Source organism: Flavobacterium panacagri (assembly GCF_030378165.1).
GTDB lineage: Bacteria > Bacteroidota > Bacteroidia > Flavobacteriales > Flavobacteriaceae > Flavobacterium > Flavobacterium panacagri.
The window spans coordinates 3,287,277-3,402,619 of sequence record NZ_CP119766.1; the positions used below are offsets into that span (position 1 = coordinate 3,287,277).

At 33.4% G+C, this 115,343-nt stretch carries 99 protein-coding genes; 73 read left to right on the forward strand and 26 right to left on the reverse strand.

Annotated elements, in window-relative coordinates; translation table 11 throughout:
- Nucleotides 1–106 precede the first annotated feature (106 nt).
- The 7 genes from nadC to priA all read left to right on the forward strand — a co-directional run bounded on the left by nadC (nt 107) and on the right by priA (nt 6,399).
- Entirely contained in the window at nt 107–964 is an 858-nt protein-coding gene (gene nadC, locus P2W65_RS14545) for a carboxylating nicotinate-nucleotide diphosphorylase (protein ID WP_109192846.1), read from the forward strand.
- A gap of 108 nt (nt 965–1,072) precedes the next feature.
- Nucleotides 1,073–1,996, forward strand: coding sequence for a YihY/virulence factor BrkB family protein (locus P2W65_RS14550; RefSeq protein ID WP_179003340.1), 924 nt, complete (start codon nt 1,073–1,075; stop codon nt 1,994–1,996).
- A 1-nt stretch (nt 1,997) separates the two neighbouring features.
- Entirely contained in the window at nt 1,998–2,426 is a 429-nt protein-coding gene (locus tag P2W65_RS14555) for a DUF2147 domain-containing protein (RefSeq protein ID WP_179003341.1), read from the forward strand.
- A 13-nt stretch (nt 2,427–2,439) separates the two neighbouring features.
- The gene (bla-B1-FLAV, locus tag P2W65_RS14560; RefSeq protein WP_289658421.1) at nt 2,440–3,183 is read left to right on the forward strand and encodes a subclass B1 metallo-beta-lactamase; all 744 of its coding nucleotides are present in this window, start codon (nt 2,440–2,442) and stop codon (nt 3,181–3,183) included.
- A gap of 78 nt (nt 3,184–3,261) precedes the next feature.
- On the forward strand, nt 3,262–3,498 hold the full coding sequence (locus P2W65_RS14565; RefSeq protein WP_289658423.1) for a hypothetical protein: 237 nt from the start codon (nt 3,262–3,264) through the stop codon (nt 3,496–3,498).
- Entirely contained in the window at nt 3,498–3,902 is a 405-nt protein-coding gene (locus tag P2W65_RS14570; protein WP_289658425.1) for a type II toxin-antitoxin system VapC family toxin, read from the forward strand. Before P2W65_RS14565 ends, P2W65_RS14570 begins: the two co-directional genes overlap by 1 nt.
- Before the next feature lie 46 nt (nt 3,903–3,948).
- On the forward strand, nt 3,949–6,399 hold the full coding sequence (gene priA / locus P2W65_RS14575) for a replication restart helicase PriA (protein ID WP_289658427.1): 2,451 nt from the start codon (nt 3,949–3,951) through the stop codon (nt 6,397–6,399).
- Between the two features lie 6 nt (nt 6,400–6,405).
- Here priA and P2W65_RS14580 read toward each other — a convergent pair whose 3' ends face one another.
- Nucleotides 6,406–7,104 carry a LytR/AlgR family response regulator transcription factor gene (locus P2W65_RS14580; RefSeq protein ID WP_091497027.1) on the reverse strand — a complete coding sequence of 233 codons (699 nt, stop codon included), beginning with the start codon at nt 7,102–7,104 and terminating at the stop codon, nt 6,406–6,408.
- A gap of 178 nt (nt 7,105–7,282) precedes the next feature.
- Between P2W65_RS14580 and rpsF the strand changes: the two genes are divergently transcribed.
- From rpsF to P2W65_RS14625, 9 genes are all read left to right on the forward strand, one after another.
- Nucleotides 7,283–7,624 (forward strand): 30S ribosomal protein S6, encoded by a 342-nt coding sequence (gene rpsF / locus P2W65_RS14585; protein ID WP_026729424.1) that lies wholly within the window; start codon nt 7,283–7,285, stop codon nt 7,622–7,624.
- Between the two features lie 5 nt (nt 7,625–7,629).
- Entirely contained in the window at nt 7,630–7,926 is a 297-nt protein-coding gene (gene rpsR / locus P2W65_RS14590; RefSeq protein WP_002987043.1) for a 30S ribosomal protein S18, read from the forward strand.
- A gap of 64 nt (nt 7,927–7,990) precedes the next feature.
- Entirely contained in the window at nt 7,991–8,431 is a 441-nt protein-coding gene (gene rplI, locus P2W65_RS14595) for a 50S ribosomal protein L9 (protein ID WP_289658479.1), read from the forward strand.
- A gap of 127 nt (nt 8,432–8,558) precedes the next feature.
- Complete coding sequence (locus P2W65_RS14600) at nt 8,559–9,032, forward strand: DUF6495 family protein (RefSeq protein ID WP_289658481.1); 474 nt, start codon at nt 8,559–8,561, stop codon at nt 9,030–9,032.
- Nucleotides 9,033–10,148: 1,116 nt separating this feature from the next.
- The gene (locus P2W65_RS14605; RefSeq protein WP_289658483.1) at nt 10,149–19,853 is read left to right on the forward strand and encodes an Ig-like domain-containing protein; all 9,705 of its coding nucleotides are present in this window, start codon (nt 10,149–10,151) and stop codon (nt 19,851–19,853) included.
- A gap of 47 nt (nt 19,854–19,900) precedes the next feature.
- Nucleotides 19,901–20,833 carry a PorP/SprF family type IX secretion system membrane protein gene (locus P2W65_RS14610; protein ID WP_289658485.1) on the forward strand — a complete coding sequence of 311 codons (933 nt, stop codon included), beginning with the start codon at nt 19,901–19,903 and terminating at the stop codon, nt 20,831–20,833.
- Nucleotides 20,834–20,845: 12 nt separating this feature from the next.
- The gene (locus P2W65_RS14615) at nt 20,846–22,783 is read left to right on the forward strand and encodes an OmpA family protein (RefSeq protein WP_289658487.1); all 1,938 of its coding nucleotides are present in this window, start codon (nt 20,846–20,848) and stop codon (nt 22,781–22,783) included.
- 236 nt (nt 22,784–23,019) lie between these two features.
- Nucleotides 23,020–25,026, forward strand: coding sequence for an NAD-dependent DNA ligase LigA (gene ligA, locus P2W65_RS14620; protein WP_289658489.1), 2,007 nt, complete (start codon nt 23,020–23,022; stop codon nt 25,024–25,026).
- Complete coding sequence (locus P2W65_RS14625) at nt 25,013–25,705, forward strand: lysoplasmalogenase family protein (RefSeq protein ID WP_289658491.1); 693 nt, start codon at nt 25,013–25,015, stop codon at nt 25,703–25,705. The genes ligA and P2W65_RS14625 overlap by 14 nt, the downstream gene beginning before the upstream one ends.
- On the opposite strand, the gene P2W65_RS14630 is transcribed toward P2W65_RS14625, so the two are convergent.
- Both P2W65_RS14630 and P2W65_RS14635 read right to left on the reverse strand, forming a co-directional pair.
- Complete coding sequence (locus P2W65_RS14630; RefSeq protein ID WP_289658493.1) at nt 25,692–26,603, reverse strand: bifunctional metallophosphatase/5'-nucleotidase; 912 nt, start codon at nt 26,601–26,603, stop codon at nt 25,692–25,694. The two genes, P2W65_RS14625 and P2W65_RS14630, sit on opposite strands and share 14 nt — an antisense overlap.
- 44 nt (nt 26,604–26,647) lie before the next feature.
- Complete coding sequence (locus tag P2W65_RS14635) at nt 26,648–27,427, reverse strand: 5'-nucleotidase C-terminal domain-containing protein (RefSeq protein WP_289658495.1); 780 nt, start codon at nt 27,425–27,427, stop codon at nt 26,648–26,650.
- A gap of 47 nt (nt 27,428–27,474) precedes the next feature.
- On the opposite strand from P2W65_RS14635, the gene P2W65_RS14640 reads away from it, so the two are divergent.
- The 18 genes from P2W65_RS14640 to P2W65_RS14725 all read left to right on the forward strand — a co-directional run bounded on the left by P2W65_RS14640 (nt 27,475) and on the right by P2W65_RS14725 (nt 44,339).
- On the forward strand, nt 27,475–27,987 hold the full coding sequence (locus P2W65_RS14640) for a DUF6913 domain-containing protein (protein ID WP_434783339.1): 513 nt from the start codon (nt 27,475–27,477) through the stop codon (nt 27,985–27,987).
- A gap of 15 nt (nt 27,988–28,002) precedes the next feature.
- Nucleotides 28,003–28,884: a 4-hydroxy-tetrahydrodipicolinate synthase gene (gene dapA / locus P2W65_RS14645; RefSeq protein ID WP_289658499.1), complete on the forward strand. Its 882-nt coding sequence runs from the start codon at nt 28,003–28,005 to the stop codon at nt 28,882–28,884.
- 137 nt (nt 28,885–29,021) lie between these two features.
- Nucleotides 29,022–29,816 carry an outer membrane protein assembly factor BamD gene (locus P2W65_RS14650; RefSeq protein WP_289658501.1) on the forward strand — a complete coding sequence of 265 codons (795 nt, stop codon included), beginning with the start codon at nt 29,022–29,024 and terminating at the stop codon, nt 29,814–29,816.
- A 9-nt stretch (nt 29,817–29,825) separates the two neighbouring features.
- Entirely contained in the window at nt 29,826–30,143 is a 318-nt protein-coding gene (locus P2W65_RS14655) for a DNA-directed RNA polymerase subunit omega (RefSeq protein WP_008463064.1), read from the forward strand.
- A gap of 7 nt (nt 30,144–30,150) precedes the next feature.
- Complete coding sequence (gene coaBC, locus P2W65_RS14660; RefSeq protein ID WP_289658510.1) at nt 30,151–31,362, forward strand: bifunctional phosphopantothenoylcysteine decarboxylase/phosphopantothenate--cysteine ligase CoaBC; 1,212 nt, start codon at nt 30,151–30,153, stop codon at nt 31,360–31,362.
- A gap of 72 nt (nt 31,363–31,434) precedes the next feature.
- Nucleotides 31,435–32,319 carry a type IX secretion system protein PorD gene (gene porD / locus P2W65_RS14665; protein WP_289658512.1) on the forward strand — a complete coding sequence of 295 codons (885 nt, stop codon included), beginning with the start codon at nt 31,435–31,437 and terminating at the stop codon, nt 32,317–32,319.
- A gap of 60 nt (nt 32,320–32,379) precedes the next feature.
- Nucleotides 32,380–34,032, forward strand: a complete 1,653-nt coding sequence (recN, locus tag P2W65_RS14670) for a DNA repair protein RecN (protein WP_289658514.1) — start codon at nt 32,380–32,382, stop codon at nt 34,030–34,032.
- Between the two features lie 9 nt (nt 34,033–34,041).
- Nucleotides 34,042–34,563, forward strand: coding sequence for a tetratricopeptide repeat protein (locus P2W65_RS14675; RefSeq protein WP_289658516.1), 522 nt, complete (start codon nt 34,042–34,044; stop codon nt 34,561–34,563).
- A 21-nt stretch (nt 34,564–34,584) separates the two neighbouring features.
- The gene (fabV, locus tag P2W65_RS14680; protein ID WP_289658518.1) at nt 34,585–35,775 is read left to right on the forward strand and encodes an enoyl-ACP reductase FabV; all 1,191 of its coding nucleotides are present in this window, start codon (nt 34,585–34,587) and stop codon (nt 35,773–35,775) included.
- Nucleotides 35,776–35,902: 127 nt separating this feature from the next.
- Complete coding sequence (locus P2W65_RS14685) at nt 35,903–36,901, forward strand: glycosyltransferase family 2 protein (RefSeq protein WP_289658520.1); 999 nt, start codon at nt 35,903–35,905, stop codon at nt 36,899–36,901.
- A gap of 2 nt (nt 36,902–36,903) precedes the next feature.
- Nucleotides 36,904–37,500 carry a dephospho-CoA kinase gene (gene coaE, locus P2W65_RS14690; RefSeq protein ID WP_289658522.1) on the forward strand — a complete coding sequence of 199 codons (597 nt, stop codon included), beginning with the start codon at nt 36,904–36,906 and terminating at the stop codon, nt 37,498–37,500.
- 59 nt (nt 37,501–37,559) lie between these two features.
- Nucleotides 37,560–39,149, forward strand: a complete 1,590-nt coding sequence (locus tag P2W65_RS14695; protein ID WP_289658524.1) for a sensor histidine kinase — start codon at nt 37,560–37,562, stop codon at nt 39,147–39,149.
- Between the two features lie 3 nt (nt 39,150–39,152).
- Nucleotides 39,153–39,869, forward strand: coding sequence for a response regulator transcription factor (locus tag P2W65_RS14700; protein ID WP_289658526.1), 717 nt, complete (start codon nt 39,153–39,155; stop codon nt 39,867–39,869).
- A gap of 515 nt (nt 39,870–40,384) precedes the next feature.
- Entirely contained in the window at nt 40,385–41,131 is a 747-nt protein-coding gene (locus P2W65_RS14705; protein ID WP_289658528.1) for a hypothetical protein, read from the forward strand.
- A gap of 3 nt (nt 41,132–41,134) precedes the next feature.
- Nucleotides 41,135–42,526 carry an RtcB family protein gene (locus tag P2W65_RS14710; RefSeq protein WP_289658529.1) on the forward strand — a complete coding sequence of 464 codons (1,392 nt, stop codon included), beginning with the start codon at nt 41,135–41,137 and terminating at the stop codon, nt 42,524–42,526.
- A gap of 13 nt (nt 42,527–42,539) precedes the next feature.
- A complete protein-coding gene (locus P2W65_RS14715) occupies nt 42,540–43,145 on the forward strand; it encodes a hypothetical protein (RefSeq protein WP_289658532.1) in 606 nt (201 codons plus the stop codon).
- Nucleotides 43,133–43,822: a peptide chain release factor H gene (gene prfH, locus P2W65_RS14720; RefSeq protein WP_289658534.1), complete on the forward strand. Its 690-nt coding sequence runs from the start codon at nt 43,133–43,135 to the stop codon at nt 43,820–43,822. Before P2W65_RS14715 ends, prfH begins: the two co-directional genes overlap by 13 nt.
- Complete coding sequence (locus tag P2W65_RS14725; RefSeq protein ID WP_289658536.1) at nt 43,809–44,339, forward strand: hypothetical protein; 531 nt, start codon at nt 43,809–43,811, stop codon at nt 44,337–44,339. Before prfH ends, P2W65_RS14725 begins: the two co-directional genes overlap by 14 nt.
- A gap of 148 nt (nt 44,340–44,487) precedes the next feature.
- Here P2W65_RS14725 and P2W65_RS14730 read toward each other — a convergent pair whose 3' ends face one another.
- From P2W65_RS14730 to P2W65_RS14765, 8 genes are all read right to left on the reverse strand, one after another.
- The gene (locus P2W65_RS14730; protein WP_289658538.1) at nt 44,488–45,234 is read right to left on the reverse strand and encodes an acyl-[acyl-carrier-protein] thioesterase; all 747 of its coding nucleotides are present in this window, start codon (nt 45,232–45,234) and stop codon (nt 44,488–44,490) included.
- A 75-nt stretch (nt 45,235–45,309) separates the two neighbouring features.
- Complete coding sequence (gene miaA / locus P2W65_RS14735; RefSeq protein WP_289658540.1) at nt 45,310–46,230, reverse strand: tRNA (adenosine(37)-N6)-dimethylallyltransferase MiaA; 921 nt, start codon at nt 46,228–46,230, stop codon at nt 45,310–45,312.
- Nucleotides 46,231–46,382: 152 nt separating this feature from the next.
- Entirely contained in the window at nt 46,383–47,222 is an 840-nt protein-coding gene (locus tag P2W65_RS14740) for an ion transporter (protein WP_179003373.1), read from the reverse strand.
- Between the two features lie 30 nt (nt 47,223–47,252).
- Complete coding sequence (locus P2W65_RS14745; RefSeq protein WP_289658542.1) at nt 47,253–48,614, reverse strand: exonuclease domain-containing protein; 1,362 nt, start codon at nt 48,612–48,614, stop codon at nt 47,253–47,255.
- A gap of 75 nt (nt 48,615–48,689) precedes the next feature.
- On the reverse strand, nt 48,690–49,349 hold the full coding sequence (locus P2W65_RS14750) for a YggS family pyridoxal phosphate-dependent enzyme (RefSeq protein WP_289658544.1): 660 nt from the start codon (nt 49,347–49,349) through the stop codon (nt 48,690–48,692).
- 12 nt (nt 49,350–49,361) lie between these two features.
- A complete protein-coding gene (locus P2W65_RS14755) occupies nt 49,362–50,249 on the reverse strand; it encodes a 3-hydroxyacyl-CoA dehydrogenase family protein (protein WP_289658546.1) in 888 nt (295 codons plus the stop codon).
- 86 nt (nt 50,250–50,335) lie between these two features.
- Nucleotides 50,336–51,301 (reverse strand): Gfo/Idh/MocA family protein, encoded by a 966-nt coding sequence (locus tag P2W65_RS14760; RefSeq protein WP_289658548.1) that lies wholly within the window; start codon nt 51,299–51,301, stop codon nt 50,336–50,338.
- Between the two features lie 114 nt (nt 51,302–51,415).
- Nucleotides 51,416–52,420 carry an RDD family protein gene (locus tag P2W65_RS14765; protein WP_289658550.1) on the reverse strand — a complete coding sequence of 335 codons (1,005 nt, stop codon included), beginning with the start codon at nt 52,418–52,420 and terminating at the stop codon, nt 51,416–51,418.
- 119 nt (nt 52,421–52,539) lie between these two features.
- On the opposite strand from P2W65_RS14765, the gene P2W65_RS14770 reads away from it, so the two are divergent.
- Nucleotides 52,540–53,181, forward strand: a complete 642-nt coding sequence (locus P2W65_RS14770; RefSeq protein ID WP_179003379.1) for a protein-L-isoaspartate(D-aspartate) O-methyltransferase — start codon at nt 52,540–52,542, stop codon at nt 53,179–53,181.
- A 31-nt stretch (nt 53,182–53,212) separates the two neighbouring features.
- Here the strand turns inward: P2W65_RS14770 and P2W65_RS14775 are convergent, their stop codons facing one another.
- The 3 genes from P2W65_RS14775 to smpB form a co-directional block, all read right to left on the reverse strand.
- Nucleotides 53,213–54,262 carry a Fic family protein gene (locus P2W65_RS14775; protein ID WP_289658553.1) on the reverse strand — a complete coding sequence of 350 codons (1,050 nt, stop codon included), beginning with the start codon at nt 54,260–54,262 and terminating at the stop codon, nt 53,213–53,215.
- A gap of 84 nt (nt 54,263–54,346) precedes the next feature.
- Entirely contained in the window at nt 54,347–54,988 is a 642-nt protein-coding gene (locus P2W65_RS14780) for a hypothetical protein (RefSeq protein ID WP_289658555.1), read from the reverse strand.
- Nucleotides 54,989–55,070: 82 nt separating this feature from the next.
- On the reverse strand, nt 55,071–55,526 hold the full coding sequence (gene smpB / locus P2W65_RS14785) for an SsrA-binding protein SmpB (RefSeq protein WP_091496954.1): 456 nt from the start codon (nt 55,524–55,526) through the stop codon (nt 55,071–55,073).
- Nucleotides 55,527–55,666: 140 nt separating this feature from the next.
- Here smpB and P2W65_RS14790 point away from each other — a divergent pair, with 140 nt between their 5' ends.
- Nucleotides 55,667–56,305, forward strand: a complete 639-nt coding sequence (locus tag P2W65_RS14790) for a putative outer membrane beta-barrel protein (RefSeq protein WP_289658559.1) — start codon at nt 55,667–55,669, stop codon at nt 56,303–56,305.
- A gap of 108 nt (nt 56,306–56,413) precedes the next feature.
- Nucleotides 56,414–56,638: a VF530 family protein gene (locus P2W65_RS14795; RefSeq protein ID WP_289658561.1), complete on the forward strand. Its 225-nt coding sequence runs from the start codon at nt 56,414–56,416 to the stop codon at nt 56,636–56,638.
- Nucleotides 56,639–56,641: 3 nt separating this feature from the next.
- Here P2W65_RS14795 and P2W65_RS14800 read toward each other — a convergent pair whose 3' ends face one another.
- The 3 genes from P2W65_RS14800 to P2W65_RS14810 all read right to left on the reverse strand — a co-directional run bounded on the left by P2W65_RS14800 (nt 56,642) and on the right by P2W65_RS14810 (nt 58,730).
- A complete protein-coding gene (locus P2W65_RS14800) occupies nt 56,642–57,196 on the reverse strand; it encodes a DUF3575 domain-containing protein (RefSeq protein ID WP_289658563.1) in 555 nt (184 codons plus the stop codon).
- 121 nt (nt 57,197–57,317) lie between these two features.
- Nucleotides 57,318–57,866, reverse strand: coding sequence for a GNAT family N-acetyltransferase (locus P2W65_RS14805; RefSeq protein ID WP_289658565.1), 549 nt, complete (start codon nt 57,864–57,866; stop codon nt 57,318–57,320).
- Nucleotides 57,867–57,878: 12 nt separating this feature from the next.
- The gene (locus tag P2W65_RS14810) at nt 57,879–58,730 is read right to left on the reverse strand and encodes an aldose 1-epimerase family protein (RefSeq protein WP_289658567.1); all 852 of its coding nucleotides are present in this window, start codon (nt 58,728–58,730) and stop codon (nt 57,879–57,881) included.
- Nucleotides 58,731–58,915: 185 nt separating this feature from the next.
- On the opposite strand from P2W65_RS14810, the gene P2W65_RS14815 reads away from it, so the two are divergent.
- Nucleotides 58,916–61,186 carry a M1 family metallopeptidase gene (locus tag P2W65_RS14815; protein WP_289658569.1) on the forward strand — a complete coding sequence of 757 codons (2,271 nt, stop codon included), beginning with the start codon at nt 58,916–58,918 and terminating at the stop codon, nt 61,184–61,186.
- A gap of 102 nt (nt 61,187–61,288) precedes the next feature.
- Here the strand turns inward: P2W65_RS14815 and P2W65_RS14820 are convergent, their stop codons facing one another.
- A complete protein-coding gene (locus P2W65_RS14820) occupies nt 61,289–61,456 on the reverse strand; it encodes a hypothetical protein (protein WP_167398317.1) in 168 nt (55 codons plus the stop codon).
- A gap of 202 nt (nt 61,457–61,658) precedes the next feature.
- Between P2W65_RS14820 and P2W65_RS14825 the strand changes: the two genes are divergently transcribed.
- The 10 genes from P2W65_RS14825 to argH all read left to right on the forward strand — a co-directional run bounded on the left by P2W65_RS14825 (nt 61,659) and on the right by argH (nt 72,750).
- On the forward strand, nt 61,659–62,306 hold the full coding sequence (locus P2W65_RS14825; protein WP_289658573.1) for a GNAT family N-acetyltransferase: 648 nt from the start codon (nt 61,659–61,661) through the stop codon (nt 62,304–62,306).
- Between the two features lie 55 nt (nt 62,307–62,361).
- Nucleotides 62,362–63,555 (forward strand): argininosuccinate synthase, encoded by a 1,194-nt coding sequence (locus P2W65_RS14830; protein WP_109192893.1) that lies wholly within the window; start codon nt 62,362–62,364, stop codon nt 63,553–63,555.
- Nucleotides 63,548–64,525, forward strand: coding sequence for an N-acetyl-gamma-glutamyl-phosphate reductase (argC, locus tag P2W65_RS14835; protein ID WP_289658577.1), 978 nt, complete (start codon nt 63,548–63,550; stop codon nt 64,523–64,525). Before P2W65_RS14830 ends, argC begins: the two co-directional genes overlap by 8 nt.
- 159 nt (nt 64,526–64,684) lie before the next feature.
- Nucleotides 64,685–65,824, forward strand: coding sequence for an aspartate aminotransferase family protein (locus P2W65_RS14840; protein ID WP_289658579.1), 1,140 nt, complete (start codon nt 64,685–64,687; stop codon nt 65,822–65,824).
- A 160-nt stretch (nt 65,825–65,984) separates the two neighbouring features.
- Nucleotides 65,985–67,178: a glutamate-5-semialdehyde dehydrogenase gene (locus P2W65_RS14845; protein ID WP_289658581.1), complete on the forward strand. Its 1,194-nt coding sequence runs from the start codon at nt 65,985–65,987 to the stop codon at nt 67,176–67,178.
- A gap of 150 nt (nt 67,179–67,328) precedes the next feature.
- Entirely contained in the window at nt 67,329–68,090 is a 762-nt protein-coding gene (gene proB / locus P2W65_RS14850; RefSeq protein WP_289658583.1) for a glutamate 5-kinase, read from the forward strand.
- Between the two features lie 90 nt (nt 68,091–68,180).
- The gene (locus P2W65_RS14855) at nt 68,181–69,134 is read left to right on the forward strand and encodes an N-acetylornithine carbamoyltransferase (protein ID WP_289658585.1); all 954 of its coding nucleotides are present in this window, start codon (nt 68,181–68,183) and stop codon (nt 69,132–69,134) included.
- 104 nt (nt 69,135–69,238) lie between these two features.
- Complete coding sequence (gene argB / locus P2W65_RS14860) at nt 69,239–70,012, forward strand: acetylglutamate kinase (RefSeq protein WP_289658587.1); 774 nt, start codon at nt 69,239–69,241, stop codon at nt 70,010–70,012.
- Between the two features lie 247 nt (nt 70,013–70,259).
- Nucleotides 70,260–71,330, forward strand: a complete 1,071-nt coding sequence (locus P2W65_RS14865; protein WP_289658589.1) for a M20 family metallo-hydrolase — start codon at nt 70,260–70,262, stop codon at nt 71,328–71,330.
- Nucleotides 71,331–71,469: 139 nt separating this feature from the next.
- Nucleotides 71,470–72,750: an argininosuccinate lyase gene (gene argH / locus P2W65_RS14870; RefSeq protein ID WP_289658591.1), complete on the forward strand. Its 1,281-nt coding sequence runs from the start codon at nt 71,470–71,472 to the stop codon at nt 72,748–72,750.
- 86 nt (nt 72,751–72,836) lie between these two features.
- Here argH and P2W65_RS14875 read toward each other — a convergent pair whose 3' ends face one another.
- Nucleotides 72,837–74,156, reverse strand: coding sequence for a T9SS type A sorting domain-containing protein (locus tag P2W65_RS14875; RefSeq protein ID WP_289658593.1), 1,320 nt, complete (start codon nt 74,154–74,156; stop codon nt 72,837–72,839).
- A 264-nt stretch (nt 74,157–74,420) separates the two neighbouring features.
- On the opposite strand from P2W65_RS14875, the gene P2W65_RS14880 reads away from it, so the two are divergent.
- Nucleotides 74,421–75,419, forward strand: a complete 999-nt coding sequence (locus P2W65_RS14880) for a DUF2157 domain-containing protein (RefSeq protein WP_289658595.1) — start codon at nt 74,421–74,423, stop codon at nt 75,417–75,419.
- Entirely contained in the window at nt 75,416–76,582 is a 1,167-nt protein-coding gene (locus tag P2W65_RS14885; RefSeq protein ID WP_289658597.1) for a hypothetical protein, read from the forward strand. Before P2W65_RS14880 ends, P2W65_RS14885 begins: the two co-directional genes overlap by 4 nt.
- A gap of 81 nt (nt 76,583–76,663) precedes the next feature.
- Here the strand turns inward: P2W65_RS14885 and ytxJ are convergent, their stop codons facing one another.
- On the reverse strand, nt 76,664–77,053 hold the full coding sequence (ytxJ, locus tag P2W65_RS14890; protein WP_179003402.1) for a bacillithiol system redox-active protein YtxJ: 390 nt from the start codon (nt 77,051–77,053) through the stop codon (nt 76,664–76,666).
- 205 nt (nt 77,054–77,258) lie between these two features.
- On the opposite strand from ytxJ, the gene clpB reads away from it, so the two are divergent.
- The 4 genes from clpB to P2W65_RS14910 all read left to right on the forward strand — a co-directional run bounded on the left by clpB (nt 77,259) and on the right by P2W65_RS14910 (nt 82,957).
- The gene (clpB, locus tag P2W65_RS14895) at nt 77,259–79,856 is read left to right on the forward strand and encodes an ATP-dependent chaperone ClpB (protein WP_289658600.1); all 2,598 of its coding nucleotides are present in this window, start codon (nt 77,259–77,261) and stop codon (nt 79,854–79,856) included.
- Between the two features lie 398 nt (nt 79,857–80,254).
- Nucleotides 80,255–81,139 (forward strand): DUF808 domain-containing protein, encoded by an 885-nt coding sequence (locus P2W65_RS14900; protein WP_289658602.1) that lies wholly within the window; start codon nt 80,255–80,257, stop codon nt 81,137–81,139.
- Between the two features lie 341 nt (nt 81,140–81,480).
- The gene (locus tag P2W65_RS14905) at nt 81,481–81,891 is read left to right on the forward strand and encodes a hypothetical protein (protein WP_289658604.1); all 411 of its coding nucleotides are present in this window, start codon (nt 81,481–81,483) and stop codon (nt 81,889–81,891) included.
- A 175-nt stretch (nt 81,892–82,066) separates the two neighbouring features.
- Nucleotides 82,067–82,957, forward strand: a complete 891-nt coding sequence (locus P2W65_RS14910; RefSeq protein ID WP_264551216.1) for a carbon-nitrogen hydrolase — start codon at nt 82,067–82,069, stop codon at nt 82,955–82,957.
- Between the two features lie 340 nt (nt 82,958–83,297).
- On the opposite strand, the gene P2W65_RS14915 is transcribed toward P2W65_RS14910, so the two are convergent.
- Nucleotides 83,298–84,557 carry an OmpA family protein gene (locus P2W65_RS14915; protein ID WP_289658608.1) on the reverse strand — a complete coding sequence of 420 codons (1,260 nt, stop codon included), beginning with the start codon at nt 84,555–84,557 and terminating at the stop codon, nt 83,298–83,300.
- Nucleotides 84,558–84,759: 202 nt separating this feature from the next.
- Nucleotides 84,760–86,274, reverse strand: coding sequence for a choice-of-anchor I family protein (locus P2W65_RS14920; protein WP_289658610.1), 1,515 nt, complete (start codon nt 86,272–86,274; stop codon nt 84,760–84,762).
- Between the two features lie 184 nt (nt 86,275–86,458).
- On the opposite strand from P2W65_RS14920, the gene P2W65_RS14925 reads away from it, so the two are divergent.
- Together P2W65_RS14925 and P2W65_RS14930 are read left to right on the forward strand one after the other, a co-directional pair.
- Nucleotides 86,459–87,499 (forward strand): agmatine deiminase family protein, encoded by a 1,041-nt coding sequence (locus tag P2W65_RS14925; RefSeq protein WP_289658612.1) that lies wholly within the window; start codon nt 86,459–86,461, stop codon nt 87,497–87,499.
- Between the two features lie 213 nt (nt 87,500–87,712).
- Nucleotides 87,713–88,897, forward strand: coding sequence for an endonuclease/exonuclease/phosphatase family protein (locus P2W65_RS14930; RefSeq protein WP_289658614.1), 1,185 nt, complete (start codon nt 87,713–87,715; stop codon nt 88,895–88,897).
- Between the two features lie 106 nt (nt 88,898–89,003).
- Here P2W65_RS14930 and fahA read toward each other — a convergent pair whose 3' ends face one another.
- Nucleotides 89,004–90,287 (reverse strand): fumarylacetoacetase, encoded by a 1,284-nt coding sequence (fahA, locus tag P2W65_RS14935; protein ID WP_289658616.1) that lies wholly within the window; start codon nt 90,285–90,287, stop codon nt 89,004–89,006.
- Between the two features lie 110 nt (nt 90,288–90,397).
- Between fahA and glyA the strand changes: the two genes are divergently transcribed.
- The 4 genes from glyA to P2W65_RS14955 all read left to right on the forward strand — a co-directional run bounded on the left by glyA (nt 90,398) and on the right by P2W65_RS14955 (nt 94,147).
- Entirely contained in the window at nt 90,398–91,672 is a 1,275-nt protein-coding gene (glyA, locus tag P2W65_RS14940; RefSeq protein ID WP_109192916.1) for a serine hydroxymethyltransferase, read from the forward strand.
- Nucleotides 91,673–91,810: 138 nt separating this feature from the next.
- Nucleotides 91,811–92,404, forward strand: a complete 594-nt coding sequence (locus P2W65_RS14945; protein ID WP_012025392.1) for a MiaE family protein — start codon at nt 91,811–91,813, stop codon at nt 92,402–92,404.
- A 197-nt stretch (nt 92,405–92,601) separates the two neighbouring features.
- Entirely contained in the window at nt 92,602–93,642 is a 1,041-nt protein-coding gene (locus P2W65_RS14950; protein WP_289658622.1) for a GMP reductase, read from the forward strand.
- A gap of 1 nt (nt 93,643) precedes the next feature.
- Complete coding sequence (locus tag P2W65_RS14955) at nt 93,644–94,147, forward strand: GNAT family N-acetyltransferase (protein WP_289658624.1); 504 nt, start codon at nt 93,644–93,646, stop codon at nt 94,145–94,147.
- On the opposite strand, the gene P2W65_RS14960 is transcribed toward P2W65_RS14955, so the two are convergent.
- Both P2W65_RS14960 and P2W65_RS14965 read right to left on the reverse strand, forming a co-directional pair.
- Nucleotides 94,144–95,280, reverse strand: coding sequence for a hypothetical protein (locus P2W65_RS14960; RefSeq protein ID WP_289658626.1), 1,137 nt, complete (start codon nt 95,278–95,280; stop codon nt 94,144–94,146). The two genes, P2W65_RS14955 and P2W65_RS14960, sit on opposite strands and share 4 nt — an antisense overlap.
- Before the next feature lie 38 nt (nt 95,281–95,318).
- Entirely contained in the window at nt 95,319–95,897 is a 579-nt protein-coding gene (locus tag P2W65_RS14965) for a pentapeptide repeat-containing protein (protein WP_289666196.1), read from the reverse strand.
- A gap of 156 nt (nt 95,898–96,053) precedes the next feature.
- Between P2W65_RS14965 and aspA the strand changes: the two genes are divergently transcribed.
- From aspA to P2W65_RS14995, 6 genes are all read left to right on the forward strand, one after another.
- Nucleotides 96,054–97,463 (forward strand): aspartate ammonia-lyase, encoded by a 1,410-nt coding sequence (aspA, locus tag P2W65_RS14970; protein ID WP_289658628.1) that lies wholly within the window; start codon nt 96,054–96,056, stop codon nt 97,461–97,463.
- A gap of 152 nt (nt 97,464–97,615) precedes the next feature.
- The gene (locus P2W65_RS14975) at nt 97,616–98,890 is read left to right on the forward strand and encodes a BamA/TamA family outer membrane protein (protein WP_289658630.1); all 1,275 of its coding nucleotides are present in this window, start codon (nt 97,616–97,618) and stop codon (nt 98,888–98,890) included.
- Between the two features lie 221 nt (nt 98,891–99,111).
- Nucleotides 99,112–99,786 carry a response regulator transcription factor gene (locus tag P2W65_RS14980; RefSeq protein ID WP_109192922.1) on the forward strand — a complete coding sequence of 225 codons (675 nt, stop codon included), beginning with the start codon at nt 99,112–99,114 and terminating at the stop codon, nt 99,784–99,786.
- 1 nt (nt 99,787) lies between these two features.
- On the forward strand, nt 99,788–101,170 hold the full coding sequence (locus P2W65_RS14985) for a HAMP domain-containing sensor histidine kinase (RefSeq protein ID WP_289658633.1): 1,383 nt from the start codon (nt 99,788–99,790) through the stop codon (nt 101,168–101,170).
- An 83-nt stretch (nt 101,171–101,253) separates the two neighbouring features.
- On the forward strand, nt 101,254–101,976 hold the full coding sequence (locus tag P2W65_RS14990; protein ID WP_289658635.1) for a hypothetical protein: 723 nt from the start codon (nt 101,254–101,256) through the stop codon (nt 101,974–101,976).
- A gap of 111 nt (nt 101,977–102,087) precedes the next feature.
- Nucleotides 102,088–103,035, forward strand: a complete 948-nt coding sequence (locus P2W65_RS14995; RefSeq protein WP_353511542.1) for a bestrophin family protein — start codon at nt 102,088–102,090, stop codon at nt 103,033–103,035.
- Nucleotides 103,036–103,348: 313 nt separating this feature from the next.
- Here the strand turns inward: P2W65_RS14995 and P2W65_RS15000 are convergent, their stop codons facing one another.
- Nucleotides 103,349–104,770 carry an aminotransferase-like domain-containing protein gene (locus P2W65_RS15000; RefSeq protein ID WP_289658639.1) on the reverse strand — a complete coding sequence of 474 codons (1,422 nt, stop codon included), beginning with the start codon at nt 104,768–104,770 and terminating at the stop codon, nt 103,349–103,351.
- Nucleotides 104,771–104,881: 111 nt separating this feature from the next.
- On the opposite strand from P2W65_RS15000, the gene P2W65_RS15005 reads away from it, so the two are divergent.
- The 7 genes from P2W65_RS15005 (at nt 104,882) to P2W65_RS15035 (ending at nt 115,295) form a co-directional block, all read left to right on the forward strand.
- Nucleotides 104,882–105,796 carry an EamA family transporter gene (locus P2W65_RS15005; RefSeq protein WP_289658641.1) on the forward strand — a complete coding sequence of 305 codons (915 nt, stop codon included), beginning with the start codon at nt 104,882–104,884 and terminating at the stop codon, nt 105,794–105,796.
- A 225-nt stretch (nt 105,797–106,021) separates the two neighbouring features.
- Nucleotides 106,022–108,280, forward strand: coding sequence for an acyl-CoA dehydrogenase family protein (locus tag P2W65_RS15010; protein WP_289658643.1), 2,259 nt, complete (start codon nt 106,022–106,024; stop codon nt 108,278–108,280).
- 228 nt (nt 108,281–108,508) lie between these two features.
- Nucleotides 108,509–110,155 (forward strand): SusR family glycan utilization regulator, encoded by a 1,647-nt coding sequence (susR, locus tag P2W65_RS15015; RefSeq protein ID WP_289658646.1) that lies wholly within the window; start codon nt 108,509–108,511, stop codon nt 110,153–110,155.
- A 207-nt stretch (nt 110,156–110,362) separates the two neighbouring features.
- On the forward strand, nt 110,363–112,579 hold the full coding sequence (locus P2W65_RS15020) for a glycoside hydrolase family 3 C-terminal domain-containing protein (RefSeq protein ID WP_289658647.1): 2,217 nt from the start codon (nt 110,363–110,365) through the stop codon (nt 112,577–112,579).
- Between the two features lie 140 nt (nt 112,580–112,719).
- On the forward strand, nt 112,720–113,367 hold the full coding sequence (locus P2W65_RS15025; protein ID WP_289658649.1) for a DUF1349 domain-containing protein: 648 nt from the start codon (nt 112,720–112,722) through the stop codon (nt 113,365–113,367).
- A 53-nt stretch (nt 113,368–113,420) separates the two neighbouring features.
- Nucleotides 113,421–114,572, forward strand: a complete 1,152-nt coding sequence (locus tag P2W65_RS15030; RefSeq protein WP_289658651.1) for an acyltransferase family protein — start codon at nt 113,421–113,423, stop codon at nt 114,570–114,572.
- Nucleotides 114,573–114,788: 216 nt separating this feature from the next.
- On the forward strand, nt 114,789–115,295 hold the full coding sequence (locus tag P2W65_RS15035) for a hypothetical protein (RefSeq protein WP_289658653.1): 507 nt from the start codon (nt 114,789–114,791) through the stop codon (nt 115,293–115,295).
- Nucleotides 115,296–115,343: the final 48 nt, after the last annotated feature.

Consider the following 115,343-nt stretch of genomic DNA (forward strand, 5'->3'; position numbering starts at 1 on the left):
ATGGTTAAAAAAGAGATGTTTAATGTTTTAAGTAATTTTTCGGACAAAGTAAACTTTTAATTCCATAAAATAAGTTCTAATTTAGCGTATTATTAAAAACAAGAAAATGATAAGTAAAGTTCAGTTTCAATCAGAGTTACAGCTTTTGATAAGCAATGCCATTAGAGAAGATGTTGGTACAGGAGATTACAGTTCACTGGCCTGTATTCCTGATACGGCTCATGGTCAGGCAAAATTATTAGTAAAAGATCAGGGAATTATTGCTGGTGTTGAACTTGCTAAAATGATATTTGAATACGTAGATCCTAAGCTGAAGGTAAAAACGTATATCGAAGACGGAACCCATGTAGAATACGGAGAAGTAGTTTTTGAAGTTTCAGGAAGTTCACAATCTATTTTAAAAGCCGAAAGAGTGGTTTTAAATACGATGCAGAGAATGTCGGCAATTGCTACTAAAACGAATCAATATGCACAGCTTTTAGAAGGAACCGGAGCTAAAATTCTGGACACTCGAAAAACAACACCCAATTTTAGAGTAGCGGAAAAATGGGCAGTAAAAATTGGTGGAGGAGAAAATCACCGTTTTGCCTTGTATGATATGGTAATGTTAAAAGACAATCATATTGATTTTGCTGGTGGAATTACTCGTGCTATTGCTAAAACAAAAGAATACTTAAAAGCAAATAATCTTGATTTGAAGATTATTGTAGAAGCTCGTAATTTGGATGAAATTAGAGAGATTTTACAGAGCGAAGGTGTACATAGAATTTTGATTGATAACTTTAATTATGAAGATACCAAAGAGGCTGTAAAATTGATTGGTTCAAAATGCCAGACAGAATCTTCAGGGAATATCAACGAGAAAACCATTCGTGAATATGCCTTATGCGGTGTAAATTATATTTCGTCAGGAGCTTTAACTCATTCTGTGTATAATATGGATTTGAGTCTGAAAGCTTTTTAGGGAAGTTATGCCCCGAAGCTTCGGGATGAGTTATAAGTTATGAGTTAATTTTTGGTAATCTAAAATCTATCCCGAGGCTTCGGGACTAAAATCTAAAATCAAAAAAATATGTCGCAAGAGATAGAAGCTCGGATTGAGAAATTGCCTGTTATACGCAATCTGGCCCGACTTTTAAAAAGAATAAAATTACCTTGGTTAGAAGGTTTTTCGCTGTATGATCTGCTTGAAATGTACACTTTAGGGATTCTTGAAGGTGCATTTTCTTATCATGCCAGTGCGGTTTCTTTTAGCTTTTTTATGGCTTTATTTCCTTTTGCGCTATTTATTCTGAACTTAATTCCGTTTATTCCTATCGATAATTTTCAGGAAGATTTTCTGCAGTTTGTCCAGCAGAGTGTTCCTCCAAATACTTACGATGCTATTAGCAAAATCATCAGCGATATCTTAAATAATAGTCACTCGGGCTTATTATCTTCGGGTTTTTTGCTTTCAATTTTTTTGATGGCCAACGGGATTAACGGAATCTTAAGCGGTTTCGAATCTTCTAAACACGTTTTTGATAAAAGAGGTTTTTTTAGGCAATATTTAGTTGCGCTTGCCATTTCACTTGTAATGACGGTTATATTGTTTGTTACAGTGGCTACAATTGTTGTTTTTGAGGTCTTCATTCAAAAAACAATTATTCAGGATGTGTTGAGCGATCGTATTCCGCTGATTATTTTAGGACGATATTTATTCGTTATTCTGATGATTTTGATAACATCTTCAATATTATTACGTTATGGTACAAAACAGTACAATAAAGTATCTTTTATAAGCATCGGTTCTGTTTTTACAACCATCTTGATTGTTATATCTTCGTTCTTTTTTGGGATTTGGGTTATAAAATTCTCAAAATATAACGAACTTTATGGTTCAATTGGGACATTATTAATTCTAATGTTTTATATTTGGATAAACTGTATGATTCTGCTTTTAGGGTTCGAATTGAACGCTTCTATCAGAAAATTAAAACAAAAAAAAGAAAAATAATATGAAAAATTTGATGCTAACTATCGGAGTGTTCTTCTTTGCGCTGACCATGCAAAGCCAAGGTGTAATTGGAAAATGGAAAACTATTGATGATGAAACAGGAGAGGCTAAATCGGTTGTAGAAATTTACGAAAAATCAGGAAAAATATACGGGAAGATTGTAGATATACTTCGTGAGAATCATAAAAAAGATGTTTGTGTAAAGTGTGATGGTGCTGAAAAGAACAAACCAATTTTAGGAATGGTAATTATAAACGGACTTAAAAAAGACGGTTCAGAATATAACGGAGGAACAATTTTAGATCCAACAAGCGGTAAAAAATATAAATGTTATATTTCATTGGAATCTGCAGATAAATTGAAACTTCGCGGTTATGTGGGAATTTCTTTGATGGGAAGAACGCAATACTGGACACGAGTAAAAAATTAATTCTAAAATCTAAATGCGAAAATTAGCTTCGATAATTTTATTCTTAGTCGCAGTTTCAAACAGCTTTGGACAATCTAAGAATTCGCCATTACAAATAAGTCATCTTAAGGGTGACTTTTATGTTTATAGAACCTTTAATGATTATAAAGGAAACAAGATTTCTGCCAATGCCTTATATCTGGTAACAGATAAAGGCGTTGTGCTTTTTGATGCACCTTGGGATAAAACACAGTTTCAGCCGTTATTGGATTCTATCAAAGCAAAACATAATAAAGATGTTATTATGCTTTTTGCAACGCATTCTCATGAAGATCGTGCAGGAGGATTTGATTTCTACAAGAAAAAAGGAATCAAAACGTATTCAATAAAACTGACCGACGATATTCTGAAAAAAAGCAAAGAGCCAAGAGCAAAATTTATAATTCCGAATGACACAACATTTACAGTTGGTCAGTATAAATTTGAAGTTTATTATCCTGGAAAAGGTCATGCTCCAGACAATATTGTAGTTTGGTTTGATAAAGAAAAAGTGCTTTATGGAGGCTGTTTTGTAAAAAGTGCCGATGCGCAGGATTTAGGTTATTTAGGTGATTCTGATGTAAAAGAATGGAAGAAATCGATTAGTAATGTAAAAACTAAATTTAAGAATCCAAAGTTTATTATTCCGGGTCACGATGATTGGAAGAATATAGAGTCTTTAAATCATACTGGCAAATTGGTTAATGATTATTTGGCTAATTCTTTGAAGAAAAAGTAGTTTTCAAATATGAAAGCCTTGTATGTTTTGAGTTGAAAAATAGTTTAAATTTGTATTTATATTGTAAAGAGGGATAAGATGACTGTCACGGATAAAAATATATTAGAGGCTTATTCAAATTTATTTGAAGGACTTAGTTTTTCAAATAAAATTGAACTTATAGAAAGACTAACAAAATCTATAAAAAGCAATAAATCAAAAGAAAATGATTTCTATAAATCTTTTGGAGCCTTTGCTTCTGAAAAATCTCCAGAAGAAATAGTTTCTGATATAAAAGCCAATAGAAACTTTAAGAATAAAGAAATTAAGTTTTAATGGGATATTTATTAGATACAAGTATTTGTGTATTCTTTTTAAGAGGAAAACTTAATCTTGATAAAATGCTGAAACAAGTAGGTTTAGAAAATTGTTATATTTCTGAGATAACAGTTGCTGAACTTCGCTTTGGAGCTGAAAACAGTGATGATCCAATAAAGTCTAATAAAGCAGTTGATGTTTTTCTAAGAGGATTAACAATACTTCCGATTTTTGGGTCAATTAAAAGATATGCAATTGAGAAAGTCAGACTTAGAAAAATTGGAAAACCTATAAATGATGAATTTGATCTTTTGATTGGAGTAACTGCAGTTGAGAATCAATTGATTTTGGTTACAGATAATACTAAAGATTTTAAACTTTTAGACGGAATTAAAATGGAGAATTGGTTTGAAAGAAATTAAACATTATCAGTTCAAATTAATTCTTCAATCTTTTTAAAATTTCTACATGTTTTTTATCGAAGTTATTTTACCGCTTTCCTTAGCAAAAACTTTTACATATCGTGTTTCTGAGGCTGAATTCCATTTTATAAAAAAAGGAATGCGCGTGGCAGTGCCTTTTGGTAAAAGCAAAATTTATACGGCACTTGTATTAGATGTGCATGAAAATGCGCCTACACTATATGAAGCCAAAGAAATTCATCAGATTTTAGACGAAAAACCAATCGCAACCGAAACTCAGATAAAACACTGGCTTTGGGTGGCGAATTATTATATGTGTGGTATTGGTGATGTGTATCGAGGTGCTTTTCCTAGCGGATTGTTGTTGGAAAGTGAAACAGTTGTTTCGCATAAACCAGATGTTTTGGTAAATGATTCTGAACTTTCAGATGATGAATTCCTGATTTATGAAGCACTCCAGCATCAAAGCTCGCTTACAGTTCATGAAATTGCTTCTATTTTAAATAAGAAAAACATACTTCCTGTTCTGCAGAAATTAATAGCGAGAGATATTATTTTTCTGGAAGAAGAAATCAAAGAAAGCTATAAGCCTAAGTTAGTTCGATATGTGAAATTACATTCTAAATACGAATCGGATAATGGACTGGCAGAATTACTTGAAACTTTAAAAAATGCCAATAAACAAAGAGAGATTGTTTTGGCTTATTTTCAACTTAGCGCTTCAGAAAAGAAACCAATTACGGTTAAGAAATTGACTGAAGTTTCCGGATCAACTTCTACTGTTGTGAAAGCTTTAATAGAAAAGGAAATCTTTGAAGAATATTATTTGCAACAGGATCGTGTTTCATTTAATGGAGAAAAATCAAAAAAAGAACTACAGTTAAGTGAGGCGCAAGAAAAAGCTTTTCTGGAAATTAAAGAAAGTTTAGCAGAGAAAGAAGTTTGTCTGTTGCATGGTGTTACTTCAAGTGGAAAAACAGAAATCTACATTAAATTAATTGAAGAATATTTAGAAACAGGAAAACAGGTTTTATATCTGCTTCCGGAAATTGCACTTACAACACAATTGGTTTCGAGATTACGTCTGCATTTTGGAGATAAAGTGGCTGTTTTTCATTCCAAATACAGCAATAATGAAAGAGTTGAGGTTTGGAAACAGACACTCGAAAATTCCCCAAAGGCTCAGATTGTAATAGGAGCAAGGTCAGCTTTGTTTTTGCCTTTTAATGATTTAGGATTGTTGGTTATTGATGAAGAACACGAACAGACCTTTAAACAGACCGATCCTGCGCCAAGGTATCATGCGAGAGATGCTGCAATAGTTTTGGCTAATTTTCATAATGCCAAAGTATTATTAGGTTCTGCAACTCCAAGTATCGAAACCTATTTTAATACAAAGAGTGATAAATATGGTTTGGTTACCCTTTCAGAACGTTATAAAAATGTCCGCCTTCCTGAAATTATTTTAGTTGATCTAAAAGACAAGTATTTTAGAAAAAGAATGACTGGTCATTTTAGTGATGTTTTGACCGAAGAAATTGCTGAGGCTTTATCGTTGGGAGAACAGGTAATTTTGTTTCAAAACAGAAGAGGATATTCTCCTGTAATTGAATGTATGACTTGCGGACATGTACCGCATTGTCAGCAGTGCGATGTGAGTTTAACTTATCATAAAAATAAGAATCAGCTAAGATGTCATTATTGTGGTTATTCGATTGCAAAACCAACCCATTGTCATAGCTGTTCCAGTATTGATTTGACAACTAAAGGTTTTGGAACAGAACAAATAGAACAGGAGTTGTCTTCCATTTTTCCAAAAGCAAAAATTGGAAGAATGGATCAGGATACCACTCGTGGTAAATTTGGATTTGAGAAAATTATCGATACTTTTAAAAATAGGGAAATTGATGTTTTGGTTGGAACGCAGATGCTGGCCAAAGGCTTGGATTTTGATAATGTGAGTTTGGTTGGAATTATGAATGCAGACAATATGCTTCATCATCCGGATTTCAGAGCTTTTGAGCGCAGTTTTCAAATGATGACACAAGTTGCAGGAAGAGCAGGAAGATCTGAAAAACAAGGAAAGGTTGTGATTCAGACTTACAATCCAAATCATAATACCATTCAGCAGGTTACCAACCATAATTATATAGGTATGTATAAGGAGCAGTTATACGATCGTCAGATCTATAAATACCCACCTTATTTCAGAATTATAAAACTGACTTTGAAACATCGTGATTACGATAAACTTAAAGAAGGGGCAATGTGGCTGTATCAGGTTTTAAGTCAGAATTTAGGTGTTCCGGTTTTAGGCCCAGAAGAACCAGCAATAAGCAGAATCCGAAATGAGTATATCAGAACTATCTTAATTAAGATTCCGCACAATCAGCATTTGGGGAATACAAAAAAAACTATTCAGAAAATGCTGAATAGTTTTGAAGCTGTGGCTCAGTACAGAGCTATAAAAGTTGTTGTGAATGTCGATTTTTATTAGTCGTAATTAAGAAGGAGTAGAAAGTGCTTTTACTAAGTCTTCTTTTTTGTTACGGCTTAAAGGTATTTTTGTAATGCCAATTTCGGCGAATTTGCTATTAAAACGCTCTACCTTATCTATATTAATAATGTATGATTTGTGAACACGAATGAATTTGTCTTTTGATAAATCGTTTTCAAAAGATTTCATTGTAGAAAGAACCAGGTTGCTGTCATCTTCTGTTACTACTCTCACATAATCACCAAAAGCCTCAATCCATTTTATTTTTGAAGTGAAGATTTTAAGCTTTTTTAAATTACTTTTGATGAAGATATGTTCGCCTTCTTCTTCTTTGACATCTTTTTTAAGTAAGTGCATGTCAATTGCTCTTTTAACCGAAGCATTAAAACGGTCAACAGCAATTGGCTTCTGGAGGTAATCAGTAGCATCGTAATCAAAAGCTTTTAAAGCGTATTCTGCTTTAGAAGTAATAAATATAATTTGTGGTTTTGATTTTAATCCATCAAGGAAATCAAAACCATTGATAACAGGCATTTCTATATCAAGGAAAATTAGGTCAATATTATTCAGGGAGATACAACTTTTTGCTTCAATTGCATTCGAAAAGTCACCAATTAAATGCAAGCCTGGGTGATTATTAACCAATTTGGCAATAATTGTCCTCTGTATAGAACTATCATCTACAACAACACAATTTAGTTTCATAACATGTCAATTTAAAATAAATTCAGGATAGCAGTAGTAAATGTATTGTTTTTTTTGGAAAAAAAACTAAAATGAACGCATATTTTTTGCATTATGACGAATAAAGGAAAAAAAGTGTTGTGTATTTAAATTTAATGATTACTTTTGCACCCAATTTTAACAAATAAATATTGTATTTATGAATCATTATGAAACTGTTTTCATTTTAAATCCCGTTTTATCTGAGGTTCAGGTGAAGGAAACAGTAACGAAATTTGAAGAATTTCTTACTAGTAGAGGAGCTGAAATGGTATCGAAAGAGGATTGGGGTCTTAAAAAAATGGCTTACGAAATCCAAAACAAAAAAAGTGGTTTTTACCATTTATTCGAATTCAAAGTAGCTGGAGAAGTTCTTGTAGCTTTTGAAACTGAATTCAGACGTGACGAAAGAGTTATGCGTTTCTTAACTGTAAGTTTAGACAAACATGCTATTTCATGGGCGGAAAGAAGAAGAGCTAAATTAAAATCTACTAAAGCGTAATTATTATGTCTACAATTGAGCAATCTGCAAAAGGAAAAAAAGACGGAGATATCAGATATTTAACGCCTTTAAACATTGAAACTAACAAAACTAAAAAGTATTGCCGTTTCAAAAAATCAGGAATCAAATACATCGATTATAAAGATGCTGATTTCTTATTGAAATTCGTAAATGAGCAAGGAAAAATTCTTCCTCGTCGTTTAACTGGAACTTCATTAAAATACCAAAGAAAAGTTTCTGTAGCTGTAAAAAGAGCTCGTCACTTAGCTTTAATGCCATACGTGGCCGATTTATTAAAATAATTAAAAACTCTAGTCGCTGGTTTCTAATAATAGAACCTAACTTCTAAAATATAAGGACAACAACATGGAACTTATTTTAAAACAAGACGTACAAAACTTAGGATTTAAAGATGATGTAGTATCTGTAAAACCTGGTTACGGTCGTAACTTTTTAATTCCTCAAGGATTTGCAGTTTTAGCAACTCCTTCTGCTAAAAAAGTTTTAGCTGAAAACCTAAAACAAAGAGCACACAAAGAAGCTAAAATTGTTGCTGATGCTAAATCTTTAGCTGAAACTATTAAAGCTCTTGAAATTAAAATTAGCGCAAAAGCTGGTGGAGAGAAACTTTTTGGTTCTATCACTAATATTGATATCGCTGAAGCTTTAGAGAAATCTGGAAATGCTATCGATAGAAAATTCATCACTAGCGGTATCGTTAAACGTATTGGAAAATACAATGCAAGCATCCGTTTACACAGAGATGTAATCGTTGAATTACCATACGAAATCGTTGCTGAAAAGTAATAGTTTTATTCGCTATATAAAAATCCCGATGAAAGTCGGGATTTTTTTGTTTTATCTAATTTTAGAATGTTTAGAATTTTTTGTACTGCAATAAATCTAAGATCTAAAATTTAAAATCTAAAATTTAATGAAATACACAAGATTAACAAAAGAACAGTTTGATGAATTACATGCTGAATTTGCAAGTTTTTTGGCAACTCAAACAATTGATAGAAAAGAATGGGAAGAGCTTAAAGAAAATAAACCTGAAGTAGCAGAACAAGAGCTGGATGTGTTCTCAGATTTAATCTGGGAGGGTGTGTTGTCGAGAGCAGAATATTTGGAACATTTTTCTAAGAATCATATTTTTTTGTTTCATTGTTTTGATACTTATATAAAATCGATCGTTTTGAAATCTCTGTCACCTGAGACGGATTTTTTAACAAAAGAAGGACTTCAATGGTTAAGTGATAATATGTTTACAGATAATATTGAAATGAAAGTAGGGAAAAAAGTGTTTACTGATGAAAGAAATATTTCAATTTTTGAATTGATTAAACAAGGTGCATTTTTAAGTGACGGACAATTATTTAACCAAATTAATACGATTATTGAGTCGTAATTAGGTTTGTAATGTTTTTTGAAAGGCAAATGATTGAATGTTAATTGTTTGCCTTTTTTGTTGTTTTTTAACTTTTGTTTAAGTTTGTTTTGATTTTCTTCTAGGTGTTTCTACTTGTTTTCCTTCTTTTTTTCAAAGTTTTAGCAAATTAATTAGCGACATGCTTTTTTTAGTGTATTTGGTCTGAATTACGGATAGTTTTATCGATAAAATTTCAATAAATGTAAGATTATACTTTAATTTTTGTTATTTAACACTTTTTGTTGAACTTTTATTTAAGAAAATTTTTATAACATAATTTTGTTAAAATAGTAGGTTTTTCTGATGTTTTCAAAGGGTGTTAAAATTTGATTTTTCATTTAAGATAAAAATTATAAGAATTTTATCCTTGTTTTATGTTTTGGTTTTTTTTAATTTTAATATAGAAAAGTTAAACAAAATTTTGTTTGTGCTTTTTTCCAAAACCAAATTATAACCTAAAAAATCTGCGTATGGAATTGACAATTACTTTATTTATCAATTTTATTTTAGCTTTATTTTTTATCCTATTTAGCTTAATTCATCTTAGTGATGGATATAACCCTTATTCGATTTCTAAATCTATTTTTTTACCCAAAATTATATTGTTTAAATTTCTGTTTTTTATATACCCTGCTCGGCGTATTTATGAGAAACAGCAAAACTGTTTGTGCTGATATAAACGAGTTCAGATCGTAAGAATTATTTTGAAGCGATTTTAAGAAAGATTAATCAACTTTCTTTTAAGTTTTGAACCTAACTATATAAAAGAGAATTTCCCCAATTCTACGTCAACTAAAAATTTTCATTATGAAAATTAGACCTGCAACAAATCACTCCTCTGAGAAAATTGACTACAATCAATTTTTCTCAAAAAAGACAGAACATTTTTTACTTCAGAGAAGTAAGGTTTGTTCTCTGGCATATTTCGGTATGTCGAATTCAACATAATTTTTTTGCCGAAACATAATTTTGAACCTTTAGAGGGTTTGTAGATTTTGTTTTAACTGTTTGATTTTTAATTGATTGTTCAATTGCGTAGGTGTTTGCACTTACTGCAAGAGGTGTTTTATTGTCCATTTTCTAATCTTCCAAATTATGAAAAAAAACTTTACTTTTTGTAATCTCAAGTATCAAATGAGATTATTGGGACTTTTAACTTTATTTTTTTTATGCACTAATGCATTCTCTCAGACTATTTGCAGACCCGTGTCTCAAACTAATAGTCAAGGAGGATTATTATGCGTAGGATTAAATGTTGATAGTCCGGCCAACGCTTACGATAGCGCGGGTTTAACGACTTATGCAACTCTAACTAATGCTGTTGGAGTAGGTTGTTTTGTTGAAGAAACGATGACTTTAAACCAGACGGCGAGGGCTGGCGATCAAATTGCCATTTATTTTGGTACGGGCAACGGTCTGCTTGACGTTGGTTTGTTATCAAATGCTTCACTTCAAGCAAAAAATTCGGGTGTCAATGTAGGTTCGAGTGTGGCTCTAAATAGTCCGCTGTTGAACCTGAACTTGTTAAATGGCAATACTGTTGCAGTGGCAAAGTATACTGTAACAGGTGATACAAATCAAATTCAGATTCAGGTTGGAGGACTGGTTAGTCTTCTGGTTAGTCTTCGAATTTATGATGTTCGTTTAGAATTTGCGCAGCCTACTGTAACTGGTGGTTTATCGCAAACCGTTTGTGCTGGATCTGCAACAACCTTAACAGCTACCCCAGCTGCTGGAACTACACTAGCTTGGTATAGTTCAGCTTCTTCTACGACACCTTTAGCTACTGGAAATACATATACAACTCCAGCTTTGTCTAATACTACAACATATTATATAGGTATCTCTAGAACGGCAGGCTGCGAAGGCAATGTTCGTGTGCCGGTTGTTTTAAATATTTCAAATCCGGTTGCGCCGGCAATTAGTAATTCTGGACTTACAGTTTGTTCTACAGGAGCAACACAGCAGACCACTTTGTCTGTTTTAAATCCTGTACCAGGAACTACTTATTCATGGTATTCTGCAGGAAGTGGAGGTACCGCATTAGCAACGGGTACAACTTATTCACCAACCGTTTCATTAGGAACTACTCCGTTTTTTGTGGAGGCCTCTATAGGAAGCTGTATTAGTTCTAGAGTACAAACGAATGTTGTTTCTACAGCTGTTCCGGCAAATCCAACGGTTTTAACTCAAAGTGTTACAATTCAATCAGGTCAGAATGCAACCCTTATGGCTTCCAGTTCTGAACTAGGGGTACAGCTAAATTGGTATGAAGCTGCTACTGGTGGTTCGCCAGTTGCATCGAATACAGCTACTTTCGTTACTCCAATTTTGACAGCTAACAAAACTTATTACGTAGAGGCACAAAGTCCTAATGGAAGTTGTCCTAGTGCTTTAAGAATTCCAGTAACAGTTACTGTGCAGCCTGCATCTTTGGTTGGCTGTCTTGAAGCAAGCAGTCAAGCAATAGTTCAAAATGGTTTGTGTTTGTTATGTAGTTCTGCAAATCCAAATAATTCTGTAGATGGAAATACCGCAACAGCAACGCAATTATCTGTACCAGTTGGATTAATTAATGGATGGATTCAACAGACAGTACAATTTGCAAATCCGGGTAAAGCTGGTGATATTGTAGATGTTGATCTAGAATTGCCAGGCGGAATAGCGGATTTATCATTATTAGGGGCTGTAAGTTTAGCTACTTATAATGGTGCCACGTATAATAATGATAGAGTTGCAGTTAATAATCCATTAATTACTTTACAATTATTATCAGGTAATCGTTTTAGAGCTAGTGTTGTTGCTGGTGCTAACTTTGATCGTGTAGAAATTCGATTAGGTGGTCTAGCAACAGTATTAACTACTGTAAATATTTATCAAGCAACATATAGATATAAAGCTCCAGTGATAACTGGAAATACTACAGTTTGTAGCGGACAAGCTACTACATTAACAGCATCTTTAGCTGTTGGTGAAACTGTTAATTGGTATAGTGCAGCGACTGGCGGAACTTCATTAGCTTCTACTGCTTCATTTACTACACCAGTTTTAACGGTTCCAACTACATATTATGTTCAAGTAGCAAGAAATGGTTGTGTTAATAGTGAGAGAAATCCAGTTCAGGTTTTGGTAGATATTCCTGTAAATCCTGTAGTAACTTTTTCTCCTACGACTATTTGCAGTGGACAGTCTACAACTATAACAGTTCAGACTCCAATTGCAGGTACTATTTATAATTGGTACGATGCTGCAACAGGTGGAAATTTAGTATTTACTGGAACTTCATTTACAACTCCAGCTTTGGCAGTAAATACTAATTATTATGTAGAAGCAGCTATAGGAAGCTGTACGTCATTAAGTCGTACTCCAGTTGATTTAATTGTTAGCCCTGTGCCAGCAACACCAACATTTGCATCATCAGATGTAATTATTCATTCTGGACAAACAATTACATTGGCTGTTCAAAATCCAGCAGCTGGTGTTCGATACAATTGGTACGATGTGCCAACAGGAGGAGCTTCGATAGTTTTTGATGCTACCAATTATACTCCAAGTCCGGCATTAACAGCAAATAAAACCTATTATGTTGAAGCAGTAAATATTTTAACAGACTGTGCTAATTCTGTTAGGGGAGTAATTAATGTTATTGTGATTCCTAATGTAACTACATGTTTACAAGCAAATGCTCAAACAGTATCTTCTGATCCAACACTTCCAGTTTCGTTATGTCTTGGTTGTAATGTTTTAAATGCAAATGACGCTGTGGATGGAAACATTAATACTTATTCACAGTTTACTGTACCAGTTGGTTTAGGTGGATATATTCAGCAAAGTTTAACTTTTGCTACTCCTGGACAAACAGGTGATATAATAGATGTAGAATTGGAAATTCCAGGCGGAGTTTTGGATATATCAGCTTTATCCTATATCAGTTTAGCAACTTATAACGGAGCAGCTTTTAATAATGATAGAATTTCAATTAATAATAATTTATTAAATATTCAATTATTAACAGGAAATAGGTTTAAAGCTAGTTTTACAGCAACGGCACCATTTACGACACTTGAAGTTAGATATAATGCAGGAGTTTCACTTTTAACAAATTTATATCTTTATCAAGCTTCTTACAGATTTCCAAATGCGGCTGTAACAGGAGCGGCAAATCCAATCTGTGTTGGGCAGAGCGCTACCTTAACTCCAGTTTCTACAGGAGGGGAAACTTTTACTTGGTATACGGTGCCTACAGGAGGAACTGCAATAACACCGACACCTGGAGGTGTTTTAACAACGCCAGCTTTATCCGCTACAACTACGTACTATTTACAAGGAACACGTTTAGGCTGTGATAATAGTTTACGCCAAGGAGTTACAGTTACTGTGCTGCCAATTCCTACAGATGCAGACATAACAGTTACAACTCCTATTGAAGCGACTTGTGCCGGAGGAGCAGTTATAGCACCTTCAACAACTATTGCAGGAGCTCAATTTAGATATTATACAGATCAAGATAAAGCAACAGAAATTGTAGATGGAAGTACAATTGGAACTGCGTCATTTACAAAAGATCCAGTAACAGGTGCACTTACAATCACAGGACTTACAGCAGGAACTTATAATTATTATATTTCTATTTTAAATGGTGGAACTTGTGAAAATTTAAATAACACATTAAAACAAGTTACGGTTAATTTTCCTTCGACTACACCTTTAACAGTAATTGCTACTCCATTGGTAGCTTGTGGAAGCGCTAATTTAAGAAATGGAATTACGAATTTTGATTCTACTGGAAATACAACATATACGTTTTATGATTCTTCAAATAATGTAATTACTTCAGATGCTGCATCGAATATTACAATAAGCGGAGTTTATTCGGTAGAGGCTCAAGATAATACTTCTACTTGTCCATCTGCTAGAGCGTCAATAACAGTAACAATTAATGCTTTGCCAAGTTTAGTTATAACAAATCCACAAGAATCAGTGAATGTAGGTTCAAATGTAACCTTGGCAGCTGTTTCAACTGGAAGTGTTTCTTGGTATGATCCGCAAGGAAATCCTTTACCAAGCGGAACAACAGGTGTTTTAAATATTCCTGGTGTTTATACTTATACAGCAGTAGCAAGTGACGGAATTTGTACAGCCACAGCAACAAAAATAATTAATGTAATTGATCTTAGCAGCTGTCAGACTTTAGCAGAAAGAGTTTATGCTACCGGACAAACATCAGGTTCAATCATTACGGGAACTGTTACTGCTGGGACAAATGCTATAGATGGCAATCCTCAAACATTCTCAACTATTACTACAGGTTTAGGACTTCTAGGAGTAGGGACAACATGGCAGGATTTGACTTGGCCAACAACAATTGCAAAAGGAACGCCAGTTACAATTAAACTAGGTTCAGAGTATAGTTTACTGGCTGTTGGACAAAACTTATCAGTAGTGGGATTGAACGGAAGTACGCCAATTGGAGCAATGCAGTCAGTTTCAGGATCATTATTGAATTTAATTTCAGGAGATAATACTTATGAATTTACTTTTGTTCCTTCGGATGCTTCAGGCCCTCAGGATTATACAGGAATTCGTATTCAATCAGCTTCAGTTGTAAGTGTTGCTCAAAACACAAAAGTATTTGATGCGCATTACAATAGACCAGTTTCATCCGTAGCATGTACACCAGGGGATATTCAGGATATATTTTACGGAGCAACAGATTTAGGGCTTCCAGTTGGAGCAGTTACTGGTACAGTTGGAGTAAGCGACGCATGGAATATTGCAGATAATGATATTACTACATTTGCAACAATGTACAGTGCAGTGGGAGTTTTAACTGCTGCAGATTTGACAGTTCAGTTCAAAACTCCATCTGTTGTGAGTGATACTTTAAGAATTGTAATATCTAAACCAGGAACACTTTTAGATGTAAATTTATTGACTGGATTTACAATTCAGCGTTATTTAGGTAATGTTGCTGTTGGAGCTCCGATTCAAAATACAAGCACATTGTTAAGTTTAAGACTGCTTCCAGGGAATTCTTTAGCAATGGTATTAGTTTCTTCTCCAACAGAAATCTATGATAGAGTTAGAATTCGTTTTGGAGGAGTAGCAGGTGTATTAGATTTCTTAAGAGTTCATACGGTAGAAAGAACGGCTAATACAACAGTTATAGGAGCAGATCCTCAGAATAAAATAACAGTCTGTCCAGGGTCAGACATCACGCTTCAGATTCCTGAAGATGCTTGTTCTACCTATATTTGGTATGATGCAATAACAGGAGGAAATCCATTAGCATCTGGTATTAAATACACGGTACTAGCAAATTTAGCGGCAGGAATTTATAAATACTATGTGCAACCGGTACGTTATGGTTGTGAAACTTTTGCAAGAGGGGAAGTAACCGTTGAGGTAAAAGCTTCTGCTCCAGTAAATGCTTTAACAGATATTACTTTAAATGGAGGAACAACTACTTCAATTTGTTCAATTTCAGGATCAGTAACATTAGCAACTAGCTTAAGTGGAACTCCAGTTTTAACTAATCCAGTATACCACTGGTATAGCTTGAATGGAACAACTCATCAGTTAATTCCAGGCGAAACAACCTCACAATTAGTTGTAAACGGATTATTACCAGGAACCTATACTTATTATGTTGGAGTGAGCTCAGATCAATTCTGCGAAACTTCAGAAGCAGATAGAAAACAAATTACGTTTACAATTCTGCCTCCTTCAACAGTAAATGATATTTTGGTTGATGATGTAACAGTTTGCCATAGTGTACCAGCTTCATTAACACCGACAGCACCTTCATTAACTAGTCCAGTATTTACCTGGTATTTGGATGTTAATAAAACACAGCCAATTACAAGTGGTTCTGTTATAGCAGGAGTAACTTATACAATTGATGCTGCTGGTGTATTGACAGCTGTTGGATTGACAAAAGCAATGAGTCCAATCACTTATTATGTTGCGGTTTCTAGCAGCAATACATGTGAGAACCTAGCAGGTACTTTGCAAGATGCAGTGATTATAATTAGTGATCCAAATACACCAACAACAACAGATACAACACAAGATTTTTGTTCTGTAATTACCCCTACAGTTGCAAACATTCAAGTAAATGAAAGTAATGTTGTATGGTATAATGTCGAAACAGGAGGAACTCCGTTAGCATCGACTACAGCTTTAGTAAATGGAATTTATTATGCTGCAGCGACAGATGCAATTACTGGCTGTGAAAGTAGTATAAGATTGGCTGTTACAATTTCAATAAATGATCCAGGAACACCGACATTAGTAACAGCAGGAACACAGAATTTCTGTTTAGTAAACGCTCCGACATTTGCAAGTATTCAAACTAACGAAAGTAATATAGTTTGGTATACTGCTTTAACTGGAGGAACATTGATTCCATCAACAACTGTTTTGACAACTGGACAGTATTTTGCAGCAATTTCAGATCCAGCAACAGGCTGTGAAAGCGCCGTAAGATTAACAGTTGATGTAATAGTTAGCGATCCGGGAACACCAACATTGGTAACAGCAGGAACTCAGAATTTCTGTTTAGAAGATGCACCTACATTTGCGAGCATTCAGACAAACGAAAGTAATATTGTATGGTATACGGCTTTAACCGGCGGAACATTAATTCCATCTGCCGCAGCATTGACAACCGGAACATATTATGCTGCTATCAGCGATCCGGCAACAGGCTGTGAAAGCGCTTCTAGACTAACAGTAGAGGTTATTGTAAATGATCCGGGGACACCGACTTTAGTAACAGCAGGAACTCAGAATTTCTGTTTAGTAAATGCACCGACTTTTGCAAGTGTTCAATTCAATCAAAGCAATATTATCTGGTATACAGCTTTATCAGGCGGAACAGTAATTGCGCCAACAACAGCGTTAACAAGCGGTACATATTATGCATCAATTTCAGATCCAGCAACAGGCTGTGAAAGTGCATCAAGACTAACTGTTGATGTAATTGTTAGTGATCCGGGAACACCAACATTGGTAACAGCAGGAACTCAGAATTTCTGTTTAGTAAATGCTCCAACATTTGCAAGTATTCAAACTAACGAAAGTAATATAGTTTGGTATACTGCTTTAACTGGAGGAACATTGATTCCATCAACAACTGTTTTGACAACTGGACAGTATTTTGCAGCAATTTCAGATCCAGCAACAGGCTGTGAAAGCGCCGTAAGATTAACAGTTGATGTAATAGTTAGCGATCCGGGAACACCGACATTAGTAACAGCAGGAACTCAGAATTTCTGTTTAGAAGATGCACCTACATTTGCGAGCATTCAGACAAACGAAAGCAATATTGTATGGTATACGGCTTTAACGGGCGGAATATTAATTCCATCTGCTGCAGCATTGACAACCGGAACATATTATGCTGCTATCAGCGATCCGGCAACAGGCTGTGAAAGCGCTTCTAGACTAACAGTAGAAGTTATTGTAAATGATCCGGGGACACCGACTTTAGTAACAGCAGGAACTCAGAATTTCTGTTTAGTAAATGCACCGACTTTTGCAAGTGTTCAATTTAATCAAAGCAATATTATCTGGTATACAGCTTTAACAGGCGGAACAGTAATTGCGCCAACAACAGCGTTGACAACAGGACAATATTTCGCAGCAATTTCAGATCCAGCAACAGGCTGTGAAAGTGCTGTAAGACTAACAGTTGATGTAATTGTTAGTGATCCGGGAACACCGACTTTAGTAACAGCAGGAACTCAAAACTTCTGTTTGGTAAATGCACCGACTTTTGCAAGTGTTCAATTCAATCAAAGCAATATTATCTGGTATACAGCTTTAACAGGCGGAACATTGATTCCATCAACAATAGCGTTAACCAGTGGGACATATTACGCAGCAATTTCAGACCCAGCAACAGGTTGTGAAAGTTCAGTAAGATTACAGGTTGCAGTAAGTGTAACTGATCCAGCTACGCCAACAACAAATGCGACGACACAAACTTTCTGTTCTGGAGTAAATCCAACAGTTGCTAACATTCAAGTGAATGAAAGTAATGTAGTTTGGTATACAACACAAAATGGGGGAACTGCATTAGCTTCAACGGCTGTATTAACAACAGCTACATATTTTGGAGCTATAAAAGATCCAGTAACAGGATGCGAAAGCAGTGTGAGATTACAAGTAGCAGTTACAGTTGGAAACACAATAAATCCAACAACAAATAATACTGCACAAACTTTCTGTTCTACTACGGTACCTACAATAGCTAATATTCAGGTAAACGAAAGTAATGTAACTTGGTATACAGCTGCAACAGGAGGAACGGCACTTCCAGCAGGAACAGTATTGACTTCAGGAGTTTATTTTGGAAATATTGTGGATGCTGCAACAGGTTGTGAAAGCACAACACGTTTACAGGTAACAGTTACAGTTGTCAATCCTAGTGCAACACCAACAACAAATAATGCGACTCAGAACTTCTGTACGCTCAATTCGCCAACAGTTGCGAATATCCAAGTGAACGAAGCAAATGTAGTTTGGTATACAACAGCAACTGGAGGAACGGCACTTGCAACAACTGCAGCGCTTACAACAGGTATCTATTATGGAGCAGTTTCTAGTGCGATTGGTTGTGAAAATCCAGTTAGACTTGCTGTTACTGTAAATGTAAATGCACCAAGTGTCATTACAACTACAAATACAGCTCAGAAATTCTGTTTATCTGCAGTGCCAACATTAGCTAATATTCAAGTAAATGAAGCAAATGTAGTTTGGTATGCTGCTGCGACAGGAGGAACTCCATTGGCTGCTAATACCGCACTTACAGCAACAACTTATTATGCTGGAGCTTTAGCGAATACGACTAATGGCTGTGATAACGGATCAAGATTGGCAATAACTGTTTCATTTGAAAATGATGCGGCTTATCAAATTGCAACAACAGATGATACGCCTTGTGTATTCAAAGGTGTGACATACTCGATCGCTAATGGAAAATCTGATTATGTATGGACAATTAACGGAGGTACAATTGTTACTGGAGGAGGTACAGCAGACGGTTCTGTTACGGTTTCTTGGTCAGATGTAGGCCCTGGAACAGTTACGGTGTCTTATATCAATACTTGTGATGAAAGAACAACTAAAACATTAAATGTTAGTGTAACAAGCTGTTCTGACTTAACAATCACTCATACGGTTGATAATCCAACTCCAAATTTTGGTGATAAAGTAACTTTTACAATCACAGTTAACAATGTTGGAGAAGGGGATTTTATCAATACAATTGTGAGCAATTTGCTTCCAAGCGGATTAGAATTGGTAAGTTCATCTACAACTTCAGGAACATACGATCCAAATACACAACTTTGGACAATTCCAAGATTAAATGCAGGACAAAGCGTGGTATTAACAATCGTTGCAGAAGTATTGCCTAACGGAAATTATACTAGCGTTGCAACAGTTGAAACTTCGACTCCTTTAGATGTTGATGCATCGAATAATTCAGCTTCAGTTACATTAGAACCAATTTGTTTGACAGTTTACAATGAGTTTACGCCAAATAATGACGGTAAAAATGATCTGTTCAGAATTGACTGTATCGAATCTTATCCAAACAACGAGTTGAAGGTATTTAACAGATACGGAGCATTAGTGTACAGTAAAACACACTATGAAAATGATTGGAACGGAACTGCAAATGTATCCGGAGTTGTTAATAGAGGAGATATGCTGCCAACAGGTACTTATTTTTATGTGATCACCATCGGAGATGGAACGGTTAAAAAAGGCTGGTTATCTATTATGAGATAAGCCACTTCTATTAATCATCTAATTAACTAAATTAAATAAGTATCGTTATGAAACTATATATAAAATCATTAGAAACGTATTTCATTTTAATATGTTCTCTTATTACGGTTTGTGCAACAGCGCAGCAAGATCCTCAATATACACAGTATATGTATAACACTATGGCGGTAAATCCAGCGTATGCTGGATCTACCGGAACCATAGAAGCAGCACTTTTATATCGTTCTCAATGGATTGGAATTGATGGCGCTCCAGAAACGCAGTCATTTTCTATTCACTCCCCTCTCCGAAATGAAAAAGTAGGTTTGGGATTAAGTGTTGTTAATGATAAAATAGGCCCTTCTAATGAGCTGTATTTTGATGGAAACTTTTCTTATTCATTACCTTTAGGATATGAAAAAAGACTTGCTTTTGGTTTAAAAGCAGGAGCAAGAATGCTAAACATCGATTGGTCAAAAGGAAGATATTATGACAACGATGATGTTTTGTTAAATCAAAACATTAATAATCAAATGAAATTGGCAGTGGGAGCAGGAATTTATTATTACACTGATAAATGGTATGTAGGAGCCTCTGTTCCAAATTTTATAAGAAATGATTACTATGACGATGTTCAGGAATCTATAGATTATGATCGTATGCATTTCTTTTTAATGGGAGGTTATGTTTTTGATTTGAATCCAAATTTAAAATTCAAACCAGCATTTTTAGTAAAAGCAGTTAGCGGAGCACCGATTTCCGCAGATATATCAGCAAATTTTATGATTCAGGAAAAATTTGTCATAGGAGGAGCATATCGAACAGATGATTCTGTGAGTATACTGGCAGGTTTTCAGATTGCACCAAGTTTTTATCTCGGATATGCATTTGATTACACTGTAAGTCAATTGAATAAATACAACGATGGTTCTCATGAGATCATCTTGCGTTATCAATTCGTGAAAAATCAAAGCAAAATCAAATCTCCTCGATTCTTCTAAAAAATAAAACCTATGAGAAAACTATATATCCTGAGTTTAATTTTGAGCGTTACTTTTAGTTTCGCTCAAAAGACTAATTTGAAGCAGGCTGATGCTTTGTTTAGAAACTTTGCCTACTTAGATGCTTCTAAAGCCTATGAGGAATGTTTGCAAAACATCAAAAATCCATCAGCTCAGACTTTAAAGAATGCTGCCGATTCCTATTATTTCATTTCCGATTCCAGAAATGCATTAAAATGGTATCGAAAACTTTATGAAGTACAAGGAAACAACTTGACTGATATTTACTATCTGCGTTATATTCAATCCATGAAAGCGGTTATGGATTATGATGAAGCGGATAGGGTTACTAAAGAATACCTAGATAAAAAAGGAGATAAAAAAGAGATCAACCGCTATGTTGCCCAAAAGCAATATATGGACAGTTTAGCGAAAGCAAAACCTCTCTATACCATTAAAAATCTAGATATTAATACTAGTAAATCAGATTTTGGAGCTACTTTTTTTAAAGATCAGGTTGTATTTACATCGGCTCGTGACACTACGAAGTTTAGCGAAAAGTTATATACTTGGAACAATCAGCCTTTTTTGAATTTGTATCTGGCTGAAAGAAATCCTGCTGACGGAAGCCTATTCAATGAAACCGTTTTTATGCCGAATGTAATGACTAAATATCATGAGGCAACTGCGAGTTTTGATAGTCAGGGGAAAACCATTTATTATTCAACAAACATTGTAAAGAAAAATAAACTGGTTGTAGATGAAGCCAAAGTCAATAATTTTCAGATCATCAAAGGATCAATCGTTGACAATAAATTAGAAAATCCGCAGAAAGTGTTTTTTGACAGCGACGATTATTCAGTTGGGCATCCTTCCTTAAGCGAAGACGGACAATGGCTTTTCTTTGCTTCAGATATGCCTGGCGGATTTGGCGAGACGGACTTGTATGTGGTAAAAATTGCTGGTGACGGAACGATGAGCTCTCCATTAAATCTAGGGCCAACGATTAATACAATGGGGAATGAAGTGTTTCCATTTTATCAAAATGGAGTCTTGTATTTCTCATCTGATGGACATTACGGAATGGGAGATCTAGATGTTTACGAAAGTAAATTTTTGGCAGATGGAAATTTCACTGTTCCTAGAAATTTGGGAGCACCAGTTAACAGTAACAAAGACGACTTTTCTTTTATAATTAACAAAGCAGGTACTTATGGTTATTTTTCTTCTAACAGAGCAGGAGGAAAAGGAGATGACGATATTTACTCGTTTGTAAAAGGAAAACCAGTTTGTAACCAAAGCATTTCTGGAATTGCTATAGATCATAAAACCAAAAAGCCTTTGACAGATGTAACAATATTAGCATATAATTCTTTCAGCGAAGTTTTAGGCGAAACCAAAACAAACTTTGATGGGAAATATGCTATAGAAGTTCCCTGTAACAAAATGGTAAAAATGATTGCTGCGAAACCAAATTACAGCAGTGATGACAAAACGGTTGAAACTACTGGGAATAATGGAGGGGAAATTACAAATGTAAATTTTGAATTAAGCAATTATGATGACTTAGTTGTCAAAAAACAAGGAGTAGAAAAAGTAGATGTAAATCCGATTTATTTTGATTACGATAAATATGATATCACTCCTAAAGCAATTGAAGAATTGACTAAAGTAGTTTTCATTATGCAGAAATTTCCAAACATCAGAATCAAAATTGAATCACACACCGATTCAAGAGGAAAAGATTCATATAACTTGAAATTATCTGACAATAGAGCTAAATCGACTCGAGATTATATCTTGTCACAAGGTATTGATCCTTCTCGTATTGAAAGTGCCATTGGTTATGGCGAAAGCCGACTAATTAATAAATGTAAAAATGGTGTAAAATGTACAGAAGAAGAACACGTTTTAAATAGACGTTCGGATTTTATCATTATTCAAAAATAGTTTTATATTTGTGCTGTAATTTATTGATTATCAGTTTAAAAATATATAACGTCGAAACCATTTGGAAGTTGGTTTTTTTAATTCTTTTTTAAGAATAATGGACAAGGAGAAAATCAGATTGCATGAATTTGCAGTCTGATTTTTGATTTTTTAAAACTTTCACTTTTTATGCTTTTGAACAAAAAATGTTCTAATTTTGATAATCAGTTTATCACCATTATAATTTGCAGAATTTTATGAGCATTCAAGAAACCATTCAAACATTACGAAATGAACTTAACCAACACAATTACAACTATTATGTGTTAGATAATGCCACAATTTCTGATTATGATTTTGATGTAAAACTGAAAGAACTTCAGGATTTGGAAAATAAACATCCAGAGTTTTTTGATGAAAATTCGCCGACACAAAGAGTAGGTGGAGCCATTACCAAGAATTTTAAAACAATCGCGCATCAATACAGAATGTATTCTTTAGATAACTCCTATTCTAAAGATGATCTTTTAGATTGGGAAAACCGTATTCAAAGAGTTCTTGGAAATGTCAATTTACAATATACTTGTGAATTAAAATACGATGGTGCTTCAATCAGTATTACTTACGAAAACGGAAAATTAGTTCAAGCGCTAACTCGTGGTGACGGTTTTCAAGGAGATGAGGTAACCAACAATATCAAAACAATAAAATCAATTCCACTTCATTTAAAAGGAAATTATCCTGATAAATTTGATATTCGAGGCGAAATCATTCTGCCTTTTAAAGGTTTCGAAAAAATGAATCAGGAATTAATTGAAATTGGCGAAACTCCTTATTCAAACCCTAGAAATACAGCTTCTGGAAGCTTAAAACTACAAGACAGTGCTGAGGTTGCAAAACGTCCATTAGAATGTTTGTTGTATTTTGTTACAGGAAATAATCTTCCTTTTAAATCTCAGTTCGAGGGTCTGGAATCAGCGAGAAACTGGGGATTCAAAGTGCCAAATGAAGCCAAATTAGTCAATAACATGCACGAAGTTTTTGACTTTATTGATTACTGGGATACTCATCGTCATAATCTTCCTTACGAAACAGATGGAGTTGTTATAAAAGTAAACAGTATTCAACATCAAGAAGAATTAGGATATACAGCAAAATCGCCACGTTGGGCAATTGCTTATAAATTCAAATCTGAGCAGGTTTCAACCAAATTAAAATCAATTTCTTATCAGGTTGGTAGAACTGGAGCTATTACGCCTGTTGCCAATTTAGAACCTGTGCAGCTCGCGGGAACGATTGTAAAAAGAGCCTCTCTTCACAATGCAGATCAGATTGAGAAATTAGATATTAGAATAAATGATACTGTTTTTGTAGAAAAAGGAGGAGAGATTATTCCAAAAATTATTGCAGTAGATTTAGAGCAGCGTCCTGAAAATTCAGAACCAACACAATACATCACACATTGCCCGGAATGCCAGACAGAATTGGTTCGAAACGAAGGAGAAGCGAATCATTATTGTCCAAATTTCTATGGATGTCCGCCACAGATTATCGGAAGAATTCAACATTATATTTCCAGAAAAGCTATGGATATTGAAGGACTTGGCGGAGAAACCGTGGCGCTTCTTTTCAAAAATGATTTAGTGCATAATTATGCCGATTTGTATGAATTGAAAGTAGAAGATATTCTTCATTTAGAAAGAATGGCTCAAAAATCGGCTGAAAATCTGGTAAATGGAGTTCAGAAATCAAAAGAAATTCCTTTTGAAAGTGTATTGTTTGCATTAGGAATTCGTTTTGTCGGCGAAACAGTAGCTAAAAAATTAGCAAAACATTATAAAAATATCGACGCTTTAAGCCAGGCTTCTTTGATGGATTTAATTTTGGTTGATGAAATTGGAGAAAGAATTGCAAAAAGCGTTATCGAATTCTTTGAAAACGAAGAAAATAAAATCATTATAGAACGCTTAAAAAACTACGGAATACAATTTGAAATTGTAGAAAAAGTCAACCCAAATGCTACCGAGAAATTTATTGGTAAAACTTTTGTAGTTTCAGGAGTTTTCAGCCAATTTTCAAGAGATGAATTAAAGAAAGCGATCGAAGATAACGGTGGAAAAGTGGGAAGTTCTATTTCAGCAAAAACTCACTTTGTCGTGGCAGGAGATAATATGGGACCGGCTAAATTAGAAAAAGCAACTAAATTAAATATCCCTATTTTATCGGAAGAAGATTTTATAAACAAATTAAATGAAAGCGAATAAACCGTCGTTAATTTTGTTTTTTTTCGCCTTGTTGTGCACCATTATTTTTGATTGGGCGCAACAGGACTTTTTTGCGACTTATGCCAAAGCGATTGTTCTTCCGGCTATTTTTATTTATTTTTTAATCAGTAGTGAGTTTCAAATCGGAAAAACTGAAGGGGTAATTTTCTTCTTTTGCTTTGTTGGGCAGGTTTACGATTTAATGGATATCGAAAGCTCTGAATTAGGAGGAGTTATAAGTTTTTTAATTGTTTACCTTTTAATTGTAACGATTTTTATTAGAGAGCATGATAGAATAAAATTGACAAAACGAGACATTTTGCCAATTTCTATCGTAGTAGTTTTTATTGTATATCTATTGATTTCTGTTCTGAGTTTACAGCTCGATAACATGAAGAAATTTAATCTGCTTTACACTTTTTACGGTATTGTTTTAAGTGTAATGAGTTATTTCTGTTTTGTGAGCTACATTACAAAAGGAACACACATTACTTTACTAATGTCTTTAATGGCTGTAAGTTACATTTTCTCAGACATTTTCTATATTTTCAACGAATATTTCTCTTATTCGATTGTTTTGGTTTTAATACGAGATGTAACTCAAATTCTGGCTTATTACTTTATGGTAGAATACTTTTTAGAAAAAGCCAGAATTCAAAAGAAACCTATACAACAATAGTTGTTCCTTGGTTGGTATGAGCTTTATCTTTATCGAAGTAAAAGTCAATACGGCCTAAATTAATTCCGTAACAACCTACTTGATTTACTAGAACATCTTTCCCCGCTTTGTTTTTTACAACAGTTGGTTTGTCCAGGAAAGTATGTGTATGTCCTCCAATAATTAAATCAATATCCTGAGTTTGTTCAGCAAACTTTAAATCACTGATTTTTTCCGGATCATCTTTATACTTGTAGCCTAAATGCGATAGACAAATTACCAAATCGCATTTTTGTTCTTGTTTTAAAAGTCTGGTCATATCCTGAGCGATTTCAACAGGATTGTTGTAAACTGTTTCTAAGTACAATTTTTTATCCACTAAACCCTGTAATTCAATTCCAACACCAAAAACACCGACTTTAATTCCGTTTTTATTAAAGATTTTATATGGTTTAACATGTCCGTCCATAACGGTGTTTTTAAAATCATAATTAGAGTTGATGAAATCAAAAGTAGCGTGAGGAAGCTGTGCATATAATCCATCCAAACCATTATCAAAATCATGATTTCCAATAGTAGATGCATCGTACTTCATCATACTCATTAATTTGAATTCCAATTCACCTCCATAATAATTAAAATAAGGAGTTCCTTGAAAAATGTCTCCAGCATCTAATAAAAGTAAATTTGGATTTTCTTTACGAATGCTTTCGATTAAGGCCGCACGACGAGAAACGCCTCCTTTATTTGGATTACGTGGGTCATCAGCAGGAAAAGGATCAATATGGCTGTGCACATCGTTAGTATGCAGAATGATTAAGTGCTTAATATCGTTAGTTCCGAAACTGCTTAAAGACAATCCTAAACTTAATAGGGCAGTACTTGCTGCTGTTTTTTCGATAAACTCTCTTCTTTTCATTTTGTATATTTTTTGCAGGAATGCTAATATTCTTTTTTGTTGATTTATTCTTCGGTAATTCTAACGTTTTTAGGAGCTACAACAGTGTCAACTTCTTTAAAATAATCGATTAGAACATTTCTAAGCTTATAGTTTAAATCGAATTTCTCAGTGCCTTTCGCGAAAAAAGTCATGCTGTCGCCACCATTTGCTAAATAATCGTTTGTAGCAACATAATACGTTTTAGTAAGGTCAAGCGGTTTTCCTTGCACCATAATATTTTTTGCAGTATTGTCTTTTGTAATTGTAAAAGTCATTCCAGACAAAGGTTGAGGTTTTTTCTCCTTTATAATATAAGCGGCAATGTCTAAGATTTGCTCACCCTTTAAAGCAATAACAACCAAATTGTTTTCAAAAGGCATAATTTCAAAAGCAGTTCTTGTGGTTACATTTCCTTTTGGAAGAATAGCACGAATACCACCATGATTTAAAAGACATAAATCAATATCTTTTTTCTCACGAGCTTTAAAAACTAGATTTCCTCTTTGTAAACATACATCGGCTAATAAACTTCCAATGCTGGTCTGCCATTTTCCAGTACTCTTATCAAGTGTTTCTGGACAATACGCTAAAACGTTGTCTAAATCTTGATTAATATGATCGCGATAAGGTTTGATAAAGGCTTCAATTGTTGCCGTTTCGCCAGCGTTTTCGGTAACTGGAAGCTGTTTTCCTTCTATTTTGTTTAGATTGTAGTTTTTCTGACTACAGGAGAATATTGAAAAAAGTGTTAAGAATATAACAAAAAGTTTTAAAAATCCGTTATACTTTTTTAGTTTTACCATTTTAAATGCAACTTAAATAATTAATTTTGTAATCTGGTAAAAGTACTATGTTTTTGAATTATATAAAGGAATTTTTTGTAAAAAAATCATTAAAAAATAACTTGAGTAATCAAAAAAACGAGGGCTTTTCAAAGAATGTTCAAACGATTGGTTTATTGGTAGATGAAAGCAGTTTTAATCATTCTGAAACGCTGATAAAGGAATTAACGCTTCAGGGAATTGCTTCAGAAAACATAAAAATTGTTGCTTACAACAGTAAATTCAAGAAAAAAGATACGTATTTGACACCTACTTTTGGCAAAAGCCATATTAGTTGGAATGGAGAAATTACCGAAGATTTTTTGAATGAATTTGTAAATTCAAAATTTGATCTTTTGTTGAGTTATTATAATGAAGAAAATATATTCTTGATGATGCTTACCAATAAATCAAAAGCTAAATTTAAAATTGGTTTTAGCTCCGTTGACAATAATTTGAATCGTTTGATGATTAATACGGAATTAGAAAACTATAAACTTTTCGTGTCGGAATTGTTTAGGTATTTAAAAAATATAAAATAAATTATAATTAAAAATATGCAATCATTAATAGGAACTGGAGTTGCACTAGTAACACCATTTAAAAAAGATTTTTCAGTTGACATCGAGGCTTTACACCGAATTGTAAACTTTTCTATAGATGGAGGAGTTGAATATCTTGTGGTTATGGGGACAACAGCAGAAAATGCGACCCTTACAGCAGAAGAGAAAGAGTTGGTTATAAAGACAGTAATCGATGTAAATAAAGGAAGACTGCCTCTAGTTTTAGGAGTTGGAGGAAATAATACTATGCAGATTGTTGATGAATTAAAAACAAGAGATTTTAGTGCTTTTGAAGCAATATTATCTGTTTCTCCATATTACAACAAACCTACGCAAGAAGGAATTTATCAGCATTTTAAAGCAATTGCTGAAGCTTCTCCAGTACCGGTAATCTTATATAATGTTCCAGGAAGAACATCAAGCAACATGCTTCCGTCAACTGTGGTGCGTTTAGCCAATGATTTTGAAAACGTAGTGGCGATTAAAGAAGCAGCTGGAGACATGGCACAGGCAATGCAGATTATTAAAAATGCTCCAAAAGATTTTCTTGTAATTTCTGGAGACGATATGCTGGCATTACCAATCGTTTTAGCAGGTGGAGCAGGAGTAATTTCTGTAATTGGTCAAGGTTTTCCGAAAGAATTTTCAGAAATGATTCGTTTAGGATTGAATAAAAAAGCAGCAGATGCTTTCAAAACACATTACTTTTTATCAGACAGTATTGATATGATTTTTGAACAGGGAAATCCAGCAGGAATCAAACAAATCTTCCAAGCCCTTGGAATTGCTGATAATACTGTTCGTCTTCCGTTGGTTGCTGTTGATAATTCTTTAGCAGAGAGGTTGAATGAGTTTGTAAAAAACAGCATTAAATAATTGTTAAAGTGTTAGTATTTTAAGATACTAAAAAATTATTTTGCAGTCGCTAAATTAATAACTAAATTTGCCACCGAAACTTCGGTGTGATTTTGTTTTGGCATAATTGTCTGAGAGATCATAATAAAAGTAAATAAATGAAAAAAATAGTATCACTATTAATTGTTGTTGCCCTTTTTGCTTCTTGTGGAGAATATCAAAAAGCTTTAAAAAATGAAGATGTTGCAGCTAAATTTGAGGTAGCGACAAAAATGTATGATGCTGGTAAATACAATAAGGCAATCCGTCTTTTTGAGCAGTTAGCTCCTTCTTACAGAGGAAAACCTCAAGCAGAGAAGTTGTTTTATATGTTTTCTCAATCGTATTACAAAACAAAACAATACTATTTGGCTGGTTATCAGTTTGAAAGTTTTGTTTCAGGTTACCCACGAAGTGAAAAAGTCCAGGAAGCAGCCTTTTTAGGAGCTTATAGTTACTCGAAATTGGCTCCTGTTTACAGTTTAGATCAGACAGATACAGTAAAAGCACTAGAGAAATTGCAGGCTTTTATTGATAATTACCCAAACTCAGAATATTTGGCTCAAGCAAATGAGACAGTTCAGTTGTTAAATGGTAAATTAGAGAAGAAAGCATACGAAAATGCTAAAGGATATAATACTATTTCTGATTATAAATCAGCTTTAGTAGCATTTGATAATTTTATCGCTGATTTTCCTGGAACACCATTTAAAGAAGATGCGTTGTTTTACAAATATGATTCAGCCTATCAATTGGCAATTAATAGTGTGCCTTCAAAAATGGAAGAGCGTTTAAATGTGGCTAAAGTAGCTTATGCTAACTTAATGAAATTTAAAAGCGATACAAAATATAAAACAAAAGCGGACGAAATGAACGCTAGAGTAGAAACAGATTTACAAAAATTTACTAAATAAATAAAAGTCATGGATTTAAAAAAGACGAATGCTCCTGTTAACACAATAACTTACAACAAAACAGTTATTGAAGAGCCAACAGGAAATGTGTATGAGGCAATTACCATTATGGCTAAAAGAGCAAATCAAATTAATTCAGAGATTAAAAAAGAATTGACTGAAAAATTAGAGGAGTTTGCTACTTACAATGATAGTCTAGAGGAAGTTTTTGAAAATAAAGAGCAAATCGAAGTTTCTAAATTTTACGAAAAATTACCAAAACCACACGCTTTAGCTGTTCAAGAATGGTTAGACGGTAAAACTTACCACAGAAGTTCAAACAAATAATAGTACAATGTCAGTTTTAAACGGGAAAAAGGTTTTACTGGGAGTTTCCGGTGGAATCGCAGCGTATAAAACGGCTTCTTTAGTACGACTTTTTATAAAAGCAGGTGCACATGTCCAAGTGATAATGACACCTGCTTCTAAGGATTTTGTAACCCCGCTTACATTATCTACTTTATCAAAAAATCCAGTACATTCAAGTTTCTTTAATCAAGATGATGAGGAGGCAGTTTGGAACAATCACGTAGAATTGGCTCTTTGGGCTGATATTATGCTGATTGCGCCTGCTACTGCCAATACGTTGTCTAAAATGACGACGGGAAACTGCGATAATTTTTTAATCGCGGCCTATTTATCTGCTAAATGTCCAGTATACTTTGCACCAGCAATGGATTTGGATATGTATAAACATCCTTCAACAGTAGCTAGTTTTAATGCTATAAAACAGTTTGGAAACATTATGATTCCTGCTGAAACTGGAGAATTGGCAAGCGGTTTGTCTGGAGAAGGCCGAATGGCTGAACCAGAAAATATTATCGCCTTTCTAGAAGCTGATTTAGAAAGTAAACTTCCTTTAAAAGGAAAAAAAATACTCGTTACGGCTGGACCAACATACGAAGCGATAGATCCCGTACGTTTTATAGGAAATCATTCTTCAGGGAAAATGGGATTTGACATTGCTAATGAAGCGGCAAATCTTGGAGCAGAAGTATTTTTAATTGCTGGCCCAACACATTTAAAAATAAAAAATACTTTAATAAAAGTTGTAGATGTGGTGTCTGCTCAAGAAATGTATGATGCTTGTCATTTGTATTTTAATGAAGTTGATGTTGCGATTGCTGCTGCTGCTGTAGCTGATTACAGACCAAAAGTTGTAGCAGATCAAAAGATTAAAAAAACAGATGCAACATTTTCGATAGAACTTGAAAAGACAAAAGATATCTTGTCTTCATTAGGAACTATTAAAAAAAATCAGTTTTTAATTGGTTTTGCATTGGAAACTGAAAATGAAATTGAAAATGCTAAGTTGAAAATTCAGAAAAAAAACTTAGATTTGATTGTTTTAAATTCCTTACAAGATAAAGGAGCAGGTTTTAAAAAAGAAACGAATAAAGTAACCTTTATCGATAAGAATTTTGAAATCGAACCAATGGAATTAAAATCAAAGGAATCGGTGGCGACTGATATTTTGAATAAAGTAATTCTTCATTTTTCAGAATAAAAATTTGAAATATATGCCGGAAACAGGAACAGGAAACTGTTTGTGTTTGTGAAATTTAATATTTAAAGGAGTATGAATAAGGTAGTTACACTAATAGTATTTTTAAGCTTTGGTTTTGTGCAAGGGCAACAGTTAAATTGTACAGTAACTATTAATACAGAACGACTTACGAATCCTAACAATCAGGTTTTTAAGACGCTCCAGACTGCTTTGTCGGAGTTTGTAAACAAAACAGATTGGACGGGTGCTCCTTTAAAGCAAAATGAAAGAATTAATTGTTCGATGTATATTACTTTATCATCAAATAGTTCAGATCAATTTACAGGAACGATTCAGGTTCAATCATCCAGATTGATTTTTAATTCTACTTATTCTTCCCCAATTTTAAATTACAACGATAAAGATTTTAATTTCAGATATACGGAATATGAACCTTTATTGTTTAATCCAACTACTTACGATTCTAATTTAGTTTCTGTAATCTCTTTTTACTGTTATGTAATCCTAGGTATGGATGCTGATAGTTTTCAAATGGGAGCAGGGAATCAATATCTTCAAACAGCACAAAATATTGCTAATGTAGCACAGCAAGGAGGATTTAAGGGATGGAATCAGTCTGATGGACTTCAGAATCGTTACTATTTAATAAATGATATGATCGCGCCGACTTACAGTGATTTACGTCAAACAATGTATGCGTATCATACGGGTTTGGATGGAATGAGTTTGGATTTGAAAGCATCTAAAGAAAAAATAAAATCTTCATTAATGCTTATTGGAAAGTTAAATTCAGTTAAACCAAATGCCTTCATTACCAGAGTATTTTTTGACGCAAAATCAGATGAAATTGTGTCTATTTTTTCTGGTGGGCCAAGTATAACAATTAGCGATTTAACGGATGTATTAAATAAAGTTTCTCCGCTAAATTCTACTAAATGGTCGCAGATTAAATATTAATTCTGGTATTTCATTTTAAAAAAAAATCTTCTTTAACTTTTATTTTTACAAAATTGCCCTATGATTACGTCACTGTCAATTAAAAATTATGCGCTTATTGAAAAACTAGCTATAGATTTTTCTAAAGGTTTTTCTATAATAACAGGTGAGACAGGAGCAGGAAAATCAATTATTTTAGGTGCAATTGGTCTTGTTTTAGGAAAAAGAGCAGATCTTACTTCTTTAAAAAATAAAGAAGAAAAATGCGTGATTGAAGCACAATTCGAAATTTCAAAATATAATTTGAAAGAGTTTTTTGAGGCTAACGATTTGGATTATGAAGAGGAAACAATTATTAGGCGTGAAATTCTTCCGTCAGGAAAATCTCGTGCTTTTATAAATGATAGTCCAGTAAATCTTCAGGAATTGCAAGATTTGAGTTTGTATTTAATTGATATTCATTCGCAGCAACAAACTCAGGAATTGTCAGATGAAAATGTTCAATTTAAGATTATTGATGCTATCGCTAATAATTCAGAAATTATTTTAGACTATCAAAAGCTTTTAAAATCATATAAATCAGATAGATCAAAATGGAATGCCTTGCTTAAAAGGCAAAGTGATTCTGGAAAAGAACAGGAATACAATACATTTTTATTGAATGAATTGGTTGCTGCGCAGTTAAAATCTGGAGAACAGCAAGAATTAGAAGCGGATTATGAAAAGCTTAATAATGTTGAAATAATCAAGGAATCGCTGGATAAATCGCTAGCAATTGCAAATGAAGAGCAATTTGGTGTATTTCATAATCTGAATGAGATTAAAAACGCATTGCAGAAAGTGGCATCTTTTTCAACAGAATATCAAAATTTATTTGAAAGAATAAGTAGTCTAGCAATTGAATTTGATGATGTTTCTAAAGAATTAGAGAGTTGCTCTGAGAAATTATTAAATGATCCGGCACAATTAGAATTAGTAAATCAAAAATTACAATTGATTTATAATCTTCAGAAAAAGCATCAGGCAGATTCTGTTGATGATTTGCTTCAAATTCAAGCTGATTTAGGAAACACTTTATTAGAGTTGGATAATATGGATGAAGAAATAGCTTCTTTATCTAAAATTATCGAGAAAAAAGCGGGCGAATTAGATAATTATGCGAATCAGATTCATCAGAATAGAATAAATGCAATTCCCAAATTATCGGAACAGTTAATTTTGATTTTAGAAACTTTAGGTATGCCTAATGTCCGATTTAAAATGGAATTAACACCTTCAGAAACGTATTTTCAAAACGGAAAAGACGAATTACAATTCTTATTTTCAGCTAATAAAGGAACCGATTTTGGTTTGTTGAAAAAAGTAGCTTCTGGAGGAGAGATGTCTCGTATTATGCTGGCGGTTAAAGCGATTTTAGCAAAATATTCAAAACTGCCTACTTTGATTTTTGATGAAATCGATACAGGAGTTTCGGGGGAAATTGCAATTAGAATGGGAGAAATCATGAAAGAAATGAGTAATACGATGCAGATTTTTGCTATTACGCATTTGCCTCAGATTGCTGCAAAAGGTGATTCTCATTTTAAAGTTTCTAAATCCACAGTTGGTGATGATACAGTATCTGAATTGAAATTATTATCACAAGAAGACCGAATTCTAGAAATTGCCCAAATGTTATCGGGAGCTAATATTTCTGATTCAGCTTTGAATCATGCAAAACAATTATTGAATTAAAATACCACAATGGAAAGTTTGAGTTTTTACGAAAATCAGTTTATAAAAGCTGATGCATTAATTTCTGAAGGAAATTCAGCCGATGCAAAAGAACTATTGGAAGAAATACTAGCGCAGTATCCTGATTTTGGAAAAGCACACAATCATTTAGGATGGATTTATTATAATAAATTAAGTGATTATGAAAAAGGGATTTATCATTATAAACTAGCAATAAAATTTGATCCTAAATACGCTGCTCCTTATTTAAATTATACTTATTTGTTAATTGATATTAGCAGATATGCAGAAGCAAAGGAGCATATTAAATTTACATTGTCTAATTTGGAAAATGCAGATAACTCTTCTTATAACAGTGAATTAGGAAGAATGGCAGAGTACGAAGGCGAATATAGAGAGTCATATAATTATTATAAAGAGGCAAAGAAAAATGCTTTGAACCCAAATTTTATTGAGAATATGAATGCCAACATGAAAAGGGTTAAGGATAAAATGTCTATTTTTGAAAAATTAAAACTGAAATTGAAATAATACAAAAAAAATAATTGCAAGATGATTATAGAACCAAGAATGAGAGGATTTATTTGTTTAACTGCCCACCCAACGGGAGCTGAACAAAATGTAAAAAATCAAATCGAATACGTAAAATCAAAAGGAGAAATTGCCGGGCCTAAAAAAGTTTTGGTAATTGGTGCTTCTACAGGTTTTGGGTTGGCTTCAAGAATTACTAGTGCTTTTGGTTCTGATGCTGCTACAATTGGAGTGTTTTTTGAAAAACCACCAGTTGAGGGAAAAACAGCTTCTCCAGGATGGTACAATTCTGCAGCATTTGAAAAAGAAGCTCACAAAGCGGGTTTATATGCAAAAAGTATTAACGGAGATGCATTTTCAAACGAAATAAAAAGAGAAACGTTAGATTTGATCAAAGCTGATTTAGGACAGGTTGATCTTGTAATTTATAGTTTAGCTTCGCCAGTTCGTACAAATCCTAATACAGGAGTTACGCATCGTTCAGTTTTAAAACCAATTGGACAGACTTTTACAAATAAAACAGTTGATTTTCATACAGGAAAAGTTTCTGAAGTTTCAATCGCTCCAGCAAACGAAGAAGATATTGAAAATACAGTTGCTGTTATGGGAGGTGAAGACTGGGCAATGTGGATAGATGCTTTAAAGAACGAAAATTTATTAGCAGAAGGCGCTACAACAGTTGCTTACTCTTATATTGGGCCATCTTTAACAGAGGCAGTTTATCGTAAAGGAACTATTGGCCGTGCAAAAGATCATTTAGAAGCTACTGCATTTACTATTGCAGATTCTTTAAAATCTATTGGCGGAAAAGCTTATGTTTCTGTAAACAAAGCTTTGGTAACACAGGCAAGTTCTGCAATTCCAGTAATTCCATTATATATTTCTCTTTTATACAAAATCATGAAAGAAGAAGGAATTCATGAAGGATGTATCGAGCAGATTCAACGTTTGTTCCAAGACAGACTATATAATGGTTCAGATGTTCCTGTTGATGAAAAAGGAAGAATCAGAATTGATGATTGGGAAATGCGTGAAGATGTTCAAGAGAAGGTAGCTAAACTTTGGTTAGAAGCTACAACAGAAACATTGCCTGAAATTGGAGATTTAGCAGGATATAGAAGTGATTTCTTGAATTTATTCGGTTTCGAATTTGCTGGTGTTGACTACAATGCGGAAGCAAATGAAGTTGTTGAAATTGAAAGTATCAAATAACATATTTTACTTACCGTAAAACAGAAAACCATCAACCAAAAGTTGATGGTTTTTTTGTTAATATACCCTATCTTTGTTAAAATTTTAAACAATAAAAAATTACCCTTTAATAACCGCACATTCTGCTATGATTTTTTCTTTAATTATACCCGTGTATAATCGTCCAGATGAAGTTGATGAACTTTTAGAAAGTCTCTCAAAATCTGATTATAATGAAGCTTTTGAAATTGTTCTTGTCGAAGATGGATCTTCCATTCCATGTAGAGATGTTGTGATGAATTATCAAGGAAAATTAAATATATCGTATTATTTTAAAGAAAACTCCGGTCCAGGTGATTCTAGAAATTTTGGAATGCAAAGGGCAAGAGGAGATTATTTTATCATTTTTGACTCAGATTGTATTATTCCTTCCAATTACTTGACAGAAGTTCGTAAAGAATTGGACAGAGAATATGTAGATTGTTTTGGAGGGCCTGATAAAGCCTTAGATAGCTTTTCTAACATTCAGAAGGCAATTAATTTTGCCATGACTTCTTTTCTTACTACGGGGGGAATTAGAGGTGGATCTGAGAAGATAACTAAATTCCAGCCTCGAAGCTTTAATATGGGGATTTCTAAAAAAGCTTTTGAAGCATCAAAAGGTTTTGGGAACATTCATCCAGGAGAAGATCCAGACTTATCGATTCGTTTATGGAACTTAGGGTTTGAAACTAGACTGTTTTCAGAGGCTTATGTATATCATAAAAGAAGAATTGATTGGGAAAAATTCTCCATTCAAGTAAAGAAATTTGGTATAGCAAGACCTATATTAAATAGTTGGTATCCAGAGCATAATAAACTGACTTTCTTCTTTCCAACAATGTTTATACTTGGTTTATTATTAGCTTTTTTATTGTTAATTTTCAATATAGATATTTTATTACAATTATATTTCGTATATTTCGTTATAGTTTTTCTTACATCAAGCGTTCAAAACAAAAGTATCAAGATTGGATATCTTTCAGTAATAGCGGTCTGGAAACAGTTCTATGGTTATGGAACTGGTTTTTTAGAATCTTATGTAAAAATAATTTTATTGAAAAAGAAACCTCAGGAAGCTTTTCCACGTATGTTTTTTAAATTGTAAGAATGACAAAAGTTATTGGCCTTACGGGAGGAATTGGCAGTGGAAAAACAACCATTGCAAACTATTTTGAAGAAATGGGGGTTCCTGTTTATATAGCAGATAATGGAGCCAAAAATGTTATGAAGTCCGAAGAGATTATTGAAGAGGTAAAAAATGCATTTGGCCAAGATATTTTTGATGGAGAAGTTTTAAATAGAGCAAAGCTAGCTCAGATAGTTTTTAATGATAAAGTACAATTAGCAAAATTAAATTCAATAGTACATCCAGCTGTAAAAAAAGATTTCGAATCTTGGATGCAGGAATTTAAGAATTTTGATTATGTTGTTTATGAGGCAGCTATTTTATTTGAAAGCGGTCGTTATAAAGAATGCGATGTTATTATAACCGTTACTGCTCCAGAAGAAGTTAGAATCGAAAGAGTTATAAAACGCGATAGAACTACAAGAGAACAAGTTTTAAGCAGAATGAAAATGCAGTGGAATGACGAAAAACGAATTTCTAAGAGCAATTTCGTGATTAATAACAATAATCTTAAAATTGCTAAGGAAGAAGTTGTTAAAATTCTTAAAATTTTAAATATAAAACAAAATCAGTCTTAAATGTTAATATTTGGTTAATGTATTATTTAGTATATTGTTAAAATATTAATTTTGTTTCGATGAATAAATTATTTTTTAGAATACTTGTTTTATTGATGAGTTTGTCCTTAATCGGGATAATTCTGGTTCAAGTATTTTGGTTCAATTCTTCGTTCAAGAATAATGAAGAACAATTTAAATACCACGTTACTCAAGTAATTGGAAATGTTGCAGATAAACTGGAACAGCAAGAGGAGTACAGTTTCTACGACAAATACAACCGTATTAAAGACAGCACGGGTAAAATTCCAAAAAAAGAAGATTTACTAGAAGTACTTTATGTACAAAGAAACCCAAAAACGAATAAAACAATTGTTTATTCGAGTACTTTGACATCTGAAGATTACGACATAAACGGATCTCTTTTTAACAAAAAGTTCAGTAGTGAGCGTTTTAAAAATTTTAGTTCAAAAAGAGTGACCGAAGTTTATAATAACAACGGTGGAATTGATAATAACGGTTTAGGACAGAGTATCATTCCTGATCTGAAAATTGAAAAATCAGGAAGTTTAGATATTCTAAATAAAGTGCAGCAACAGATTCAATATAAAGATATTGCTTCTTTAACTCCAATAGAAGGAAGGGTTACAAAAGACAAGCTTTATAAATTATTGAAAAAAGAGCTGGAAGAATATGAAGTTAAAACCAAGTTTGAATTCGCAATATACAGTAATGGAATTCCAACCAAGATTAAATCTGATGGATTTCATTCTTTAGATAAAGAAGCAACTTACAGTATTCCGGTTTTTACTGATAATGAAGGAAATAGTAAATATGAATTATCAGTTACGTTTCCGCACAAAAAGAAGTTCTTATTATCTGAATTATTAAGTATTACTATTCTATCGATAGTTTTTACTTTGATCATAATTGTGGCTTACACGAGTGCATTAAATCAATTACTGCGTCAAAAACATATTTCTGAGATCAAAACAGATTTTATAAATAATATGACGCATGAATTTAAAACACCAATTGCGACAATAAATTTAGCACTAGATGCTATTAGAAGTCCTAAGGTAATTGAAGATAAGGAAAAGGTTTATCGATATCTTCAAATGATTAGAGATGAAAATAAAAGAATGCATGCTCAGGTCGAAAATGTACTGCGTATTTCTAAACTGGAAAAAAGAGAGCTTGATATTACAAAAGAACCTACTGTAGTTACTGATATAATTGATGATGCAATAGAACATGTAAATCTAATATTAGAAGATAGACAAGGTACAGTAGAAAGGCATTATGATGCTGCAAGAACAACAGTTTTGATTAATGAAGTTCATTTTACCAATGTATTGGTTAATATTTTGGAAAATGCCATAAAATATTCTCCGGATGTTCCTAAGATCGAAGTCTTTACAGAGAATGTAAAAGACATGATTTTGATAAAAGTTAGAGATCACGGATTAGGAATGAGTAAGATAGCTCAAAAGCGAGTTTTCGAAAAGTTCTATAGAGAACATACAGGAGATTTGCACAACGTAAAAGGCCACGGTTTAGGTTTGGCCTATGTAAAAAGAATTGTAGAAGACCATAATGGTCAAGTATATGTAGAAAGCGAAAAAGGAAAAGGTAGCACCTTTATAATAAAAATACCATTAATAAATTAAAATATGGAAAATACTAACAAAAGAATACTTTTAGTAGAAGATGACCTAAATTTTGGGGCGGTTCTTAAAGATTATCTAATGTTAAATGACTTTGAAGTTACTTTAGCTAAAAACGGTATGGAAGGTTTCGAAAAATTCAAGAAAGATGTATACGATTTGTGTATTCTTGATGTAATGATGCCTTATAAAGATGGTTATACTTTGGCCAAAGAAATTAGAGAAAAGAACAGTGAAGTGCCAATTATCTTTTTAACAGCAAAATCTATGAAAGAAGATGTGTTAAAAGGTTACAAAGCTGGTGCTGATGACTATTTAAATAAACCTTTTGATTCAGAAGTTCTTTTAATGAAGATTAAAGCAATCATTCAAAGAAAATCTGCTGATACAAAGGCAGAACAAGTACAATTCGAATTTAATATTGGTAAATTCCACTTAAATTCAAAACTTAGATTCTTGACTTATCAAGATGAAGAGCCTATTAAATTGTCTCCAAAAGAAAATGAATTGCTTAAAATGCTTATTCTTCATGAAAATGACTTAATGCCAAGAGAATTAGCTTTAACAAAAATCTGGAGAGATGACAACTACTTTACTTCAAGAAGTATGGACGTTTACATCGCTAAATTGAGAAAATATTTGAAAGCAGATGAAGATGTTGAAATCTTAAACATCCATGGAGAAGGATTCAGATTAGTGGTAAAAAGCAAAGTTGCTGAATAACGAATTCACTTAAAATAATATAAAAGCTCTGAGAAATCAGGGCTTTTTTTATACTTCGAAACAAAATAATTTTTAAATCTTTTAACCTGTTTTAACATGTTTTAACATGTTGATTATCAATGTTTTGTTTTTGATTTATTTGCTTGGTTATTATTGGTTTAATTTTATTTTGAAGAATTTTCTTTAAAATAAATTTGGAAAATCAAAAAACAATTCACAATATTTGCACACGAAAAAAATAATAACCCTTTAAAAACGAAGAAAAAATGTTTGTACTTATATTGACATCACAAAGCTTCACACCAAACGGATTTGGTGCAGCAATTCTTCGTGGCTTATTTCAATCTTAGAAATATATTTTTTAGCTATATAAAAAAGCCCGAAGACATTTAGTTTCGGGCTTTTTTTATTCTAGACACTTCAAATTTTCCCGAAAAACCGATTTATTATCTATCTGTATCGATAGAATGTTTAAGCCTATATGGCTGTTAATTTAATGCACTATAATTTTTTAAATGGAAAATTATACGGTAGGCGAGTATGCTTTATGTACTCGTTTTAAAAGTAAAAGAAGGAAAAAAAGATTAGTAAAAGAAGATTTTGAAAGACAATTAATCCAACTGGACAAGCTTGAAAAAAAACTTTGGAAACAGCGTAATAACTTGCCTTGGATTCTGCTTGATGAGCCTTATCAAAATGGATGGCAGCGTTATTTTAAATTAAGAGATGATGTTGTAAAATCAAGTGAAGCAGAATTTTACAAAACGCTATTGGAAAAGATAAATACTTGGCAATTTTCTTCGGATAAAACCTTTAAAAAGAAGAAAAGTAAAAAGAGAAAAAATGCTTCTTCTGTACGAATTCAAAGACTGAAAGAATTTACTGAAAGTGAATGGAACAATCCAAAATTAGAATTGTCAGAAAGAGAAAAAGGGCATTTTACAAAGCAAGAACGTTGGAGTAAAGTTTTTGAGAGATATAGAATTCATTATGAGTTTAACGAGCCTTGGCGCTATGAGCATCAGGTAAAACCGTACATGATTACGCATAAAAGAATGTTGGATTCTGATTTAGAAAGGGAAATTCAGCTTATTTTAAATTATACTTCAAATTATAATCTTAGAGGAAAAATAAACAAATTAGTAAAAGGACAATCTTATAATTGGGGGTATTTTCAAAGTGAAAACCCAAGAGAGATAAGTCCAATAAAAAATAAAAGTCTACACCTATTGTATCAGGAATATGTAGATGAAATGATATAAATCATGGGAAATAAATTATCCGGAAAAGACCTGATTAAATTGGGTTTTCCAAAGAACAATTCAATAAATATAGCCTTAGGGCAAATAAACAGATATAGAAAAAGAGAAAAAAAAGAATCTATTCTAACAGAAGCAAAAGATGTTTTGCTAAATCCTGAAAAGTACGAAGGAAATGGAACTTGGGGAAAGGTAGCTGAAGGTTTGATAAAACCTGTTCAGGTAAGAATGCATCAGCTTAAAAACACTAGAGCGCCGTTTAAAATTTTTGGAGAAAATGAAATCGACGATCAGGCAAAATTTCAATTATATGATTCATTAAAACTGCCAATTTCAGTTGCTGGAGCCTTAATGCCGGATGCGCATTCAGGTTATGGATTGCCAATTGGTGGCGTACTAGCAACAGATAATGCCGTGATTCCATACGGAGTTGGAGTTGATATCGGTTGCCGAATGAGCCTTTCGATTTTTGATTTGCCAGCTTCTCATTTTAAAGGAAAAGAGCATCAGTTGGAAGCAATTTTGAAAGACAATACAAAGTTCGGAATGTATGAAACGCACGCTTCTCGTGTCGATCATGAGGTGTTTTACAATAGCGGATTTCAGGATATTCCGTTATTGAAAAATCTTTTTCCAAAAGCCTATAAACAATTAGGAACTTCAGGCGGAGGGAATCATTTTGTAGAATTTGGAATTGCTAAAATTGATAATCCTGAGAACGAGTGGAAATTGGAAAAAGGTGAATATTTTGCAGTTCTTTCACATAGCGGTTCACGTGGATTGGGCGCAAACATTGCGAAGCATTACACGTATTTGGCAACAAAGCAGTGTCCGTTACCAAAAAATGTACAGCATTTAGCCTGGTTGGATTTGAATACGCACGATGGTCAGGAATATTGGCTGGCGATGAATTTAGCAGGAGAATATGCTAAAGCTTGTCACGACGATATTCACAGAAGAATTGCCAAAGCAATTGGAAAAAGGGTAGTGGTAACAATTGAAAATCACCACAATTTTGCTTGGAAAGAAATGGTTAACGGTCAGGAATGTATTGTGCACAGAAAAGGTGCAACGCCAGCAGGAGAAGGGCAATTAGGAATTATTCCGGGTTCGATGACTGCTTCAGGTTTTATTGTGAAAGGCAAAGGAAATGCTGAAAGTTTGAATTCTGCTTCGCACGGCGCGGGACGTTTGTTTTCGAGAGCGAAATGCAAAAGTACTTTTACACAAAGCGAAATCAAAAAAGTTTTGAAAGCCAACGACGTAACCTTGATAGGAGGAAATATTGACGAAGCGCCAATGGCCTACAAAGACATTACAAAAGTGATGGCAAACCAGACAGATTTAGTGGAGGTTTTAGGAACGTTTACGCCTAAAATTGTTAGAATGGATCGCTAAAAAGTAAAAAATTATGGAAAGGTTTCAAGATGAAAATAAATGGCTGGGACATTTTTATAACGAGATTTTCGTGAAATGTCCCAAATGTGAATCTAAAGGAGTTTTGAAAGGAGTTCCTAAAAATTGTGAATGTGGAAAATGCATAACAATGACTTTTGAATGTAAATCCTGTTTTTATAAAGTTGATGAACCAGTTTATCAATACAAAGCACTTGGAAAGCATTACTGTGGTAATTGTTATGAAAAATTTGAGTATGAGTCTCCTATTTTCAAAGAAAGACCAGAAATGTATCAGGTTAAATGTCCGCATTGCAGTTTTAGCGAGGAAATAAAACCTGCGATTTTAAGAACTAGAAAAGAACCGCAAAAAGATGGTTTGGTAAGAGAACCTTGGCACAATTTACAGCTTTGGTTTCAAAAAGAAGTCAGAGGAAATGTTTTTTGGGTTTACAATCAGGAACATTTAGTGTACTTGGAAAAATACATTAAAGCTGATTTAAGAGAGAGAAATAATAATGGAAGCGGTAATGGAACAATGGTTTCACGACTTCCAAAATTTATTAAAGAAGCAAAAAACAGAGAAAAGCTTCTTAAAGTATTAGAAAAATGGAAAGAATAATTCAGATAACAGCGGGTCGCGGGCCTGCAGAATGTACTTGGGTTGTCGCCCAAGTGCTTAAAAAAGTTTTAGAAGAAGCTGAAGACCAGAATTTAGAGGTGGTTTTATTGCAAAGAGAAAAAGGAGAAGAAAACGGAACGATAGAAACTGCATCGATTGCTGTAAAAGGAAATAATGCTGATAAGTTTGTGAAGTCTTGGGTCGGAACGATTCAATGGATTGGACAAAGTCAGTTTAGGAAAATGCACAAACGTAAAAATTGGTTTATTGGAATTTTTGAAATTGAACAACAAAAAAATGCTTCAGTTTCAGAAAATGATATTCAGTATCAAGCCATGCGAAGTTCAGGAGCAGGTGGTCAGCATGTGAATAAAGTCAGTTCGGCAATTCGGGCGACACATATTCCAACAGGAATTGCAGTTGTAGCAATGGATAGCCGTTCGCAGCATCAAAACAAAAAACTGGCAACAGAAAGATTATTAAAAAAATTAGAAGACGAAAAACTAGTTCAGCTTAAAAATCATGTAGGAAGACAGTGGGAAAATCAGCTCAATGTAGAGCGCGGAAATCCAGTGAGAGTTTTTACGGGAAGTGATTTTAAAAAGAACAAAGTAGAGAAAAGTTATAAAGGAACTCGTCAGAAATTAAAAAACGATTTACGCAATGAAAACAACTGATAAATACCTTTTTCAAGCCTTGGATAATTATCCGTTTTGGTTGGAAGGAACAATAGAATCTTTAGATTATGCTTTTTCTTATGATGATAAAAATACAATGGTTTTGTGTTTGTACGGAAGAATTCAGGCAGAGCAATTGATGAACTATGAAGAAGCGAAATCTTATTTTCAGCAGGCTTTATCGATTAATATTCATGCTCTTGAAGTGTATCCGTATTATTTAAAAACTTTGATTTTAAATGAAGATTATGAAGAAGCTCGAAAGCTCATTGATTTTGCCTTAACGGTAAAAGGAATCAATAAATCCGAGATTTATGTCAAGAAAGCCATTCTTTTAGAAGTGCAAAATGAGTTTAAAAAGGCTTTAAAAGAAATTAAAAATGCTAAACTTCATTCGTTGCAATTTAATTATGAATCTGATATTTCAGATGTTGAGAAGAGAATTGAGAATAAAATTGATTTGCTTAAAAAGAAGAAAAAGAAAACTAAAAAAGATTCTAAAAAGAAATCGAAATGATTTTGATAAAAAAAACGATGCAATTTGCATCGTTTTTTTATTGATTCCACTTTCCTGCAAGGTTTTCAAAACCTTGTAGGTTTGTTATTTAAATTCTAACATTTATACCTACAAGGTTTTGAAAACCTTGCAGGAAAGAAATTGCGATTTACTTCCAATGCAATTCCAAAGCAAAACACGTTTTTTCGTCTTTTGTAATGCTGAATGTTGCTGTTGTGTGATCGTCATCTTCGCTTTCGTGAATTACAACATTATCTTGTAGTGAAAGTTCTTTCATGAAATTCATTTCGAAGCTTTTAACTTCTTGTTTCATGATTCTTTTTGGATCTACGTGATCCAAACACCATTCCAGATATTTTACATTATTTACGTGATTTACAATGTCTAAATCGGATAAATAAACTGTTTTTTCAAAAACCGCTTCTTTTTCGTGGTTGATATTGATTTTTGAAAACCCTTCTTCTGTTGCTCTTTTTTCAGGGAATAATTCGAAGTGTTCAAAAGGCAATGCTAAAGCTTCTGGACGACGCGCTTTGGTATTAAAAACGGCCCAATAGGTTTCGCTTCCAACAATTTTTTTTCCGTTTACATACATTTCCAACGCACGAACAGAACGTGAATTTTCTAGGCTGTTAATCCATGTTTTAACGGTTACAACATCTTGCCATTTTGGTAATGCTGAAATTTCAACACGCATTCGGCTTAAAACCCAAGCTTGATCAAATTCCTGCATATCCGTAAAGCTGATGCCGCCAACTTCAGAATGTGCGGCGGCGGTTAACTGTAAAAGGTTACACAAATCAGTATATTTTAAAAAACCTGTTGGCGTACATTGTGTGAAATTGATTTCCCAGTCTTTGCTTAGAACTGATGTGAAATTGGGAGATATTGGCATTTTAATATTTTAGAGTGTTGAATTTAGATTTTTCTATCAGAGAATAGAATATAGAAAATAGAAAAAAGACTTCCTTTACTTTAATAAATTTTCTATATAATCTATGATGTTTTTTCTATGTGTTGCGTAATCAAACCATTTGGTTTTTTCGTTTCGTTTGAACCACGTTAATTGTCTTTTGGAGAATCTTCTTGTGTTTTTCTTGATTTCTTCAATGGCAAATGGCAACGTGAATTCTCCATCAAAATAACTAAATAATTCTCTATAACCGACCGTTTGAAGTGCATTTAACGCTTTGTTAGGATAAAGCGTTTCCGCTTCTTTTAATAATCCTTCGTTAATCATAATATCTACACGTTGGTTGATTCTGCTGTATATGATTTCTCTGTCAGCATCTAAACCAATTAAAATAGGAGTGAAGTCTCTATTATTTTTCTTTTGATTTAAAAACGAAGAATACGGTTTTTGAGCTCCAATACAAACTTCTACAAAACGCATCATTCGTTGTGGGTTTTGTAAAGTCTGAGGATTTTCTAAACTTATTTTTTGATAATATTCGGGATCTAAACTTTTCAATTGTTCTTGAAGATATTCGATTCCGAGTTTTTCGTAATTTGAATTTACTTCAGAACGAACGCTTGGATCTATTTCTGGAAATTCATCGAATCCTTTTAAAATGGCATCGACATATAATCCTGAACCGCCAATAAGAATGACAAAATCATTGGATTGAAATAATTCTTCGATTTTGGCCAAAGCTTCTTTTTCGTAATCGCCAACAGTATAATTTTCAAAAATGGATTTGTTTTGAATGAAATGATGTTGGGCAGAATTGAGTTCTTCCAGATTTGGAACTGCGGTTCCAATGGTCATTTCTTTGAAAAACTGACGGCTGTCGCAAGAAACGATTTCGCATTTAAAATGCTGTGCCAAAGCAATACTCAAGGCTGTTTTGCCTATAGCTGTTGGGCCGACAATGGTTATTAGGTATTTCATAGTTTTTAGCCCAGATGGAAATGGAAACCTCGGACTTATATTTGTTAAATTTTTTTGGTATAAAAGAGCGACCGACGGAAGCTCCTTTTATGCCTTAAAAAATTACAAATATAAGGAGGAGTTGGAATGTACAGCTGGATTAGCTTCTAAAATTAATTATTTGGCAGTTCCGTTCCACATTCGTAACAATATTTAGCATTGTCAAAATGAACTTGAGACTGGCATTTTCTACATGTTTTTTTGCCACTTACAGTGCTGTTTTTCAGACTGCTTTTGGCAAATTCGGCAGTGACAATTCCTGTTGGAACAGCGATGATTCCGTAACCTAAAATCATGACAAATGCTGCAATAAATTGTCCAAGCGGTGTTTGTGGCGAAATATCTCCGTAACCTACTGTTGTTAAAGTTACTATTGTCCAGTAAATTCCCATGGGAATGCTTGTAAATCCTGATTCTCGGCCTTCCACCAGATACATTATTGTACCGATGATAACGGTGCTGATTAGGACAAAATAAATGAAAACCAGAATTTTTTCTTTGCTGGCTTCTATAGCTTCTTTTAATTGTAACGATTGATGGTTGATTTGCGGAATATGCAAAATTTTGAATAATCGAAGAAAACGTAATGCCCTTACGATTGATAAAATACTTGCGCCAGGCAAAAATATAGACAAATACATGGGCAAAACAGCAAGCAGATCGATGATTCCGTAAAAGCTGAAGATGTATTTAACAGGTTTTTGAATGGAGATAATTCTTAAAATATATTCGATGGTAAAAAAGACTGTGATTACCCATTCGCAGATCAGAAGCTGGTAATGATATTTGGAACTGATTCCTTGTACAGTGTCAAGCATTATTAATAAAACGCTCAATAAAATCAAACCTAATAATACTAAATCGAACATTCGTCCTAATATGGTATTGGTGCCATACAGAATGATTTTTACTTTTTCTCTGAAGATTTCGTATTGTGATTTTTTGTTTTTCATATCCTTAAAGATAATGAAAGTTTGGTTTTGTTAAAAATGAAGTATTTTTAGCGATTTGCTTTTACGGATATAGCTTTGAATGATATTTTTCACATCACGATTGTGTTGCATCGGTACCAAAATATTTTTTAAGATCTCAATATTAGTAATTTGATAATTCAGATCATAATAAGCGTAACCTTTGTAGATTCCATCTTCGATCAGGACTGCACTTCGTTCGTTTACATTTCTTCCTCTGTCTATCAGAATCATGCTTTTGTTTTCAAAACTGTTTTCTGAAATGAATTGCTGTACTCTTAAATTGTAAACTTCTGGAGTCACTTCGCCGATGCAAGCGCCGTCACATTCTTTGATTTTATATTGAAAACACTCTTTTTTGGTTTGATATAAACCTGTCAGTTTTTGACATAAATGATATTTTGCCGTGAATTTAAAGAGTGCATTTTTGCCTTCTTGTAAAGAAGTAAAAGAGGTGATTTCTTTTTTACGTCCGTCTGCTTTCTCCAGTTTTAAGTTGATGTAACCATCTGAATCTTTTTCGGCATATAAAGCAACAGGAAAAACTGATTTTTTCTGAGATCGATTGTATCTAGGACGATTTACTTTTACTTCCTGACTTTCTTTTAAAAGCGCTATTAACTCGCTTCCGGTTTCATCATACGTAATCGTAAAAACTTCAGCTTGGATTCTTTTGCTCTTTGTAGTGATTCCTGTAAAATGCTGATTGACTCTTTTTTTGATGTTTTGGCTTTTGCCAATGTAAATTAAAGTTCCGTCTTCTTTATAGATATAATAAACTCCAGTTTTAGCTGGCATTTGATTTAAAAGATCTAAAAATTTTGGAGAAATTCCTTTTTCTACTTCGAGTTTTATAAAATCTTTTACGATAGTTTTTTCGACATCTTTTTCCAAAAGCATTTTAAACAGCTTAGTTGTAGCCATAGCATCTCCGCTGGCGCGATGTCTGTCGGCCATCGGAATTCCAAGTGAACGAACGAGTTTTCCTAAACTGTAAGATGGTTGTTCTGGAATTAATTTCTTAGCTAATTCTACTGTACAAAGTGTTTTAGCTTCGAAATCGTAGCCTAGACGTCTAAATTCTGTACGAAGGATTCTATAGTCAAATGATGCATTATGAGCCACGATAACACAATCGGAAGTAATTTCTATGATACGCTTGGCAACTTCGTAAAACTTTGGCGCTGATTGTAGCATAGCATTATTGATTCCAGTCAGTTTTACTACGAAGGGCTGAATCGGAATTTCAGGATTGACAAGGCTTATGAATTGATCAACTACTTCATGCCCATCAAATTTATAGATAGCGATTTCGGTAATTCCCTCTTCATTAAATTGTCCCCCAGTGGTTTCTATGTCAAGTATTGCGTACAAATTAAGTGTTCAGTCTCAGTTTTTAGTATTCAGTTTTTTGTAAAGACGTACTTCAATGCGTCTTTACGGCAGGTATTAACGACCGCCAAAAATGCTGCTTCCAATGCGAACCATTGTGCTTCCGCATTTTATAGCTAATTGATAATCTCCGGACATTCCCATTGATATAGTGTTCAGACTGCAGTTTTCAGTTTTTAGCTCTTTTATCGAATCAAAAATCGATTTTAAATGGGTAAATTCTTTTTTAATCTGGTTTTGGTCTTCTGTGAAGGTTGCCATTCCCATTAAACCTAAGATACGAATATTTTTCAACTCTTTGAACTGCGAAGAAGTTAAAAGTTCATTTAATTCATTTTCGTCCAAACCAAATTTAGATTCTTCTTCGGCAATATACATTTGAAGAAGACAATCTATAACTCTATTATTTTTGAAAGCTTGTTTGTTGATTTCCTGTAATAATTTCAAACTGTCAACACCGTGAATCAAAGTGACATACGGTGCCATAAATTTGACTTTATTGGACTGAACATGACCAATCATATGCCATTGAATGTCTTTTGGCATTTGTTCCCATTTCTCCGTCATTTCCTGAATTTTGTTTTCTCCAAAAATGCGCTGTCCTGTTTCGTAGGCTTGCATCAAGTCTGAGACAGGTTTTGTTTTTGAAACGGCAACTAGGTTTACGTGTTCAGGTAAAGTTGCTTTTATTGTATTTAAATTCGATTGAATCGACATGATATTTATTTTTTAAACAAACTGCTTCGAAATTTTCTCAGCCTTTTTACTTTCGCTATAATCGTAAAATCCTTCTCCAGATTTCACTCCCAATTTTCCAGCTCTTACCATATTTACTAAAAGCGGGCAAGGAGCATATTTTGGATTTTTGAATCCATCGTACATCACATTTAGAATGGCAAGACAAACGTCAAGTCCAATAAAATCGGCTAATTGTAGTGGTCCCATTGGGTGTCCCATTCCTAATTTCATTACGGTGTCAATTTCATAAACACCAGCAACTTTATTGTATAACGTTTCGATTGCTTCGTTTAGCATTGGCATTAAAATTCTGTTTGCAACGAAACCTGGATAATCGTTTACTTCAACAGGAACTTTACCTAATTTTTCAGATAAATCCATGATGATTTTGGTTACTTCATCGCTCGTATTATAGCCACGAATGATTTCAACCAATTTCATAATCGGCACAGGATTCATAAAGTGCATTCCGATAACACGTTCTGGATGCGCTACAACAGCTCCGATTTGTGTAATTGAAATAGAAGAAGTGTTGGTAGCTAAAATAGTATCGTGTGAACAATATTCGTTTAATTGCTTGAAAATATTCAGTTTTAATTCTACATTTTCTGTTGCGGCTTCTACAACTAAATCTACACCAACAACACCGTCTTTAATATCGGTATAAGTAATAATATTGGTGATTGTCTTTGCAACATCTTCCTGAGTAATTGTTCCTTTAGCGAGCATGCGCTCTAAATTGCCTGCAATAGTTGCCATTCCTTTATCTAATGACTTTTCAGAAACGTCAATTAATTTTACGGTAAATCCGCTTTGTGCAAAGGTATGAGCAATTCCGTTACCCATTGTTCCTGCACCAATTACAGCTATTGTTTTCATTTTTTGCTAGATATTTTTTTATGATTTAGCCACGAAATCACCAATTAATTAGTGAATTCGTGGCTAATTATTTTGTTTTTTTTAAATTATTTATCGAAACACTCAATAATTTGATAAGCCACACGCAATGCATCTGTAGCTTGTTCAAGTGTAACAACTGGAGTTGTATTATTGTTAATTGCATCGGCAAACGAATTTAACTCGTCTAAGATTGCATTGTTTTGTTCAACATCTGGATTGGTAAAATAGATTTGTTTTTTTACACCTTCAGCATTCTGCAAAATCATATCAAAATCACCAGGTACTTCTGGCGCATCTTTCATGCGGACTACTTCACATTTTTTCTCTAAAAAGTCAACTGAGATGTAAGCGTCTTTTTGAAAGAAACGTGATTTACGCATGTTTTTCAACGAAATTCTGCTGGCAGTTAAGTTAGCTACACATCCATTTTCAAATTCAATTCTGGCATTCGCAATATCTGGAGTTTCACTGATAACCGAGACACCGCTTGCATTGATGCTTTTAACCTTAGATTTTACAACGCTTAAAATGGCATCAATATCATGAATCATTAAATCTAATACTACAGGAACATCTGTACCACGAGGATTAAATTCGGCCAAACGATGCGTTTCAATAAACATCGGATTTTCGATCATTTCTTTAGTAGCGATAAAAGCGGGATTAAAACGCTCTACGTGTCCAACCTGTCCTTTTACGTTGTATTCATTTGCTAAAGCAATAATTTCTTCAGCTTCTTCAACAGTATTGGCGATTGGTTTTTCAATAAAGATATGTTTTCCAGATTTGATGGCAACTTTTGCACATTTAGAGTGAGATAGCGTTGGAGTGACAATGTCAATCACATCGACTGCGTGAATGAGTTTTGCAATTGTATTGAAATTTTTATAGCCAAATTCTTTTGAGATTCTTTCGGCATTTTCCTGATTTTCATCATAAAATCCAACTAATTCGTATTTGTCAGATTGTTGTAATAAGCGTAAATGTATTTTACCAAGATGACCAGCACCTAAAACTCCTACTTTTAACATGAGAATGTATTTTAAACAAAAATAGAATTTATTTATTTAAAGTGAAAATGTATATGATAAAGATTTAGTAATTCAATAATTAAAAACATCAATCTTATTTTTTCGTTTTATTGATTAGTATGTATGTCTGTTTGACATAAAAAAATAAATAACTATTACGATACCTAATGCAATTGTTAAGAATTGTGTATATCGATCTTCAATTTTGCGATCTGTATTTTTATTGATAACATAAGTGTCTGAATAGTCGTCGTGTAAATTTTTTCCAAGTAAAAAAGAGAAAGTTTCAAAAGGAACAAATCTTAATAAAGTTCGTTTAAAAGTCATCGAAAAGTTTGGTGGATTTCCTTCTTCATCTGTTATATAACAAGATGTTATAAATTTAGCTGGTGTACTTTTAAAGATAGATTCAAATACTAAATAGTAACTGAATTTAATCATTGAAAAGAAAACCAGAGAAGCAAATTTATCTCCAAATGTCATTTTAAAGTAACCTAAGAGAGAAGCCATTTTTTCATTTCTTTCTGCGAAACTAATAAAACCAAAAACGATGACTATTATGATGAAAGAATCGATAAGTAAATTTAAAAAACGTTTTGAATTTGATGCATTTTCAAGATCGTTTCCTGTTGTTTGATTATCTTTTTCTAACATGTTAGAATTTAGTTCTTTTTTTATAAAATAGAATGAAATAAAAAGATACAATAAAGTAATCAAGATATATAGAAACTCAGTGATGTTCAGCTTGTCAATGTTAAAAAGAAAAATAAAAAAGAATATTTTTATTAAAGAATCTAAAAATACTAAGCTGTAATTAAAAGCTAAGAGTTTGGTCTCTTTGTAGTTTGAAAAGTAATAAATAACAGTGCCAGAAAGAAAAGTCAGAAAAAAAGATAAATTGATAAGTCCCATTGATATAGTACCACTTTCTGATTCTCCATTAATTAAATGTCTAGGAATATAGATGTTCATACCTGCAAAAGTGTAGGGCTGAATACTAAAAACAAAAAAATTAGAAAATTCGGTAACTTCATCAAAATCATAAAAAACAAAAAAGAAGGATCTTAAAATCCCCAATAATGAAAACAGTAAAGATAATCCGAGTATAATTTTTTTCATAAAATATTAGAATTCATTTAGGTTACAGGATAAATCAAAAATAGAAATTAAATCATTAAAAAGTACTTGATAATTGATGATTTGTTTTCTTATTTTTGCGAAAATAAAACCTACCTATTTTGAAAGATACTGCCAAACATCAAGGACTTCGTAATCAATTAGTAACCACTTTAGAACAAAAAGGAATTACTGATAAAGCAGTTCTGGATGCGATAAAAAAAATCCCGAGACACCTTTTTTTGAATTCTAGTTTTGAAGATTTCGCTTATCAGGATAAGGCTTTTCCTATTGGTGCGGGTCAAACTATTTCCCAGCCTTACACTGTTGCATTTCAATCTCAGCTTTTAGAAGTACAGAAAGAACATAAGGTTTTGGAAATCGGAACAGGTTCTGGATATCAGACGGCCGTTTTGTTTCATCTTGGAGCAAAAGTTTATACTGTAGAAAGACAAAAAGAATTGTTTAAACAGACTTCTATTTTGTTTCCAAAATTAAATATTCGTCCTAAACATGTTTCTTTTGGAGACGGTTATAAAGGATTGCCAAATTTCGCACCTTTTGACAGTATTATAGTTACAGCAGGTGCACCTTTTATTCCACAGCCCTTAATGGCGCAGTTGAAAATAGGAGGAAGGCTTGTTATTCCGTTAGGAGAGGATGTTCAGATTATGACTTTATTAATCAGAAAGAATGAAACGCAGTTTGAAAAACATGAGTTTGGAGAGTTTCGATTTGTTCCTTTGTTAGAAGATAAAAATTAATGAGAAAGCCCGTTTTTTTTAGCGGGCTTTTTTATTGGGTAAGAATTGAAATATATCTTTCCAGGCTTTCTTTTTCTTTTTGAGCGATAAACAGAAAAAAATCTTCTTTGTCTTTTTTAGTTTGAGCAATTTCTAAAGACTGATAATATTGCATTCGAGTTTCGTAATCACCTTTAATATTAGCAATAGGATAGCCTTTTTGCATTAAAATTAAATTCATGATTAGTCGTGAAGTTCTTCCGTTTCCATCAATAAAAGGATGAATTGTTACTAATCGCTCGTGCATTTCTGCGGCTAAAATAATTGGATGTAGTTTATTTTTATTGATTTCATACCAAACAAAATATTCTTCCATCTCCTGCGGAACCATTAAAGGTTGTGGAGGCATGTGACTGCTTCCCTGAAGCATAACTAGAACTTTTCTGTAACGTCCGGCATCTTCCGGAATAATTCCTCGTAGAATTAAATTATGAATAGATAAAAGATCTCGTTCGTTTAAAGAGTTGTTTTTATTCATTAAATCTTTAATAAAACCAATTGCTTCTTGATGATTTATAGCTTCAAGATGCTCCCGCATGCTTTTTCCGGAAATTGTCAAGCCTTCATTGATAACCATATCTGTTTCACGAAGTGTCATTGTATTGCCTTCAATTCTATTGCTTTCAAAAGTATATTCTAATTCTAAGGCCTGTGTTATTTTAAAGCTGTCATACTGACGATAAGAATCTAATTTTTCTTTTAAGGCATCGATTTCTTTTAGGATTTTCTCTAAAGAAGTAGATAATTTAAGATTTGAAACCGTTTTGTTGTATTTGATTTCATTTTCAGCAACTTTTAAAGCTTTTAAGGCGAGTTCGTCATCACCAATTTCATAAAGAATCTTTTCTTTAAGCCAGGCAATCATTAAAGTTTCATAATCAATTTCTAAAAGCTGAGAAAGCTTAATAATCTGATCTTTGGTTGGCTTTCTTGTTCCCGATTCAAATTTACTAATCAAAGCTTGATCAATATTGGCAAGTTGTGCTAATTCACGGGTTTTTAAACCTTTTTGCTCTCTAGCATTTTTGAGAAGTGATTTCATTTTAATGAAAAATTTTGTCTTGACAAATTTAGTCAATTTTTGTTGTGTGAAAAAAGCAACAGTTTAAATGTTGCTTTCTGGATTTTATTTTGGAGGTAAAGAACCGTCTTTTCTCATTTCTTTAACTACCGCCTGCATAATTGCATCAACAGTTTGTCCTAGATCTGTAACGTATTCAGATTTTGTAGTTCCTGTCCAAATCAATTTGTTTTCTTTTAATGAAAAAATATTGGTTTCAACCATGTAAGATGTGGTTTCCTGATAATATCCTGGATCATAAAATACGGGAGAATACATTCCGTACCAATTTCCAAATCCATATCCGTACATTCCGGTATACATTCCATCAAAACCTCCGTAGTACATTCCAGTGTAAGTTCCGGGAACATAACTGGTTTCTTTGTCTTTGCTTACCAATCTCATGGTTATTACTCCGTCAAAATTTTCATCTTGAAGAATTTTTAATTTCTGTTCTTTTGTAAGGTCTTTGGTTGTTTCGTTTAAGTACTGATAAGAAGTTTTAAAAATTGGATGATTGGCGGCTATTCGGTTTTCTGCAACTCTTCTTGAGGCTTCATCTTTTACTAAAGCAACGACTAAAACCTTTTTGAAATTTTCTTGAGCAACGGTAACATTTGGATCTCTCCAGCTATTTACGATCGCTGTATTACTGCCGCAACTTGAAAGTATCATTATTGCGAAAAACAAAACTAAGTACTTTTTCATATTTTACAGTTAAATTGGTTATAAGTAAAAATAACGATAAAATATTAATAAACAGTGATTTATGTTGAAATTAAAAAAGCCTTTAATTAAAGGCTTTTTTAATACGGTCTAAATCTCGTTTAGTATCTTGTTCTTTTAAAGATTCTCGTTTATCATAGTTTTTCTTTCCTCTACAAAGACCAATTTGCAATTTTGCCAAACCTTTTTCATTGGTAAATAATTTCAGAGGAACAATAGTAAGTCCTTTTGCTTGAACATTCTTATGAAGTGTTTTTAATTCTTTTTTATTCAAAAGTAATTTTCGTTCACTTCTTGATTTATGATTGAATTGATTTCCAAAAGAATATTCTTCGATATAAGTATTAATCGCAAAAAGTTCCATACCACTAAATTCGCAGAAGCTTTCTGTGATATTGGCTTTTCCTAAACGTATAGATTTGATTTCGGTACCTGCTAAAACAATTCCAGCAGTATAGGTATCGATTATTTCATAATCAAATCGGGCTCTTTTATTTAATATATTGACTGATTTTAACATGTGTGCAAATGTAAGACAAAATTGAAAAACTTACGCCGGCTAAGATAATTAAAGTTTTATTCTAATCTATGATTTTAATCATCCACAGCAAAAATGCTTCCTTTTAAGTTTGCTTCATAATTTCAAAAACAAATTTAATAATGAAAAAAATTGTAACGTTAGTAAGTATCGTACTAATCAGTTTATCAGCAAAGGCTCAAGAGGCAAGTCAAGGTTTAAAAGGTACTTGGTTTGTGACTTCTCAGTTTGGTTATCAACAAACAAAAACGGCAGATGCTAAAAATACCACTTTATCTGTATTGCCAATTGTTGGAACATTTGTTACGCCATCTGTTGCAGTTGGAGCAGCTGTAGGATATATTAATGTAAAAGCTGATTCTGATGCAGGAACAGCGGCAAAAACAGATTTAATTGTAGCACAACCATTAGTTAGAAAATACTGGAATGTTGCTGGCTCTCTTTATTTCTTTGGTCAATTAGCGGTGCCTATTATTTCTGGAAAAGAAAAAGAAAGTGAACTAAAAGTAAATCAAATTGGTGTTTCTATGTCAGGAGGATTTGATTATTTTGTAACTAAAAATTTCTCTGTTGAGTTTTCTTATGACTTAGCAAACTTTACATCAACTACGCTTGATCCAAAAACGGGAGAAAAAACTACAGTTACCAATTTTGGTTTAGCTCACGCTGCCAATGTAGATCCGTTTTACAATACTGCTTTAGGAGGAAGTAATCCTAATTTGACTTCTCCAATTTCTGTTGGATTTAAATTCTTATTCTAATTTATTCTTTATTTGATTGCTGTAAAATTCAATTTAGTAATTTTGCAAAAAGAAAGACCGTACTTTTCTAGTACGGTCTTTTTTATATAATTTTAAAAGAATAAAAAAATGCAAAATCAGTCCAAAGATCCCTTACACGGAATTACACTTCAAAAAATTGTTGAGACTTTAGTAGATTATTATGGTTTTGATACTTTGGGAGAATTGATTCCGGTTAAGTGTTTTATTTCCAATCCAAGTGTCAAATCGAGCCTTACTTTTTTAAGAAAAACGGACTGGGCAAGAAAAAAAGTGGAAGATCTTTATGTTAAAACACTTCCAAAGCTAAGCTGATTTTTATAATTTATAAGAAATCATTACGCCACCTCGATAAGGAAGCCATTCACCGCTTTTATTCCAGTTAACTGTTTTTTCATATCTTCCAGGTGTTCCATCGTTATATTTACCATGGTAAAAACCTTGGTGCCATCCGCCTCCAACAAAAAAATCAAGTACAAATTTGTCATTTAGTTTTAAGTTGTAACCTATTGTAGCTCCAATTCTGTAGCCAAAACCATCTTCATAACGATTGCTGTCCCAGTAATTCCATTTTTGCAGTTCGTATTTATCTGCACCTATATGCGCACCGGCATAAAAACCATTGTACTTTTCTTTAAAATGATAACGAATTTCAGGTGTTACTGTAACGAATTTCATTGGATTGTGTCCATTAAATGATTCCCAGAAAGAAGCCATTACATCTGCACTAAAAGTTGTTTTTTCTCCAATGCTGGTTTCAATTCCAATGTTTGGTACTGCAAGTAAAGCAGTAGCTCCATTAAATTTAATAAAAGTCTGGCTTTGTAATTGAATAGATAAAAGAAGAACAATAAGGGCAAATAATTTTTTCATGGTATTTTTAATCGCAGGTAATAATTTATTTTCGGCACAAATATAACGTAACTAAGTTCTTACTATTGCTGATTAACCTACTTTTAACAAGATTATTTTTTGTCAGAATTAAGAGTTATGTTTACTTGTCTAACAATGAGTAGATTACTTTGTCTAAGAATTTGCCTTCGTAGAAGTCTGATTCTTTAAAATGGGCTTCTTTAATAAAATCGCACTTTTGTAAAACCTTTTCTGAAGCATAATTTTCAGGATCAATGACAGCTTCAATGGAATGAAGTTTTAAATCTTCAAAACCGTATTTAGTAAGTCTTTTTACTGCTTCAGGAACAAAACCTTTTCCATGAAATTCGGGTAAAATCATATAGCCAATTTCGGCTCGATAATTTTCAGGCTGTAATCTGTAAAATCCTATGAAGCCAAACAATTTTGGGTCATTTTTAAGTCTAATTGCCCAATTGATTCCTGTATTGGTTTCGATTTTATCTTTAATCATCTGAATATGTTCCAATGCATCATCAGTTGTCTTTGCTAATGGTCTCGGGATATATTTCATTATCTCAGGATTAGAACGTAATGCGAAAATTTCGCTTACATCTTTTTCAGTAATTCGATTCAATATCAAACGTTCTGTTTCTATAACGGGAAAAGGAGAAAAGTTAAATTCTAACATATTGAACTATAGTTATAATATTGTAATGCTAAATTTTGCAGTGAAATTTTGATTTTCATCCAAAATCAAAATTCCCTCTTTTTTATATAAATCTCCTGTATTTTCATCAGTATCAGAATAGCCTAACCAAGGTTCTATACAAATAAAAGGAGCATTTTCTTTTGTCCAGATTCCTAAACTTAAGAAATCTTTATAATCAACTTTTATGTATGGCTTTTTATTTTTTAGAATAGTCAATGATTTTGAATCTAATGTTTTAAATATCAAAGCATCATTTTTAAACAAGTCGTAATTTAAAGGAACAATATTATTTTCGGTTTCTAAAATTTTAGTTTTAGAAGAAATCAAATCATTCTCTAAAAGATAGTACTTTAATTCTTCTTCTTTTTCAAACTGAAGCGCATAATCTTCAAAATTATTAGACAGAGCAATTGCAGGATGTGCCCCAATTGAAAAAGGCATTTTTTCTTTTCCTTTATTGATGACTTTATATTCTAAGTCAAGAGAACTCTCCTGAAGTGTATAAATAAGCTGTAATTCAAAGTTAAAGGGATATTTTTTAAGAGTTTCTTCAGAAGATTTTAGAGAGAAAACTGCGTTGTTTTCAGTTTTGTCAATTAATTGAAATTCCATATCACGAGCAAAACCGTGTCTTGACAATTGATATTCTTTTCCTTCAATTGTGTAAGTGTTGTTTTTTAAAGTACCAACAATAGGAAAAAGAACGGGAGAGTGTTTGCCCCAGAAATCTGGATTCCCTTCCCAGATATATTCATTATTTTGGTTGTCTTTTATAGAAAATAACTCAGCTCCAGCCTGTTTGATTGAAGCGCTTAGTTTTGAATTTGAAATAGTTGTGGTCAAAATATAAGGTGTAAAATGATTGTTTTTTTTAAGTGATGTAAATATATTTTATAAAATTCAGTTTTTAGTAAAATGAACTAAATTATTTTATTGATAAAATTTTGCTAAAATTGAATATATGTTTTGAAATTTCTCTGTCAATAGCTTTTTTTTTCATTAATTTGCTACATAAACAGCTAAAAAATATGAAAAAGCAATGTGCAAAAGCCATTTTAACCGCGGCTTTATTTTTTGGGATCTCATCTGTATGGGCGCAGCAAACTCCGTCAGCGACAGCAGTAAATCCGGTAAACAATTACAATTATCATGATGCCTTTGGTCCGCATTTTTATACCAAAAACGGAACTTCAACCCGTACAGCGAGCGGTCAGCCTGGAATTGAATACTGGCAGAACAGAGCTGATTACCAAATCACAGCAAAATTAAATGGAACTACAAATGAGATTGTAGGTACAGATGAAATTACATACACTAATAATAGTCCGGATAAATTAGGGTTTTTATGGCTGAATTTAGATCAGAATTTATTTAAGGAAGATTCTAGAGGAAACGCTGTTGTGCCATTAACAGGAAGCCGTAACGGAGCTCAAGGTCAAGTTTTTGATGGTGGAAATAAAATTAAAGCGGTAAAAGTAATTTCTGGAGGAAAAAATAAAACAGAAGTTGAAGCAAAATACGTTGTCACAGATACCAGAATGCAGGTTTTTCTTCCACAAGAGTTGGCTGCAAAAGGAGGAACTGTAAAAATTAAAATCGAATTTTCATTCATCGCGCCTTTTGAAGGATCTGATAGAATGGGAGTTTTAGAAACTAAAAACGGAAAAATCTTTACAATTGCCCAATGGTATCCACGTATGTGCGTGTATGATGATGTAAGAGGTTGGAATACTGCTCCGTATTTAGGAGCTTCTGAGTTTTACTTAGAATACGGAGATTTTGATGTAAAATTGACTGTTCCTGGAAATCAATATGTAGTAGCTTCTGGAGAATTAATCAACGGAGCAGAGGTGTTTTCTGCTGATCAATTGAAAAAATATAAAGATGCATCTAATAGTGATCAGACAGTAACAATTCGTTCTGCTGAAGAAGTTGCTGCAACGGCAAATACAAACGCGGGAACTGAAAAAACTTGGCATTATAAAATTAAAAATGCACGTGATTTTTCTTGGGCATCATCTTCTGCATTTATTTTAGACGGAGCTAAAATTAACCTTCCAAGCGGTAAAAAATCTTTAGCATTATCTGCTTATCCAGTTGAAAGTGCAGGAAGAGACGGTTACGGACGTTCGACAGAATATGTAAAAGCTTCTATCGAACATTATTCTAAACAATGGTTTGAGTATCCTTATCCAGCAGCTACAAACGTTGCAGGAAATGAAGGCGGAATGGAATATCCCGGAATTGTTTTCTGCGGATGGAAATCTAAAGGAGCAGATTTATGGGGAGTTACAGACCACGAATTTGGACATATTTGGTTTCCTATGATTGTAGGTTCTAATGAAAGATTATTCGGATGGATGGACGAAGGTTTTAATACTTTTATTAATTCATTAAGCACAGCTGCATTTAATAATGGAGAATATAAAGAACCTGCTGCTAATTTACATGAACAAGCAGAATCTTTTACTCGTCCTGATTTAGAAACAATCATGAGTTCACCAGATAACATGAAAGAGGCTAATATTGGAATGTTATGTTACTTTAAACCAAGTGCCGGATTAATAATTTTAAGAGAGCAGATATTAGGAAAAGAGCGTTTTGATACAGCTTTTAGAACTTATATCAATCGATGGGCTTACAAACATCCACAACCAGATGATTTCTTTAGAACGATGGAAAATGTGGCTGGTGAAGATTTAAGCTGGTTTTGGAGAAGCTGGTACGTAAATAACTGGAGATTTGACCAAGGAATCAACTCTATTAAATATGTGAAAAACGATCCAGCAAAAGGAGCAATTATTACAGTTGAGAATTTTGACAAAATGCCAATGCCAATTGTTTTAGACGTTAAAACAAAAAGCGGAAAGTTAACAAGAGTAAATCTTCCTGTAGAGATTTGGCAGCGTAACAACAGTTGGTCTTTCAAGCATAATTCGACAGAAGAAATAGAAAGTATCACGTTAGATCCAGATAATGCATTTCCAGACAACAATACATCAAACAATGTTTGGACTGCGGGTAAGGGGAAAATTGAAAAAGATGTTATTTTGGATCCATATTTAGGAACTTTTTCTACTTCAAGAGCGCCTCTTAAAATTGAAGTTACAGAGAAAAACAGTACAATGTATGTTGAAATTACAGATTTTCCGAAGTTTTCAGTTAAACCTGTGGAAAACGAAAAAGACACATTTGAGTCTAAAGGAGCTGGTTTAAAATTCAAATATAATGAAGCAAAAACTGGTTTTGATATGATTGTTTTAGGAAATAATCAGGTAATTCCATTTACTAAAAACTAAAAAAGAAAAAGCTTAAATGTTTTAAAACCCGATAATTAGTACTAATTATCGGGTTTTGTTTTTTTATATGTATTAACAAAACGCAAAAAAAATGTTAGAATTTTAATTTTTTGTTTTGTAAATAAAAAAAAGATGTACTTTTGCACCGATGAATAAAATAAGTTTACATATAACTTCTTTGTCACGGACAAACTCACCGATTACTTCTCCCGAAGTACGGACACTAGCTCTATAGTGTTCACTGAGTTTTATAGCCGTATATTTATTCATATCCATTTTTCATTTTGAAATCACATAATTTGTCCATTGGACAAACATATCCTAAAAGTATTTATTATTTTGTAAATTTTCTTGATCAAGTTTTTGATTTTGAGAATGTTACTTCTATTTTGCTTAATTTTATTGGATTCAATTCTGGATTTCAAACGAAACAATATGCTTTTATTTTTAACACTAAACTTCAATTATTGAAATGAAGATCTCTATTGTTGTTACCCAGGAAGAACACTTCAAATTCGCACAAGAAATCTGCGATACGATAGAATCATCTGCCTTGTTGAGAGGTACGGGGATTGCTAAAAGAACTCCTGAGTATATTCAGAAAAAAATGTCGAATGGTGATGCGATGATTGCTCTGGCTGATGGAAAATTTGCAGGTTTTTGTTATATCGAAAGCTGGGAACATGGAAAATTCGTGGCGCATTCGGGATTAATTGTACATCCTGACTATAGAAGTTTAGGATTGGCAAAAAAGATAAAATCGAAAGTTTTTGATTATTCTTTGAAGAGATATCCAGATGCTAAAATATTTGGAATTACAACCGGTTTGGCTGTAATGAAGATTAACTCTGAATTAGGTTATAAACCAGTTCCATTCTCAGAATTAACAACCGATCCAAGTTTCTGGGCCGGATGTAAAACCTGTACTAACTTCCCAATTTTACAGAGCAAAGAAAACAAAATGTGTCTTTGTACAGGAATGTTATATGATCCAAAAGAAAAACAAAAAACACCGCCGAGACATCCTTTTAATGAGGCTGTTTTAAGCAGGCTTAAAAAAATCAAACAGGCTTTGTTCTTAAACAAATTATTGTCATTTATTTTTTTATTCAAAATTTAATCAAAAAGAAATCTCAAACTGCTACATACGAAAGTATTAGCCTAAATTATAAAAAATGAAAAAAGTAGTATTAGCTTATAGCGGAGGATTAGATACCTCGTATTGTTTGAAATATTTAAAAAATGAAAAAGGATACGAAGTTCATACTGTTCTTGTAGATACAGGAGGATTTTCTGCTGAAGAATTAACAGCTATTGAAAAAAGAGCGTATGAGTTAGGAAGTGCGCAACACGCCAACTTAACAATTTTAGATAAATATTACGATAAAGCTATAAAATACTTGATTTTCGGAAACGTATTAAAAAACAATACTTATCCATTATCAGTAAGTGCTGAACGTGTTTTTCAAGCAATTGAAGCTATAAAATATGCGAAAAAAGTAGGAGCAACTGCAATCGCTCACGGAAGTACTGGTGCAGGAAATGACCAAATTCGTTTCGATTTGATTTTCCAAACTATTGCTCCAGAAATTGAAATTATTACGCCAATTAGAGATTTAAAATTGTCAAGACAAGAAGAAGTTGATTATTTAGCTCAAAACGGAGTTCACTATTCTTGGGAAAAAGCACAATATTCTATCAATAAAGGACTTTGGGGAACCAGTGTTGGAGGAAAAGAAACTTTAACTTCAGGACAACCGTTGCCAAGTGAAGCGTATCCATCACAATTACAAAAAGAAGGAGAAGAGAAAGTAACGCTTCATTTTGAACAAGGAGAATTAGTTGGTTTAAACGGAAAAACTGATAAACCATCAAATAATATTGTCGCTCTTGAAAAATTGGCAAGTGCTTATGCAATTGGTAGAGATATTCACGTAGGTGATACGATTATCGGAATTAAAGGAAGAGTTGGTTTTGAAGCTGCTGCTCCGTTAATTATTATCAAAGCACACCATTTATTAGAGAAACATACTCTTGGAAAATGGCAACAATACTGGAAAGAGCAATTAGGAAACTGGTACGGAATGTTATTCCACGAAGGTCAGTTCTTAGATCCAGTAATGAGAAATATCGAAACTTTCTTGCAAGACACACAAAAAACAGTAAATGGAACCGTAACAGTTTCATTAAAACCATACCATTTCTCACTTGACGGAATCGAATCTGAAAATGATTTAATGAACACAGGTTTCGGTCAATACGGAGAAATGAACAATGCTTGGACATCAGACGATGCAAAAGGATTTATCAAGATTTTAGGAAATGCACAAAACATATTCTCATCTGTAAACAAATTAGACCATGATTAATGTCGGAATTATTGGTGGCTCGGGCTACACAGCCGGAGAACTCATCAGAATTTTAATGTATCATCCAAAAGTAAACATCGATTTTGTTTACAGTACAACTAATGCTGGAAAGCCACTTTCTGTAGCACACCAAGATTTGATGGGCGATATCGAAATGAATTTTACAGATGAAATCAATCCAAATGTAAATGTTGTTTTCTTGTGCCTAGGGCATGGAAAATCAATTTCATTTTTGAAAGAAAACCAGTTTGCAAGTCATACCAAAATCATCGATTTAGGAAATGATTTCAGATTGAATAAAGATGCTCATTTCGAAGGAAAAGATTTTGTTTACGGATTGCCTGAAATTAATAAAGCCGAGATCAAAAAGACAAATTATATTGCAAATCCAGGCTGTTTTGCAACTGCTATTCAATTGGCATTATTGCCTTTAGCAAAACATAATTTGCTGAATAATGATGTTCATATTAATGCAACAACTGGAAGTACAGGAGCAGGAGTAAGTCTTTCAGAAACTTCTCATTTCAGTTGGAGAAACAACAATATGTCACATTATAAAGCTTTTGAGCACCAACATTTGGGAGAAATCGGAGAAAGTTTAGTTCAGTTGCAAGACGATTTTGACAGCGAATTGCTTTTTATTCCGAACAGAGGAGATTTCCCAAGAGGAATTTTCGCAACTTTATATACAGTTTGCGATGATAGTTTAGAGCAATTAGTAGCAAAATACGAAGAGTTTTATAAAAATGAGCCTTTCGTAACCGTTACTACAACCAACATCAACATGAAACAAGTGGTGCAAACGAATAAATGTATCATTAGTTTATTGAAAAAAGGAAACCGGGTTCTCATAACGTCAATTATCGATAACTTAACCAAAGGTGCTTCAGGACAAGCCATTCAAAACATGAATTTAATGTTCGGATTAGAAGAAACCACAGGTTTACATTTGAAACCAAGCGGATTTTAATTTTTTAGTTTCAAGTTTCAAGTTTCAGGTTTCACGTTCTGTGCGTGACTCGAAATAGATACGAAGAAACATAACTAGTTTTAAGGTTTGAAGTTTTAGTTTTCACCTTCAGTGAGTAACTTGAAACATGAAACCTGAAACAAAATAAACAAAATACAAATGAACTTATTCAACGTTTACCCATTATACGACATAACTCCAGTAAAAGCAGTAGATTGTACAATTATTGATGACAAAGGAGTAGAATATTTAGATTTATACAGCGGACATGGTGTGATTTCTATTGGCCACACACAGCCGGATTATGTAGCAAAATTGAAGAATCAAATAGACCATTTAGGATTTTATTCTAATGCCATTCAGAATCCTTTACAGGTGGAATTGGCTCAGAAATTAGGAAAACTTTCTGGTCTTGAAGATTATGAATTATTTTTATGCAGTTCTGGAGCTGAAGCCAATGAAAATGCTTTAAAATTAGCTTCTTTCCACAACGGAAAATCAAGAGTTATCGCTTTTGATAATTCTTTCCACGGAAGAACTTCTGCAGCAGTTGCCGTTACAGATAATAAAAAAATCGTTGCGCCATTAAACGCGCAGCAGGAAGTAACTTTTTTACCTTTAAACCAAATTGAATTAGTTGAAGCTGAATTGGCTAAAGGCGATGTTACAGCAGTAATTATCGAAGGAATTCAAGGAGTTGGAGGTTTAGACCAAGGAACAACTGAATTTTTTCAGGCTTTAGAAAAAGCATGTAAAAAGTACGATGTTGTTTTGATTTTAGATGAAGTGCAATCTGGATACGGAAGAAGCGGGAAATTCTTCGCTTTCCAACACCATGGAATCAATGCTGATATCATTTCAGTTGCAAAAGGAATGGGGAATGGATTTCCAGTCGGAGCCATTTTAATTTCTCCAAAATTCGAAGCAAGTTTCGGATTGTTAGGAACTACTTTCGGCGGAAGCCATTTGTCTTGTGCCGCAGGAATTGCCGTTTTGGATGTAATTGAAAAACTGGATTTACAAAAGAATGTAAATGAAGTTTATGAATATTTCTTAGAAAAAATCAAAGAAGTTGACGGAATAAAACAAGTAAAAGGAAAAGGATTAATGCTTGGAGTGGAGTTTGATTTTGACGTAGCAGCTTTAAGAAAGAAATTAATCATCGAAAAACACATTTTTACAGGAAGCGCCAACAATAAAAATCTATTAAGAATTTTACCGCCATTAACTGTAAAAAAAGCAGATATCGATACGTTCGTAAAAGCTTTAAAAGAAAGTTTGGAAGAATTAAAAAACTAAACACACGATATCCTAACAGGTTTCCAAAACCTGTTAGGTATGTAAAAATAAACTTGGAAATATTCAAGGATCAAACCTAACAGGTTTTTAAAACCTGTTAGGATGAATAAAGTTTCGATAAAAAAGAAACAACCAAAAAACAACCAACCCACTTGAAATTATGAAACCATTATCAATTGAAACACGCAACGCGGTTTTGCGGACTATGGCAAAGCTGGTCGAGCAGGAGCGGAATGAGATAATCCTGACCAATCAGGAAGATCTTGCCGATTACGACGGCTCTGATTTAGCGATGGAAGAACGCTTAAAAGTAGATGATAAAAAAGTCGACGAAATGATTTTATCATTAAACCAATTAGCTTCACAGGAAGATCCCGTTGGCGTTGAGCGTTTTCATTTTACTCATGATAATGGAATAAAAGTTATAAATAAAACGGCTGCTTTCGGAACGATTTTAATTATTTACGAATCCCGCCCAGATGTTACAATCGAAGCGGGCGGAATCGCTTTTAAATCAGGAAATAAGATTTTATTAAAAGGCGGAAAAGAGTCTTTAAAATCAAATTTAAAAATCGTAAGTTTTTGGCACAAAGCTTTAGAAGAAAACGGAGTTTCAAAAGACTGGGTTGAATATCTGAATTACAACAGAACAGAAACTCAGGCTTTTCTAGAAAAACCAACTCAAAAAGTCGATTTAATAGTTCCAAGAGGCGGAGAAAAACTAATTGAATTTGTTAAAGCGCATGCGACTTGTCCCGTAATCGTAAGCGGACGCGGAAATAATTTCGTTTACGTTCATGAAAAAGCAGATACTGATTTGGCTTTAAAAGTAATTTTAAATGCTAAGACTGCTAAAATTTCAGCTTGTAATGCTTTAGATAAAGTTTTAATTGATTCAAAACTTCCAAATTTTGAAGGTTTCACAGCAATGTTAATTGAAGCCTTAATTGAAGCAAAAGTTGAAGTTATTGTAGATCAATCTTTAGCAAATTTTGAAAATACCAAAACGTTACAAAACGAAGATATTTGGTACGAAGAATTTCTAGATTATAAAATTGTAATCGGAACAATCGATTCTCAAGAGCATGCCATTGATATGATTAATAAATACTGCGGAGGACATTCAGCAGCAATTATTACCAAAGATAATGAAGTCGCACAGCAGTTTATGGAATCGATAGATGCAGCAGCAGTTTACCAAAATGCATCAACCAGATTCACAGACGGTGGACAATTTGGTTTAGGCGGAGAATTAGCCATAAGCACGGATAAACTCCACCAAAGAGGCCCAATTGGTTTACAGCATTTAGTAACTAATAAATGGTACGTTTACGGAGAAGGACAAATAAGATAATTGTAGACTTTAGAGTTCAGATTTTAGATTATTGGAATTTGGAATTTATTTATAGATAAAGCTTTGCGAACTTGGCGTTTGTAAGCATAAAGTATATCAAAAAACCTTGCGCACTTTGCGGTTAAAAAAAATCGCAGTAAAACAACAAAAATGGGTAAGAAACGGATTTTATTAAAAATAGGAAGTAATACTTTAACCAAAGAAACCAATCATATTTCGCGGGGAAAGATTGAAGACCTCGGAATACAGATTGCCGCTTTAAACGACGAATATGAGTTTATCATAGTGAGTTCAGGAGCAATTGCGGCAGCAAAACAATTTGTAAAACTGGATAATCAAGATAAAGATGTTTTTGTAAAACAGGCTTTAGCTTCAATTGGACAACCACATTTAATGCGGATTTACAATGAAAATTTTAAGGATTTAGGATTGAATACTTCGCAGTGTTTACTTTCTTATTCTGATTTCGAAAAAGAGCAGACCAAAAAGAACATAGTAAATACCATTAATGTATTGGTTAAAAACAATTACATTCCGATTATCAATGAAAATGATACTGTTGCCACAGATGAGATTCGGTTTGGAGATAATGATAAATTAGCGGCTTTAACGGCGGTTCTTTTAAATGTTGATATTTTGATCATTGCCACCAATACAAACGGGATTTACACAAAAGATTCAATTCATGATGAAAATCCAGAAACCATAAAATTGGTAAATGATTTGAAGTCACTTGAAAAGGAAATCGGCGAATCAAAATCATCGCACGGAACAGGAGGAATGCAATCTAAAATAGAAGCAGCAGCAATTTCAAAAGCAGCTAACATCGAAACTTGGATTGTTAATGGATTAAATGATAATTTTATTCTAAAGGCTTTAAAAGACGAAATTTCATTTACAAAAATCATATAACCACGAATTTACGAATTTATATCTCAAAGATTATTAAAAATAATTTGTGAATTCGTGGCGAATAAACAAACTCAAAAAAAGCAAAAAACAATGAACTATATCTCAATAAAAGACATCAACTCATTATCAAAATGGGTAAAACAAGCGATAAAAATCAAAAAGAATCCGCTTAAAAATCAAAGTTTAGGAAAGAATAAAACTCTTGGAATGTTATTCTTCAATCCAAGTTTAAGAACGCGTTTGAGTACTCAAAAAGCGGCTTTAAATTTAGGAATGAACGTTATGGTAATGAATTTTACCAACGAAGGATGGACATTAGAATTCGAAGATGGAGCAGTGATGAATTCTGGCGCTTCTGAACATATCAAAGAAGCAGCAGAAGTAGTTTCACAATACTGTGATATTATCGCAATCCGTGCTTTTGCAGGTTTGGTTGATAAAGAAAAAGATTATCAGGAAACTGTCATTTCAGGATTTTTGAAATATGCAACAGTGCCAATTGTGAACATGGAAAGTGCTATTCGTCATCCGTTGCAATCATTAGCAGATGCGATTACAATGGAAGAATTTAAACCTAGACACAAAGACAAACAAAAAGTGGTTCTTTCGTGGGCACCGCATCCAAAAGCTTTGCCTCAGGCAGTTGCAAATTCTTTCGTAGAAATGATGCAGATGCAGAAAGACATGGATTTTGTAATCACACATCCAGAAGGATATGAACTAAGCCCAGAAATTACAAAAGACTGTAAAATCGAATACGATCAAAACAAAGCGTTTGAAAATGCAGATTTCGTTTACGTAAAAAACTGGAGTAATTTCAACGATTACGGAAAAGTAACCAACAGTGATCCAAATTGGACAGTAACAGCTGAAAAAATGGCTTTAACGAACAACGGTAAATTCATGCACTGTCTTCCAGTTCGTAGAAATGTAATTGTAAGTGATGAAGTTTTGGATGGAGAAAATTCAATCGTAATAGAACAAGCGAATAATAGAACATATTCGGCACAATTAGTTTTACAAAAGATTCTTAAAAAAATATAAATTTTTAAAGTTGCTAAGATTCTAAGCTACTAAGATGCTGAGAAACTTTGCGCAGAAAAAACGTAGTATCTTAGAATCTCAGAACCTTAGAACCTTAGAATCTTATGCAAGTATCAGTAATAAAAATAGGTGGAAACATCATAGACAATCCGGCAGAATTAGAACAATTTTTAACCGATTTTTCTAAAATTGAAGGCTATAAAGTTTTAGTTCACGGCGGTGGAAAATCGGCTACAAAAATGGCGCAGAGTATAGGTTTAGTTCCGCAGATGATTGATGGACGCCGAATTACAGATGCTCCAATGCTTGATGTTGTCGTGATGATTTACGCAGGGCAAATCAACAAACATATTGTAGCACAATTGCAGGCAAAAGATAATAACGCGATTGGTTTTTCTGGAGCTGACGGAAATTTAATTCAGTCCACAAAAAGAAATCACCCAACAATTGATTACGGATTTGTAGGCGATGTAAAACAAGTCAACACCAAATTACTGGCAGCTTTATTAGAAGCTGGAGTTGTTCCCGTTTTTTGTGCTATCACACACGATAAAAAGGGACAATTGTTAAACACCAATGCTGATACAATTGCAAGTGAATTGTCGATTGCTTTATCAGAAGTTTTTGATGTAACGCTGACATATTGTTTTGAAAAACAAGGCGTCTTGCAAGATTCAGAAGATGATTCATCTGTAATAAGAGAAATCAACGAACCATTATACAACAAACTAAAAGAAGAAAAAGTAATCCATTCCGGAATGATTCCAAAACTGGATAACTGTTTCAATAGTTTATCAAGAGGTGTGCAGAAAATCAAAATTGGACATCACAAAATGCTCCAGAATTCAGATATTCCGCATACAACGATTACATTATAAAAAATGTTGCCACGAATTGACATTAATTTTAGCTGTTAAAAGAGAAAATAATTTTAGATAAACATTAAAAAGTTCATTTTGATTTTAAATCTGTGATAAAAAAATAATGTTTGAAAATCCTTGTAATTAGTGGCAAAAAAATAGAGCGCACAAGGTATTTTAAATAAATTTGCGCAAGTAAAAATGGTCAGAGGAAAGCTCAAAAACTTTGCTGCTTTGTTCCTTTGAGCCTTTGAACCTTATTAAAATGAAAAATATAGATACGCTTACCCAGGAAGCAATTAGTTTATTAAGAAGCTTAATCGAAACGCCTTCATTTTCAAGTGAAGAAGATCAGACGGCTCTTTTAATCGAAAATTGGTTCAATCAGAATGAAATTCCTTTCAAGAGAGAAAACAACAATGTGTGGGCTTTCAACAAATATTTCGACGAAAACAAACCAACACTTTTACTAAATTCACATCACGATACTGTACGACCAAATCAGGCGTACACCAACGATCCTTTTAAAGCAATCGAAAAAGACGGCAAATTATTCGGTTTAGGAAGTAATGACGCAGGCGGTTGTTTAGTTTCATTATTAGCAACCTTTGTTCACTTTTACGAAAATCAAAACCTATCCCATAATATCGTAATTGTAGCTTCCGCCGAAGAAGAAAGCAGTGGAAAAAATGGTTTAAACAGCGTTTTAAAACATTTGCCAGAATTAGATTGCGCCATTGTTGGTGAACCAACTTTAATGCAATTAGCAGTTGCCGAAAAAGGTTTATTAGTTCTTGACGTAAAAGTAAAAGGAACCGCAAGCCACGCCGCACATCAAAATGATGATAATGCATTATACAAATCAATTCCGGTAATGGAATGGTTTAAAAACTATAAATTCGACAAAATCTCAGATGTTTTAGGTCCCGTAAAAATGACCGTAACACAGATTAATGCAGGGAAACAGCATAATGTTGTGCCTTCAGAATGTGATTTAGTGGTTGACATTCGTGTAACAGATCGTTATACAAATGCTGAAATTTTAGAAGTGGTTAAAGCAAATGTAAACGCCGAAGTAACGCCAAGATCAATGCATTTAAATGCTTCGTCTATTCCGGTTTCGCACGGTTTAGTTCAGGCTGGAATTGCATTAGGAAGAACAACGTATGGTTCGCCAACACTTTCAGATCAATCCGTTTTAAGCTGTCAGTCTTTGAAATTGGGGCCAGGAGAAACGTTGCGTTCGCATTCGGCAGACGAATTTATTTTTGTAAATGAAATTGTAGAAGGAGTCGACCTGTATATCAAAATACTAACCGATTTCTTTAAATTATAAGAAAAGAAAAACCGCCACGAATTCACGAATTATTTTTTTACTATCTAAATCAGATATTAATTCGAATTAATTCGAAAAAAATAATCGCAAAGATTTGAAAAAATAATTCGTGAATTCGTGGCGAAAAAAAATAGCACCTATGAAACTTTGGGAAAAAGGAATACCAACAGATAAACAAATTGAACAATTCACAGTCGGAAACGACAGAGAATTGGATTTAGTTTTGGCAAAATATGATGCTTTAGGTTCAATCGCACACGCCAAAATGCTTGGGCAAATTGGTTTATTGACTCAGGAAGAAACGACTTCTTTAGTTGATGCTTTAAACGAAATCATTGCTGATATCGTAGTGGGGAATTTCGAAATCGAAGACAGTTTCGAAGATGTACATTCTAAAATCGAATATCTTCTAACCGTAAAACTAGGCGATGCAGGAAAGAAAATCCACACGGCACGTTCTCGTAACGATCAGGTTTTAGTAGATGTTCATTTGTATTTAAAAGACGAATTAAAAGCGATAAAAGAACAAGTAAAAACATTGTTTGAGTTGTTGATGGAATCGGCAGAGAAACACCAAAACGTTTTATTGCCAGGTTATACGCACTTACAAATCGCAATGCCATCGTCATTCGGAATGTGGTTCTCTGCTTACGCCGAAAGTTTGATTGATGATGTAACGATGTTGAACGCTGCTTCAAAAATTGTAGACCAGAATCCGTTAGGTTCTGCTGCGGGTTACGGAAGTTCATTTCCAATCAACAGAACATTTACAACTCAGGAATTAGGTTTTGAAACTTTAAAATATAATGCCGTTGCCGCACAAATGAGTCGCGGAAAAGCAGAAAAAACAGTTGCTTTTGCTATGACAAGCGTTGCAGGAACATTATCAAAATTTGCGATGGACGTATGTTTGTATATGAGCCAGAACTTTGATTTTATCGGTTTGCCGGCACATCTTACAACAGGTTCAAGCATTATGCCTCATAAAAAGAATCCAGACGTTTTCGAATTAATCAGAGGAAAATGTAATAAGATTCAGGCACTTCCATACGAAATCACTTTAATTACCAATAATCTTCCAAGCGGTTATCATAGAGATTTACAGCTTTTAAAAGAAGGTTTATTTCCAGCGATTCAAAATCTAAAGGCTTGTTTGGATATTGCTATATTTTCAATTAAAGATATTACGGTTAAAGATCATATTTTAGAAGATAAAAAGTACGATTATTTGTTTACTGTAGATACTTTAAATGAAATGGTGGTTGCCGGAATGCCTTTTAGAGATGCTTATAAAGCTGTTGCTGAACAATTAGAAGCAGGAACGTACAAATCTCCAAAAGAGACAAAACATACGCACGAAGGAAGTATTAATAATCTTTGTCTAGATGCTATAAAAGATAAAATGAAAGCAGCTTTTTAACATTGTGAAATGTGAAAATTAAGGTGTAAAAATGTAAAAAGGTCATCGATGTGTTTCAATGACCTTTTTTTTCATTTATAGAATTATTAGTTTTTTACTAATTTAAACGTTTTGCTTCTGTTTTCTATTTGGACTTTACAGATGTAAATGCCTTTGGCAAGATTTCCAACATTGAGTTCTAATTTTTCATCAGCAGAAACATTTTTAGAATGCGAATATACTTTTGAGCCGTTAGAGGAATATAAATTAACTTGGGCTAATCCATTATCAGAACTTGAAAAATCAATATTCAAAAGACGATTTATAAGGGATGGATAATATTTAAGTTCGAGATTGTTTGTGTTTTCGTTTAAACCTAAATTATTACAGCTTGTAGATGCAACACCTTGAGCAGTAACTTGTAATGTTGCTCCAGCACCGCAAGTCGGATTAGATATAAAACCAGCAACGTTAGCTGTTGGTAATACAGTATACGTATAAGATGGCTTGCTTACAGTTGTTCCTGAGTTTGCAGGTGCATTCAAACAATCTGTAAAAGCAATGCCAATTGTACCGCCGTCTGTGCTTACATAATTTTTAAACGCAGTTCCAATTTTAGCAAAATCAGTTCCTTCAACATAACAAGTTGCATTATTATTACCGCCTCCTAAACCAATTGCCAGTGAACCTGAAACCGATGTGTTATAATAACAGTTTAGAATATGAAGTTCAGCATTTCTTGCTCTCGGCATTCTTTCTTTACAGCCTTCTGCCCAATAACAATTTTTAAAAGTTATGCTGTAATGCCCGTCCGCTGGAGCGTCCGATTTTGAAGAACCAACTAAATCTGAGAATCTATGATCATCTGCACCGCCAGATCCTCCAGCTTTTGGAGTTTTTAAATAGGTAAACTTGCACCAAGAAACAGTCACATTATCTGCGGCGCCTTTGTTGTCAAAATTTCCGTCCATTCCGTCTTGAAATTCGCAATGATCGACCCAAATATTGGTGGCTTCGGAAGTTAAGTTATCGCGTCCGTCAACATCATACGCTCCAGGGCCTTCAAAAATTAAATTTCTAATGATAATATTATTTGACCCAGGTTTTAAATTTAATATTCCAGAACCAGCAGCAGTTTGATCCAAATTGACTAAGCGGGCACCAGGCAGTCCGATAATGGTTTTGTCATTTATCTGCAGACTCGTGTAAGTACAAGCTATAGTCCCAGAAACTAAAATAATCTGTGGAGTGGTAAGTTTAAGTTTTGCCGTTAAGTCGGCTAAAGTTGTAACAGTAGTAACAGGGGCAGCACTTCCACCGCCAGTTGTAGCAGCTCCAAATCCTTCAGGATTGCTCATAAAATAATTTTGAGCAAAAAGAAAAGAGCACGGAATAAGTAATGCCAATAAAATAAGTTTTGTTTTCATTTGTGGTTTTTTGTGTGGTTTAATAGTTAATGTAATCGATTGCACAAATGTAGAGGATTCAGATTAATTTCAAATTAATTTAGCATTTTTTTTATATTTTAAAGTTTTGATTACAAGAATATTAAGTGTTTGTTTTACATTTAAAAGAGATTGTTTTTCCGAAATGAATCGAGGGTAAAAGTGGTGTAAAATAGTAAGCCAATTGATTAAAAGAGAAAATTCATACTAAATCCATATATTTGGATATCAATTTAAAGTAATCGAATGAAAAAATTTAATGAGCAATCGACCGCAGATCTATTTGAAAAAGGTTTGATTACAGAAAATCAGTTTGAGGAAATTAAAGCATATCGAAATTTAAATATATTTTCGTTAAATGCAGAATTAAAACTTTTCCTTTATTTATCGGTCTTATTGTTTACTTCAGGAATTGGAATACTGATTTATGAAAATATAGACTCAATTGGACACATTGCTATTCTATCACTTCTTTTAATTGTAATTGCAGTTTGTCTTTTTTATTGCTTCAAAAATTCAAAAGGCTTTGAGAAAACAGAAACACAGTTTGAGCACCCTGTTTTGGAATATTTAGTTTTATTGGCTAACATCTTAACCTGTATCTTTATTGGTTATCTACAGTTTCAATACAAACCTTTTGGAGAACATTACGGATTGGCGACATTAGTCCCAACTATTGTAAGTTTCTTTTGCGCTTATTATTTTGACAATCGAAGTGTTCTTACGATTGCGGTTACTGGTTTGGCGGCTTACATAGGACTTTCTGTTACGCCTCAAGATTTATTAAATAATAATGATTTTTATGCCAGTGAGAGTTTGAGCTATTCCGCTGTTATGCTTGGCATTTTATTAATTTTGTGGACAATCTATAGTAATCGAATTGCATTAAAAACACATTTCAGTTTAATCTTTTTGACTTTTGCCCTGCATATTATCAGTATTGCATCGATTAGCAATTTATTAAATCATTATAATTTAATGTGGTTGATTTTTGCTGTTGTTCTAGCAGGATCTACTTTTTATTTCTATAAGATTAGCTACAAATTGAGAGCAATGTCTATATATGTTTTTATGATTGTATACGGCTACATTGGAGCAAATATACTTTTGGTTAGACTTTTTGAAAATGTTGATTTCTCTGATATTTGGGAGTTGTTTATTTTCTTACTGCCTGCATATTTTATAGGGTCAATTGTTATGTTTATCAAATTAATTAAAAACTTTCATAAAGAAATAGCAGAATGATAGTGTACGACAAAAAAATACTAGATAATCAAATCTTAGTGGATGAAGCTGATACTTTATTTAAAGGAGGTTTTATAAGTAAAGAACAGAAGAAATTTATAAAAAAGGAGCTGCCAGTCTTTAGAAGTCAGGATAATATTCTAGTTAGAATCGGATTCTTTTTGTTGGGAAGTATGTTGTACGGTTCAATTTGCGGTGCCATTTCTATTGTTGGAATGAATGCAGAGAATGCTTATTTTCAAATCTGCTGTTATATTTTTGCAGCTGTTGGTTTTGTTGGCTCCGAATTATTGGCGAAACAAAACTTTCATAATCACGGTTTAGATGATGCTTTTATCTTAGGAGCTATTTTAAACATAGGATTTGCTATCGGAATTACTACGGATGGATATGAGTCTGTTATAGCTTTATTTATGGCTGCAGCTTCTATTTTTATGTTTATCAGATACCTGCATTTACTTTCAATGCTAGTTTTTTGTTTATCAGTCACTGAATTTTTGTTTTTTCAAATGTTTGAATTTGGAGATGTAGGAAGAGCTATTCTTCCTTTTGCAGCTATGATTTTTGCCGTTATTTTTTATTTTGTAACAAAGAAATTAATTAGCAAACTCAATGAAAGTTACTATCATAATGGACTTTTATTAGCAAACAGCTTTTGCTTGATTTTGTTTTATCTTTCTTGTAATTATTTAGTTGTAAGAGAACTTTCAGAAGAGCTTTTAGGGACTGAAGTAAAACCTGGGACAGATATTCCATTCGCTTTTTTCTTTTACGCTTTTACTTTTATAGTTCCGATTATTTATTTCGTTCAAGCTTTAAGAACAAAAGATAGAATTATGCTTTGGATTAGTTTTTTGGCAATTGGATTTTCAATCTATACTGTTAGATTTTATTACGCAGTCTTGCCAGTAGAAGTAGCACTAACTTTGGGCGGACTTGTTTTATTTGCAATAGCGTATTTCTCAATTCGAAAATTAAAAGAAAAAGAAAGTGGTTTAACGTTTAAACCAGATAGAATCAATCATTCAGATGCAATTCTAAATGCTGAGGCTTTAGTAGTAGCTTCAACTTTTGGAATGAAACCAGAAGTAAAACCACAAGATTCTCCAATGGAATTTGGAGGAGGAGGTTTTAGCGGAGGCGGGTCTGGAGAGAGTTTTTAAATTGGTTTTTTCGCCACGAATTCACGAATTCATATCTTCAAAGATTATCAAAAATAATTCGAGAATTCGTGGCGAAAAAAACTATACTTTGCTTTTCAGTGCCTCTGCATCGATATCGCTGTGCGAAACATCGTAAACAGCTTTTCCATTTTTGATTAAAATCAATTGAGGAGATTCATGGTAAACACCAAATCGACTCGCAATTTCGTTTGAAATATCACGATGTGCAATTAAATCAAGGAAATACGCGTCAACGACATCTTCAAGATCAAATTCTCTTTCAAATTGTTTTAAGGCCATTCGGCTGATGCTGCATCTTGTACTGTGCTTAAAAATTACAACAGGTTTTTCATTAGAGATCGCTTCAATTTCCTGCAATTGAAGAATATCTGTTAATTCTGTCCAGTTTACTTTACTTTTTGGAGCTTCTGAGTTCTCTGAACTTCCGAAGATTGAATTAAAAAAACTCATATTTGGCTTGTTTTGTGACTTTTTGGCATTTAAAAATGATAAAAATCAGTTTTTTAATGCCGTTTTGTCTGTTTTTTTGTTGTGGAATATAATTTGTCTATTCGAATACAAAGTTAGATTATTTGAGTTAAAAATGTACTTCAATAAATCGTAACTTTAATCTTATAGAATATTAAACAAATAAAATCAATCAAATCAAAAAAATATGAATATCAATAAATTTACTATTAAATCGCAGGAAGCCATTCAGTTGTCGCAACAATTAGCACAACGAAATGGCCAGCAGCAAATTGAAAATGAACACATTTTCAAAGCTATTTTTGAAGTGGATGAAAACGTAGCGCCATTTATTCTGAAAAAACTAAATGTAAATGTGCCTTTGTTTTTACAAATTTTAGACAGTACAATTCAGAGTTTTCCAAAAGTTTCTGGAGGAGATGTAATGCTTTCTCGAGATGCAAACAAAGCTTTGAACGAAGCGGAAATTATTGCTCAAAAAATGAACGACGAATATGTTTCGATCGAGCATTTGATTTTGGCTATTTTCGACTCAAAAAGTAAAGTTTCTCAAATTTTAAAAGACCAGGGAGTAACTGGAAAAGGTCTGAAAGCGGCAATTGAAGAATTACGTAAAGGAGAAAGAGTAACATCGGCTTCTGCTGAGGAAACTTATAATTCTTTAAATAAATATGCTAAGAATTTAAACGAATTAGCACGTACAGGAAAATTAGACCCAGTTATTGGCCGTGATGAAGAAATTCGTCGTGTCTTGCAGATTCTGACTCGTAGAACAAAAAATAATCCAATGTTAATTGGAGAACCCGGAGTTGGTAAAACTGCCATTGCAGAAGGTTTAGCGCACAGAATTGTAGACGGAGACGTTCCAGAAAACTTAAAAGATAAAATCGTTTTCTCTCTTGATATGGGAGCTTTGATTGCCGGAGCGAAATACAAAGGAGAATTTGAAGAACGTTTGAAATCGGTTGTAAAAGAAGTTACAGCTGCAGATGGAGATATCGTTTTGTTTATTGATGAGATTCACACACTTGTTGGTGCAGGTGGAGGAGAAGGCGCAATGGACGCGGCTAATATCCTGAAACCAGCTTTGGCTCGTGGAGAGCTAAGAGCGATTGGTGCAACGACTTTAGATGAATATCAAAAATATTTTGAAAAAGACAAAGCGCTTGAAAGACGTTTCCAAAAAGTATTGATCGATGAGCCAGATACTGAAAGTGCGATTTCGATTTTACGTGGAATCAAAGAGAAATACGAAACACACCATAAAGTTCAAATTAAAGACGAAGCGATTATCGCTGCGGTAGAACTTTCGCAAAGATATATTACGAATCGTTTCTTGCCAGATAAAGCGATTGACTTAATGGATGAAGCAGCTTCTAAACTGCGAATGGAAATCAATTCAAAACCTGAAGAATTAGATGTTTTGGATCGTAAAATCATGCAGTTGGAAATCGAAATCGAAGCCATTAAACGTGAAAAAGAAGAAAGCAAACTGAAAATTTTAGGAATGGAATTGGCTAACCTAAAAGAAGAACGCAATGAAATCTATGCAAAATGGAAACAGGAAAAAGATATCGTTGACGGAATTCAGGCTGTAAAACACGAAATTGAAGACTTTAAATACGAAGCAGAACGTGCAGAACGTGATGGCGATTACGGAAAAGTAGCCGAAATTCGTTACGGAAAAATAAAAGAAGCACAGGAACGTCAAGAAACTTTGCAAAAACAATTGTTAGAGTTTCAATCTGGAAATTCTTTGATAAAAGAAGAAGTTACCAGAGAAGATATTGCTGAAGTTGTAGCAAAATGGACAGGAATTCCGGTTATGAAAATGCTTCAGACAGAAAGAGAAAAACTATTGCATTTAGAAGATGAACTGCATAAACGTGTAGTAGGGCAGGAAGAAGCAATAGAAGCTGTGAGTGATGCTGTCCGCAGAAGCCGTGCCGGTTTGCAGGATATGAAAAAACCTGTTGGTTCATTCTTATTCTTAGGAACAACCGGAGTTGGTAAAACGGAGCTAGCAAAAGCTTTAGCAGAATACCTTTTTGATGACGAAAACGCCATGACACGTATCGATATGAGTGAGTACCAAGAACGTCATAGCGTGAGCCGTTTAGTTGGTGCGCCTCCAGGATATGTAGGTTACGATGAAGGAGGTCAGTTGACTGAGGCCGTTCGTAGAAAACCTTATTCTGTTGTATTGTTGGATGAGATCGAAAAAGCGCATCCAGATACTTTCAATATTTTATTGCAAGTTTTAGATGAAGGACGTTTGACAGACAACAAAGGACGTTTGGCTGATTTTAGAAACACAATAATTATTATGACCTCAAATATGGGAAGTAATATTATTCAGGAGAAATTTGAGAATCTTAAAGGCGGTGTTGAAGCAGCAACAGAAGCCGCTAAAAACGAAGTTTTAGGATTATTAAAACAAACAGTTCGCCCTGAGTTTATCAACCGTATCGACGAAATCGTAATGTTTACACCGCTTACAGTAGAGAATATCTCAAGAATTGTAAGTCTGCAGTTAAAAAGCGTTACCAAAATGCTTGCGTTGCAAGGCATCACAATGGACGCAACTCCAGAAGCGATTGCATATTTGGCAGACAAAGGTTATGATCCGCATTTTGGTGCAAGACCAGTGAAACGTGTGGTACAAAGAGAAGTGTTGAATCAATTGTCAAAAGAAATTTTGGCAGGAAACATAATAACAGACAGCATTATTTTATTAGATGCTTTCGATGGCAATTTGGTCTTTAGAAACCAAACAGCTAAATAATTTTTTTCATGTTAATCTTAAGAAAAGCATCAGTCGAAAGGCTGGTGCTTTTTTTTAGCCGTGAATTCTGAAACTTTTTAGTCAATTCTTATAACAAGTGTTCGTTAAAAAATAATCAATTTTAAATCTATAAAAATCAGCAAATTATTAATTAAAATTACAAAGTCATGAACAATATTTTTAGAGGATTACTTGCAGGATACGGTGCTAAAAAGTTAGGAGGCGGTTGTTTCGGAACTATCATTGTTTTTATTATTCTATGGGTGCTGTTAGGACAATGCAGTTAAAAATCGCAATACAGAAAAATAGGAATAAAAAACACAAATTTTGATGCCCGATTATTGGGCAGATTAAGGCAAAATGTCTAGATTCGCATCACTAAAAATAAATTTAAAAAAATGGGTTCAGGTTTTTTCGCCTTATTAGATGATATCGCTGCAATTATGGATGATGTTGCAGTAATGAGTAAAGTTGCTGCAAAGAAAACAGCTGGAATTCTAGGCGATGATTTAGCAGTAAATGCAGAAAAAGCTTCTGGATTTGCATCTTCAAGAGAATTACCAGTTTTGTGGGCAATCAGTAAAGGGTCGCTGTTGAATAAAATCATCATTCTTCCAATTGCCTTTTTATTAAGTGCTTTTTTTCCAATAGCTATTATAATAATTTTGGTTTTAGGGGGACTTTTTTTAGCATACGAAGGAGCCGAAAAAATTTATGAATTTATTTTTCCTCACAAACACGAAGAATCTGAAGGGATTACAGATGAAGTTCTTACAGAAGAAGAAATCCTAGTAATCGAAAAAGAAAAAGTTAAGTCGGCAATTATCACTGATTTTATTCTGTCAGTTGAGATTGTAATTATCGCATTAGGTACTGTAATGGATGAGCCGCTTATACAGAAGATAATCGTAACTTCAATAATTGCAATTGTTGCAACAATTGGAGTTTATGGAATCGTGGCACTTATTGTCAGAATGGATGAAGCAGGATTTAAGCTAATAAAACATAGTAAGAGTGAAAAGAGTCTTTCTAGGTTTATTGGAAATTTATTAGTAAAAGCGCTTCCATTTGTTATAAAAGGTTTAACTGTAATTGGTACAATTGCACTACTTTTAGTTTCTGGAGGAATATTTGTTCATTATATTCCATTTTTTCATCATTTGTCAGAAGAAATTAAAATCCCTGCTATTATCAAAGAGTTTACAGTCGGATTAGTTCTAGGATTTATAGTTTTACTTTTTATAAATCTCTTTAAAAAGATTTTTAAAAAGAAAACAGCTTAATAAAACATCAAAATATATTTCAAGAAACATCAGTTAACGCTGGTGTTTTTTTGTTTTTAGGAGCAGATCAAATCGTTTTCAAAAGAACCTTTTGTCCCGCTATCCACTATATCTTTTCCCTGCTAAAGGAGCAGGAAAAAGGATACCGTTTCTATCGGGGCTAGGCTATAGCTTTTTTATTTTCATAAGAAATAACGGTATTTTTTAAATATTTTTTTATCAAATAAGGTGTTGATTTTTAATTATTTAATCTTTATTTGAAACTTTTTAACATTTTTTCTAAGCAACCATTGCAACCAGGACACGTCTTCATAGTAATTAACAATTAATTATTATTTTATATGAAAAGTTTTAGATTAAAATCAGTTTTGGTAGTATTATTTTTATCAATTGCATTTGTTTCATGCAGTAACGATGACGATGAGAAAACTCCGGTTCCAACTACAAAGGCTGCTTTAGTAACAGAAATCAAAGGACCAGCAACAGGAAAAGTAAATGACGAATTAAGCTACGATGTAACTTATGTTGTAGATAATGCTTGCGCAGAATTCGATAAAATTTCAGAAGTAACAATTGGAGATGTAAAAGGATTACAGGTAATTGCAAAATATCCATCAGAAGTTTGTACGCAACAAGTTCCAGATCCTAAAAAGACAGTTTACAAATTCAAATCTTCTGTAAAAGGAACTTTCGAAATTAAATTCAAAAAATCAGAAACTGAATTCCTAATTCAGAAAGTTGTGATTGAGTAACAACTTGTTTAGTTGATATTTTTTTAGGTTGATAAACCATTTTGCAGAAGTTTAATTTTAAGCTGATGTGAAATGGTTTTCTGTTTTAAATCCTTCTTTTTTCCCTGTTATATAAAAGTTATAGACTTTGCCATTCCTTTAAAAAGTATTATTTTTGCACTCTAAATTTTATGTCATGCCGAAAAGAAAATATAAAATATCAGTTATTCAGTTAAATCTGAATGACGTTGCTGAAAATAATCTTAAAAAATGTATCAGCTGGGTAAGAGATGCTGCAAGTCAAGGAGCAGAGGTAATCTTACTTCCTGAATTATATAGCAGTCATTATTTCTGTCAAAGCGAAGATGTTGATAATTTTGCATTAGCAGAACCATTATACAGTACTTCTTTTGTTGCATTCAGCGAATTGGCAAAAGAATTAGGAGTAGTAATTATTGTTCCTTTCTTCGAAAAAAGAATGGCTGGAATCTACCACAACAGTGCTTATATCATTGATACAGACGGTACAGAAGCTGGTTTATACCGTAAAATGCACATTCCAGACGATCCGCATTTCTATGAAAAATTCTATTTCACTCCAGGAGATTTAGGTTTCCAAGCGATTGAAACTAAAAAAGGAACTGTTGGAACATTAATCTGCTGGGATCAATGGTATCCAGAAGCGGCTCGTATTACAGCGCTTAAGGGAGCAGAAGTTTTATTCTACCCAACAGCAATTGGATGGCATCCAAAAGAAAAAGAACAGTACGGAGAAAATCAGTACGGTGCTTGGATGAATGTAATGAAAGGTCATGCGGTTGCAAATGGTGTTTTCGTTGCGGCTGCAAACCGAATTGGTTTAGAGAAATATATTGAAGGAACTGAAGGAATTCAATTCTGGGGTGCATCATTTATTGCTGGGCCACAAGGAGAGATTTTAGCTCAGGCTTCTCACGATAAAGAAGAAATCTTAATTGCTGAGGTTGATTTAGATCTTCAGGAAAATGTTCGCCAGAACTGGCCGTTCTTTAGAGATAGAAGAATTGATGCTTTTGGAGATATCACAAAAAGAGCAATTGATAGATAATTTGATTAAAATGATATAGGAAGAGCTGTCTGAAAAGACAGCTCTTTTTTTTTGTAAGCTTCGGAGAAGCGATATATTTATAGCACTGAAAATACATTTACAAGATAAAGCTCCAGCGGAGCGACATAAATTAGATTGCAAAAATATGTCGCTCCGCTGGAGCTATTTTTCTTTGCTTAATTGGAATTCTATAAATATATCGCTTCTCCGAAGCTTTATGTGAATTGTGTATTAATCAACAATTATTTCTTAGAAAAGCTTTTTAGGCAGTTCTATTTTAAACAAAAAAGAGCTATTCAATTTTGAATAGCTCTTTTTCTCGTTTTTAGCTTTATATGGATTACTTCACTTGGAAAGTAACTCTTCTCACGATTTGACGTGCCTCTTTAGAGTTCTTGTTAACAGAAGTATCTTCTCCGTTAGCAATTACATTCAATCTTGAAGCGTCTATTCCTGCATTTACTGCTACTTTTTTCACAGCTTCCGCTCTTTTTCTAGACAATTCAGTATTGTAGTTTGTGTTTCCAATTTCATCAGCATAACCAATAATATCAGCTGATTTTCCTGGATTGTTTTTCAAATATTTCACTAAGAAATCAACACCAGATAAAGAAGCATTTGTAGGTTTAGACGAATTAAAGTCGAAATAAACATTTACATAACCTCCATTGATTAATTCTTCAACAGTATTGTTTGTAGCTGTTCCAGCTCCTTTTTTCTCATAGGTTTTATCTAAGTAGCTTTCTAACTCATCTGGCACACCATTTTGATTGGTATCAATAGATTGACCTTTTGTGTTGACAGCAACTCCTGCAATAGTATTTGGTTCTAAATCGTATAAATCAGCAACTCCATCTTTGTCTGAATCGATAAGACCAGTTTCGATCAAGTCCACTCTTTTTTCCAATTCACCAATTCTATCTTCTTCGCCAACCCAGTCAGCATGTTTCTGGTTTTTTCCTAAGTAGAATGTCAAACCAACAGAAGCATTTAATAAAACTCCATCGAAAGAACCTGTTGTAGTGTTGCCCATTCCGTCAAAGTTCCAGTTTTGTCTTCCATTCACAATTCCGGTAAGGTCTCCAGTTAATGCTACTCTATTGCTTAATCTAATTTGTCCAGTTAAACCAGCAATTCCGTGCGCCATGTAATCTTGACCTCCAAAACCTGTTTCAGTACTAATTTGTGAAACTCCAAAACCACCATGTGCCAAAAGTCCGATTGTATTTGTCCATGTTTCAAAGTTTAAAGCACGTCCAACATTCACAACTCCTTGTAAACTTGCTCTTACGTAACGGCTTTCAAAATCTGGAGTATTCTTTTTTTCTTTGAATTGGTCATAACCAACATCTAATTTCAAACCAAATTTTGGATTAAACATATATCTCACACCTAAATCTCCGTGAAAGAAGTTGGCAGATTCTGTAGTGTAACCTGGAGTCATAGCTCTCGTTGGTTTGTTAACACCACCGTTAAGTTCTATCGACCATTTATTGAATTCCTGATCTACACTTGGTTTGGTAGAAGTGGTAGCCATATTTTGTGCGCCAGCGGCAAAGGATAGTAATAATAAAGAGGCTGATACTAATTTCTTTTTCATGATATCAAAAATTAAATTGTTTTTATTTTAAACTCATGACAAAATTAGAGGACACGTTTTAAGTACGCGTTGTATATCCAATTACATAATTTCCATGTTTTGGCTTATATTTATGAAAATTAGTTAATTAAGTATCAATAAAAAGTAAAAAAAAGAGCAAAATTTACATTTTGCTCTTTTTAAAATTTGGATAAATTTATGATTATTTCAAATCTGGCTGGTAAATTTTTACCGTTCCGTCTCCTTCGCTGCTTACTACTAATAAACTTCTTTTTGTAGGACTTTTAGAGGCTGGGATGAATAATAATCCTTCTGGTGCATCTCCAGTTTTTACTGTTTGTAAATATTGCGGAGAGTTTGGATTTGTAACATCATAAGTTAAAAATGCATCAGCTCTTTCCAAGCCAACGAAAAGAATATTCTGAGTTCCCATTTTTGCAACATATACTGCTTCTGGCTCAGAACCTTTGTCATCACTTCTTTTGTCGTCATAAAGTCCCATTTCATGAGCCTTTTTGTCAAGATCATTTTTACTATCATAAACAATTTTTCCTGTATTTCCGTTCCAGATAGAGAAAGATCTTGCTCCAAAACTTACCAATTCGTCTAGATCTCCATCGCCATCAGTATCTCCCATATCAGTAACTAGATTTAATCTTCCTAAATTGGCATCTAATTTTAAAGTAGCATCAGGAAAAGCTGTTGCATCAAGTTTTACACTTTTCATTCTTTTAATATCAGTGTAAGCATTGTATTCTCTGGCATCTCCTTCATTAGCAGTAACAAAATAAGGAACATTGTTAGCAGAAAAATGACTGATTGCATCTGGCATAAATAATCCTTTAACTTTCCAAGGATTAAAAGCAATTTTATCGTCAAGATCGCTTACATCAATAGCATTTTCTGCTGTATTATAATCTTTTAGACCTAAAGGATAAATAGCGGTTATAGTTTTAGAAGTTAAGTCAACTTTAGCTACACCATTATTTTCTTGTAAAGTTACCCAAGCCGTTTTTGAATCATCAGAAATAGTAATGTATTCTGGTTCAATATCCTGAGCAAAACTCTTAGCGAATTTAGAAATTCTGAATCCATCTTTTGCTAATGTTGCCGCCTGACTTGCAAAAGAAGCGAAATCTAAAGTTGTTACAGTATAAGTGCTTGTTTCAATAATAGAAATAGTTCCGTTTGGATCTTGTGAGTAATCTGTATTTGGTTCCCCTTCGTTAGCTGTCATAATGTATTTTCCATCAGGAGAAAATGTTACCATATCTGGCAAAGCTCCAACAGTAACTTGTTTGATTAAACTATAGTCAGAAGTGTTGAAAACAACAACTTTTCCGTTAGCTTGTTTATTTGCAGTAGATTCTAGAGCAACAGCCAATTTCCCATCAAATACAGAAACGCTGTTTGCAGCTCCTTCATAAGCTACTAAATCAATTTTTCCAATTTTCATTGGTTTTGTTGGATCTGTGATATCAATAACATCAATTTGATTGACTCCACTGTTATTTACTGTAAATAATCTTTTTGTTTTTTCGCAATAAGCCGAAATTTCTGCAGCTGCTTCACCGCCAATTGTAATAGAACCAATTTCTTTGAAAGTGGCTGGATTTTCGTTTACAACAACTTCAGGTTCGTTGTTTGAATTTTCATCATTATTACAGCTTGCCATAATAAAAAGAGCTGCTAATAAAGAGATAGATAATTTTTTCATGTGTTAGTTTTTAGTTTCGGCAAAAGTAATTACAGCGTTTCTGTCAAATATTAAGAACATATTATATAATCTTTAACTTAAATTTTACAGGATATTTATTGTGAAATTATATAGGAATTTTAATAGAATGTTTTATAATCCTAACGAATGCTTATCTTTGCACTTTCTAAATTAGAACCTATTTATGTCAACAAATAATAGAAGATTTCCAGCAGAATGGGAAAAACAACAAGGAATTGTATTGTGTTTTCCGCATAATGGCAACGATTGGCCAGGAAAATACGAAGCTGTTCAATGGGCTTTTGTAGAATTTATAAAAAAGGTAGCCACTTTTGAAACTGTTTTCTTGGTAGTAGCCGATGAAAAACTGAAAGAAAAAGTTGCCGATATGCTTGAAAGAGCTCGTGTAAATCTTGAAAATGTTTCTTATATCATTCATAAAACCAACAGAAGCTGGATGCGAGACTCTGGGCCAATTATTGTGAAAAATGGTTCAAAAAGGGAAGCGTTGAATTTCAATTTTAATGGCTGGGCAAAATATAAAAACTATCAATTAGATAAATTCGTTCCAGGTAAAGTCGCAGATTTTATTGATGTTCCGTTAACACAGGTAATGTATAAAGGAAAACCAGTAATTGTAGAAGGCGGAGCAATTGATGTAAATGGAAAAGGAACTTTACTGACTTCTGAAGAATGTTTGATGCATCCAACAATTCAGGTTCGTAATGCTGGTTTTACAAAAGAAGATTACGAAGCGGTTTTTAAAGAATATTTAGGAGTAACTAATGTTATCTGGCTTGGAGACGGAATAGAAGGCGATGATACGCATGGTCATATCGACGATTTATGCCGATTCGTAAATGAAGATACAATTGTAACGATTGTAGAAACAGATAAAAATGATCCAAATTATAAACCTTTGCAGGATAATTTGAAACGTCTACAAGAAGCAAAATTAGAAAACGGAAAATCGCCAGTAATTGTAGCATTACCAATGCCAAAACGTGTTGATTTTGAAGATCTAAGATTACCGGCTAGTTATGCTAATTTCTTAATCTTAAATAATTGCGTTTTAGTACCAACATTCAACGACAGCAACGATCGTATAGCATTGAATATTTTAGCAGAATGTTTCCCTGACAGAGAAGTTATTGGAATCAGCTGTATTGATTTCATCTGGGGATTTGGAACTTTACATTGTTTAAGTCAGCAGATTCCTGCATAAAAATAGTAGCTACAGATTATAAAGTAATCGTTTTGATTTTTTTAATCTGTAATAGAATTGTCAGATATTCAGAGACTTTCTTATATTATTTAAGCTGTCACCAAAAGTGGCAGCTTTTTTTGTTGTATATTTAACAGACAGATTTATCGTGTGTCCGGACAACCTTATTATATTCGTATGCTCAATAATGCAGAAATGCAGATTAAATTTTATATGAAGAAAATATTTTTTATCCTTTCCGTGCTTTCTTCCGGAGTTCTTTTTTCACAGTCTGATTCGCAAGAAAAAAATGAACTTACATTTGCGACCTACAATGTAAGTATGGAATCTGATAATTATTCTCCCAAAGGCGCAATGGGAAAATCGGAGCAGATGTTAATTAATCAACTTAATTCAGGGCATAATGCTCAAATTAAAAATATTGCCCAGATTATTCAGACTGTTAGGCCAGACATTATTTTGCTAAACGAATTTGATTATATTAAAGATTCTGAAATTGGTGTAAAGGCATTTATTAAAAATTATTTGAATGTTAGCCAAGGTGGAGCGACCGCTATTGATTATCCTTATTACTATTATGCAACAGTGAATACTGGACAGCCAAGTCCTTACGATTTGAACAATGATGGAAAGTTTGACAATTTTGGGAATGATGCATGGGCGTTTGGTATGTATCCTGGGCAATATGGGATGATGCTTTTGTCTAAATATCCTATTGATGTTAAGGCGGTTCGTACTTTTCAGAATTTTAAGTGGAAAGATATGCCAGGAGCGTTGCTTACTAAAAAAGCAGATGGATCAGATTGGTATAACAAGAAAGCATGGAAAGAATTTCCTTTATCTTCAAAATCTCATTGGGATGTTCCTGTGCAGATTGGCAATGAAATAGTTCATATTTTGGCCAGTCATCCAACTCCTCCGACCTTTGATGGTGCTGAGGATCGTAATGGAAAAAGAAATCATGATGAAATCCGATTCTGGAAAGACTATATTTCAGACAATTCGGCTTCGTATATTTATGATGATAAAGGTGTAAAAGGTGGTTTGTCTCCGAATTCTCGATTCGTTATATTGGGCGATCAAAATGCTTCACCAGTTGAGGGTGATGCTATTAGAGAAGGAATAAAGTCTTTAGTAGATGATCCGAAAATTAATAGCGACTTTACACCTGCTAGTAAAGGTGGTGCTGAATTTAGTCCTAAAAATCCTTTTGGAATTAATCATACTGCCTTTTGGAGAATGCGTGCTGATTATGTATTGCCATCCAAACTTGGTTTTAAGGTTGTCAACAGTGGAGTGTTCTGGCCTGCTAAAGGTGAGCCAATGTCGGAATTAGTTGAAAAACGGGAATCAAGTTCTGATCATCGTTTGGTTTGGGTAAAGGTGATTTTGGAATAAATAACTATTCACTTTAAATTTTAAGTTAATACAAAAGCATAAAAAAACCTTGGCGATAACCAAGGTTTTCTTTTTTCTATATGTTTTCAGAATCTTTATCTGCTCTTCATTGTCTGATAAATGGAGGTAATAATTGACTTGAAACTTCGCCAAATCCAATTCTTACTTCTGCATTTTCACAGAAACCTCTGATGATAACAGTGTCATTATCTTCAATAAATTTACGTTCTTCACCACCATTTAACTTTAACGGATTTTTTCCGCCCCAAGTTAATTCCAGCATAGAACCAAAACTGTCTGGAGTTGGTCCTGAAATAGTTCCAGAACCCATCATGTCACCAGAATTTACACGGCATCCGTTTGAAGTATGGTGCGCCAATTGCTGGCTCATTGACCAGTATAAATATTTAAAATTAGATCTTGAAATAACTGTTTCTTCTTGATCTTCAGGTTTTAATGATACTTCTAAATGGATGTCAAAAGCTTTTTTTCCTTTAGTTTGTAAGTAAGGAAGTGGAGTTGGATCTTGTTTAGGCCCTTTAGTTCTAAAAGGTTCTAATGCATCCATAGTCACAATCCATGGTGAAATAGAAGTCGCAAAGTTCTTCGCTAAGAATGGCCCAAGTGGCACATATTCCCATTTCTGAATGTCACGTGCACTCCAGTCATTCAATAAAACCATTCCGAAAATATAATCTTCAGCTTCGTAAGTAGGAATGTTTTCTCCCATTACATTGACATCAGTTGTAATGAAAGCAGTTTCCAATTCAAAATCGACTAAACGGGATGCACCAAAAACAGGTGTTTCATGTCCTGCTGGCAACGTTTGTCCCATTGGTCTGTGAACTGGAATTCCAGAAGGTACAATTGTAGAACTTCTTCCATGATATCCAACCGGGATATGAAGCCAGTTGGGCAATAAAGCATTTTCCGGATCACGGAACATTTTACCTACGTTTGTAGCATGTTCTTTACTCGAATAAAAATCAGTGTAATCACCAATTAAAACTGGTAATTGCATCTCTACATCTTCGATTTTAAATATAACAATATCTCGGTGTTTTGTTGAATCTCTAAGCTGGGGATTATGAATGTCAAAGATTTCTGCGATACGATTTCGAACCAAACGCCATGTTTTTTTTCCGTCAGAAATAAAATCATTCAGCGTGTCCTGCATAAACATATCATCTGTTAAATCTATGCCCTCAAAATAGTTTAATTGTTGTAAAGCCCCTAAATCTATAGCATAATCGCCAATTCGTGTTCCCACTGTAACGACATTTTCTTTGGTAAGAAACACGCCGAAAGGAATATTCTGAATAGGGAAGTCGCTATTTTCTGGCACTTCTAACCATGATTTTCTACTGGTATCGTTGGCGGTTATAGGCATGTTAGATGTTAATTAGTTTGTTGAAAAAATACATGTCAAATATATCATAATCTAACAGTACAACAAACGTTTTTTTGTATTTTTGCGTGAAATTAACGAAAAACAAAAAAATGCAACGCGACGAACAAATTTTTGATCTTATCCAAGAGGAGAAAGAAAGACAAATTCACGGACTAGAACTTATTGCTTCTGAGAATTTTGTAAGTGATGAAGTAATGCAGGCAGCAGGGTCTGTTTTAACTAATAAATATGCTGAGGGATATCCTGGCAAAAGATACTACGGCGGTTGTGAAGTAGTTGACGTTATTGAGCAGATTGCTATTGATAGAGCTAAAGAATTATTTGGTGCTGAGTATGCAAACGTACAGCCTCACTCTGGTTCTCAGGCAAACACTGCTGTGTACCACGCTTGTTTAAATCCTGGTGATACTATTTTAGGTTTTGACTTATCTCACGGTGGTCACTTAACTCACGGTTCTCCTGTGAACTTCTCAGGTCGTTTATACCGTCCGGTTTTCTACGGTGTAGATGCTGAAACGGGTCGTTTAGATTATGATAAAATTCAAGAAATTGCAACTAAAGAACAGCCAAAATTAATCATTGCAGGAGCTTCAGCTTATTCTCGTGATATGGATTTTGCTCGTTTTAGACAAATTGCTGACAGCGTAGGAGCGATCTTATTTGCTGATATTTCTCACCCAGCTGGTCTTATTGCAAAAGGGTTATTAAGTGATCCAATTCCACATTGCCATATTGTTTCTACAACAACACACAAAACATTAAGAGGACCACGTGGAGGTCTAATCTTAATGGGGAAAGATTTCCCAAATCCACAAGGATTAACAACTCCAAAAGGAGAAATCAGAATGATGTCTTCATTATTAGACTTAGCTGTTTTCCCTGGAAATCAAGGTGGACCTTTAATGCACATTATCGCTGCTAAAGCTGTTGCTTTTGGTGAAGCATTAAAAGATGAATTCTTTACTTATGCAATGCAATTGCAAAAAAATGCAAATGCAATGGCGGATGCTTTCGTAAAAAGAGGTTACAACATTATCTCTGGTGGAACTGATAACCACATGATGCTTATCGACTTAAGAAATAAAAATATTTCTGGTAAAGAAGCTGAAAACGCATTAGTAAAAGCTGAAATTACAGTAAACAAAAACATGGTTCCTTTTGACGATAAATCTCCATTTATCACTTCCGGAATTCGTGTTGGAACAGCTGCAATCACAACTCGTGGTTTAGTTGAAAAAGATATGGAAACTATCGTAGCTTTAATTGATAAAGTTCTTACAGATCACACAAATGAAGATCTTATCGAAGAAGTTGCTGAAGAAGTAAACGAATTAATGAGCGAAAGACCAATTTTTGCGTATTAATTAGTTTAAAGTTTAAGGTTTCAAGTTTAAAGTTTTGTAATACGTAATTAAGCGTATTATGAAACTTTGAACTTTTTTCGTTTAGAATAGAAAACTTGAAACTTGAAACAAAACAAACCTGAAACAAAAAACAAAACTATGGGCGTATTAAGATTACAATTGCCAACCGACCCAAGATGGGTAAATATTGTTGAGAAAAATATAGAAGAAATTCTAACAGATCATGCTTGGTGCGAGCAGAAAGCAGCTACCAATGCGATTACAATTATTACTAATAATTCAGAACATCAAGATTTAGTAAAAGATTTATTGGCTTTAGCCAAAGAAGAAATCGATCATTTTGAGCAGGTTCATAATATTATCATTAAACGTGGATTAAAATTAGGCCGTGAACGTAAAGATGATTACGTAAACGAACTATATCAATACATGAAAAGGAGTGGAGACGGAAGCCGCGTTTCCGGTCTTGTAGAAAGATTATTATTTTCTGCGATGATCGAAGCCAGAAGCTGTGAACGTTTTAAAGTACTTTCTGAAAATATAAAAGACGAAGAATTAGCTGTTTTTTATAGAGAATTAATGGAAAGCGAAGCAGGACATTATACAACATTCATCACATACGCAAGAAAATACGGAACAGGAATCGACGTAGAAAAACGTTGGAGAGAATGGCTGGCTTTTGAAGAATCTATTATTACCAATTACGGAAAAGGCGAAACGATTCACGGATAGTTTTTTTAGTGTTCAGTGTTTAGTTTTTTTTTGTGTTCAGTATCAGTGGCAGTTTTCGGTTTTGCTTTGTGAAATAAAAAAGCGCTTTCGCGAACACAATTCAATAATTGTTCAAAAGTTCAAGTTTTTGTTAATCTAAAATCTAAAGTCTACAATCTAAAAATTCCTATATTTGAGAGTAACCAAAAACTCGAATCATGAGAATAGAAATGGACTTAAAATTAGGATTTAAAGACGTAATGTTTAGACCTAAAAGATCAACGCTAAAAAGCAGATCAGAAGTTTCCTTAGAACAAAATTTCAAGTTTTTGCACAGTACCGCTAATTGGACAGGGATTCCAATAATGGGTGCTAATATGGATACAGTTGGTACCTTTGAAATGGCAAAAGTTTTGGCAAAAGAAAAGCTTTTTACAGCCATTCATAAACACTATACTTTAGAGGAATGGAATAGTTTTCTTCAAAATGTAAGTCCTGGTTTTTACGATTATATTGCTGTAAGTACAGGAACAGGAAAAGAAGATTTTGAGAAAATAGAAAAAATATTGACTGCAAACCCGTTACTGAAATTTATCTGTATTGATGTTGCCAATGGCTATTCAGAACATTTTGTTCAATTTTTAAAGAAAACCCGAAAGCAATATCCAGACAAAATCATTATTGCCGGAAATGTTGTGACTGGTGAAATGACTGAAGAACTTTTATTAGCTGGTGCTGATGTAGTAAAAGTCGGAATTGGCCCAGGTTCTGTTTGTACCACACGAGTAAAAACAGGTGTTGGTTATCCACAATTATCTGCTATTATCGAATGTGCTGATGCTGCTCATGGTTTAGGCGGACATATCATAAGTGATGGCGGTTGCACAGCTCCAGGAGATGTTGCCAAAGCTTTTGGTGCAGGAGCTGATTTCGTGATGTTAGGCGGAATGCTTGCAGGTCACTCCGAAAGTGGCGGAGAACTAATTGAAGTGAAAGGCGAAAAATTTAAACAATTTTATGGAATGAGTTCTAAAACTGCAATGGACAAGCATTCTGGAGGAGTTGCAGAATATAGAGCAAGTGAAGGAAAAACAGTTCAAGTTCCGTTTAAAGGAGATGTGATTCATACTGTTTTAGATATTTTGGGTGGCATTAGAAGCACTTGTACTTATGTCGGAGCCTCAAGATTAAAAGAATTAACAAAACGAACGACTTTCATCCGCGTAAGCGAGCAGGAAAATCAGGTTTTTACAAAATAATATGATTAAAATTACAGAAGCATTTGTTGAAGATATTGCTAAAATTCAAGAAATAGCACACATAACTTGGCCCATAACGTATGGCGAAATTTTGACTTCAGAACAATTAGATTATATGTTGGATCTCATTTATTCTGATGAAGCGCTATCAAAACAAATTCAGAATAAAGAACAATTATTTTATTTAGTTTCAGATTCTGAATCAGTAATTGGTTTTATTGGAATTGAGCATCATTATAAAAACGAAGCGATTACCAAAATCCATAAAATCTATCTTTTGCCAGAAACTCAAGGAAAAGGATATGGCAAAACAGTTTTTGAATCTATTGAAAAACTTGCTTTAGAAAACAATTCAAATGAACTTTTATTAAATGTAAACCGTTTCAATACCGCTTTAAATTTCTATAAAAAGCTAGGTTTCGAAATTAAAGAAACCGTTGATATAGAAATTGGAAATGGGTATTTGATGGAGGATTATGTAATGGGGAAAAAGTTAATCGTTTAATTGTAATATTCGATTTTTCGTTCCGCAACTAAAGTTGGTTCCCCATCTTGTGTTCCTTCAAGGAAAATATTGCATTTTATCCAGTTGTTATGGCAGTCGTATTCGTAAGTATAGTAGCTTATCTTTTGAATGATAATTTGGTCAGTATAATTAGGGATGTATTCTCTTTTAATAATATCACCCTGTTCATTAAATGTTTTTACGAAATTTCTAGTAGGATTGGCTATTTCTCCATTTCCTGTCACATAATATTTTACAGTTTCTACATAATCTTTAATGGAATTGTAGGTGTAATCTTGTTCCGCAACAACTTTTCCACATCCAAACATAATTACCTTGGTAATGCGTGATTTTGAGTCATATTCATATTGCAATTGTAAGTCTTTACAATAAGAGCACTCAGTACCTAAAAAGTGATATGCTATTTTATTCTTAGCAAATAAACCAACTGTAATTTTTTGATTTGTAACTTGCCCTTTCTCATTATAGATAAATGTTATTTTATTTACCAGGTCATTATCATTGGCTTTTTTGTTCATAGTTTCTTTACCAGTCCTATATACAAAATACTCTTTCTGATTAATAATTCTTCCTGCATTGTCAATTTCGTATTCAAATTTATCTGCTCTATAATTAGGCCAAATCTTACCATCTTCTTCAGATATTTCATCTGCTTTGGGAATGCTAATTTGATTTAATTTGATTAACAAATTATAATCCATCACAGGATAATACTTTTTTAAAGCAGATCTTAATTCTTTTTTTTCTACCCAGTCGGCTTCATTATATTCATATTCGTATTCTGTTTTAGAATCATCTTCTAGATAGTTTAGACGTGGAAAAACAACGCCTGATCTTCTTTGAAGTCTTTGAAATTTATCAAAATAGAAATAAGCAGAGCCTCTAATTCCATTACTAAAGATAGCGTCTGTTTTTTTATATTCCGGCATATCTTCTTTTGGTTTACTTATTTTGAGATGAACTGATTTTACAGAATCTTTTAAGTTTTGATTACTAATCGCATTGTATTTCTCATAAAATAAATTATCATATTTTTTAATGCTTTGGGCAATTGATATTGTAAAAGAGAAAAATATTAAATTAAAAGCCAGATAAGACAAACGAAAATTCATATTTATAATATTAAGTTTTATTGTAATAAAGAAAAAAGTTAACTGACAACAATAGCATGCTTAAACAATAACCCTTTCACTTCATTCAAAGAAAAAACAGCTTTCTTCAGTTTCGTTTTAGACGGATCAATAGTGTAATTATAACTTGTTTTAAAATCAGCTTTGTTGGCGATGGCTTTGTTGAATTCGGAACGGTATAAATCGCAATTGTCAAAAACAACACTGGTTAAATCTGCAGCCATAAAATCGACGGCAATTAAACTGCAATTGATAAATGGAGTTCCTTTTAGTTTTAAAGTGTAGAACTTCGAAAAGTCGAGAATACAGTCATTAAAATGTACTTCAAAAATTAATTTGTCGCACATGGCGAAATTTACCTCCTTAATTTCGCATCGATTAAAAGTGACTGTTCTCAAAGCGACGTAATTAATCTTTGCTTCGCTAAAAATACAATTATTAAAAACACAGTCAATAAAAGTAACTGCTAGAAAAGTGCAGGCAGAGAAGTTACAATCATTAAATACGCAACCTTCGAAGTCTTTAAAATTAAGATCGTCTTTGGCGTAAATAATCGTATTGTATTCTTTATCAAGAAAATATTCGCTTTCTTTTTTCAACTCTTTCAAGTAATTGTTTGAGGGTGAAAAGGTACTAATTTACCATAAAATAAATAGAACTAATCCTAAATCATTTTGATTCTAATTCTATTTTTAATGCTTAAAATGCTGTAGCTTTACGCTTATTTTTAAGTTAAAACAGATCATTTTTATTATATGGAATCAACAAGAAAGGAACATGATTTTTTAGGAGAATTAGAAATTCCTAATCATTTATACTACGGAATCCAGACTTTTAGAGCTGTAGAAAATTTCAATATTACCGGAATTCCAATTTCAAAAGAACCTTTGTTCATTAAAGCTTTAGGATATGTAAAAAAGGCTGCGGCTTTAGCAAATAAAGATTGCAACGCGATAAATCCTAAAATCGCAGAAGCGATTTGTTATGGAAGCGATCAGGTAATTGCTGGTAAATTTGATCAGGAATTTGTAAGCGATTTAATTCAGGGTGGAGCGGGAACCTCGGTAAATATGAATGCTAACGAAGTTATCGCGAATATTGGACTGGAATATCTTGGTCACAAAAAAGGAGAATATCAGTTTCTTCATCCCAACAATCATGTAAACTGTTCACAGTCAACAAACGATGCTTATCCATCGGCTTTTAGAATTGCTTTGTATTTAAAAATGGAAAGCTTTATTAAAACTTTGGCGGGCTTAGAAGTTGCTTTTGCTAAAAAAGGAGAAGAATTCAAAGAAGTTCTGAAAATGGGAAGAACGCAATTACAAGATGCGGTTCCGATGACTTTGGGGCAAGAATTCAAAGCTTATGCGACTACTATTGGTGAAGATATTCAGCGCTTGAAAAATGCTCAAGAATTATTGTTAGAAATCAACATGGGGGCAACGGCAATTGGAACAAAAGTAAATGCACCAGAAGGATATCCTGAAATTTGCGTTAAATATTTGGCAGATGAGGTTGGAATTCCATTAATGCTTTCGCCAGATTTGATTGAAGCAACTGTTGATACTGGAGCTTATGTTCAAATTATGGGAACATTAAAACGTTCTGCGGTTAAGATTTCTAAAATCTGCAACGATTTACGTTTATTAAGTTCAGGGCCAAGAACAGGTCTTAACGAAATTAATCTTCCTGCACGTCAGCCAGGCTCTTCTATTATGCCAGGTAAAGTAAATCCTGTAATTCCAGAAGTCGTGAATCAGACTTGTTTTTATGTAATTGGACAAGATTTAACCGTTACAATGGCAGCAGAAGCGGGACAATTACAATTGAATGTAATGGAACCAGTTATTGCTTTTGCTATGTTTACGTCATTAGATTATCTTTCAAATGCAATCCAAACTTTAATTGATAAATGTATTGTTGGAATCACAGCCAACGTTGACCATTGTTACAATATGGTGATGAACAGCATTGGAATCGTAACACAGCTTAATCCAATTATTGGTTACGAAGAAAGTGCCAGCATTGCTGGAGAAGCTTTAAAAACTGGTAAAAGCGTACATCAAATTGCTGTTTTGGAAAGAAAGCTGATTACTCAGGAAAAATGGGATGAAATCTATTCTTTAGAGAATTTAATTCATCCAAAATTTATCACAAAGTAATTTTAGATATAAAATTTATAATAACAAGCCGTTAAGAAATTAACGGCTTGTTTTGTTTGTTTTTAAAATGGTATTATGTAAAGTATTGAAAATGAGTTATATTTACATGGGGTTATAGTCTTGGATTATATAAAAATTAAAACTTTACAAGTGTGGAATTTTTAAAAAACACAAATTTTAAGCGAACATTAAAAGTAGCAGTTTTACTTTTTATTATTCCGTTATTTCTAAATGCTCAAACCGAAATAGAATCTCAAAATAAAGAAGAATGTCCTGCTAAAACTATTTTAGAACTTTTTAAAAAGAAAGATTCTGTTTATGTAGTCAAGCCCACAAAAAACGATTTTTTTCTTGTAATTCCAGCTATAGGTTCACAACCTGCAACGGGATTTTTCTTTGGCGCGGTGGCACAATATACTTTCAAAGGAAAACAGGAAAACGACAAATATTCTGTAGCCAATCTTGGAATTCTTTATACCCTGAAAAAACAATGGATGATTAACGTTAAGAATAATATTCTGCTAAAGAATAATAAAATATTTTTAAGTGGAGATTATCGGTTTTATATTTTTTCGCAACCGAATTATGGATTGGGAACAGATATTATTCCGCCTCGAAGAGATCGTCCAGATGGTTTTAGTATTGATTCTATTGCACAATCCATGGATTATAATTATTTCAAATTTCATCAAACGGCATCTTTTGAGGTAAGAAAGAATTTTTATGTTGGAGGAGGCGTAAACATAGACTGGTATACGGATATAAAAGATAAAGAACTGGACATTGAAAACGGAAATTTAACCTATCATTACAATTACAGTCAGCGGCATGGTTTTGATGATTTAGAATATTTCCTGACTGGAGTCAGCTTGAATATGGTTTATGATTCTCGTGACAATCAGGTCAATTCTTCTCGAGGCTGGTTTGCGAATCTCAATTATCGCTTTAATCCAGTTTTATTTCACAATCAAAAATATAGCAATGTTTTATATGCAGAGTATCGACATTTTTTACCGCTTTCGCGAAAGAATGATCGTTACATTTTAGGAATCTGGGCTTACGGACAGTTTATAACCAGAGGTGAAGTTCCATATTTAAATCTTCCTGCAATTGGTTGGGATCAGCGAAGTAGGAGTGGAGAAGGTTATACCCAAGGTTTGTTTAGAGGAAACGGATTAATTTATCTTTCTACTGAGTTCCGTTTTCCTATTACCTGCAATCAAATGTTGAGCGGAACGGTTTTTACCAATTTTGTAACTGCAAGTAATACTGATAATAATACAGGACTTTTTCATTCCATTCAGCCTGCGGCTGGAGTTGGATTCAGGATATTAATAGATAAAAAAACAAGAACCAATCTTGTTGCCGATTATGCCTGGGGAAATAATTCGAAAGGATTTTACCTAAATGCAGGAGAAGTGTTTTAATGTTAAGACTCTTCAATTTGAATTCGAAGCAACACTACATTTTAACTTCAAAAATTGAGAATCAGAAACATTTATCTAAAATAAATAAGAAAAAGCAGGTTATTTTGGTCTGCTTTTTTTATGTATTGGCGTAATTGTTCATAATTAAATCATAATTTCTATCCGTAATAAGTACTATTTTTGAAACTCAATCCTTATTTTTGTTGTATATACAAATTACTATGAAGTTACTAATAGTCGAAGATGAGCCAAATCTATTATCAATTCTGCGTAAAGGATTTGCTGAAAATAATAATGAAGTTAGTGTAGCTCTTGACGGTAAAACCGCTTTGGAGATGATTCATAATTATACTTTTGACGTTGTAGTTTTAGACGTGATGCTTCCAGATATTAATGGAATCGAGATTTGCAGAAGACTTCGTGCCAGCAAGAATTTTGTTCCCATTTTATTGCTTACTGCTTTAGGAACTTCAGAAAACATTGTAACTGGTCTTAATGCCGGTGCCGATGATTATTTGGTAAAGCCTTTTAAATTTGGAGAACTAGATGCCCGAGTAAATGCGCTTTACAGAAGATCACATCAGGAAACAGAAAAAATTGATACTATCGTTATTGGTGATTTAGAGATAAACGGACGTGCCAAATCAGTAAAAAGAGGAGCTGATAGCATTATTCTCACCGCAAAAGAGTTTAAACTATTATATTATTTGGCAAAAAATATGGGAAGAATCGTTTCTCGTGACCAAATTTTAGATAATGTTTGGGATATTAATTTTGATATGAATACCAATGTTGTGGATGTATATATCACTTATTTAAGAAGAAAAATCGATAAGCCTTACGATACCAAACTTATTCATACTATGAAAGGTTTGGGCTATGTTATAAAGCCATAAAATGGATATTAGAAAAAAAATTACTTTTAACTACGTTGCCCTTTCTACCTTTAGTACGTCATTATTGTGCATTATTGTGTTTTTCTTGTTTAGGGAAAATAACAGATACCACTTTTTAAAGCGTTTAGATGATAGGTCGAAAATTGTAGCGTCTATTCATTTTCAAAAAGATCCTGAGAAAATAAAATACTATAAAAATCTTCAAAAAAATGGTCTCGAAGAATTAATTGAAGAAGAAGAGTATGTATTAAAAATCAACAGTCATAATTCTTTTGATTATAATACAAATCTAAATCTTCCGAATACTTTTTACACCAACATTTTAAGTACAGGAAAAGATTCTTACGAAAAAGATAATAAATATTACCTAGGTCAGATTTTTCAGGAAAACGGACAAAGATATATTGTTATTGTAGGAGCTAGAGACCGAAAAGGAAAAGACACAACGGTTTATATTGTCAAAATCATGCTTTTTGGAGGCATCGGTTTTGTGATTCTGGCTTTCCTTTTAGGGCGTTTTCTAGCAAAACGTGTTATTAATCCTGTTGCCCGCATTACAAAAGAAGTAAAAAGAATTAGTGCTTCAAACCTTCACAATCGTTTGCCCGAAGTTAAAAATTCTGATGAAATATCGGATTTGACCAATACGTTTAATAATATGTTGGATCGACTGGAAACTTCTTTCGAAATTCAGGCCAACTTTATTAATAATGCTTCTCACGAGCTGAAAACGCCAATAACAACTATTATTGCCGAAGCAGAAATTATGCTTCTAAAAGAACGTGCAGTAGAAGAATATGTTGAATCATTAGAAAATATATACAGTCAGGCTTCTCGTTTAGGAAATTTAACAGAAAGCCTTTTAAAGTTAACGCAAACAGGTTACGACGGACAAAAACAAGTTTCGGATGTTGCGAGAATAGACGAATTGTTATTGGATGTAAAATCGGATTTAGACAAAATTTATCCGGACAATCGTGTAAGTATTATCATTAATATCGCTCCTAAAGACTCTAATTTACTCTTACTTCCATGCAACAAACCTTTACTAGAATTAGCGATTAATAATATCATTACAAACGGAGTAAAATATTCAGATAACAATGAAGTGTTCGTAAATCTTTCAGCAAATGATGAAATGATCAAAATTACGATAAACGATATTGGTATCGGAATTCCGCCTGAAGATATTCCTCATTTGTATGAACCTTTCTTTAGAGGAAAAATAGCAACCAGATATATAGGTTATGGTTTAGGGCTTCCTCTGGCTTCAAAAATTATCAGAATGCACGAAGGGGAATTACAGGTTCAATCCGAACAAAACAAGGGTACAATCGTAACGATTATCTTCAAAAAAAGAAACATTAAAAAATCTAATGTTTAATCTTAGGAAATTCTAATTTTAGCTTAAGAAGAGTCTAATTCATTGATAGTTAATTTGTAAGTATAAACTAAACGATTATACTTATGAAAAATTTTCTTATACCTACGACTTTAAAAGATGATACAATTTCGGCTGTTAAATCTGCGGTGAATCAGTCGAAAGATACTGAATCAGAAATTATATTAGTATTAGTTTCAGAAGCGCCAGATACCTTTTCATCTTCCAGTTTTTTGCGAGAAATGAGATCGGGACTTACTAAAAGTCAGGAAGAGGTTTTGGAAACCTGCAGATACATTATCGACCATAATCCAAATGCAAAATTGAAAGTTCACAATCAATACGGACTTTCGGCACCTATTTTAAAACGCCTTATAGAAGCTTTTTCTGTAAAGCTCGTTATCCTTACACATTCCTATAAGCAGGAAACCAAAAAAATCCATCAATATTTTGTGCAGTTGGCAGGAAATCAAAAATGTCCAATTCTGCATTTAAGCACAGAAATCAACAAAGAGGTTTTCAGTAAAGCACTTTATGTAGAAAATTCAACGGCCAATATTCATGTAAAAGATGTACAGCAATATTTGAGTGAGAATTTCTCTTTTGAAATTGTGAGCCAGACAGCCAATTTTGAACATAACTACGAGAATGTAGCTCCATTTTTATCAGAAGCCATTTCAAAGCACAATATTGATATGCTGGTAGAAACACGAAAAGGCGAAAAAATCAAATTTAAAAAAGTAAAAAAGGAAAATGTCAATGAGAAATTGGGACTTCCGGTTCTCTCGTTGTACGAAGAGATAGTTTAGTAAATTCTTAGTACCCAGTTCTTAGTCCTTAGTGAATATTAATTAAGTATAAAGACAAATAACTAGGCACTAAGAACTAAACAGCTACAATATTAATTTAAAACCGAAAATATGTTATTAAGGAAAAGAATACCAATGAAGTACGTTCTCGGGAAAATTAAAGTAGAAATTGCTTTAGTATTGGCTTATACCGTACTATTTGAAATATTTCATCACTATTTTATAAACCTTCCCGTAGATATTCCGATCGCAATTCCGACTATGATTGGAACCATTATTTCCTTATTATTAGCGTTTAAGTCCAATCAGGCTTATGACAGATGGTGGGAAGCCAGAATTGTCTGGGGAGCTGTTGTAAACGATTCTAGAACTTTAATCCGTCAGGTTTTAACGTTTTATAAAGATCCCGATTTTTCTGTTGAAGCCAGTGAATTCAAAGAGAATTTTGCCAAAAGACAGATTGCTTGGTGTTATAGTTTAGGAGAATCTCTTAGAAATAGAGATGCCGTAAAACCGCTTGAAGGTTTGATGAGTGATGAAGAAATTAAATACATCAAAAATCATCAAAACGTTCCAAATGCTATTTTGATGCTGCACGCAAGAGATTTGCGAAATGCAAAAAACGAAAAGAAAATCAATAGGTATCAACAGGTTGAAATTGATAATACATTGTCTAGGCTTTGTGATGAAATGGGAAAATGCGAAAGAATTAAAAACACCATTTTTCCAACAACTTACAGTATGTATATCAGATTAACGTTGTGTCTGTTCATTTTATTATTGCCTTTTGGTCTAACAAGTGTGTTAAGCTGGTTCGCGATTCCTTTAATTACAGCAATTGGTGCCGCTTTCTTTTTGATCGAAAGAATGGCAATTCATTTGCAAGATCCATTCGAAAACAGAGCAACCGATACACCTGTTACGGCTATTGCAAATACTATTGAAAAAAATATTAAACAAATGCTAAACGAATATCAAAGCGAATTTGATATTCTGAATGAATTTCACTTAGTAGATGAACCTAAGAAAGTCGAAAAAGACGCTTACTTTGTCTTATAACTATTTAATTTTGGTCTTCTTTTAATTGTTGGCTGGACAGTGTGTAGTTGCGCTGTCCAGTTTTTTTGTTTGATTGCTAAATTCACAAGCATTTTAAATATAGCCAGTGGTTTCAACCACTGGAACGCAATCAATATAAAAATCTTCTATACGTCCTCACGTTTGAAACCGTGGGCTATGTTCATTTGATGGTGTTAAGCGTTTGATTTTTTTATTTCGAAATTCATAAACATTTCAACCACTGGAACGCAATCGATATAAAAACCTTATATACGTCCTCACGGTTGAATCCGCGGGCTATGTCAAAACGAAATTACAATTGTTTCGCCAACCTTCCTAAAGTCTGAATAGCAGTTCTCAATTCATTCGACCAAGGCAATCCAAAACTCAATCGCATACAATTGGAAAATTGATCTTGAAGCGAAAAAATCCTTCCTGGTGCAATGCTGATATTGTGTTTTAAAGCCAAATGATAAAAGGCAGCAGTATCTATTTTTTTATCCATTTCAACCCAAAGAAAAAAACCGCCCTGAGGCTGACTTACTTTTGTTCCCGCCGGAAAAGATTCTAAAACAGTATTGATATAATTGGTGCAGTTTCGATTTAAAATCTGGCGAATTTTACGCAGATGATTCTCATAACGACCATTTTTTAAAAAATCCCCTACGACTTCATGTGTAATTGTGGTATTGGAAATAGTATGATATAGTTTAGTTCGTAGAATTTCTTTTTTGAACTTTCCAGGAGAAACCCATCCCGCACGATAACCCGGCGCCAAAGATTTAGAAACCGAACTGCAGCACAATACAATGCCACTTTCGTCATAGGTTTTACAATTAGTTGGACGGCTGGTGCCAAAGTATAAATCGCCATGAATATCATCTTCAATTAAGGGAACATTATAAAAATCCATTAAACGAACAATTTCTTTTTTATGTTCGTTAGGCATCATACTTCCTGATGGATTGCTGAAATTACTCATTAAAACACAAGCTTTTACTTTGTTAGAAGATAATGTTTTTTTTACAGCTTCCAATTCGATTCCAGTTGTCATATTGGTTGGAAGCTCCATAACATATAAACCTAAAGATCTAGCCAATTGTAAAATTCCAAAATAAACCGGACTTTCAGTAATAATGGTATCTCCAGGTTTTGTCAAAGTCAATAAACAGTCTGAAATTGCAGAGATACAGCCGGGAGTTGTAATAATATCATCTTCTGTCAAAGAACCGCCCCAAGTAAACGACCAGCGGGCAATTTCTTTACGTAGATTACTATTTCCCTGAATTTCTTCATAACTCGTTCCACTGTTTGGAAGCTGACGCATTGCCTGAACCATTCCTTTATTCAGTTTTGCAATTGGCAGTAATTCATTCGACGGAAAACCAAGCGAAAGCATTGTCAAGTCTTTTTTACGCATATCGTCATAAACCAAATCGACTAAATCTTCACGTTCTATGTTTTCAAGTGTTAAAATTGGCGTGCTTGCAGATGGCTCTGGAATTGTTCGTGCCGAAATATTACTCACATAATAACCGGATTGCGGACGAGATTCAATCAGAGAACGGCTTTCAACTTCATAATACGCTTTACTTACTGTACTCATGCTGTAACCCGTTTCGGCGCAGACTTCTCTAATGGAAGGCAGTTTGTCGCCAACGTTTAAAAGACCAGATTTAATCTGTTTTTCGATACGGTCTGCAAATTGAAGATATAGGTAATTGGAGTTTTTCATCAGAAAAAATAAAACTGTTATGGTGCAATTTACAAAAACTGTATCTGTATTGCTGTTTTATTTTTTAGAAATTTGCGTCATCAAAAGAAAACAATTCAAAACAGCGTTTTTGTGAAAACAACAAAGTATTATCTAGCGGCTATTATTGCCTTTACAACTTGGGGACTTTTCAGTTTGGTTTTAAGACCAATTCATGAATATCCGTCATTGGATATTTTGTTTTATCGTGTTTTCAGCTGTAGTATTTTAATGCTTTTGATTGCTGTTTTATTTAAAAGAAAAAAAATAAAAGAGACTATAGAAATTTTTAAAGCTTTACCAAAAGCTGAAAAAAGAAAATCGGTTTTACTGAATATTGGCGGAAGCGCTTTTTTAATGGGAAACTGGTTTACTTATATTTATGTGATGAATCATGTGAGTGTTAAAGCAACTTCTCTGGCTTATTTAGTTTGCCCGATTTTGACCACTTTATTGGCCTATTTCATATTAAGAGAAAAATTGTCCAAAACACAATGGATTTCTGTTGGATTAAGTATTTCTGGCTGTATGTTATTGTCTTATGCCGCTATTATGGATATGGTTTTCAGCATTATTATCGGATTAACTTATGCTGCTTATTTAGTGAGTCAGCGTGCCAATAAAGGTTTTGATAAATTTATTGTACTAACTTTTCATATTGCTTTGGCAGGATTAGTATTATTACCTTTTTATCCGGTTTTTGGGGGACCGGTACCAACGGAATTTAAGTTTTATCTCTGTATTGAGACCATTGCAATTATGTTTACGATAATTCCGTTGTTTTTAAATTTATATGCACTTTCAGGAATCAATTCTTCGACAGTAGGAATGCTTTTAAACATCAATCCAATGATTGCATTTGGATTAGCAGCCTTTTTCTTCAAAGAAAATATTACGACGCTGCAGATTACAGCTTATGGAATCATTTTTATAGCAGTGTTAGTTTTTAATTCACATCATATTTTTGCGATAAAGCAAAAAATGACCGCAATATCCAAAGGTTCATAATCTTAGTTTTCATATTTTTTATTGGTTTAAAATCGAAAATTACAAGAATCTTAACAGGATGTTTAAACAGGAATGATTATTTTTCATTCCTGTTTTTTTATGCAATAATGCGTAATAAAAAGAAACAGCCACGAATTCACGAATTTTTCATTTTACTCAAAAAAATAATAATTCGTGAATTTGTGGCTAAAAAAACTAATTCAAACCGAATCCTAATATATTGATATGAAAAATACCAAACTTCAAGCCTTTACTCCGTTATTTTATTTAGTGTGGTCAGATGATTTACTGACGCAGAAAGAATTCTCGACACTAAAAGAGTTTATTAATTCGCTGACTGTTTTATCGGAAGAGGAAAAAGGATATTTATTATCTAAAGTGGATATTTCAAATCCGCCTTCGCGAAATGAACTCACACAATGGAAATCGGATATTGAAAAAAGCATTCAGGATACTTCTTCTATCAAATCTATTTTTGATATTGCAAAAGCACTATCAGCAAATGAATTGGATTTATCGCCTATCGAATCCGATTTTAAAAAATTAGAAAATGATTTAGGAATTTTAGGAGAAGAAGCACTTCAAAACTTCAAAACCAAAGCAGGTTCTTTTACAGCAGATTCACATACCAATGCCACTTTTGATATTCAGAAAATTACCAAAATCTTAAACGGAAAAGAAGCGGCAATAATCGAAAAAGTTAAATCAGTAATTTCCAGACCCGAATTTGCTTATGAAACTTCAACAGATATTAATGTTTTCAGGCAAACCGTTTACAAATGGTGTAAAATTTTAGCCGATGAAAATCTTGGAAATATGGCATATCCAAAGCAATATGGAGGAGGGGAAAATATAGCCGATTATTTTGCGATTATGGAAACGCTGAGTTACCACGATTTAAGTTTGGTAATTAAATTTGGTGTTCAGTTTGGATTGTGGGGAATGAGCGTACAGTCATTAGGAACTGAAAAGCATTATGCTAAATATTTAAAAGATATTGGAACGTTGAAACTTCCAGGCTGTTTTGCCATGACCGAAACACATCATGGATCGAATGTAAAAGGTTTAGAAACTACAGCAACGTACAATTATAATGATCAGACTTTTACGATTCATACACCCAATAAAAATGCCCAAAAAGAATATATTGGGAATGCTGCAGTTCACGGACAAAAAGCAACTGTATTTGCAAAACTAATTATAGACGGACATGATTATGGCGTAAATGCATTTGTTGTGCCATTACGTGATCCAGACGGAAATGTGGTAAACGGTGTAACAATTGGAGATTGTGGCCATAAAATGGGATTAAATGGAGTGGATAACGGAACCATCAGTTTTGATAATGTTATAATTCCAAAGGACGATATGCTCGATCGTTTTGCTTCTGTAAACGAAAAAGGAGAATTCGAAAGTCCGATTCCGAGTGATAACAGAAGATTTTTTACCATGTTAGGAACTTTAGTAGGAGGAAGAATCGGGATTCCACGTTCGGCTTTAGCGGCAGCGAAATCAGGACTGACGATTGCCATTCGCTACAGCGATCAAAGAAGACAATTTGGGCCAGAAGGTGGATCTGAGGTTCCAATTTTAAATTACAGAATGCATCAACGACGTCTATTGCCTCATTTAGCTAAAACTTACGCAGTTCATTTTGCACTTCAGTATTTGACGAATAGATTTTTAAATAGAACGGAAACAGAGATGCAGGAAATCGAAGCGCTTGCTGCTGGAATGAAATCCTATTCAACTTGGAGTACAAGAGATATTTTACAGGAATGTCGTGAAGCCTGTGGAGGAAAAGGTTATTTGTCTGAGAACCGAATAGATGCCTTGAAAAACGATACGGAGATTTACACCACTTTTGAAGGAGATAATACGGTTTTAATGCAATTGGTGGCTAAAAACCGTCTTTCAGAATTCAGAAAATCATTTGGAGAAATGGGATCGCTTGGCATTATTAGTTATGTTTATGAAAATGCTAAAACGGCAATCACAGAAAAAAATCCAATTGCAACCCGAAGAACAGATGATGAACATTTATTAGACAGCGAATTTCATTTACAAGCTTTTGTTCACAGAGAAAAAACAATTTTGGCATCTGCAGCAAGACGTATTAAAAAATTGGTTGATGGCGGTTTAGAAGCCTATGATGCTTTTAACGTTGTGCAGCATCAAATGATTGATGTGGCTCAAGCTTATTTGGAAAGAATAGTTTTAGAACAATTTCAAATTGCAATCAATGCAATAGAAGATCCAGAGTCAAAAGCGATTTTAACGAAGCAGTGTCAATTGTATGCGCTTTCGCAGATAGAAAAAAATAAAGCTTGGTATTTGGAAGACGGCTATATGGAAGCAGTCAAAACAAAAGCGGTTCGTAAAATAGTAAATCAGCTTTGCTGGGATATTCGTCCGGATGCAGTGGCATTGGTTAACGCATTTGATATTCCCGAAAGTTGTTTAGCAGCGCCGATTGCAGTTTAAATATTATAATTTTGAAAGAGAGCTTTGTCAAAGTTTTAAACTTTGACAAAGCTTTTTTTTTGTTATCATGAAATAATTTAATTTATCACTCATAGTGTTTTTGTGTTGTATTTTTTTATATCAAAATAAAAAACACCCTCCTTTTAAGTACATTATTACCCTAATCAAAAAAATCAGTTTTTATATTTTCGCTTTGTTATATTTGTAATTCCTTTATATTAAATCAGCTTGAAAAATTATTACTTATTTCTGTTTCTTTTTATTGTAAGCTTTCCAGTCTTCGCATTGGAAGGTTCAGATGCTATTTTAAAACAATTAAATGAGGCAATAAAAAACAAGCAGCATTATGTGAAAATAAAGGAGGAAAGAATTCTCAATTTCAAGAAAATAAAATCGGATAATCTTACCAAAGAACAGGAGTATAATTTTAATAAAACGCTGTATTTAGAATATCAAAAGTTAAACTCAGATTCAGCTATTCAATATGTAAAGAAGAATATAAAAATTGCTGAAGCACTTCAAAACAAAGAACTTTTGAATTTGGCACAGTTGCAATTGGTAACACTCTATTCTTCATCTGGAAAATATCGGGAATCTGAAGCTATTTTAAAAGGTATCAACAAAAAAGCGCTTCCAGCTGCGTTGTTGCCGAATTACTATATCTCGTACCGTGAATTTTTTGAGCATTATGCTGCCAACAGTGATAATAGGGAATACAGAAAACAAATTGGAAAATATCGCGATTCATTATTGAGTATTTTGAATCCGAATACTTTAGAATATAAAATCAATAGAATCCAGCAGGATATTTTTATTCATAGAAAATACAATGAACCAGAAAAACAGCTGCTTTCTTTATTGAGCAAAACAAAAGAAGAAAGTCCAAACTACGCTATGATTACCTATTTATTGGGTAAAATAGCTGAAGCCAGACATCAGTTAGAAGATAGAAAAAAATACTACGCACTTTCTGCTACATCAGATATTAAAAATGCTAATAAAGATAATGCTTCGTTACAAGAATTAGCGTTGGTTTTTTATGAAATCGGAGATGTCGATATGGCTTATAAATTGACGCAATCGGCTATTGAAGATGCGCTTTATTGTAATGTTCAGTTTAGAACGCTGTTGATGTCAGAAGTTTATTCCATTATCAACACAGTTTATTTAGAGCGTGAAAAACAGCGAAAAAGCGAGTTGCAGATTTATCTGCTTTGTATCAGTCTGCTTTCATTATTCTTATTAGTTGCTATTATTTATGTCTATAAACAGATGAAAAAGGTTTCGAGAATTCGAACAGAATTATATGAAACTAGTCAGAAACTGGCTGAATTGAATAAAGATATTACCGAAACCAACAATCAGTTACAGCAAAGTAACCTGCAATTGTCTGAATCTAATTTAGTTAAGGAAGAATATATCGCACATTTTTTCAGTTTATGTTCCACTTACATCAATAAATTAGAGAACTACCGCATTATTCTAAACAAAAAAGCAACCGCAAAACAGTTTGATGAAATTTATAAAATCTTAAAATCAACTACTTTGGTTGATAATGAGTTGGAAGAATTGTACAAGAACTTTGATATTATCTTTTTAAACTTATATCCAACATTCGTTAAAGATTTTAATACCTTATTAATTCCAGAAGAGCAGATTGTTCTCAAACAAAATGAACTGCTCAATACAGAACTTCGAATCTTTGCCTTAATCAGACTTGGAATTACTGACAGTGTCAAAATCGCCGCATTTTTGCGTTACTCTCTAAGCACAATTTACAACTATAGAACCAGAGCTCGAAATAAGGCTGTAGTTTCCCGAAATGATTTCGAAGAAATGGTTATGAAAATCGGTTCAATGGCTTTGAAAGTATAAAGATTTATTTTAAATCTACTACTTTTTTTTATTGTTTATTTTATTTAAAATGTTGTAAATCAGTATTTTAATTTTTTTACTTGCTACTTTTTTCTATCTAAAAATGTATCGTGTACGATAACGTTTTAGTTTTACAATATGATAAAAGTTCTTTTCAAAAGAAACCACTATTATACTATATAACCTAATGCTTTAATAAATATTATTATGTTTAAAAACGTTAAAACAGTTGTTGTTTTACTTTTACTAAGTTCTTTGGGAATGAATGCCCAAAACAAAGTTCCAGTTTATCTGGACGATAAAAAGCCAATTGATGAAAGGGTAGAAGATGCGCTTAAGCGAATGACAACCGAAGAAAAGATTGCAATGATCCACGCGCAGTCAAAATTTAGTTCTCCAGGTGTAAAACGTCTTGGAATTCCAGAAAACTGGATGACCGATGGGCCGCACGGAATTCGTACAGAGGTAAAATGGGATGAATGGGATCAGGCGGGATGGACAAACGATTCTTGTATTGCTTTTCCAGCGCTTACAGCACTTTCGTCAACATGGAATAAAGAATTGGCTTCTTTGTATGGTAAATCAATTGGAGAAGAAGCACGTTTCCGTAATAAAAATGTATTATTAGGGCCAGGAGTTAATATTTACAGAAGTCCATTAAACGGACGTAACTTCGAATATATGGGAGAAGATCCATTTTTAGCCTCTAAAATGGTAGTTCCTTACATTAAAGGAGTTCAGTCAAACGGAGTTGCAGCCTGCGTAAAACATTTCGCTTTAAACAATCAAGAAACAAATCGTAATTCGGTTAACGTAATTGTTGATGATCGTGCATTATATGAAATCTATCTTCCTGCTTTTAAAGCGGCGGTTCAAGAGGGTGATGTTTGGTCAATTATGGGGTCTTACAATAAATATAAAGGACAGCAATGTTGCCACAATGAATATTTGTTGAATGATATTCTTCGTGGAGAATGGGGCTTCAAAGGTGTTGTAGTTTCAGATTGGGGCGGTGTTAACGATACTAAACAAGCTATCCACAATGGATTGGATATGGAATTTGGTTCTTGGACAAACGGGCTTTCTTGGGGAACAAGCAACGCTTATGACAACTATTATTTAGCAAAACCATATTCTGAAATGATCAGAAAAGGAGAAGTTGGAACAAAAGAATTAGATGAGAAAGTGCGTCGTATTTTACGTTTGTCTTTCTTGACCACTATGGATAGAAATCGTCCGTTTGGATCTTTTGGAACAGAAGAACATGCTTTGGCTGGTCGTAAAATTGCAGAGGAAGGAATCGTATTGCTTCAAAACAAAAACAATGTATTGCCAATCAATCTTTCTAAAACGAAGAAGATTGCGGTAATTGGAGAAAATGCAATCAAAATGATGACTGTAGGTGGAGGAAGTTCTTCACTTAAAGCAAGATATGAAATCACACCGCTTGAGGGATTAAAGAAAAGAATTGGAAATCAGGCTGAAATTGTGTATGCCAGAGGTTATGTTGGAGATCCAACAAGCAATTACAATGGTGTTGTAGCTAAAGTTAGTTTAGAAGAAAAACGTCCTCAGGCAGAATTAACTGCAGAGGCATTAAAAGTAGCTAAAGATGCTGATATTGTTCTTTTTATTGGAGGTTTGAACAAAAGCCCAAATCAAGATGATGAAGGACACGACCGTAAACAATTAGAATTGCCTTATGGTCAGGATAAATTAATCAGCGAATTAGCGACCGTAAACAAAAACATTGTTTTCGTAAATATTTCAGGAAACGCTGTAGCAATGCCTTGGATCAAAGAGGTTCCAGGAGTTGTTCAAGGATGGTTTTTAGGAACTGAGGCTGGTAATGCTTTGGCAAATGTTTTGGTTGGAGATGTGAATCCGTCTGGAAAATTATCTTTCACTTTCCCAGTAAAATTGGCTGATAACGGTGCGCATGCTTTAGGAGAATTCCCAGGTGGAGATGAAGTAAAATACAATGAAGGAATTTTTGTAGGTTACCGTTGGGTTGATAAAAACAATATTAAACCTTTATTCTCTTTTGGACATGGTTTGAGTTATACGACTTTTGCTTACGGAAAAGTAACTGCTGATAAAAAACAAATTAATGCAGGGGACAAAATCACATTTTCTGTAAACGTTAAAAACACTGGAAGCAGAGAAGGAGCAGAGGTAGTTCAATTGTACATTACAGATTCTAAATCTTCTTTACCACGTCCGGTAAAAGAATTAAAAGGCTTTGAAAAAGTATCGCTTAAAGCTGGAGAAGAAAAAACAGTAACTTTTACAATCGACAAAACAGCTTTAAGTTTCTTTGACGATAAAAAACATGACTGGGTTGCAGAACCTGGTGATTTCGAAGCAGTTATTGGTGCTTCATCAACAGATATAAAATCTAAAGTGGGATTCTCACTTAAATAAGAGTTTTTATTTCTAAAAATTGGTTGGTTTGTAAAGCTGCAAGTGTAAAAATTTGCAGCTTTGCTTTTGTCTTAAAAAAGTTAAAGGTTAGGAGTAAAATGTTAGAAGTTTTACTTTTGATAAATTAAGAATCAAATAAAATGAAACGAATATTATTTTTTACAATTGGTTTGGTTTTGTGCCAAAATATTTCAGCACAAACTCTTAGTAAAATGCAGTGGTTTAATGAACCTGAAAAATGGGAAATTAAAAACAATGCTTTAATCATGAATGTTACGGCAAATAGTGATTACTGGCGTATTTCGCATTACGGATTTACGGTTGACGACGCACCGTTTTATTATGCAACGTATGGAGGTGAATTTGAAGCTAAAGTAAAATTGACAGGAAATTATATTGCACGTTTCGACCAAATGGGTTTGATGATTCGCATCGACGAAAAAAACTATATTAAAACAGGTGTTGAATTTGTTGACGGAAAATTCAACGTCAGCACTGTTGTTACGCACGACAAAAGCGATTGGAGTGTAACCACTTTAGAAAAAGCGCCGCCTTTTATCTGGATTAAAGCCGTACGAAGATTAGATGCCGTTGAGGTATTTTATTCTTTTGATGATAAAAACTATATCATGACTAGAAATGCGCCTTTGCAAGACAATACCCCAGTTATGGTTGGTTTGATGGCTGCTTCTCCTGACGGAAAAGGATTTGAAGCTAAATTCGAAAATTTCTCTGTAAAGCACCTTCCTGATCAGAGAAGATCCGAATGGCTTAAAAATCATCAATAAATAAATTCCAAAATCTTACACTATACTAAAAACTTAACCAAAACTAAATATAAATGAGTTCAATTTCATCTGATATTACACCAAAAAAACACTATGAAATTTTAGATGGTCTGCGTGGTGTTGCAGCTATTTTAGTAGTTGCTTTTCATATTTTTGAAGCTTTTGCTGGAGGAAACCGTTTCAAACAAATTATCAATCATGGCTATTTAGCCGTTGATTTCTTTTTTCTTTTATCAGGATTTGTTGTCGCTTATGCGTATGACGATCGCTGGGGGAAAATGGGGCAATGGGAATTTTACAAACGTCGTTTGATTCGTTTACAGCCAATGGTCATTATGGGAATGATTATAGGGGCTATATTTTACTATTTTCAAGCATCTGATATTTTGTTTCCAATGATTGGAGGAATGGAAGTGTGGAAAGTTATTTTGACTATGGTAATCGGTTTTACTTTATTGCCAATTCCGCCTTCATTAGAAATTAGAGGCTGGGGAGAAATGCATCCTTTAAATGGCCCGGCATGGTCACTTTTCTTCGAATATATTGCTAATATCTTGTACGCCTTAATCTTTCGTAAATTTTCGAATAAAGTCATGTCGGTTTTCGTACTGATATTTGCTGGACTATTAATCAATTATACTGTTTTTGGAACAAAAGGAGATGTAATCGGTGGTTGGTCGCTGAATTTAGAACAGCTCAATGTTGGTTTTACGCGTTTGTTATATCCTTTTTTTGCTGGTGTTTTATTATGCCGTTTAGGAAAGCTGATTCACTTAAAAAATGCTTTTTGGATTTGCAGTATTTTAATTACTATTGTTTTAGCGCTTCCGAGATTTGGAGATGAAAACAGCCTTTGGATGAACGGTTTGTACGAATCATTCTGTATTATTTTTATGTTTCCACTTATTGTTGCTATTGGTGCAGGAGGAGAAATTAAGAATGAAGTTTCTCTAAAAATCTGTAAAGCTTTAGGAGATATTTCGTATCCAATTTATATCACTCATTATCCATTAATTTATTGGTTTACCGCTTGGGTTGTGGACAATAAAGTTTCAATGGCAGATGGATATTTAGAAGGAATTGGAGTTTTAATTGTTAGTATCGTATTGGCTTTCGTATGTTTAAAATTATATGATGAACCAGTTAGAAAATGGCTTGTAAATAAGTTTCAAAGAAAAAAAGGTTCTGAGGTTCTAAGCAACTAAGTTTCTTAGAAGCTTTCAAGATATTGAATTTCTTAATTTTGTTAGTTATAGATATTCAGGGAGGGGTGAAATTTTAAATTTCATCCCTTTGTTTTTTAGATAATAAAATGAAAATGATTAAGTTTAATGAATATCAGTCACAGATTAAATGATGTTTTAAACTGTAGAGACGCACCGTAGTGCGTCTAAATTGAAACCACAAAATGTAAATAAGATATGGCAAGATTAGATGAAACGCACAAAATGCCAATTTTTCAAAAGGCAGAGCAGATTTTGAAATTAACAGAAGGTTTGGTTCACATTATTCCAGCTGAGAATGAATTCCTCCAAGAAACTACGGTTCGATTTATGTTAGAAAATGCTATGATTATTCCCGCTAAAATTGCTGGAGCAGAAGCTGGTGATTTGTATGATCTTAGAATGGAAAATGCTGCAATTATTAGAAAAGCTGCGAGAGAATTATATGTACAGGCAGGAAGTCTTCGTTATGAGGATGGAATTACAGATACTGATTATATTTATCTCTTACGAAATACAATTGAAGAATTCCGCTTCTTGTTTATTGATTGGGTGGCAGGTTTTGATGTTTGGAATTATATAAAAGACAGTTGGGGATTATTTAATCCGCCTGGTGTAAATGCGCATGATAAAGATCCAGATGAGGATATTCCATTTAATCCAAACGATTTTTTTAATTCGGATGATGACGATGATGATTTATAAACAAAAGGGATAAACGAGTAAGTTTTATCCCTTTGCTTTTTCGTAACC

Excerpts from the sequence above, each read along its gene's own strand:
- nadC (WP_109192846.1), top strand. The coding sequence starts at position 107 with ATGATAAGTAAAGTTCAGTTTCAATCAGAGTTACAGCTTTTGATAAGC.
- P2W65_RS14550 (WP_179003340.1), top strand. The coding sequence starts at position 1,073 with ATGTCGCAAGAGATAGAAGCTCGGATTGAGAAATTGCCTGTTATACGC.
- P2W65_RS14555 (WP_179003341.1), top strand. The coding sequence starts at position 1,998 with ATGAAAAATTTGATGCTAACTATCGGAGTGTTCTTCTTTGCGCTGACC.
- bla-B1-FLAV (WP_289658421.1), top strand. The coding sequence starts at position 2,440 with ATGCGAAAATTAGCTTCGATAATTTTATTCTTAGTCGCAGTTTCAAAC.
- P2W65_RS14565 (WP_289658423.1), top strand. The coding sequence starts at position 3,262 with ATGACTGTCACGGATAAAAATATATTAGAGGCTTATTCAAATTTATTT.
- P2W65_RS14570 (WP_289658425.1), top strand. The coding sequence starts at position 3,498 with ATGGGATATTTATTAGATACAAGTATTTGTGTATTCTTTTTAAGAGGA.
- priA (WP_289658427.1), top strand. The coding sequence starts at position 3,949 with ATGTTTTTTATCGAAGTTATTTTACCGCTTTCCTTAGCAAAAACTTTT.
- P2W65_RS14580 (WP_091497027.1), bottom strand. The coding sequence starts at position 7,104 with ATGAAACTAAATTGTGTTGTTGTAGATGATAGTTCTATACAGAGGACA.
- rpsF (WP_026729424.1), top strand. The coding sequence starts at position 7,283 with ATGAATCATTATGAAACTGTTTTCATTTTAAATCCCGTTTTATCTGAG.
- rpsR (WP_002987043.1), top strand. The coding sequence starts at position 7,630 with ATGTCTACAATTGAGCAATCTGCAAAAGGAAAAAAAGACGGAGATATC.
- rplI (WP_289658479.1), top strand. The coding sequence starts at position 7,991 with ATGGAACTTATTTTAAAACAAGACGTACAAAACTTAGGATTTAAAGAT.
- P2W65_RS14600 (WP_289658481.1), top strand. The coding sequence starts at position 8,559 with ATGAAATACACAAGATTAACAAAAGAACAGTTTGATGAATTACATGCT.
- P2W65_RS14605 (WP_289658483.1), top strand. The coding sequence starts at position 10,149 with ATGAAAAAAAACTTTACTTTTTGTAATCTCAAGTATCAAATGAGATTA.
- P2W65_RS14610 (WP_289658485.1), top strand. The coding sequence starts at position 19,901 with ATGAAACTATATATAAAATCATTAGAAACGTATTTCATTTTAATATGT.
- P2W65_RS14615 (WP_289658487.1), top strand. The coding sequence starts at position 20,846 with ATGAGAAAACTATATATCCTGAGTTTAATTTTGAGCGTTACTTTTAGT.
- ligA (WP_289658489.1), top strand. The coding sequence starts at position 23,020 with ATGAGCATTCAAGAAACCATTCAAACATTACGAAATGAACTTAACCAA.
- P2W65_RS14625 (WP_289658491.1), top strand. The coding sequence starts at position 25,013 with ATGAAAGCGAATAAACCGTCGTTAATTTTGTTTTTTTTCGCCTTGTTG.
- P2W65_RS14630 (WP_289658493.1), bottom strand. The coding sequence starts at position 26,603 with ATGAAAAGAAGAGAGTTTATCGAAAAAACAGCAGCAAGTACTGCCCTA.
- P2W65_RS14635 (WP_289658495.1), bottom strand. The coding sequence starts at position 27,427 with ATGGTAAAACTAAAAAAGTATAACGGATTTTTAAAACTTTTTGTTATA.
- P2W65_RS14640 (WP_434783339.1), top strand. The coding sequence starts at position 27,475 with ATGTTTTTGAATTATATAAAGGAATTTTTTGTAAAAAAATCATTAAAA.
- dapA (WP_289658499.1), top strand. The coding sequence starts at position 28,003 with ATGCAATCATTAATAGGAACTGGAGTTGCACTAGTAACACCATTTAAA.
- P2W65_RS14650 (WP_289658501.1), top strand. The coding sequence starts at position 29,022 with ATGAAAAAAATAGTATCACTATTAATTGTTGTTGCCCTTTTTGCTTCT.
- P2W65_RS14655 (WP_008463064.1), top strand. The coding sequence starts at position 29,826 with ATGGATTTAAAAAAGACGAATGCTCCTGTTAACACAATAACTTACAAC.
- coaBC (WP_289658510.1), top strand. The coding sequence starts at position 30,151 with ATGTCAGTTTTAAACGGGAAAAAGGTTTTACTGGGAGTTTCCGGTGGA.
- porD (WP_289658512.1), top strand. The coding sequence starts at position 31,435 with ATGAATAAGGTAGTTACACTAATAGTATTTTTAAGCTTTGGTTTTGTG.
- recN (WP_289658514.1), top strand. The coding sequence starts at position 32,380 with ATGATTACGTCACTGTCAATTAAAAATTATGCGCTTATTGAAAAACTA.
- P2W65_RS14675 (WP_289658516.1), top strand. The coding sequence starts at position 34,042 with ATGGAAAGTTTGAGTTTTTACGAAAATCAGTTTATAAAAGCTGATGCA.
- fabV (WP_289658518.1), top strand. The coding sequence starts at position 34,585 with ATGATTATAGAACCAAGAATGAGAGGATTTATTTGTTTAACTGCCCAC.
- P2W65_RS14685 (WP_289658520.1), top strand. The coding sequence starts at position 35,903 with ATGATTTTTTCTTTAATTATACCCGTGTATAATCGTCCAGATGAAGTT.
- coaE (WP_289658522.1), top strand. The coding sequence starts at position 36,904 with ATGACAAAAGTTATTGGCCTTACGGGAGGAATTGGCAGTGGAAAAACA.
- P2W65_RS14695 (WP_289658524.1), top strand. The coding sequence starts at position 37,560 with ATGAATAAATTATTTTTTAGAATACTTGTTTTATTGATGAGTTTGTCC.
- P2W65_RS14700 (WP_289658526.1), top strand. The coding sequence starts at position 39,153 with ATGGAAAATACTAACAAAAGAATACTTTTAGTAGAAGATGACCTAAAT.
- P2W65_RS14705 (WP_289658528.1), top strand. The coding sequence starts at position 40,385 with ATGGAAAATTATACGGTAGGCGAGTATGCTTTATGTACTCGTTTTAAA.
- P2W65_RS14710 (WP_289658529.1), top strand. The coding sequence starts at position 41,135 with ATGGGAAATAAATTATCCGGAAAAGACCTGATTAAATTGGGTTTTCCA.
- P2W65_RS14715 (WP_289658532.1), top strand. The coding sequence starts at position 42,540 with ATGGAAAGGTTTCAAGATGAAAATAAATGGCTGGGACATTTTTATAAC.
- prfH (WP_289658534.1), top strand. The coding sequence starts at position 43,133 with ATGGAAAGAATAATTCAGATAACAGCGGGTCGCGGGCCTGCAGAATGT.
- P2W65_RS14725 (WP_289658536.1), top strand. The coding sequence starts at position 43,809 with ATGAAAACAACTGATAAATACCTTTTTCAAGCCTTGGATAATTATCCG.
- P2W65_RS14730 (WP_289658538.1), bottom strand. The coding sequence starts at position 45,234 with ATGCCAATATCTCCCAATTTCACATCAGTTCTAAGCAAAGACTGGGAA.
- miaA (WP_289658540.1), bottom strand. The coding sequence starts at position 46,230 with ATGAAATACCTAATAACCATTGTCGGCCCAACAGCTATAGGCAAAACA.
- P2W65_RS14740 (WP_179003373.1), bottom strand. The coding sequence starts at position 47,222 with ATGAAAAACAAAAAATCACAATACGAAATCTTCAGAGAAAAAGTAAAA.
- P2W65_RS14750 (WP_289658544.1), bottom strand. The coding sequence starts at position 49,349 with ATGTCGATTCAATCGAATTTAAATACAATAAAAGCAACTTTACCTGAA.
- P2W65_RS14755 (WP_289658546.1), bottom strand. The coding sequence starts at position 50,249 with ATGAAAACAATAGCTGTAATTGGTGCAGGAACAATGGGTAACGGAATT.
- P2W65_RS14760 (WP_289658548.1), bottom strand. The coding sequence starts at position 51,301 with ATGTTAAAAGTAGGAGTTTTAGGTGCTGGTCATCTTGGTAAAATACAT.
- P2W65_RS14765 (WP_289658550.1), bottom strand. The coding sequence starts at position 52,420 with ATGAAAAAAATTATACTCGGATTATCTTTACTGTTTTCATTATTGGGG.
- P2W65_RS14775 (WP_289658553.1), bottom strand. The coding sequence starts at position 54,262 with ATGAAATCACTTCTCAAAAATGCTAGAGAGCAAAAAGGTTTAAAAACC.
- P2W65_RS14780 (WP_289658555.1), bottom strand. The coding sequence starts at position 54,988 with ATGAAAAAGTACTTAGTTTTGTTTTTCGCAATAATGATACTTTCAAGT.
- smpB (WP_091496954.1), bottom strand. The coding sequence starts at position 55,526 with ATGTTAAAATCAGTCAATATATTAAATAAAAGAGCCCGATTTGATTAT.
- P2W65_RS14790 (WP_289658559.1), top strand. The coding sequence starts at position 55,667 with ATGAAAAAAATTGTAACGTTAGTAAGTATCGTACTAATCAGTTTATCA.
- P2W65_RS14795 (WP_289658561.1), top strand. The coding sequence starts at position 56,414 with ATGCAAAATCAGTCCAAAGATCCCTTACACGGAATTACACTTCAAAAA.
- P2W65_RS14800 (WP_289658563.1), bottom strand. The coding sequence starts at position 57,196 with ATGAAAAAATTATTTGCCCTTATTGTTCTTCTTTTATCTATTCAATTA.
- P2W65_RS14805 (WP_289658565.1), bottom strand. The coding sequence starts at position 57,866 with ATGTTAGAATTTAACTTTTCTCCTTTTCCCGTTATAGAAACAGAACGT.
- P2W65_RS14815 (WP_289658569.1), top strand. The coding sequence starts at position 58,916 with ATGAAAAAGCAATGTGCAAAAGCCATTTTAACCGCGGCTTTATTTTTT.
- P2W65_RS14820 (WP_167398317.1), bottom strand. The coding sequence starts at position 61,456 with ATGAATAAATATACGGCTATAAAACTCAGTGAACACTATAGAGCTAGT.
- P2W65_RS14825 (WP_289658573.1), top strand. The coding sequence starts at position 61,659 with ATGAAGATCTCTATTGTTGTTACCCAGGAAGAACACTTCAAATTCGCA.
- P2W65_RS14830 (WP_109192893.1), top strand. The coding sequence starts at position 62,362 with ATGAAAAAAGTAGTATTAGCTTATAGCGGAGGATTAGATACCTCGTAT.
- argC (WP_289658577.1), top strand. The coding sequence starts at position 63,548 with ATGATTAATGTCGGAATTATTGGTGGCTCGGGCTACACAGCCGGAGAA.
- P2W65_RS14840 (WP_289658579.1), top strand. The coding sequence starts at position 64,685 with ATGAACTTATTCAACGTTTACCCATTATACGACATAACTCCAGTAAAA.
- P2W65_RS14845 (WP_289658581.1), top strand. The coding sequence starts at position 65,985 with ATGAAACCATTATCAATTGAAACACGCAACGCGGTTTTGCGGACTATG.
- proB (WP_289658583.1), top strand. The coding sequence starts at position 67,329 with ATGGGTAAGAAACGGATTTTATTAAAAATAGGAAGTAATACTTTAACC.
- P2W65_RS14855 (WP_289658585.1), top strand. The coding sequence starts at position 68,181 with ATGAACTATATCTCAATAAAAGACATCAACTCATTATCAAAATGGGTA.
- argB (WP_289658587.1), top strand. The coding sequence starts at position 69,239 with ATGCAAGTATCAGTAATAAAAATAGGTGGAAACATCATAGACAATCCG.
- P2W65_RS14865 (WP_289658589.1), top strand. The coding sequence starts at position 70,260 with ATGAAAAATATAGATACGCTTACCCAGGAAGCAATTAGTTTATTAAGA.
- argH (WP_289658591.1), top strand. The coding sequence starts at position 71,470 with ATGAAACTTTGGGAAAAAGGAATACCAACAGATAAACAAATTGAACAA.
- P2W65_RS14875 (WP_289658593.1), bottom strand. The coding sequence starts at position 74,156 with ATGAAAACAAAACTTATTTTATTGGCATTACTTATTCCGTGCTCTTTT.
- P2W65_RS14880 (WP_289658595.1), top strand. The coding sequence starts at position 74,421 with ATGAAAAAATTTAATGAGCAATCGACCGCAGATCTATTTGAAAAAGGT.
- P2W65_RS14885 (WP_289658597.1), top strand. The coding sequence starts at position 75,416 with ATGATAGTGTACGACAAAAAAATACTAGATAATCAAATCTTAGTGGAT.
- ytxJ (WP_179003402.1), bottom strand. The coding sequence starts at position 77,053 with ATGAGTTTTTTTAATTCAATCTTCGGAAGTTCAGAGAACTCAGAAGCT.
- clpB (WP_289658600.1), top strand. The coding sequence starts at position 77,259 with ATGAATATCAATAAATTTACTATTAAATCGCAGGAAGCCATTCAGTTG.
- P2W65_RS14900 (WP_289658602.1), top strand. The coding sequence starts at position 80,255 with ATGGGTTCAGGTTTTTTCGCCTTATTAGATGATATCGCTGCAATTATG.
- P2W65_RS14905 (WP_289658604.1), top strand. The coding sequence starts at position 81,481 with ATGAAAAGTTTTAGATTAAAATCAGTTTTGGTAGTATTATTTTTATCA.
- P2W65_RS14910 (WP_264551216.1), top strand. The coding sequence starts at position 82,067 with ATGCCGAAAAGAAAATATAAAATATCAGTTATTCAGTTAAATCTGAAT.
- P2W65_RS14915 (WP_289658608.1), bottom strand. The coding sequence starts at position 84,557 with ATGAAAAAGAAATTAGTATCAGCCTCTTTATTATTACTATCCTTTGCC.
- P2W65_RS14920 (WP_289658610.1), bottom strand. The coding sequence starts at position 86,274 with ATGAAAAAATTATCTATCTCTTTATTAGCAGCTCTTTTTATTATGGCA.
- P2W65_RS14925 (WP_289658612.1), top strand. The coding sequence starts at position 86,459 with ATGTCAACAAATAATAGAAGATTTCCAGCAGAATGGGAAAAACAACAA.
- P2W65_RS14930 (WP_289658614.1), top strand. The coding sequence starts at position 87,713 with ATGAAGAAAATATTTTTTATCCTTTCCGTGCTTTCTTCCGGAGTTCTT.
- fahA (WP_289658616.1), bottom strand. The coding sequence starts at position 90,287 with ATGCCTATAACCGCCAACGATACCAGTAGAAAATCATGGTTAGAAGTG.
- glyA (WP_109192916.1), top strand. The coding sequence starts at position 90,398 with ATGCAACGCGACGAACAAATTTTTGATCTTATCCAAGAGGAGAAAGAA.
- P2W65_RS14945 (WP_012025392.1), top strand. The coding sequence starts at position 91,811 with ATGGGCGTATTAAGATTACAATTGCCAACCGACCCAAGATGGGTAAAT.
- P2W65_RS14950 (WP_289658622.1), top strand. The coding sequence starts at position 92,602 with ATGAGAATAGAAATGGACTTAAAATTAGGATTTAAAGACGTAATGTTT.
- P2W65_RS14955 (WP_289658624.1), top strand. The coding sequence starts at position 93,644 with ATGATTAAAATTACAGAAGCATTTGTTGAAGATATTGCTAAAATTCAA.
- P2W65_RS14960 (WP_289658626.1), bottom strand. The coding sequence starts at position 95,280 with ATGAATTTTCGTTTGTCTTATCTGGCTTTTAATTTAATATTTTTCTCT.
- aspA (WP_289658628.1), top strand. The coding sequence starts at position 96,054 with ATGGAATCAACAAGAAAGGAACATGATTTTTTAGGAGAATTAGAAATT.
- P2W65_RS14980 (WP_109192922.1), top strand. The coding sequence starts at position 99,112 with ATGAAGTTACTAATAGTCGAAGATGAGCCAAATCTATTATCAATTCTG.
- P2W65_RS14985 (WP_289658633.1), top strand. The coding sequence starts at position 99,788 with ATGGATATTAGAAAAAAAATTACTTTTAACTACGTTGCCCTTTCTACC.
- P2W65_RS14990 (WP_289658635.1), top strand. The coding sequence starts at position 101,254 with ATGAAAAATTTTCTTATACCTACGACTTTAAAAGATGATACAATTTCG.
- P2W65_RS14995 (WP_353511542.1), top strand. The coding sequence starts at position 102,088 with ATGTTATTAAGGAAAAGAATACCAATGAAGTACGTTCTCGGGAAAATT.
- P2W65_RS15000 (WP_289658639.1), bottom strand. The coding sequence starts at position 104,770 with ATGAAAAACTCCAATTACCTATATCTTCAATTTGCAGACCGTATCGAA.
- P2W65_RS15010 (WP_289658643.1), top strand. The coding sequence starts at position 106,022 with ATGAAAAATACCAAACTTCAAGCCTTTACTCCGTTATTTTATTTAGTG.
- P2W65_RS15020 (WP_289658647.1), top strand. The coding sequence starts at position 110,363 with ATGTTTAAAAACGTTAAAACAGTTGTTGTTTTACTTTTACTAAGTTCT.
- P2W65_RS15025 (WP_289658649.1), top strand. The coding sequence starts at position 112,720 with ATGAAACGAATATTATTTTTTACAATTGGTTTGGTTTTGTGCCAAAAT.
- P2W65_RS15030 (WP_289658651.1), top strand. The coding sequence starts at position 113,421 with ATGAGTTCAATTTCATCTGATATTACACCAAAAAAACACTATGAAATT.
- P2W65_RS15035 (WP_289658653.1), top strand. The coding sequence starts at position 114,789 with ATGGCAAGATTAGATGAAACGCACAAAATGCCAATTTTTCAAAAGGCA.